General features: G+C 44.8%; 99 protein-coding genes, 1 tRNA gene and 2 pseudogenes. 83 read left to right on the forward strand and 19 right to left on the reverse strand.

The window, feature by feature from the left end:
• Positions 1-33 precede the first annotated feature (33 nt).
• Positions 34-1,257, reverse strand: a complete 1,224-nt coding sequence (trpB, locus tag DBX26_RS23730) for a tryptophan synthase subunit beta (protein WP_065303833.1) — start codon at positions 1,255-1,257, stop codon at positions 34-36.
• A gap of 170 nt (positions 1,258-1,427) precedes the next feature.
• A complete protein-coding gene (locus tag DBX26_RS23735) occupies positions 1,428-1,676 on the reverse strand; it encodes a hypothetical protein (RefSeq protein ID WP_020335268.1) in 249 nt (82 codons plus the stop codon).
• A gap of 206 nt (positions 1,677-1,882) precedes the next feature.
• Between DBX26_RS23735 and pcp the strand changes: the two genes are divergently transcribed.
• The 3 genes from pcp to DBX26_RS23750 all read left to right on the forward strand — a co-directional run bounded on the left by pcp (position 1,883) and on the right by DBX26_RS23750 (position 5,156).
• Positions 1,883-2,521: a pyroglutamyl-peptidase I gene (gene pcp / locus DBX26_RS23740; protein WP_118121091.1), complete on the forward strand. Its 639-nt coding sequence runs from the start codon at positions 1,883-1,885 to the stop codon at positions 2,519-2,521.
• Positions 2,522-2,693: 172 nt separating this feature from the next.
• On the forward strand, positions 2,694-3,680 hold the full coding sequence (locus tag DBX26_RS23745; RefSeq protein WP_118121092.1) for a GTP-binding protein: 987 nt from the start codon (positions 2,694-2,696) through the stop codon (positions 3,678-3,680).
• 186 nt (positions 3,681-3,866) lie between these two features.
• On the forward strand, positions 3,867-5,156 hold the full coding sequence (locus DBX26_RS23750; RefSeq protein ID WP_020335264.1) for a DEAD/DEAH box helicase: 1,290 nt from the start codon (positions 3,867-3,869) through the stop codon (positions 5,154-5,156).
• Positions 5,157-5,234: 78 nt separating this feature from the next.
• On the opposite strand, the gene DBX26_RS23755 is transcribed toward DBX26_RS23750, so the two are convergent.
• Together DBX26_RS23755 and DBX26_RS23760 are read right to left on the reverse strand one after the other, a co-directional pair.
• Positions 5,235-6,077, reverse strand: coding sequence for an arginase family protein (locus tag DBX26_RS23755; RefSeq protein ID WP_118121093.1), 843 nt, complete (start codon positions 6,075-6,077; stop codon positions 5,235-5,237).
• A 6-nt stretch (positions 6,078-6,083) separates the two neighbouring features.
• Positions 6,084-6,818 carry an IclR family transcriptional regulator gene (locus DBX26_RS23760; protein WP_014234603.1) on the reverse strand — a complete coding sequence of 245 codons (735 nt, stop codon included), beginning with the start codon at positions 6,816-6,818 and terminating at the stop codon, positions 6,084-6,086.
• A gap of 362 nt (positions 6,819-7,180) precedes the next feature.
• Between DBX26_RS23760 and DBX26_RS23765 the strand changes: the two genes are divergently transcribed.
• Positions 7,181-8,647 (forward strand): EAL domain-containing protein, encoded by a 1,467-nt coding sequence (locus DBX26_RS23765; protein ID WP_118121094.1) that lies wholly within the window; start codon positions 7,181-7,183, stop codon positions 8,645-8,647.
• Between the two features lie 49 nt (positions 8,648-8,696).
• On the opposite strand, the gene modF is transcribed toward DBX26_RS23765, so the two are convergent.
• Positions 8,697-10,151 (reverse strand): molybdate ABC transporter ATP-binding protein ModF, encoded by a 1,455-nt coding sequence (gene modF / locus DBX26_RS23770; RefSeq protein WP_118121095.1) that lies wholly within the window; start codon positions 10,149-10,151, stop codon positions 8,697-8,699.
• Positions 10,152-10,387: 236 nt separating this feature from the next.
• On the opposite strand from modF, the gene DBX26_RS23775 reads away from it, so the two are divergent.
• The gene (locus tag DBX26_RS23775; RefSeq protein WP_118121096.1) at positions 10,388-11,041 is read left to right on the forward strand and encodes a hypothetical protein; all 654 of its coding nucleotides are present in this window, start codon (positions 10,388-10,390) and stop codon (positions 11,039-11,041) included.
• 243 nt (positions 11,042-11,284) lie between these two features.
• Here DBX26_RS23775 and DBX26_RS23780 read toward each other — a convergent pair whose 3' ends face one another.
• A complete protein-coding gene (locus DBX26_RS23780) occupies positions 11,285-12,439 on the reverse strand; it encodes an MBL fold metallo-hydrolase (protein WP_118121097.1) in 1,155 nt (384 codons plus the stop codon).
• A 446-nt stretch (positions 12,440-12,885) separates the two neighbouring features.
• Here DBX26_RS23780 and glk point away from each other — a divergent pair, with 446 nt between their 5' ends.
• From glk to DBX26_RS23840, 12 genes are all read left to right on the forward strand, one after another.
• Positions 12,886-13,857, forward strand: coding sequence for a glucokinase (gene glk, locus DBX26_RS23785; RefSeq protein WP_118121098.1), 972 nt, complete (start codon positions 12,886-12,888; stop codon positions 13,855-13,857).
• Between the two features lie 301 nt (positions 13,858-14,158).
• Positions 14,159-15,301 carry an iron-containing alcohol dehydrogenase gene (locus DBX26_RS23790; protein ID WP_118121099.1) on the forward strand — a complete coding sequence of 381 codons (1,143 nt, stop codon included), beginning with the start codon at positions 14,159-14,161 and terminating at the stop codon, positions 15,299-15,301.
• A gap of 462 nt (positions 15,302-15,763) precedes the next feature.
• On the forward strand, positions 15,764-16,873 hold the full coding sequence (locus tag DBX26_RS23795; protein WP_118121100.1) for an alpha/beta fold hydrolase: 1,110 nt from the start codon (positions 15,764-15,766) through the stop codon (positions 16,871-16,873).
• A 700-nt stretch (positions 16,874-17,573) separates the two neighbouring features.
• The gene (locus DBX26_RS23800) at positions 17,574-18,707 is read left to right on the forward strand and encodes a GlxA family transcriptional regulator (protein WP_118121101.1); all 1,134 of its coding nucleotides are present in this window, start codon (positions 17,574-17,576) and stop codon (positions 18,705-18,707) included.
• A 175-nt stretch (positions 18,708-18,882) separates the two neighbouring features.
• Entirely contained in the window at positions 18,883-19,860 is a 978-nt protein-coding gene (locus DBX26_RS23805; RefSeq protein ID WP_118121102.1) for a dipeptidase, read from the forward strand.
• A 70-nt stretch (positions 19,861-19,930) separates the two neighbouring features.
• Positions 19,931-20,464, forward strand: a complete 534-nt coding sequence (locus DBX26_RS23810) for a DUF5943 domain-containing protein (RefSeq protein WP_065298350.1) — start codon at positions 19,931-19,933, stop codon at positions 20,462-20,464.
• 82 nt (positions 20,465-20,546) lie between these two features.
• Entirely contained in the window at positions 20,547-22,610 is a 2,064-nt protein-coding gene (dgcA, locus tag DBX26_RS23815; RefSeq protein ID WP_014234592.1) for a dimethylglycine demethylation protein DgcA, read from the forward strand.
• A gap of 9 nt (positions 22,611-22,619) precedes the next feature.
• The gene (locus tag DBX26_RS23820; RefSeq protein ID WP_118121103.1) at positions 22,620-24,575 is read left to right on the forward strand and encodes a (Fe-S)-binding protein; all 1,956 of its coding nucleotides are present in this window, start codon (positions 22,620-22,622) and stop codon (positions 24,573-24,575) included.
• Positions 24,576-24,584: 9 nt separating this feature from the next.
• Complete coding sequence (locus tag DBX26_RS23825; RefSeq protein ID WP_118121104.1) at positions 24,585-25,823, forward strand: electron transfer flavoprotein subunit alpha/FixB family protein; 1,239 nt, start codon at positions 24,585-24,587, stop codon at positions 25,821-25,823.
• On the forward strand, positions 25,813-26,607 hold the full coding sequence (locus tag DBX26_RS23830; protein ID WP_020335252.1) for an electron transfer flavoprotein subunit beta: 795 nt from the start codon (positions 25,813-25,815) through the stop codon (positions 26,605-26,607). The genes DBX26_RS23825 and DBX26_RS23830 overlap by 11 nt, the downstream gene beginning before the upstream one ends.
• A 244-nt stretch (positions 26,608-26,851) precedes the next feature.
• Positions 26,852-28,459 (forward strand): BCCT family transporter, encoded by a 1,608-nt coding sequence (locus DBX26_RS23835; RefSeq protein WP_014234588.1) that lies wholly within the window; start codon positions 26,852-26,854, stop codon positions 28,457-28,459.
• A 124-nt stretch (positions 28,460-28,583) separates the two neighbouring features.
• Complete coding sequence (locus tag DBX26_RS23840) at positions 28,584-28,826, forward strand: hypothetical protein (RefSeq protein ID WP_014234587.1); 243 nt, start codon at positions 28,584-28,586, stop codon at positions 28,824-28,826.
• 407 nt (positions 28,827-29,233) lie between these two features.
• Here the strand turns inward: DBX26_RS23840 and DBX26_RS23845 are convergent, their stop codons facing one another.
• Positions 29,234-30,103, reverse strand: a complete 870-nt coding sequence (locus DBX26_RS23845; protein WP_118121105.1) for an aldo/keto reductase — start codon at positions 30,101-30,103, stop codon at positions 29,234-29,236.
• A 287-nt stretch (positions 30,104-30,390) separates the two neighbouring features.
• Here DBX26_RS23845 and atpD point away from each other — a divergent pair, with 287 nt between their 5' ends.
• From atpD to DBX26_RS23915, 14 genes and pseudogenes are all read left to right on the forward strand, one after another.
• On the forward strand, positions 30,391-31,776 hold the full coding sequence (atpD, locus tag DBX26_RS23850) for a F0F1 ATP synthase subunit beta (RefSeq protein ID WP_118121106.1): 1,386 nt from the start codon (positions 30,391-30,393) through the stop codon (positions 31,774-31,776).
• Positions 31,773-32,177 (forward strand): F0F1 ATP synthase subunit epsilon, encoded by a 405-nt coding sequence (locus DBX26_RS23855; protein WP_118121107.1) that lies wholly within the window; start codon positions 31,773-31,775, stop codon positions 32,175-32,177. Before atpD ends, DBX26_RS23855 begins: the two co-directional genes overlap by 4 nt.
• A gap of 4 nt (positions 32,178-32,181) precedes the next feature.
• Positions 32,182-32,451 carry an AtpZ/AtpI family protein gene (locus tag DBX26_RS23860; RefSeq protein ID WP_020335247.1) on the forward strand — a complete coding sequence of 90 codons (270 nt, stop codon included), beginning with the start codon at positions 32,182-32,184 and terminating at the stop codon, positions 32,449-32,451.
• Positions 32,452-32,503: 52 nt separating this feature from the next.
• Positions 32,504-33,145 (forward strand): F0F1 ATP synthase subunit A, encoded by a 642-nt coding sequence (locus tag DBX26_RS23865; RefSeq protein WP_118121108.1) that lies wholly within the window; start codon positions 32,504-32,506, stop codon positions 33,143-33,145.
• Positions 33,138-33,404 (forward strand): ATP synthase F0 subunit C, encoded by a 267-nt coding sequence (atpE, locus tag DBX26_RS23870; protein WP_014234581.1) that lies wholly within the window; start codon positions 33,138-33,140, stop codon positions 33,402-33,404. Before DBX26_RS23865 ends, atpE begins: the two co-directional genes overlap by 8 nt.
• A 53-nt stretch (positions 33,405-33,457) precedes the next feature.
• The gene (locus tag DBX26_RS23875) at positions 33,458-34,207 is read left to right on the forward strand and encodes a F0F1 ATP synthase subunit delta (protein WP_118121109.1); all 750 of its coding nucleotides are present in this window, start codon (positions 33,458-33,460) and stop codon (positions 34,205-34,207) included.
• Positions 34,194-35,690 (forward strand): F0F1 ATP synthase subunit alpha, encoded by a 1,497-nt coding sequence (locus tag DBX26_RS23880; RefSeq protein ID WP_118121110.1) that lies wholly within the window; start codon positions 34,194-34,196, stop codon positions 35,688-35,690. Before DBX26_RS23875 ends, DBX26_RS23880 begins: the two co-directional genes overlap by 14 nt.
• A complete protein-coding gene (locus tag DBX26_RS23885; RefSeq protein ID WP_118121111.1) occupies positions 35,690-36,541 on the forward strand; it encodes a F0F1 ATP synthase subunit gamma in 852 nt (283 codons plus the stop codon). Before DBX26_RS23880 ends, DBX26_RS23885 begins: the two co-directional genes overlap by 1 nt.
• Before the next feature lie 103 nt (positions 36,542-36,644).
• Positions 36,645-37,136 (forward strand): hypothetical protein, encoded by a 492-nt coding sequence (locus DBX26_RS23890; protein WP_118121112.1) that lies wholly within the window; start codon positions 36,645-36,647, stop codon positions 37,134-37,136.
• Positions 37,137-37,330: 194 nt separating this feature from the next.
• Positions 37,331-38,038: a metallophosphoesterase gene (locus tag DBX26_RS23895; RefSeq protein ID WP_254063579.1), complete on the forward strand. Its 708-nt coding sequence runs from the start codon at positions 37,331-37,333 to the stop codon at positions 38,036-38,038.
• Between the two features lie 106 nt (positions 38,039-38,144).
• Positions 38,145-38,402, forward strand: a pseudogene (locus tag DBX26_RS23900) (lipase); the annotation flags it as partial.
• 584 nt (positions 38,403-38,986) lie between these two features.
• A complete protein-coding gene (locus DBX26_RS23905) occupies positions 38,987-42,382 on the forward strand; it encodes a hypothetical protein (protein WP_118121114.1) in 3,396 nt (1,131 codons plus the stop codon).
• A 397-nt stretch (positions 42,383-42,779) separates the two neighbouring features.
• Positions 42,780-43,136, forward strand: a complete 357-nt coding sequence (locus DBX26_RS23910) for a MerR family transcriptional regulator (RefSeq protein ID WP_038174832.1) — start codon at positions 42,780-42,782, stop codon at positions 43,134-43,136.
• Between the two features lie 59 nt (positions 43,137-43,195).
• Positions 43,196-43,567 (forward strand): carboxymuconolactone decarboxylase family protein, encoded by a 372-nt coding sequence (locus DBX26_RS23915; protein WP_065297576.1) that lies wholly within the window; start codon positions 43,196-43,198, stop codon positions 43,565-43,567.
• A 238-nt stretch (positions 43,568-43,805) separates the two neighbouring features.
• On the opposite strand, the gene DBX26_RS23920 is transcribed toward DBX26_RS23915, so the two are convergent.
• On the reverse strand, positions 43,806-44,150 hold the full coding sequence (locus DBX26_RS23920) for a hypothetical protein (RefSeq protein WP_065301638.1): 345 nt from the start codon (positions 44,148-44,150) through the stop codon (positions 43,806-43,808).
• 85 nt (positions 44,151-44,235) lie between these two features.
• Here DBX26_RS23920 and DBX26_RS23925 point away from each other — a divergent pair, with 85 nt between their 5' ends.
• Positions 44,236-44,505, forward strand: a complete 270-nt coding sequence (locus tag DBX26_RS23925; RefSeq protein ID WP_162889766.1) for a hypothetical protein — start codon at positions 44,236-44,238, stop codon at positions 44,503-44,505.
• A gap of 409 nt (positions 44,506-44,914) precedes the next feature.
• Here the strand turns inward: DBX26_RS23925 and DBX26_RS23935 are convergent, their stop codons facing one another.
• Complete coding sequence (locus DBX26_RS23935; protein ID WP_020335230.1) at positions 44,915-45,847, reverse strand: LysR family transcriptional regulator; 933 nt, start codon at positions 45,845-45,847, stop codon at positions 44,915-44,917.
• A 153-nt stretch (positions 45,848-46,000) separates the two neighbouring features.
• Here DBX26_RS23935 and DBX26_RS23940 point away from each other — a divergent pair, with 153 nt between their 5' ends.
• From DBX26_RS23940 to gabT, 6 genes are all read left to right on the forward strand, one after another.
• Positions 46,001-47,440 (forward strand): NAD-dependent succinate-semialdehyde dehydrogenase, encoded by a 1,440-nt coding sequence (locus tag DBX26_RS23940; protein WP_065303803.1) that lies wholly within the window; start codon positions 46,001-46,003, stop codon positions 47,438-47,440.
• Between the two features lie 323 nt (positions 47,441-47,763).
• Positions 47,764-48,798 carry a TRAP transporter substrate-binding protein gene (locus DBX26_RS23945; RefSeq protein ID WP_118121116.1) on the forward strand — a complete coding sequence of 345 codons (1,035 nt, stop codon included), beginning with the start codon at positions 47,764-47,766 and terminating at the stop codon, positions 48,796-48,798.
• Positions 48,799-48,901: 103 nt separating this feature from the next.
• A complete protein-coding gene (locus tag DBX26_RS23950; RefSeq protein WP_118121117.1) occupies positions 48,902-49,480 on the forward strand; it encodes a TRAP transporter small permease subunit in 579 nt (192 codons plus the stop codon).
• Positions 49,477-50,799: a TRAP transporter large permease subunit gene (locus tag DBX26_RS23955; RefSeq protein ID WP_020335226.1), complete on the forward strand. Its 1,323-nt coding sequence runs from the start codon at positions 49,477-49,479 to the stop codon at positions 50,797-50,799. Before DBX26_RS23950 ends, DBX26_RS23955 begins: the two co-directional genes overlap by 4 nt.
• A 1-nt stretch (position 50,800) precedes the next feature.
• A complete protein-coding gene (locus DBX26_RS23960; RefSeq protein ID WP_014234567.1) occupies positions 50,801-51,238 on the forward strand; it encodes a universal stress protein in 438 nt (145 codons plus the stop codon).
• A gap of 105 nt (positions 51,239-51,343) precedes the next feature.
• Positions 51,344-52,615 (forward strand): 4-aminobutyrate--2-oxoglutarate transaminase, encoded by a 1,272-nt coding sequence (gene gabT / locus DBX26_RS23965; RefSeq protein ID WP_014234566.1) that lies wholly within the window; start codon positions 51,344-51,346, stop codon positions 52,613-52,615.
• A gap of 115 nt (positions 52,616-52,730) precedes the next feature.
• On the opposite strand, the gene DBX26_RS23970 is transcribed toward gabT, so the two are convergent.
• On the reverse strand, positions 52,731-53,990 hold the full coding sequence (locus DBX26_RS23970) for an SRPBCC family protein (RefSeq protein WP_014234565.1): 1,260 nt from the start codon (positions 53,988-53,990) through the stop codon (positions 52,731-52,733).
• Between the two features lie 314 nt (positions 53,991-54,304).
• Between DBX26_RS23970 and DBX26_RS23975 the strand changes: the two genes are divergently transcribed.
• The 8 genes from DBX26_RS23975 (at position 54,305) to DBX26_RS24010 (ending at position 64,739) form a co-directional block, all read left to right on the forward strand.
• The gene (locus tag DBX26_RS23975; protein ID WP_024372881.1) at positions 54,305-55,432 is read left to right on the forward strand and encodes a hybrid-cluster NAD(P)-dependent oxidoreductase; all 1,128 of its coding nucleotides are present in this window, start codon (positions 54,305-54,307) and stop codon (positions 55,430-55,432) included.
• A gap of 432 nt (positions 55,433-55,864) precedes the next feature.
• Positions 55,865-57,127, forward strand: coding sequence for a serine hydroxymethyltransferase (glyA, locus tag DBX26_RS23980; RefSeq protein WP_118121118.1), 1,263 nt, complete (start codon positions 55,865-55,867; stop codon positions 57,125-57,127).
• A 41-nt stretch (positions 57,128-57,168) separates the two neighbouring features.
• Positions 57,169-58,422: a sarcosine oxidase subunit beta family protein gene (locus tag DBX26_RS23985; RefSeq protein WP_118121119.1), complete on the forward strand. Its 1,254-nt coding sequence runs from the start codon at positions 57,169-57,171 to the stop codon at positions 58,420-58,422.
• 13 nt (positions 58,423-58,435) lie between these two features.
• Positions 58,436-58,720 carry a sarcosine oxidase subunit delta gene (locus DBX26_RS23990; protein WP_014234561.1) on the forward strand — a complete coding sequence of 95 codons (285 nt, stop codon included), beginning with the start codon at positions 58,436-58,438 and terminating at the stop codon, positions 58,718-58,720.
• A 12-nt stretch (positions 58,721-58,732) separates the two neighbouring features.
• Entirely contained in the window at positions 58,733-61,750 is a 3,018-nt protein-coding gene (locus DBX26_RS23995) for a sarcosine oxidase subunit alpha (protein ID WP_118121120.1), read from the forward strand.
• Entirely contained in the window at positions 61,743-62,411 is a 669-nt protein-coding gene (locus DBX26_RS24000; protein ID WP_014234559.1) for a sarcosine oxidase subunit gamma, read from the forward strand. Before DBX26_RS23995 ends, DBX26_RS24000 begins: the two co-directional genes overlap by 8 nt.
• A 66-nt stretch (positions 62,412-62,477) precedes the next feature.
• Positions 62,478-63,344, forward strand: a complete 867-nt coding sequence (purU, locus tag DBX26_RS24005) for a formyltetrahydrofolate deformylase (protein WP_118121121.1) — start codon at positions 62,478-62,480, stop codon at positions 63,342-63,344.
• A gap of 15 nt (positions 63,345-63,359) precedes the next feature.
• Entirely contained in the window at positions 63,360-64,739 is a 1,380-nt protein-coding gene (locus DBX26_RS24010) for an L-serine ammonia-lyase (protein ID WP_118121122.1), read from the forward strand.
• 118 nt (positions 64,740-64,857) lie between these two features.
• On the opposite strand, the gene DBX26_RS24015 is transcribed toward DBX26_RS24010, so the two are convergent.
• Positions 64,858-65,904, reverse strand: coding sequence for a GlxA family transcriptional regulator (locus DBX26_RS24015; protein WP_118121123.1), 1,047 nt, complete (start codon positions 65,902-65,904; stop codon positions 64,858-64,860).
• Between the two features lie 404 nt (positions 65,905-66,308).
• Here DBX26_RS24015 and DBX26_RS24020 point away from each other — a divergent pair, with 404 nt between their 5' ends.
• From DBX26_RS24020 to galK, 4 genes are all read left to right on the forward strand, one after another.
• On the forward strand, positions 66,309-67,352 hold the full coding sequence (locus DBX26_RS24020; protein WP_118121124.1) for an NAD(P)-dependent alcohol dehydrogenase: 1,044 nt from the start codon (positions 66,309-66,311) through the stop codon (positions 67,350-67,352).
• 482 nt (positions 67,353-67,834) lie between these two features.
• Positions 67,835-68,845, forward strand: coding sequence for a UDP-glucose 4-epimerase GalE (gene galE / locus DBX26_RS24025; protein ID WP_118121125.1), 1,011 nt, complete (start codon positions 67,835-67,837; stop codon positions 68,843-68,845).
• 55 nt (positions 68,846-68,900) lie between these two features.
• The gene (locus DBX26_RS24030; RefSeq protein WP_118121126.1) at positions 68,901-69,953 is read left to right on the forward strand and encodes a UDP-glucose--hexose-1-phosphate uridylyltransferase; all 1,053 of its coding nucleotides are present in this window, start codon (positions 68,901-68,903) and stop codon (positions 69,951-69,953) included.
• A 210-nt stretch (positions 69,954-70,163) separates the two neighbouring features.
• Complete coding sequence (gene galK, locus DBX26_RS24035) at positions 70,164-71,324, forward strand: galactokinase (protein WP_118121127.1); 1,161 nt, start codon at positions 70,164-70,166, stop codon at positions 71,322-71,324.
• A gap of 145 nt (positions 71,325-71,469) precedes the next feature.
• On the opposite strand, the gene DBX26_RS24040 is transcribed toward galK, so the two are convergent.
• Positions 71,470-72,381 carry an AraC family transcriptional regulator gene (locus DBX26_RS24040; RefSeq protein WP_118121128.1) on the reverse strand — a complete coding sequence of 304 codons (912 nt, stop codon included), beginning with the start codon at positions 72,379-72,381 and terminating at the stop codon, positions 71,470-71,472.
• A gap of 425 nt (positions 72,382-72,806) precedes the next feature.
• Here DBX26_RS24040 and DBX26_RS24045 point away from each other — a divergent pair, with 425 nt between their 5' ends.
• From DBX26_RS24045 to DBX26_RS24075, 7 genes and pseudogenes are all read left to right on the forward strand, one after another.
• Positions 72,807-73,436: a carboxymuconolactone decarboxylase family protein gene (locus tag DBX26_RS24045; RefSeq protein ID WP_118121129.1), complete on the forward strand. Its 630-nt coding sequence runs from the start codon at positions 72,807-72,809 to the stop codon at positions 73,434-73,436.
• Between the two features lie 366 nt (positions 73,437-73,802).
• Entirely contained in the window at positions 73,803-74,696 is an 894-nt protein-coding gene (locus tag DBX26_RS24050) for a DUF3737 family protein (protein WP_118121130.1), read from the forward strand.
• A 104-nt stretch (positions 74,697-74,800) separates the two neighbouring features.
• Positions 74,801-75,861, forward strand: a pseudogene (locus tag DBX26_RS24055) (MalY/PatB family protein).
• 32 nt (positions 75,862-75,893) lie between these two features.
• Positions 75,894-76,373 (forward strand): cyclophilin-like fold protein, encoded by a 480-nt coding sequence (locus DBX26_RS24060; protein WP_254063581.1) that lies wholly within the window; start codon positions 75,894-75,896, stop codon positions 76,371-76,373.
• Between the two features lie 408 nt (positions 76,374-76,781).
• On the forward strand, positions 76,782-77,498 hold the full coding sequence (locus DBX26_RS24065) for a carboxymuconolactone decarboxylase family protein (RefSeq protein ID WP_118121131.1): 717 nt from the start codon (positions 76,782-76,784) through the stop codon (positions 77,496-77,498).
• A 14-nt stretch (positions 77,499-77,512) separates the two neighbouring features.
• Entirely contained in the window at positions 77,513-78,010 is a 498-nt protein-coding gene (locus tag DBX26_RS24070; RefSeq protein ID WP_065303789.1) for a cupin domain-containing protein, read from the forward strand.
• 90 nt (positions 78,011-78,100) lie between these two features.
• Positions 78,101-78,712 (forward strand): NAD(P)H-dependent oxidoreductase, encoded by a 612-nt coding sequence (locus DBX26_RS24075; protein WP_118121132.1) that lies wholly within the window; start codon positions 78,101-78,103, stop codon positions 78,710-78,712.
• A 192-nt stretch (positions 78,713-78,904) separates the two neighbouring features.
• On the opposite strand, the gene DBX26_RS24080 is transcribed toward DBX26_RS24075, so the two are convergent.
• Complete coding sequence (locus DBX26_RS24080) at positions 78,905-79,846, reverse strand: sugar-binding transcriptional regulator (protein WP_118121133.1); 942 nt, start codon at positions 79,844-79,846, stop codon at positions 78,905-78,907.
• 234 nt (positions 79,847-80,080) lie between these two features.
• Between DBX26_RS24080 and dalD the strand changes: the two genes are divergently transcribed.
• From dalD to hxpB, 4 genes are all read left to right on the forward strand, one after another.
• Entirely contained in the window at positions 80,081-81,448 is a 1,368-nt protein-coding gene (gene dalD, locus DBX26_RS24085) for a D-arabinitol 4-dehydrogenase (RefSeq protein ID WP_118121134.1), read from the forward strand.
• A gap of 9 nt (positions 81,449-81,457) precedes the next feature.
• Positions 81,458-82,918: a xylulokinase gene (xylB, locus tag DBX26_RS24090; protein WP_118121135.1), complete on the forward strand. Its 1,461-nt coding sequence runs from the start codon at positions 81,458-81,460 to the stop codon at positions 82,916-82,918.
• Positions 82,919-83,033: 115 nt separating this feature from the next.
• Positions 83,034-84,308, forward strand: coding sequence for an MFS transporter (locus tag DBX26_RS24095; protein ID WP_014234530.1), 1,275 nt, complete (start codon positions 83,034-83,036; stop codon positions 84,306-84,308).
• A gap of 59 nt (positions 84,309-84,367) precedes the next feature.
• Positions 84,368-85,048 carry a hexitol phosphatase HxpB gene (gene hxpB, locus DBX26_RS24100; protein ID WP_118121136.1) on the forward strand — a complete coding sequence of 227 codons (681 nt, stop codon included), beginning with the start codon at positions 84,368-84,370 and terminating at the stop codon, positions 85,046-85,048.
• 107 nt (positions 85,049-85,155) lie between these two features.
• Here hxpB and DBX26_RS24105 read toward each other — a convergent pair whose 3' ends face one another.
• Both DBX26_RS24105 and DBX26_RS24110 read right to left on the reverse strand, forming a co-directional pair.
• Positions 85,156-86,877: a cobalamin biosynthesis protein CobT gene (locus tag DBX26_RS24105; RefSeq protein ID WP_118121137.1), complete on the reverse strand. Its 1,722-nt coding sequence runs from the start codon at positions 86,875-86,877 to the stop codon at positions 85,156-85,158.
• On the reverse strand, positions 86,870-87,862 hold the full coding sequence (locus DBX26_RS24110) for a MoxR family ATPase (RefSeq protein WP_118121138.1): 993 nt from the start codon (positions 87,860-87,862) through the stop codon (positions 86,870-86,872). The genes DBX26_RS24105 and DBX26_RS24110 overlap by 8 nt, the downstream gene beginning before the upstream one ends.
• Before the next feature lie 268 nt (positions 87,863-88,130).
• On the opposite strand from DBX26_RS24110, the gene xsc reads away from it, so the two are divergent.
• The 9 genes from xsc (at position 88,131) to DBX26_RS24155 (ending at position 98,133) form a co-directional block, all read left to right on the forward strand.
• Positions 88,131-89,942: a sulfoacetaldehyde acetyltransferase gene (xsc, locus tag DBX26_RS24115; protein WP_020335198.1), complete on the forward strand. Its 1,812-nt coding sequence runs from the start codon at positions 88,131-88,133 to the stop codon at positions 89,940-89,942.
• A gap of 65 nt (positions 89,943-90,007) precedes the next feature.
• Positions 90,008-91,042, forward strand: coding sequence for a YeiH family protein (locus DBX26_RS24120; RefSeq protein WP_118121139.1), 1,035 nt, complete (start codon positions 90,008-90,010; stop codon positions 91,040-91,042).
• Between the two features lie 36 nt (positions 91,043-91,078).
• Positions 91,079-91,882: an FRG domain-containing protein gene (locus DBX26_RS24125; protein WP_118121140.1), complete on the forward strand. Its 804-nt coding sequence runs from the start codon at positions 91,079-91,081 to the stop codon at positions 91,880-91,882.
• A gap of 266 nt (positions 91,883-92,148) precedes the next feature.
• Positions 92,149-92,574, forward strand: a complete 426-nt coding sequence (locus DBX26_RS24130) for a nuclear transport factor 2 family protein (protein WP_020335195.1) — start codon at positions 92,149-92,151, stop codon at positions 92,572-92,574.
• Positions 92,575-92,623: 49 nt separating this feature from the next.
• Positions 92,624-94,075 (forward strand): FAD-binding oxidoreductase, encoded by a 1,452-nt coding sequence (locus tag DBX26_RS24135; RefSeq protein ID WP_020335194.1) that lies wholly within the window; start codon positions 92,624-92,626, stop codon positions 94,073-94,075.
• 114 nt (positions 94,076-94,189) lie between these two features.
• A complete protein-coding gene (locus DBX26_RS24140; protein WP_118121141.1) occupies positions 94,190-95,191 on the forward strand; it encodes a TRAP transporter substrate-binding protein in 1,002 nt (333 codons plus the stop codon).
• Positions 95,192-95,314: 123 nt separating this feature from the next.
• Positions 95,315-95,863, forward strand: coding sequence for a TRAP transporter small permease (locus DBX26_RS24145; RefSeq protein WP_020335192.1), 549 nt, complete (start codon positions 95,315-95,317; stop codon positions 95,861-95,863).
• 15 nt (positions 95,864-95,878) lie between these two features.
• Positions 95,879-97,219 (forward strand): TRAP transporter large permease, encoded by a 1,341-nt coding sequence (locus DBX26_RS24150; RefSeq protein ID WP_020335191.1) that lies wholly within the window; start codon positions 95,879-95,881, stop codon positions 97,217-97,219.
• Between the two features lie 11 nt (positions 97,220-97,230).
• Positions 97,231-98,133, forward strand: a complete 903-nt coding sequence (locus tag DBX26_RS24155) for a cache domain-containing protein (protein ID WP_118121142.1) — start codon at positions 97,231-97,233, stop codon at positions 98,131-98,133.
• Positions 98,134-98,468: 335 nt separating this feature from the next.
• Here DBX26_RS24155 and DBX26_RS24160 read toward each other — a convergent pair whose 3' ends face one another.
• The gene (locus tag DBX26_RS24160) at positions 98,469-99,257 is read right to left on the reverse strand and encodes an IclR family transcriptional regulator (protein ID WP_020335189.1); all 789 of its coding nucleotides are present in this window, start codon (positions 99,255-99,257) and stop codon (positions 98,469-98,471) included.
• A 156-nt stretch (positions 99,258-99,413) separates the two neighbouring features.
• Between DBX26_RS24160 and pta the strand changes: the two genes are divergently transcribed.
• The 3 genes from pta to DBX26_RS25700 all read left to right on the forward strand — a co-directional run bounded on the left by pta (position 99,414) and on the right by DBX26_RS25700 (position 102,699).
• Positions 99,414-100,463 (forward strand): phosphate acetyltransferase, encoded by a 1,050-nt coding sequence (gene pta / locus DBX26_RS24165; RefSeq protein WP_118121143.1) that lies wholly within the window; start codon positions 99,414-99,416, stop codon positions 100,461-100,463.
• Positions 100,464-100,471: 8 nt separating this feature from the next.
• On the forward strand, positions 100,472-101,230 hold the full coding sequence (locus tag DBX26_RS24170) for a TSUP family transporter (RefSeq protein ID WP_118121144.1): 759 nt from the start codon (positions 100,472-100,474) through the stop codon (positions 101,228-101,230).
• Positions 101,231-102,033: 803 nt separating this feature from the next.
• The gene (locus DBX26_RS25700; RefSeq protein WP_254063584.1) at positions 102,034-102,699 is read left to right on the forward strand and encodes a GGDEF domain-containing protein; all 666 of its coding nucleotides are present in this window, start codon (positions 102,034-102,036) and stop codon (positions 102,697-102,699) included.
• Between the two features lie 358 nt (positions 102,700-103,057).
• Here the strand turns inward: DBX26_RS25700 and DBX26_RS24180 are convergent.
• Positions 103,058-103,148, reverse strand: a tRNA-Ser gene (locus DBX26_RS24180).
• Positions 103,149-103,474: 326 nt separating this feature from the next.
• Here DBX26_RS24180 and DBX26_RS24185 point away from each other — a divergent pair.
• Entirely contained in the window at positions 103,475-104,155 is a 681-nt protein-coding gene (locus DBX26_RS24185; RefSeq protein ID WP_014234500.1) for a MaoC family dehydratase, read from the forward strand.
• Between the two features lie 59 nt (positions 104,156-104,214).
• Here the strand turns inward: DBX26_RS24185 and DBX26_RS24190 are convergent, their stop codons facing one another.
• A complete protein-coding gene (locus DBX26_RS24190) occupies positions 104,215-105,042 on the reverse strand; it encodes a phosphate ABC transporter substrate-binding protein (RefSeq protein WP_118121146.1) in 828 nt (275 codons plus the stop codon).
• A 226-nt stretch (positions 105,043-105,268) separates the two neighbouring features.
• Between DBX26_RS24190 and DBX26_RS24195 the strand changes: the two genes are divergently transcribed.
• Positions 105,269-105,622 (forward strand): DUF3024 domain-containing protein, encoded by a 354-nt coding sequence (locus tag DBX26_RS24195; protein WP_014234498.1) that lies wholly within the window; start codon positions 105,269-105,271, stop codon positions 105,620-105,622.
• A gap of 76 nt (positions 105,623-105,698) precedes the next feature.
• Here the strand turns inward: DBX26_RS24195 and rnb are convergent, their stop codons facing one another.
• Complete coding sequence (gene rnb / locus DBX26_RS24200) at positions 105,699-107,699, reverse strand: exoribonuclease II (protein ID WP_014234497.1); 2,001 nt, start codon at positions 107,697-107,699, stop codon at positions 105,699-105,701.
• Between the two features lie 377 nt (positions 107,700-108,076).
• Here rnb and DBX26_RS24205 point away from each other — a divergent pair, with 377 nt between their 5' ends.
• From DBX26_RS24205 to mnhG, 8 genes are all read left to right on the forward strand, one after another.
• Positions 108,077-109,012 carry a universal stress protein gene (locus DBX26_RS24205; RefSeq protein ID WP_118121147.1) on the forward strand — a complete coding sequence of 312 codons (936 nt, stop codon included), beginning with the start codon at positions 108,077-108,079 and terminating at the stop codon, positions 109,010-109,012.
• Positions 109,013-109,095: 83 nt separating this feature from the next.
• A complete protein-coding gene (locus tag DBX26_RS25705; protein WP_118121148.1) occupies positions 109,096-109,287 on the forward strand; it encodes a hypothetical protein in 192 nt (63 codons plus the stop codon).
• A 285-nt stretch (positions 109,288-109,572) separates the two neighbouring features.
• Positions 109,573-112,179 (forward strand): hydrogen gas-evolving membrane-bound hydrogenase subunit E, encoded by a 2,607-nt coding sequence (gene mbhE, locus DBX26_RS24215; RefSeq protein WP_162889784.1) that lies wholly within the window; start codon positions 109,573-109,575, stop codon positions 112,177-112,179.
• Positions 112,179-112,535 (forward strand): Na+/H+ antiporter subunit C, encoded by a 357-nt coding sequence (locus DBX26_RS24220; RefSeq protein WP_118121150.1) that lies wholly within the window; start codon positions 112,179-112,181, stop codon positions 112,533-112,535. The genes mbhE and DBX26_RS24220 overlap by 1 nt, the downstream gene beginning before the upstream one ends.
• Positions 112,532-114,028, forward strand: coding sequence for a proton-conducting transporter membrane subunit (locus tag DBX26_RS24225; RefSeq protein WP_118121151.1), 1,497 nt, complete (start codon positions 112,532-112,534; stop codon positions 114,026-114,028). The genes DBX26_RS24220 and DBX26_RS24225 overlap by 4 nt, the downstream gene beginning before the upstream one ends.
• A complete protein-coding gene (locus DBX26_RS24230; RefSeq protein ID WP_118121152.1) occupies positions 114,025-114,501 on the forward strand; it encodes a Na+/H+ antiporter subunit E in 477 nt (158 codons plus the stop codon). Before DBX26_RS24225 ends, DBX26_RS24230 begins: the two co-directional genes overlap by 4 nt.
• Complete coding sequence (locus DBX26_RS24235) at positions 114,494-114,772, forward strand: cation:proton antiporter (protein WP_014234491.1); 279 nt, start codon at positions 114,494-114,496, stop codon at positions 114,770-114,772. Before DBX26_RS24230 ends, DBX26_RS24235 begins: the two co-directional genes overlap by 8 nt.
• Positions 114,772-115,068, forward strand: coding sequence for a monovalent cation/H(+) antiporter subunit G (gene mnhG, locus DBX26_RS24240; RefSeq protein WP_020336031.1), 297 nt, complete (start codon positions 114,772-114,774; stop codon positions 115,066-115,068). The genes DBX26_RS24235 and mnhG overlap by 1 nt, the downstream gene beginning before the upstream one ends.
• The last annotated feature ends 275 nt before the right edge of the window (positions 115,069-115,343 follow it).

The following is a 115,343-nucleotide window of genomic DNA, read 5'->3' on the forward strand; positions in this document are numbered from 1 at the left end:
AATTTAGGTGGCTTCACGTTAATACAATAAGGTTTAGATTAGCGATTCGATACCGTATTTTGCGCCGTAGTTTTCGACCACAAAATCAATATCTTTGTCACCTCGGCCAGACAAGTTGATGAGAATCGACCCTTTTTCTCCTTGTTTCGCCAGTTTTATCGCGTAAGCCACTGCGTGAGAGGACTCTATCGCAGGGATAATGCCTTCCTCTCGTGATAGTTCAAAGAAAGCGTCTATTGCTTCGTCATCAGTGATCGAACCGTAATTCACGCGGCCGATATCTTTTAGGTAACTGTGTTGCGGGCCAACAGATGGGTAGTCTAGTCCACTTGCCACAGAATAAACTTCTTGAGGTTCACCTTGTTCGTCTTTCAGCATGTAAGATTTAAAACCATGCATGATGCCAGGTTCGCCCAAGCTAAGCGTTGCCGCGTGTTCCCCCACTTTCTCTAAAGAACGACCCGCTGGCTCAACACCGTGAATCGCGACCTGTTCGTCTTCTAAAAAGGCACTGAATAAGCCCATAGCATTAGAACCACCGCCCACGCATGCCACGAGGTTGTTCGGTAGTTTGCCCGTCATTTCTTTAAACTGAACTCGTGCTTCGTTACCAATAATCGATTGGAAATCACGAACCATTTTAGGGAATGGGTGAGGGCCTACTACAGAGCCAATGGCGTAAAGCTGAGTCTCTGGATCTTTTAAATAAGCTTCAAATGCTGCGTCTACCGCTTCTTTCAGCGTTTTTCGTCCATGCGTTGCAGGAATCACGTTAGCGCCTAGAATTCTCATTCGAACCACGTTTGGGTGCTCTTTAGCGATGTCCACTTCGCCCATGTAAATATCGCACTCTAATCCGACAAGAGCCGCTGCTGTCGCTAACGCAACGCCATGTTGACCTGCGCCTGTCTCTGCGATCAATTTCTTTTTACCCATCTTTTTAGCGAGAATAGCTTCCCCTAAACAGTGGTTAATTTTGTGCGCGCCAGTGTGGTTGAGATCTTCGCGTTTCAGGTAGATATCAGCGCCATATTTTTTGGACAAATTCTCAGCATGGAAAATTGGACTCGGTCGACCCACAAAGTGTTTGTAAAGGCGTGCCAGCTCAGTTTTAAATTCTGGGTCTTTACAGCATTCTTCGTAGGCAGCATTGATGTCTCGCATGATTTGCTCAAGCTCTGGTGGTACAAAGCTGCCGCCATATTCGCCAAAGAATCCTTCATTGTTGGGCATTGTGTAGTCGAAAGAGTTATTCATTTTTCACGTCCTAATTTTTATGATTAGTACGTTATACCCAAAATCTTATGCGTATTGTGTGATCAGTTGCCTAAATCTTGATGTTGTTATCGTGAACTAGTTGATTAGTACGTAGTTAATACAAAAAAGCTTGCTTATCAAAAGCAAGCTAGTGGTTAGCCATATTCACATTAATGGGTACGACGTGGGCCGTTTTGAACGATATCTTTACCGTTCTCGTAAACGTGTGCTGAAACCCAACGACCTAGAATAAGCTGGTGGTTGTCTCCTAGAACCGCGACAAATGGGCGGCCATCGCTATTGGTTTTAGCAAGTGCAATACCTGCCACACCTTCAAGGCCAAGAGCACCGCTTTCAACCATGTGCAAAAAGGCTTCCAGCTCTTCAATAGTTTCGATCACTTGATCATCAATGTTCATTGTATTCAATCTCTTCGAATCGCAGATATTTTGTGGCGCGTACTCTACCTAAGTTAAGACGAGAAACCAAGTTTCTGGTACTTTCGGTAAAACTTTCTACGGTCTTCACATAATGTTTAAGAGTGAATAGGGCAATCAAATTAGTATTTGGACTAGCGAAGCAGGAGTGCAATAATTTTGCTATTCCCAATTAATTGAAAACGCACATGAAAAAAGTATTGATTACTGGCTTTGAACCTTTTGGCGGTGATGCCATCAACCCTGCTTTGGAAGCAGTCAAGAGGTTAGAAGGAGAGGCCATTGATGGAGGTTTTATTGTCACTTGCCACGTGCCTGTCACGCGATATGACTCAATTAATACAGTGATAGAAGCAATAGAACAGCATCAGCCAGATTGTGTGATAACCGTTGGGCAAGCGGCTGGCCGTGCCGCCATTACCCCTGAGCGTGTTGCTATCAACGTGGATGACTTTCGAATTCCTGACAATCAAGGTCATCAGCCGATTGATGAGCCCATCATTGCCGATGGTCCTGACGCCTATTTCACGACTTTACCGATCAAGCGTGTCGTTCAGACTTTGCAACAGCAAGGGATTCCTTGCCAAGTTTCTAACAGTGCGGGAACGTTCGTGTGCAATCACCTTTTTTATGGTTTGCAACATTACTTTAGGGATAAGCCAGTACGACATGGTTTTGTGCATATTCCACTGTTACCCGAACAAAACACACTCGGTAACCAGCCTACAATGTCATTAGATACCATAGTGGAAGCGCTGCGGTTGATGGCGCAAGTGGTTGTTCACCATGACACTGATATTACTGTTACTGGCGGAAAGATTTGCTAACCACAGCTTAACGTTTACCGCTTGAAGATTTTTCGAAGAGATATTTATCTTTAATATTATCAACGTGAGAGATTCGCTGTTGTATCGGCTCTACAGCGACAAAATTATTGAAGCACATCACGTTGTCCGTATACTTTGCCAGAGTATGAATGCACTAACGTCGGAGAAAAGCATGTCAAATCGAGTACCTACCAATATACTGACTGGTTTTTTGGGATCAGGTAAAACGACGACGATCTTAAACCTGCTAAAGAAAAAACCAGCAGACGAAAATTGGGCAGTCTTAGTGAATGAATTCGGTGAGATCGGTATTGATGGCGCTTTGATGACTGACCAAGGTGCGTTGATAAAAGAAGTCCCTGGCGGTTGCATGTGCTGTACCGCAGGCGTTCCTATGTCGGTGGGCATTACTGCGTTGTTGCGTCAAAAGCCCGATCGTTTGCTTATCGAACCGACAGGGCTTGGTCATCCAAAACAAGTGATTGCGACATTAACGTCTGAGCAGTATCAGCCTTATGTTGATCTTAAAGCGACCATCGCATTGGTTGACCCACGTAATCTGAGTGATGAGAAGCACCTTTCCAATCAAAACTTCCTTGATCAACTAGATTGCGCGGATGTGGTTATTGGTAGCAAAGTTGACCTTTGTTCTAGCCATGACATCGATGTATTTAGCGACTGGATCACCGATCAGTCTCCATCAAAAGTGTTTAGCAAGTTGATTCATGACGGCGATCTACCTATTGAAGTTTTAGATATTGAACGAGTTCATGGCAGTGCTTCTTCACATATTGAGTCTCACCATCATGAACACGCGCATCAAGAACCACAATTCCAACTGCCACCGGGCAAAGCTTTCATTCGTAAAGAGAATAAGGGGCAGGGTTATTTCAGTTGTGGTTGGCTATTTGGCGCAGAGCATACGTTCGATTTCGATCAGCTTTTCTCTATGCTATCGGCCTTAACGGCAGAGCGAGTAAAAGCCGTAGTGAATACAGACCGAGGATCTTACGCATTTAATGTCGCGAATGCGGTGGTTACGGTGAATGAAATCAGCCTTGAAGGGTTTGAATCGAGATTAGAAGTGATCGACTCTCAGTTGCTTCCTTGGGATGAGTTAGAAAGTGTTTTACTTAAACTTTCTGGGATAGAGAAGTAACGAGTTACCTGGTTATCTCCCTTAAGCGGTCAAGCAATGTGGCGTTAGTGTTTGCCGCTTAATCTGTTTGCACAGACTTAAAACTGAAAAAAGAGAGAAAAGTGAGATAAATCACTTAAATTCGGGTATAGTGCACGGCTGAATTTTTAACGCTATTTTTAGTGGTTTGTTTAAGGAATACGCTCAATGTCATTTTCATCTCAAGGTTTTGCACCAGAAGTGGTAAAAGCGCTGGCAGAATGCGGTTATGAAAAGTTAACGCCAATTCAACAGAAGGCGATTCCAATGGCTCGTAAAGGCCATGATATTTTCGCTACAGCCCAGACTGGTACTGGTAAAACTGCAGCGTTCTCATTGCCTATGATTCAGCGACTGCTAGACAGTGATCACAGTGCTTCACGTAAGACGGCGCGTGCGCTTATTCTTGCTCCAACGCGTGAACTGGCAGAGCAGATTGCTGACAACATCAAAGCGTACACCAAATATACCGACCTATCGGTGGTGGCAGTTTTTGGTGGCCGTAAAATGTCTTCACAAGTCTCAGCGCTTGAAAACGGCGTCGATATTCTGGTCGCCACACCGGGTCGTCTGGAAGAGCACATTGAGCAAGGTAATGTCTCAGTTGCCAATCTAGAGTTCCTCGTTTTTGATGAAGCTGACCGTATTTTGGATATGGGCTTTATTCACGCGGTGCGTAAAATCATGCTTGATGTGGACACGGATCCGCAGATCATGATGTTCTCTGCAACCACGTCCAGCCAGCTTAACCTATTAGCAAAAGACATTTTACGTAAACCAAAACGCATTGAAGTTGAACGCGCAAATACAACCGCACAAACCGTTGCTCACGTACTTTATCCGGTTGATCAAGAACGTAAAACAGAGCTGCTTTCTGAACTGATTGGTCGCAAAAACTGGCAACAAGTGTTGGTGTTTGTGAACTACAAAGAAACCGCGAACGAAGTGGTTAAAGAATTGAAGCTTGATGGTATCAAAGCGGCAGTTTGTCACGGTGACCGAGCGCAAAGTGCTCGACGTCGTGCGCTTGAAGAATTCAAATCAGGCAAAGTCCGCGTAATGGTAGCAACCGATGTTGCCGCTCGTGGATTGGATATCGCGGATCTGCCACATGTTGTGAACTACGATATGCCGTTCCTTGCTGAAGACTACGTTCACCGTATTGGCCGTACTGGTCGTGCTGGTAAGCAAGGGCACGCGGTTTCTTTCGTAAACCGAGATGAAGAGCTGACCGTTGTACAAGTTGAAAACTTGATTCAACAACGAATTCGCCGTATTGAGCTAGCAGGTTATGAACCAAAGCAGCGTGAGTCGTACATCGAAAAGCTGAACTCCAAACCGGCATTTAAAAACCGTCAAGGACGTCGTAATAACCCTAACCAATCTGCAACAGACCAAGGTTCAGCAGAACGCCGTTTGGCGATGGTGAAGCGTTTGAAAGCACGTCGAGCGAAATAACCAATATTGACGAATTGAGCTGAACAAAAGCGCCCTTCATTTGGAGGGCGCTTTTATTTTATCGGTTCTATCTTGCTATCAGGCAGCGTGATCGAGAAGTGGCGCTATTTGATACAGCTCCTCAATGATCGTTTTCGTTTGTCTCGAATAGACGAGACGGTCACGATCACCAACCAACTGTATGGCTTTTACTTTGCCCGATACTAAACATAGCCTGATGGTTCTAAGTACCATTTGAATATCTAAAGACATATCACCGTCAAGGTCGTTTTTGGCGATAAGTGAACCTAAATCAACCGAAATAATCACTTGGTCGCAATGGTCGAGATAATTGCCTACTTGTTGTTTGACATGATTACGGTGTCGAAAAGTAAACTCTTTATCGGTGACCCAGTCACAGCCTTGGTCCTCAGCGTATTCCCATGTCTCTTGCTTGGTATCATGTTGGTTAACACCCGCAAAAAGCAGCCTAACGTTTGGGTAGCGGGAAAGCGCAAAATGAAATGCTGACCCTACCTTTGGCTCTAATGTCGGCTTTAAATGCATTTTTTGACCAATATGCAAAATACCCACATCATCCTGACAGGCAGCGACCACTGGCAGCATAGACAAGATGGCTTCCGTGCAATTGGTTACCAATACTGGAATAGAGTGACGGGAAAGTGCCAAGCTAAGTGCTTCCTGAAAATCCCCGTTTTCTAATTGAGCATGAGTAAAATGACCACAATGCGCAGCTGTAGTTTGATCATGTTGCTGATAGAGCCATTCGCTCGCACTTTCTAAGCTTTGATTCGCTAATTCAAACGCGCCTTTTGACATCGGAGCAACGTGCTCACAAACCGTCATAAATGAAAATGGGTAGTGCTGAACTGGTGTATGTGTTGTTTGATGAAATTTATATCGTTTGAAAAAGCCCAACATGATGAATTACCTTTCTGGTGGTAGTGCCCTTGCCGCCTGCAACACGTGTAAAACGATACGTTGCTTGTCCTTCTCGACCCTGTGAGCTGGAGCCATAACCGAAACTGCGCCAACGAGTTTACTTCCTTTCATGACTGGTGCGCTGATACCAGAGACACCTGGGTCAATTTCGGAAGTACTGACGGCGTATCCGTGTTTTCTGATCGTGGCAAACTCTTGTTCCCATTCATCAAGACAATGGTCCTGTTTGAAGTAACGTAAGATCTTCTCGCCACGACTCTTAGGCATATAAGCCAGCATCACTTTGGATGAGGCGCCACGAAGCAGGGGTTGACTTTGACCCTGGACGAAGCTGCACCGTAGCGCCTGCATACTTTCTTTTTGTCTGACACACAATGCCCGATAACCAGAAGGAACCATATAGGCCGCCATTTCTCCGGTCTGCTGAACTAAGCGAGCCAAGATGGTTTCAACCATATCAAGACCGTGTTGTGAGCTTTCATAACTGTGCATCAAAAGTAGCGCAGCTGGACCTACTACAAATGTCTTGTCGTGAACGCTTTCTTCAATCAAATTCCATTCTTTTAGCAGTTTCAAATGCCGATAGAGACTGCTCAATGGTACGTTTAATTGCTCACTTAGTGTTTTCGCAGATACTGGGAATTGGCTTACCGCTACTTTCATTAATAATTGCAGCGCCTTTTCGTTTACCTGATTAGCGTTTGCTTTGCTTGTTGTCATGTATAGGTTGTAACTTGTTGGATGATATAGGACAACTATAATTCTTAATCACTGAGAAAATAAAAATAATTTTTGTGGGCAATTCTTATTGGGTGAGAAAAGCTTGGACCGGGGTGAAACTCATGGTTTTGTCTCAAAGGTGAGTCGGCTGAGCATTCGTTGCGCATCAAATGGTAATTACACGCAAATCACCTCAAGATATGAGTTGATTTACGAATAAACAATCAACTCATTGTTCTGTTTGCGGTCCTACCAGGTGAGTTGCATACTCACAGTATCTTATGAAAAACCTGTATTTCGTTAATCTTCCAAGGAAGGTTTTTCTGGCACCAGATAGGGTCGGTTGATAAAGGTTGTCTTACATGCTTAATAAAGCGCTTTTAAACAAACTCATTATTATTTCAATCCCTATTCCTCTGATGATTTTTAGCGCGATTTACTTCGCGCGAGAGAGTGTGCAAAGCGAACTTGAGCATCTTTTAGATCGAAACATCTCTATTGCCGATGAAATTCTGTATCAGGTTGAAACTGAAAATAGAAAGGCATTACTTCACCCGGAAAATTGCGAACAACTCCAGCAGAACTTGATGTTTGAGCGAGATATTGATGAGATGCTTATCGTCAAAGGAAATGAAATTATTTGTTCTTCAAAGCTTGGTAAGGTAAACAAGCCTTTGGCTGATTATCTAACTTTTCCTCAAGGCCAGAGACTGGCTCTTGGCAGAGTAGAGAATTTACCTGAGCCATTCCTGTTTATGGTTACTCTTGGCGCTCATAACGATCAGGTTGTGACAGTTATTGATCGAGATTATTTTGGAGTGACGATAGGTTTTAACAACGACCTACGTTTCAAACGCTCAGCGCTATTTATTCATGGTCAGGTTACCCCTCCTGATGCCACAAGAAACGGCACTAATCCTATAGCGACTAAGTCTTCAACCATGTTCGACTATGAAGCCTTGAGTGAAGCAAGTGACCTGTTTGTAAACCAAAGAACGCTGTCTTATCTGGTGTACACAGGGCCTATCATCTTAATGATTTATCTGTTGTTTTATATGGTTCGCATGCTTTTTGATCCTCGTCGTAGCTTGGTTTCGCAGTTAAAAAAGGCGTTAAGAAGAGAGGATTTGACGCTGTATTACCAACCTCAGATAGATGCAGAGAGTGGGGATGTGTTTGGATATGAAGCGCTGGTACGTTGGGAACACCAACAAAAAGGTTTTATTGCTCCGGACAAATTTGTTCCCGCTGCGGAGCAGAGTGGGTTGGTATCGATCCTGACAGACTTTGTGTTAGAAAAAGCAGCGGAAGATTTCACTAAACTGAGATTTACTCACCCTGTGCACTTAAGCGTAAATGTTCCTCCGGGGTATCTCGTCGAGCCAAACGTCATAAGGAAGATCCAACTTATCCATAGACAACTAAACAATAATAACGTTTCTCTGGGAATAGAAATTACAGAACGTCAGTTGATTGATGATGAGGCGCGCAAATGCATTGCCGCACTGAGGGTATATGGTATCGATGTACTGATTGATGATTTTGGAACGGGGCAGACCTCGTTAGCTTTTCTGCAACACATGCGTATTGATTATCTGAAAATCGATAAATGCTTTGTTGACACAATCGGCATCCAAAGCGTGAGTTCGTCAGTTTTGAATGCCATTGTTTACTTTGCCGATGAGTTAAAGGTTAAGCTCATTGCCGAAGGTGTCGAAACGCCTGAGCAAGCGGAGCACCTGAAGAAATTGGGCGTTCAATATCATCAGGGCTACCTCTATTCCAAGCCGTTACCATACCGTCAACTCGCGCGACAGCCAGTCACCTGAACGGATTCTGTATCCAGGAGCCAAAGTTCAGGAGCCATGGTTGTGCTCGTTATGACTGAAGAATTTGAGTTCGATAGCATTGCACATCATGATCGAAAACAAACTCCAGGTCGTTTTTAATGCTGTCTAAACGGTCTTCCTGATAATGCGAGACATAAAGTAACTGGCTTAAGTTTTCGCGCGCAATGAGCTCTAAGGTATTCTTGACCAGACGTCGGCCTAAAAAGTCTAACCCTTGATATGGCTCATCCAGAATCAGCAAGGTTGGCTGTTTTACAATCGCTCGTGCAATCAGTAACAAGCGTTGCTGTCCGTACTCTAATTGTCGGAACGACGTTTTCTGGTATTGGCTCATATGTAGGATTTCAAGCCACTCTTTCGCGACTTCTACCTCTTTACGGGTTGGTTGATGGTACAAACCAATCGAGTCATAGAACCCAGACAAAATCACTTCTAATGCGCTGCAGTTAACACGGTACTGCAGGTGCAATGCGGAGGAGACCATACCGATGTGTTGCTTGATCTCCCAGATGGTTTCACCCGAGCCGCGCTTTTTACCGAAAATATGGATGTCGTTGCTGTAACATTGCGGGTGATCGCCGAAGATCATCCCTAGTAACGTACTTTTACCACATCCATTTGGTCCTTTTACCTGCCAGTGTTGGCCTTTCTCGATGCGCCAGTTCAAGTCTGTAAAAATCTTTTTATCGGTATATTCGACGTGACCATTTTTCAGCTCAAAGATCGGGTTTTCAAAATGGGTAGCGTGTTGATGCTGGCGTATGAGTGCCATCATTTCTTCACTTTGTTTCTCCGACTGAGATTTTATTTGCTCAATGATTGGGTGTTGATCCCAGCTTTGTTTATCCATGGTACTGTCGAGTTTGCCAGCGTTAAACAGAGCAACGCGGTCAATCCACTCTGGCATATCGGATTCACGAGAAAAGGTGATCAGCATTTGTAACGACTGAGATAATGTGTGCAAATAGTCGGCCAGTGCTGCTCGATGACTGACATCCAATCCGGTAAAAGGGTTGTCCAATAAGACTAAATCAGGCTGTGTGGCCAAAGCGCGTGCCAGCATCACTCTTCTGGTTTCGCCAGTAGACAACACACGGAAACCACTTTGCTGAAGGTGCGAGAGATCGAGCTCTTCGATAAGTTTTAGAGTCAGCGCTTCATCCTGGCAGCGTTCAAATATTAACGCATAGACGGTGCTGCCTTGGTCAATTCGGTCAAGAAAGTCGGTGTCATCTTTTTTGAGTTCAGAATCGAGCAGTCGCTGTTGTTCAGACAAAGAGACTTGGGCTACTTTTAATCCGCCAAGATCTAACGTGCCATCGATTGGCAAAAGCTCCCCACAAAGTAAGTCCCCAAGCAAAGAACCGATATCTCCTTCGGCACTGAAAATGCCCCAGCAATGTCCGCTTTCTATTTTCCAATGCTCAATGGTTAAGTTGGAGGTGTTCCCTTTTGCAATTACGTTGTCTAAACAAATCTTCACTGTGCTTCCTTTCTTGTATGAACTTTATTTCTTTTTCTTTCTGTTGTTATACCAAGCCTGGGTGACTGGCGTAAATAGATGGATCTCAGAGAAGCGGCTTTAAACATGATGCAAATGGCTTTCTCGACAACTTGGTTTAATTGCCCAATAGGAGGCTAAGAACTATTCTTTTCTTTGTTTCTGGGAGCGCTCATCGGTCATTAGCGTGGATAAAGTAACAAATTGTAGGAGGTATTATGAGAGCTGGTCTTATGTTATTCACCCTTGTCGCTGGCTTAGCCACGAGTTCGATCTCGTATGCTGATTCAGCCGAGAGCCGTTGTGATATCGACAAAGCAGGCGATGACAATGCGGAGAAGATGATCGCTTGTACTTTTAGTCAGCGCAGTGGTTACATAACAATAAATCGCAGTGATGGCGTTGTGCATGAACTTTCTCCAAAAGGCGACACCCCCGGGGAGTTTACCGATCAAAATAGCAACATGGTTTATCGCCAGAGTGATTTGGGCGATCAGGGCTTAATTTTTCGTTTCCCTGAAGAAAGTGTTTACGTTTACTGGAATACAGATGCGTTAAATCCGGACGCGAATAATGCGACGTCTCCTTTCTCGACTGATGACTATGATGCAACAACATTATTGCGTTGCCGTGCAGAAGGGCAGGAAGATTTCGGTACGTGTCCTGCGGGTATCTTACGCATGGAAGACAATCAAGCCAGTATCGTGGTGCAAAGCCCGGCAGGAGAGCAGTTCACGATTAACTTTATGACCGATTACGTAAACGCAACCAACCGAGAAGTGAAAGCGGATTTGGAAGGCGACACCTGGACGGTGGTCATTAATGGTAAAGAAGTTTATCAAGTTCCACTGGCGGCTATCGAGGGTGGTTAATTTTTTATCGAGTGTTTTTCTCTGAACACTAAAGTGCCGAAGGCTGACTCCAAGAATGAGCAATGCATTTAGAGTGCATTGCTCATTTTTAACTGCCTTTAGTCCTGATTGATAGCGGGCAATACGAACTCACCCATTTCCTCTAAGACCTCGTTCGCAGGTCGACGTGAAGGTTTGAGGTTCAGGGCAATATGATGAAGAATCCCCCCCCAGTTATCCGAACTTAATTTATTGAGACGTGGATTACTGCTTCCACCATTGAGAGAACGTCTGGTTGTTATCTTCTAAACCGACGATTTCTCCAATCATTGGTGTCATTAAGCGGTAATCTTGTCGCTGACTTGCCTGAGCGATTCGATCTAGTGGCTCATACCAAGCATGTTTAGCCAGCTTGAATTTACTATTGTGCGAAGGTAATAGTGCTTTTGCGTTGAGATCGTTGGCAGCCTGAGCGACTTCTTCTGGCGTCATATGAATGAATGGCCAGTTTTTGTTGTATTGGCCAGTTTCAAGCACCGCGATATCGAAGCCACCGAATTCGTTGGCTATTGATTTGAAATGGTCACCATAGCCACTGTCACCACCAAGATAGACCTTATGTTGATTCGATACGATGGCAAATGATCCCCAGAGTGTACGATTACGTTTTAGCAATCGGCCTGAAAAGTGCTGTGCTGGAAGGATATGAATTCGGCCCGCTTTCGTTGTTAGTGAATCATACCAGTCGCCTTCCGTGATCTGCTCAGGGCTGAATCCCCATTGAGTGAAATAAGAGCCGACACCAATAGGCGTCACAATATGGTCAATTTTCTCTTTCAGCGCGTTAATTGTTGGGTAATCGAGGTGATCCCAGTGATCGTGGGTAATTAACAGATAATCTATTTCTGGGATGTCATCTGCGCTGTAAACATTGCTACCGGGAAATGCCACGTTGGTGTAGGGAACCGGAGAAGCGTTGTCACTGAATACAGGGTCAATTAAGTAGCGAATGCCATCTAACTGGATAAAGTAGCTGGAATGGCCCATCCAGACCATAACATTGTCACGTGGATTCAGACCCAGTAAGTCTGACTTGACTGAAGGCAAATTGGTTACCGGAACGGCGTCGATAACAGGTTCCGTTAAAAAACGGTAGAACCCCACCAAAGCGCCATCGCTTGACGTGGATACCGGAACCTCCTCAATATTGTGAAACTTTCCGTCTACGTATTTTCCCTGGTAACTATCCACTTTCACCTGAGGGGAGGCAAACTGAGGTTGTAGCATATAGGTGTAGACACCAGCAGCAATAATGGCGAGTAGGGCGATCGCGACTTTGAGTATCTTTCTTAGTTTTAGCCCCAGTCTTTTCGTTTTTGTATGACTTAACTCGACTGTTTGAGCTTCTGGTTGAGACATCGGTTCTCCGAATAGTAGTGGTGTTTAATCTGACGTTATATTCAAGTTCATACGCTAATCTTCAACAAAGGATGCCGTTATTTTCTACAGCTTTACTCTGAGTTTGTCCGCATAATTCCTGAACCGAGTATTTTCATCAATTTACTGTGGAGAATAAAGACCCATTCCTGTGTTATTTTTGCTCATTCGTACTATTTTTCGCGCTATATGGAATTTACCGCTGAAATCAGTAAATCGTTAACCTGTAATCCATTTCGCATAGATAGGCTCCAACCCTCTGCTATATTTAAGTGCAAATATTATGTCGTAAAGCTAACGATTTCTGATTATTGAGCATTAACTAGTTTGTTTTGTGTCACTTTTCATGGTGTTGCATTTTGTGTTGTGCGTGCGTTTTATCGCCAATAAATACACGTGATCGTTTTGAGTATTATTAAGGAGAAGCAATGTCGGAACAGTATGCCTTGGTAGGGGATATCGGGGGAACCAACGCGCGTTTAGCTCTTTGTGAGTTATCGACAGGAACGATCAGCGATATCGTGACTTACCCTGCTGCCGAATATGAATCGCTGGAAGTCGTCATGCGTCAATACCTTGATCGTCACGACACTCCGATCTCATCGGCCTGTATTGCGATTGCTTGTCCGGTAACCGGAGATTGGGTTTCCATGACTAACCACCACTGGGAGTTCTCTATTCAGGAACTAAAATCCCAACTCAATCTTGAGGTTTTGGAAGTCATTAACGATTTCACAGCGGTTTCCTTTGCCATTCCAAGTTTAAAACCTGAGGACAGAATTCAAATAGGTGGTGGCGAGCCAATCGCAAATAAACCAATTGCGGTTTACGGAGCGGGGACTGGTCTTGGTGTTGCTCAGTTAATCCATGGTGGAAACCTTTGGCACAGTGTACCGGGAGAAGGTGGACATGTTGACTTGGCTGCTTGTACCCCTGAAGAAGACGATTTGATTGTTTACCTACGTAACAAGTTCGGTCGTGTATCCGCAGAACGCTGTTTGTCTGGCCAGGGTATCCGAAACATTTACGACTTTGTTGTCTCACACCGTGGTGCCACGCCTGAAGATTACACTCCGGCAAAGATTACAGAGAAAGCACTTAAATCTGAATGCAAGGATTGTGAGCGCGCACTCTATCTGTTTTGCATTTTGATGGGGCGTTTTGGTGGTAACCTGGCACTGACTAATGGCTCATTTGGTGGTGTGTATATTGCTGGCGGTATTGTTCCTAAAGTTCGAGATCTATTCATCAAGTCCGGCTTTCGTGTTGCGTTTGAAGATAAAGGTCGCTTTAAAGAATACCTTCAATCCATCCCTGTGTTCTTAATCACTCATTCAGATCCTGGGCTACTGGGCTCGGGCACTTACATCAGGCAGTCATTAAATATCTCTATTGATTAACACTCGTCACACTAACCCGAATCCATAAACTGGGTTCGGGGCACTGCTTAATCTCTCCATTTTTGTCATCAATCCTCCAGTTATAATGTGTACTTTTAAATTGCGGCTAGCCCGTCTTTCAATTTGTGAACTTCGGCTCTCTAACCTTAAAAAAATCCCCTTATTCATGCGCTGACAGGCAAAAAAGCAAAGTTATTCGGAGCAAAAAATCGCTTTAATAACCTTATAAAGAAAGAGGGTAAATAGATAGCAAAAAAGATCGACACCCTCAACAAGATCTTAACTTATAAGGATAAACACGATGAGCGTATTTAAACTGGCGTTTCCTAAAATCAATTACTCTGGTGTAGGCGCGATTGAAGCCTTAGTCGAGCGTTTAGCGAATGAACATGGCTTGGAAAAAGGTTTACTTATCTGTGACCCAATGCTTGTTGAGTTGGGGTTTGCCGAAAAACTACTTTCGAGCTCGTTAGAGCTTACTTTGTTTAAAGATGTAAGACCTAACCCTGATACCGACACGGTGAAAAATGCGTATGACATGTATGTGACTTCTGGTGCGCAATACATTATCGGTTTTGGTGGTGGTAGTTCGATTGATACGGCAAAAGCGGTCAAGATCCTATCCGCAAACCCAGGACCAATCGCCGTTTATAACGGTGTCGAGAAAGTCGAAAGCTTAGGGGCGCCGCTTTATGCGATTAATACCACTGCGGGTACGGCTGCAGAAGTCACCAGTAACGCGGTTATTACGGACACAGCAACGCATGTGAAACACGTCATTATCTCAGATAAAATTATTCCAGAAATTTCAGTCAATGACGCAAGCGTTATGTTGGGTATTCCTAAAGCAACGACAGCCGCAACAGGTATTGATGCATTAACTCATGCTCTTGAATCATACGTCTCTGTTGGCGCGCATAAATTGACCGACTATATCTCTCTGGAAGCGATACAAACCATTGCAGAAAACCTTCCAGCAGCGGTAGATGATGGCACCGATATTAACGCGCGCGAAATGATGGCTTATGGTCAGTTTATTGCTGGTCTTTCTTTCAACAGTGCGGGTTTAGGTATGGTTCACGCAATGGCTCACCCTGCTGGTGCACATAAAGACTTACCTCACGGCGTATGTAACGCAATCTTGTTACCTATCGTGAGTGAATTTAACCGCCCGCACCGTGTAGAAAAATTTGCCAAGGTTGCTGAAGTATTGGGCGTAGATACTTCTGACATGACAGCAGAACAGGCAAGTTTGGCTGCAATTGACGCGCTTCATGCTCTGAACCGTCGAGTTGGCATTCCAGCAGGTTTTGGTGAGCTAGGCGTGACTGAGCAGGACATTTTGAGTTGGGTCGATGACGCATTAGCCGATCCATGCGCTGGTGGTAACCCATGTCCAATGACAAAAGAACAGGTGATTGAGTTGTATAAGAAAGCGTTATAGTACCGATTCGAATCAGTGAGTTAAGAACAAGCCTAGTCACATGTTGACTAGGCTTTGTCGTTTTTGTCGCCTAAGGCAAGTTAAAGTAGAAAATTAGGCATTAAATAGCGTTTACGTAAGCAATAGGTAATGGAATGCTCATTGGTTGAGATTTAGGTTTATTATTGTTTTATATCAAGTGTTTATTGTTTGTTTTTAGGTGTTTTTGCTTGCTGGTCTAGGTGGGTTTTCCTACATCTCAAGGTTTAACTTGGAAGATTGTGCAAGGAATTCGTAGTATCCGGATAACGGTAAATTGGTGACTTGTCGCATTATAAATAGCAGAAACGTCGTTAGGAGAGACACTCTCCTAAACGGTGCACGCTCTTAAGCTAGTCATGTTGTCTCAAGTTGGGGATGACTAATTTGAGCAAATTCCGAAACTGAGATGACAAGCTTATCAGGCTTACTAGGAGAAACTAGATGAACAAACACAACGATACCAACAACACAAACGCTAGCCACGACTTGCCAGACGCTAGTCGCCGAAATGCATTGAAAATGGCAGGAGCAAGCGCGGTTGCTTTAGGTGTTGGTGCGCTTTCAGGAGGCCAGGCCATGGCAAGCACGACATTAGAATTAAGTAATAGCTGGGATAAAACTTTCGCTAAAAGCGACAAGGTTGAGCACAAAAAAGTCACGTTCAAAAACCGTTACGGTATTACGCTTGCCGCTGATCTGTATCAGCCAAAAGAAAGCACTGGCAAGTTAGCTGCTATCGTTCTGAGTGGCCCATTTGGTGCAGTGAAAGAACAGTCATCTGGTTTGTATGCGCAAACAATGGCAGAACGTGGATTTGTTACGCTAGCATTTGATCCATCTTACACTGGTGAAAGTGGTGGTGAGCCACGTAATGTTGCTTCCCCAGATATCAATACTGAAGATTTCAGTGCTGCAGTCGACTTTATCGGTTTGCTAGAAAATGTTGACCGCGAGCGAATCGGCGTTATCGGTATCTGTGGTTGGGGAGGCATGGCATTAAATGCAGTCGCAATTGACAAGCGCGTTAAAGCGGTTGTGGCTAGCACTATGTACGATATGACTCGAGTTATGTCCAAAGGCTACAACGACAGTGTTACTCTTGAACAGCGTACTCAAGGACTAGAGCAATTGGGTCAGCAGCGCTGGAAAGACGCTGAAAACGGTGAGCCAGCTTATGGTCCTGTGTCTCTTGAACTGCAGGGCGGCGAACCACAGTTTGTTGTCGAATACGCGGCTTACTATAAAGATCCGCAACGCGGTTTCCACCCAAGAGCCATTAACTCAAATGCTTCTTGGACAATCACAACGCCACTGTCGTTTATGAACATGCCGATCTTGACGTACATTGCAGAAATCTCACCACGTCCGGCTCTGCTTATCCACGGAGAGAAGGCACACTCGCGCTATTTCAGTGAAACGGCGTATGAAGCAGCTGCTGAGCCAAAAGAACTGATGATCATTCCTAATGCAACCCATACCGATCTTTATGATCAGATGGATGTGATTCCATTCGACAAAATGGAAGGTTTCTTTAAGGAGCATTTAGCTTAAGAAAGAAGCCAGCCCACTAAGTAAGCCAAGGTATAAAGGTCAAAATAGAAATATCTGACCTTAAAGTATTGAGGCTGAAAACCAGTGAAACACCCCCTAAAAGAAGCCAGCATCGTATGACCACAGATGTTGGCTTCTTTGTTTATGTGCCGCATAGATATATCCCGTGATGCAATAAATTTTTTTCGTCATGATGATTATTTATGTGTGCGAATTCACTGAAATCTTGATTTGTTAACTATATCGTAACCATTGGTTAACGTTTAAGGCAATAAGTTTACCGTTCTGTTGTGCCAATAGATAGACGGATTTTTCTAGCTATATCATTGTTTTAAATGGAACCGAATAATTGCTCTAAGCCTCTAAGTTGTAAGGTTTTTATTTGGTCAATTATTTTGAATGTTTGTTTAACTTTGCATCGTTTTGGTGCGTGAGATTGCAGTCGGTTGGTGAGAGACATCTTTAGGATGCTGCGGAGAAAAAATTTGTTTTCGGCTTACCAAAAAATAAGCAAGCTATTCAATCAGATATATTGACCCTTGTAGTTTTAAACTTGATGTTGCAAAAGTATGCACTGTATTTAGATATATAGGCATAGTTGTTGCTTAGACAAAAGTGCTCGATTCGGTGCGCTAAGCAAAAACAAAAAATAGCTAGTGCTACCGGTTAATAATAAATCTCCTTTACATTGGAGTGCGCTATGTCAGTCTCAATAAATCAGTTCGAAGGCTCGTCGAACAAGGAAGTAAACCGTATTGGTTTTTTGTTGTTAGATAATTTTACTATGCTCGCGTTTTCATCAGCGGTGGAACCGATGCGCATGGCAAACCAGCTGACAGGGAAAGAACTGTATGATTGGTATGTGATATCAGAAGATGGTGATTACGTTGAAGCTAGTGACGGTATTACCATCAAGCCAGATTGTTCAATGGCAGATGCCCCCCAATTAGATACATTGATTGTAGTGGGTGGTGTAAATATCACACGCAGTTTTACGCGTAAACAAGTAACGTGGTTACAGTCTTTAGCCCGTAAACATGTTGGCCTTGGTGGGGTATGTACGGGGGCTTACGTGTTAGCGGAAGCGGGGTTGCTGGACGGCTATCAGTGCAGCGTGCACTGGGAATGTCTTGCTACGCTGCAGGAGCGTCATCCTCGCGTTAATTGTCTCAACCACTTATTCGTTATTGACCGAGATCGAATGACATGCAGTGGTGGTTCTGTGCCGTTAGACATGATGATTACCATGATCCAGAAAGATTATGGTCGTGAACTTGGTTCAAGCATTTCAGAAATGTTCATTTGCGACAATATTCGTGGTGAAAGTGATACACAGCGTATTCCGCTTAAGCATACGATTGGTACGGCTCAGCCTAAACTAGTCGAAGCTATTATTTTAATGGAAGCGAATATAGAAGAGACTATCGAACTGGATGAATTGGCAGTGTATGTCGGCTTATCCCGTCGCCAATTAGAGCGTCTGTTCCAGAAATATTTGCAATGCTCACCATCAAAATACTACCTCAAGCTAAGACTGAACCGCGCAAGACAGTTACTAAGACAAACATCGATGTCAATTATCGAGATCGCAACTGCATGTGGCTTTGTTTCTTCACCACACTTTAGTAAGTGTTACCGCGTGCACATTGGTATTTCACCGAAAGCGGAAAGGTTGGGGACACATTCAGCAGCGGTGGCTAATGTAAGTGTCGCTCCTCCGGCTTTAGAGTCGAATACCATCGTAGATTTAATGCAATTTGATGCTCCATTACGCTCATCGAAAGCGCTATTTGAAGCGCAGCATGAGCCTACCTACGGCTCAATCTCCATCTAATCCGTTTGTTCTAAAAAAAGACCGCCATCCAGCAGGATGGCGGTTTTTTTTGGTTTGCATTTTGTCGCTTAGCGTTACGCAAAAGGGATTCAGAATGCCGTTTTTAGAACACTTTTAATCGACCGTAATACCTATTCTGGAGACTAACGAGGAAAGGGAAGAATAGGGTTTAAAAATGAACGCAACGGACTTGCATGATGATTCAATAGTGATTGATGGCCTGGTTATCGCGAAGTGGGACCGAGCACTGTTTGAAGACATGCGCAAAGGCGGCATCACTGCTGCAAACTGTACAGTTTCTGTTTGGGAAGGCTTCCAGAATACGGTAAACAATATCGTAGAAATGAATAACCTTCTTGAAGAAAACAATGATTTGGTTATTAAAGTTCGCACTACCGACGACATCCGCAAAGCAAAGCAGCAGGGTAAAACCGGCGTTATGATGGGCTTTCAAAATGCCCATGCTTTTGAAGACCAGCTTGGCTATGTGCAGGTGTTTAAAGACCTTGGCGTTGGCGTTGTTCAGATGTGTTACAACACACAAAACCTGGTTGGTACCGGTTGTTATGAGCGCGACGGTGGCTTGTCTGGTTTCGGCCACGAGATTGTCGCGGAAATGAATAAAGTGGGCATCATGTGTGACCTATCGCATGTGGGCGCTAAGACTTCCAAAGAAGTCATTCTCGCTTCTGAAAAACCAGTTTGTTACTCACACTGTCTGCCTAGTGGTTTAAAAGATCACCCGCGCAATAAGTCAGATGAAGAACTGAGATTTATTGCAGACAATGGTGGTTTCGTCGGTGTAACGATGTTCGCTCCTTTTCTTAAAAACGGCATTCATTCAACGATTGATGACTACGTTGAAGCGATCGCTTACATCTTTGACCTGGTTGGTGAAGACCAAATCGGTATCGGTACTGATTTCACTCAAGGTCACGGTCAGCCTTTCTTCGAGTGGTTAACGCATGACAAAGGTTACGCGCGCCGACTAACCAACTTTGGCGAAATCATTAACCCTGAAGGCATTCGTACTTTAGGTGAGTTCCCTAATTTAACAGAAGCACTGTTGCGTCACGGTTTCTCTGAAACTCAAGTTCGCAAGATCATGGGCGAAAACTGGCTTCGCGTACTAGGCGAAGTCTGGGGTGAATAACCACAGTGTTTCACCATAAAAATATAAATATATAACGAGTTAGTTAATTGTATAAAAGGAAGAATACGATATGAGTACACACGCACCTGAAATGCCAATCTTGGTCGATGACGAAACAGGGGTTTGGACAACGGATGCCTTACCAATGTTGTATGTACCGCGTCACTTTTTTGTAAATAACCATATGGGTATTGAAGAAGAGATCGGTGCGGAGCGTTACGCAGACATTCTATACAAAGCTGGCTACAAGTCCGCTTACTACTGGTGTGAGAAAGAAGCCGAAGAACACGGCCTTTCTGGCGATGCCGTATTTGAACACTACATGAAGCGACTATCTCAACGTGGCTGGGGTTTCTTTGTCACTGAGCACCTTGATATTGCGAAAGGTGAAGCTCGAGTTCGTTTGGAAAATTCATGTTTCGTATACCAGTACGGAAAAGTTAACCGCAAAGTGGATTACATGTTTACAGGCTGGTTCGCTGGCGCAATCGACCAAATCGCTGAGAGCCTAGGTCTGTCAGTGAAAACCAAAGCAGTTCAAACACAAAGTGGTGCTGAGGAAGGGTGTGATTACGGCGTCTTCGAAGTAACACCAATCGGCTAAACACCAACATCAATCCATTTGTAAGTCAGTCAAGGAAGACAGCCTTGCTTGTTCGCAAGCGAGGCTGGTACAGGGGTAAATCATGTCTCAGTTCGATATTCTATTCCAACCATTAAAAATTAACAAAACGACCATCCGTAACCGCGTTGTTAGTACAGCGCACGCAGAAGTTTATGCCACAGACGGTGGTATGACGACCGACCGCTACGTAAAATACTACGAAGAAAAAGCCAAAGGTGGTTGTGGTCTGTGTATCTGTGGTGGTTCAAGTGTGGTTTCAATTGATAGCCCACAAAGCTGGTGGAGCTCAGTTAACCTTTCAACCGATCGTATCATTCCTCATTTCCAGAATCTAGCCGATGCTGTGCATAAGCATGGCGGCAAAATCATGATCCAGATTACTCACATGGGACGTCGTTCTCGTTGGGATGGTGAGCATTGGCCAAACCTAATGTCTCCGTCTGGCGTACGTGAGCCAGTGCACCGCGCAACATGTAAGACCATTGAAGAAGAAGAAATCTGGCGCATCATCGACGACTTCGCGAAAGCAGCCGTTCGTGCGAAAGAAGGTGGCTTAGATGGCGTTGAACTGTCTGCTGTTCACCAGCACATGATCGACCAATTCTGGTCTCCACGTGTTAACAAACGTACTGACCAGTGGGGCGGAACGTTTGAAAACCGCATGCGCTTTGGTATGGAAGTACTGAAAGCTGTACGTGAAGCGGTTGGTCCTGACTTTGTTGTTGGCATGCGTATTACAGGTGATGAGTTCCATCCAGATGGTTTGAACCATGACGACATGAAAGAAATCGCGGCGTACTACGATGCAACTAAGATGGTTGATTACTTCGGCGTTGTTGGTTCTGGTTGTGATACGCACAACACACTAGCAAACGTTATTCCTAACATGAGCTACCCGCCAGAGCCATTCCTGCACTTGGCGGCTGGTATTAAAGAAGTGGTTTCTGTACCTGTTATCCACGCGCAAAACATCAAAGATCCAAACCAGGCTAAGCGTATCCTTGAAGCGGGTTACGTTGATTTTGTTGGTATGACTCGTGCGCACATTGCGGATCCACACTTGATCACCAAAATCAAACTGGGTCAAACCGACCAAATTCGTCAATGTGTTGGCGCAAACTACTGTATCGACCGTCAGTACATGGGTCTGGATGTATTGTGTATCCAAAACGCGGCGACATCCCGTGAGCACATGGGTATGCCTCATATCATTGAAAAAACAACCGGACCTATCCGTAAAGTTGTTGTAATTGGTGGTGGCCCTGGTGGTATGGAAGCAGCTCGCGTTGCAGCAGAACGTGGTCACAAAGTAACGTTGGTTGAAAAAGCGAGTGAGCTTGGCGGCCAGATCACCATCGCAGCGAAAGCCCCTCAACGTGACCAGATGGCGGGTATCACACGCTGGTTGGCAATGGAATTAGACCGTCTTGGCGTTGAAGTTATTCTAGAGACAGCTGCAAACGCAGACATGATTCGTGAACTTAAACCTGACGTTTGTATCCTTGCAACTGGTGGTACGCCATTTATCGAGCAGAACCCTGACTGGGGCGCAGAAGAAGGGTTGGTTGTGTCTTCTTGGGATATCCTCAACGGCACAGTTGAACCAGGTAAGAATGTTCTGGTTTACGACACTATCTGTGAATTCTCTGGTATGTCGGCGGCAGATTACCTGACTTCTAAAGGCTCACAAGTTGAACTTGTTACCGATGATATCAAACCAGGTGTTGGTATCGGCGGTACGACTTTCCCAACTTACTACCGTAGTCTGTATGAGAAAGAAGTCATCATGACTTCGGATCTAGCACTGCTGAAAGTATACCGTGAAGGTGACAACCTGATCGCTCTCCTAGAGAACGAATACACGGGTGCGAAAGAAGAGCGCGTTGTTGATCAAGTAGTCGTAGAAAACGGTATTCGTCCAAATGAAGCGCTGTACTACGAGTTGAAAGCAGAGTCTGTGAACAAAGGCCAAATTGACGTTGAAACCTTGTTTGCATCACAGGCGCAGCCAGTCCTATCTCAAGACAACGACGGCATGATCCTGTGGCGTTTGGGTGACTGTGTTTCACAACGTAATACTCACGCTGCACTCTACGACGCACTACGTCTGTGTAAAGATCTGTAAGGGGGGCTTATGTTCCTAGAGTCACTACTTCCTATCTTACTTATAACAGCCGGAGCCCTGGCTGTTATAGGGATGCTCCGCCGCATCATGATGTGGCGGAGAGGGCAAGCCGAAAGTGTTGCCTTTTTTGCAGGGTTAGCAGCCATGCCTCGCCGTTACCTCGTGGACTTGCACCACGTAGTAGCGCGCGACAAAGTGATGTCTAACACTCACGTTGCAACGGCAGGTGGTTTTGTCCTGTCCGTTGTGCTCATTTTCGCGGTTCACGTGTTTAACCTGGAGCCGCAAATCTTATCTTGGGTACTGCTTGGCTCACTTGGCTTAATGTTTTGCGGCGCATTGTTTGTCGCAAAACGTCGACTAAACCCTCCATCGCGCCTGTCTAAAGGCCCTTGGATGCGGTTGCCGAAAAGCTTGATCATGTTCTCGGTGAGCTTCTTCATCGTGACACTGCCTGCTACTCAGTTGGTTGGCGATGTGTTTAACGTAGTTGCTGCGGTTGTTCTCCTTGCTGCTATCGTATGGGGCGTCGGTGAGATGTTCCTTGGTATGGGCTGGGGCGGACCGATGAAGCACGCCTTTGCTGGTGCATTGCACTTAGCATTTCACCGTCGCCCTGAGCGTTTTGGTGGCGGCCGTTCGACGGGTTTAAAACCAGTAGATCTTGATGCTAAAAAACTCGGTGTCGAAAACCCAAGCGATTTTAAATGGAATCAGCTGTTAGGCTTTGATGCTTGTGTTCAATGTGGTCGTTGTGAAGCGGTGTGTCCGGCATTTGCTGCGGGTCAGCCTCTTAACCCTAAGAAGCTTATCCAGGACATGGTTGTGGGACTAGCTGGTGGTACGGATGAAAAGTACGCTGGTAGCCCATATCCAGGTAAAGAAACCGGTTGTGCAAAAGGCGACCCACACAAACCAATCGTTGGTGGTGTTCTAAACGCAGAAACACTATGGTCATGTACGACTTGCCGCGCTTGTGTAGAAGAGTGTCCGATGATGATCGAACACGTCGATGCGATTGTTGATATGCGCCGCTTCTTAACACTTGAAAAAGGCGAAACACCAAACAAAGGTGCGGAAGTACTGGAAAATATCATCTTCACTGACAACCCGAATGGTCATAACCCGAACAAACGTTCTAACTGGGCTGCAGACCAAGATCTTAAACTGATGTCAGAAGTGAAACGTGCTGACGTTCTGTTTTGGGTTTCTGATGGTGCATTTGATATGCGTAGCCAGCGTATTCTTAAGTCAATGGTGCAAATCCTCAAAGCAGCCAAGATTGATGTTGCTATCTTGGGCGATGAAGAACTGGACTGCGGTGATGTTGCACGCCGATTAGGTGACGACGTAACTTATCAGCGTTTAGCAAAACGTAACATCCAAACGTTGATGAAGTACGATTTCGACTGCATCGTGACAACCGACCCGCATGCATTCCACTGCTTGAAGAACGAATACCCGGACTTCTACCCAGAGAATGAAAAACCAAACTACCAGGTTTGGCACCATACCACTTTCATCAACCAGTTGGTTGAAAAGGGTTTGATTGCTCTAAAACAATTGTCTGTTGGTAAAGTGACGTACCACGATCCTTGTTACCTGGGGCGTTACAACGGTGAATATGATTCCCCGCGTTCAGTGTTAAAACAGCTAGGTGTTGAAATCGCTGAAATGGAACGCTCAGGTTTCCGCTCACGTTGTTGTGGCGGTGGTGGTGCGGCTCCTATTACCGATATCCCTGGCGAACGCCGTATAGCAGACATGCGTATGGACGATATTCGCGAAACAGGTGCAGATCTAGTGGCGGTAGGTTGTCAGCAATGTACTGCAATGCTTGAGGGTGTTGTTGAGCCAAGACCAGAGGTGAAAGATATCGCTGAGCTTGTGGCTGACATGCTGATTGAGATTAACGATGACCAGGTGGACGTATGGACGCCAGAGTCTGAAACCGTCGGTGTGTAGGAGAAGATCATGGGAGAATTTATTTTACGCCGTGACCCTCGTGTCGAGTGGATTAGACGCAATAGGCTACATCCACAGCATGAAAGCCTGATGGTACAGCCAATTGAAGAGATTGGACCAAACGGCTTAACCAGACGTTACCCACATCGTGTCGGCTTTATTGGGCCAAATGGCATTAAACGTATCGACCGTCTGAACAATAATGCGGCAACCTCGATGATGGGTGCTCGTCAAGGTAGTCAGGCAGCGGTTGAACTGCCACTGCACAAGGTTGAGTCACCAGACTTTTACATTGTGGTTGTGCCAGATATGCCGGGTGGTCGTTTGAGCAGCCATGACAAAGATGTTTTAGGTCAAGCTCATCAACTTGTGAAACAATCTGAAGGCGAAGGCGCGGTAATGGCCGTTGTCTTCGGCACTCACAAAGAAGAGCAGTTTGACCTTGCTGGTGTAGACCGTTTAATAGCTATCCCGGATGAAGTGTTTGATCACTACAGCCCAGAACAGCGAGCTGAGGTTCTGGCGAGTATCGAAGCGCAATATTCGCCTAAACACTGGCTATTCCCGGATAGCATTCAAGGTGGATTTGAACTTGGTGCGCGCTTGTCTGCGGCGATTAATGAACGTCCTGCAACACAAGTGTGGCAAGTCGATAGTGAGCATGCGGTATGTCGAGCTGCAGGGCTTCGTCACGACATCAAACGTGTGACACCTCGAGTGCTTCTGCTGGCTCAAGAATGTGCGCTACCAATTGATGAAACTCGACACGAAGTGCTGCCGGTTGAATTTGAAGGCACATTCAGCATTGAATCTCGCATCGAAGATCTTGGTCCAGTCGCGGTGGATCCTCAGGCGATTCCACTTACCGAGGCTGAATTCATTCTGTCTGCAGGTAACGGCATCCATGATTGGGAGAAATTCCATGAAGCCGCGAACGTTCTGGGTGCAACCGAAGGCGCGAGCCGCGTAGCCGTCGATGATGGCTTTATGCCTCGCGACCGTCAGGTTGGTGCTACCGGTAGCTGGGTAACCGCTCGAGTCTATGTCGCTGTTGGTATCTCAGGGGCAATTCAACACCTGCAAGGTATTGGTGCTTGTGAAAAAGTCATCGCCGTAAACACAGATGCGGGTTGTGACATGGTCAAGCGCGCGGATCTGAGTGTGATTGCTGATAGTAATGAGTTTTTAAGAGAGTTGATTGCTCTTATTCAACAACATCAATCAAAGGAGCTGAAGGATGCCGCATAATCAAACCGATACACTGCGTGTCAGTACGTTAGTCTCCATTGGTGCACACCCTGATACAGGACGTGCGCGCCGTTCAGCGACCGATGCACGTGCTGTTGAACTGGCGATGAACTTAGAAGGTTGTGAGTTAGAGGTGCTTCACGCAGGCAACCCTCAGGATCCAGCACTGTCGTACTACAGCGGGATGGGCCTCTCTCAAATTCGCGTTTTGGCTCAGGACGAACAGGACGATGCGGTTAACACATTGACTTCGTACTTTCGAGATGACATGCCCGACATCGTTCTGACAGGAATGCGCGCGGAAAATGGCGAATCTTCAGGCACGCTACCTTTCTTTCTTGCTCAAGAGTTGGATTGTCCGATTGTTATGGGCGTCGCGGAAATTCTATCCGTCGAAAATGGTACAGCGCGAGTATTACAAGCGCTACCAAGGGGACAACGTCGAGCGCTAAACGTATCTCTGCCATTTATCGCTAGTGTGGACTTTGCTGCGCAAGAACCACGACAAAGTGCATTTGGTCGAGCTCGCCGATGTGACATTGTCACGGAAGAGGTGGAAGGCAAGCAACTGGATAAAGAGCGACTAACTTGGGAAACAAGTATCGCGAAGCCAAAAGCGAAGCGTTTGAAAGTCGTGAAAGCTAAAAGTGCGGCTGACCGTTTTAAAGCGGCGACAGCAAAAGCAGAATCGACAGGCGGTAAAGTCCTTAAAGACCAGCCTGTTAGTGAAATGGCTCAGGTAGTCTATGACTTACTGCTTGAAGAAGGAGTGGTAAATAAATAACTAAAAAATTGACTTGTTAGGAATTCAACTTATTGAACCCAATTAGGTTCATCTAAGGAATATATCCACGTTAACGGTACCGACAATTAGAAGAAAAGTTCGGTACCTACGTGGTTAATACCAACGTTAATAAGTACTTGAACAATTACTTATCCAACTAGGTATGACTTACGACGAAGAACGATTCAGGGAAAGGAATTACTGAATACTGTTCAATATATGTTAATCACTAAAGAGGGATCGCATGAAAAGCATAGTGAGTAGTCGAAGAAGATATAAATCCGTCCATACCGTTAAATACGAAACGGATTATTGTGCTGGGCAAGACAATGTCAAAATCTTTGGCATGGATATCCATAACCCCGTGTTTGGTATCAGCGCTAGCTTAATTTTATTGTTCATCATTTTGACGTTAATTTTTCCTGAAGGAGCAAAAGACGCGCTTATTGCCGCTCGGAGCTGGTCTATAAACAATTTTGACTGGTTTTTCATGGTCGGGTGTAACTTGTTTGTAGTGTTTTGCTTATTTTTGCTTGTTTCTCCGATGGGCAAAATTCGTTTGGGAGGCGCAAACGCCACACCGGAATTCTCTACGGTATCTTGGTTTAGCATGTTATTTGCTGCGGGTATGGGGATAGGGCTGATGTTCTGGAGCGTTGCTGAACCTGTCGCGTATTACACCGACTGGTACGGAACGCCACTTAACGTGGCAGCCAATACCGAAGAAGCAAAACAAATGGCGCTAAGTGCTACGATTTACCACTGGGGTTTACACCCTTGGGCGATCTATGCCGTAGTTGGCCTGGCTTTGGCTTTTTTTGCACATAATAAAGGCTTGCCACTTACTATCCGTTCTGCATTTTTCCCAATTTTAGGTGAGCGTTGCTGGGGTCCAATTGGTAACTTCATCGATATTCTTGCCGTTCTGGCAACCATCTTTGGTCTTGCAACTTCTCTTGGCTTCGGCGCTCAACAAGCCGCTGGTGGTCTTAGCCATCTGTTTGGTGTCTCAAGCGGTATTTCAACTCAAATAGCATTTGTGGTTGTGGTTACCGGCATTGCTGTCATCTCAGTGGCACGAGGACTAGATGGCGGTGTGAAGATATTGAGTAACATCAATATGCTAATCGCGGCAGGTTTAGTTGCGTTACTTGTTGTGATTGGACCGACGCTATCTATTTTGCATACATTTGGTGATATCACGCTGGGCTATGTTGATAACTTTGTGCCGCTTTCTAATTGGATCGGACGTGAAGATTCAGACTGGTTCCATGGTTGGACTGTGTTCTACTGGGCGTGGTGGGTATCTTGGTCACCATTCGTAGGTATGTTTATTGCTCGAGTTTCTAAAGGACGTACAGTTCGCGAGTTCGTGACGGCTGTATTACTTATCCCAACATTAGTCACTATGGTTTGGTTAAGTGTCATGGGCGGAACGGCAATAGAACAGGCTACGACAGGTGTCGGTGAGCTAGCAAATGGTATCAGCGATGTGTCTCTGGCGATGTTCCAAATGTTTGAGAATTTGCCATTTTCTACGTTGTTATCCGTTGTTGGTATCTTGCTTGTACTGGTCTTCTTTGTAACGTCTTCAGATTCGGGTTCACTTGTAATCGATAGTATCACTGCGGGTGGTAAAGAAGATGTGCCAGTAGGTCAGCGTGTGTTCTGGGCTATTGTAGAAGGTTTTATCGCGATAGCACTGCTACTAGGTGGTGGTTCAGAAGCGCTGACAGCATTGCAAGCTGGCGCGATAACGACTGGTCTGCCTTTCACACTTGTTTTGGTACTGATGTGCTGGAGCTTGTACAAAGGGTTAAAAACTGAGATTCACCTTTACCGTAAAGCATAAATGCTACGCAACTAACATTTTTGGCTGTGTGACATAAAAATAGATCACAGCCTATTTTTTAATCGTCTATTGTAGGCTTGTTGGGGGGAAGGAATCCCCTCTTATTTGGTAGGAGTAAGTAGTTATGATGCACGTAGATCTTGTAGATATGGATGACTTTATTACGGATCTTAGCCAGCTTGGCATTGAATGCCCAAGTGCAGATGTGGATAGTGTAAAAAGCAGTATTGATGAGTGGTTACAAACGGTCGACAGCTCTCAGCGTGACCGATTCTCGAAACTGTTATTCTGTATTGAGGAAAAAGGTATTTTGTTACCAGATATCGAAAATGTCGTTCGATGGGGCGCTCAACAACTACCTCGATGAGTCAAATCTTCGCTTCTTGTGCAAATCTTGAAAGCATGAGGACAAGTTCAGTATTCTGAACAAAGCAGTATAGCGCTGAGCGGTTTTGCTCACGTTAATCGCTGAAGGGGAGTCGATATTATCTACTATAAGTCGTAGTGGGTAATACCTACTCCTATACCGACGTAAAGCTAATCTTAAGCATGAGTTGAAACGTCAAAACTTCCATCTGAACCAGTAAATAAAAACCTTGCCGACTATTTCGTATTTAGTGTTGCTGCAAGCGAAAGAACTCACAGCATCATCCTAAAACAAAAAATCCCTCTTATGTTCAGAGGGATTTTTTATTGGGGTACGGCACCGACGAGAATCTTCTGATACACACTAACCAACGGTGTTTCTGTTTTCTTCTCGCCGGAACCGTGTTTTTAGTCGTGGATTTTCACGCCGAGACAGCCACGTACAAAATCAGGGTTGAAGTGCTTAACTGCATCGCCAACGTAACCTAAATCAAGGCTGCTGATTTTCTCCATCTCTTCATCTGAAAGCGTGAAATCCCAAATATCGAAGTTTTCTTCAATACGTACTTGTTTTACAGACTTTGGAATAACGGTGACGCCACGCTGTAAATTCCAGCGCAGAATAACCTGAGCCACTGTTTTTCCATGTGCTTCTGCAATGCCTTTTAGCATCTCGTCTTCAAACGGTTTATGACGACCACCACCTAATGGTGCCCATGCTTCAGGCTGAACGCCGTAATGCTTCATTGTTTCTAGCGCGGCCGGCTGAGCATGATATGGGTGCAGCTCAATCTGGTTTACCATTGGCTTAATTTTCACTGTTTCACAGAAATTCGCCAATACATGTGCGTAGAAGTTAGACACGCCAATCGCTTTGAGCTTGCCTTCTTCGTAAGCATCTTCCATCGCACGCCAAGCGCTAAAGTAGTCACGCATTGCCTGGTGTAGTAGATACAAATCGAAATACTCTAGACCAGATTTTTCCAGTGACGCTTCGATACCTGCTTTAGCGGTATCGTAATTTGCCATGTCCTGAACCCATAACTTTGACGTGATAAATAGATCTTCGCGCGTACAAGTGCCTTCTTCAATGGCTTCACGGACAGCTTCACCAACGGCATCTTCATTACCGTAGACTGCGGCAGTATCAATGAGGCGATATCCAGCACGGATAGCACTGAGTACTGACTGTTTGCATTCTTCTTTATCGGTAACCTGAAAAACACCAAAGCCTGCCATTGGCATCTCTAGGTTGTTACTTAATGTTGTATATTCCATTGTAGAATATCTCCATTGCGCTGATTGGACGTAAGACAATGAACTCTATTGGTGCTTAATCCTTTAAAATCAGTGGAGCTCATGCATTTCCCTTATCACGGGGTGGGGTAATTATGGCACGCAATAGCCAACATCGAATTGTTCAATATTCGCTATTGTTTGCCTAAAACTTCAATTCACGCTCACTCAACGTAACTACTTATAAGCTACACTAAAAAACAGAAGTTGGTGCTCTTCCGTTAATAAAATTGCTAAAAAGCAGATATGCCTTTGCAGGGGTGTAAATAATGGAGCTAGGAAGGAAACAAGTCCCGGTTGGTGTCATTACTGAAATACATGGCCCGGTAACCGTAATTGCCTGCGATTCCTTGCCTCCCTTGCATCAGGCTTTATGTGCTAATGTCGATAATGAAACCTATCTGTTTGAGGTTCATCAACATCTTGATAAGCGGCATATCCGCGCCATTATTCTCCACAAAACCTCCTCCTTGCATCGTGGGCTCACCGTTTATGATACCGGGGCTTCTCTTCATGTTCCGGTCACGCCGGATTGTCTCGGTCGTTTGCTCAATATCTTTGGTGAGCCACTGGATGGCGGGAGCAAACTGAATACGTCAATGTTTCGCAATGTTCACAGTGCGCCAGTCCCGATTCATGAATCTGTCGGTGCCGGAAACGTATTAGAAACGGGTATTAAAGTTATCGATCTTCTCTGTCCTTTCATTGAAGGAGCGAAAACAGGATTACTCGGTGGTGCAGGGGTTGGTAAAACGGTGTTAATTATGGAGTTCATGCACGCGATGGCTTCATTACATCAGGGGGTGTCGGTTTTTTCCGGTATAGGTGAACGCATACGCGAAGGTCATGAACTTTGGCACGCTATCCGAGATGCAGGGGTACTGCCACAGACATTAATGGTGTTCGGGCAAATGGACGAGTCGCCGGGCGTTCGTTTTCGGATAGGACTATCGGCTCTGACCTATGCGGAATACCTGCGCGATACCCTGAAAAAAGATGTTCTGTTCGTCATGGATAATATTTTCCGCTTCGTGCAGGCGGGCAGTGAAGTATCCAGTTTGCTCGGGCGGATGCCAGCTACGGTAGGCTATCAACCGACACTGTCGACCGATATTGCTGAGATTCAGGACCGCATTCTTTCAACCAACAATGGCACCATCACTTCGGTACAGGCTGTCTATGTTCCGGCTGATGATATGACTGATCCAGCGGTCAGTACCATCCTGAGTCACCTGGATAGCACGGTTATGTTATCCCGGGCACAAGCCGGTAAAGGGATTTACCCTGCGGTCGATGTGTTGCAGTCCAGCAATAAGCTTATGGATCGTCATACATTGGGCGAGCGTCACTACAGTATTGCTGAAGGCGTCCGGGAACATTTAGCTCGTTACCATGAGCTGGAAGATATTATCACCATGTTAGGAGTCGGTGAGTTGTCTCAGACTGACCGCACCATCATCATGCGTGCCCGCAAACTTCAGCGTTATTTGACCCAGCCATTTTGTACAACAGCGGCACATACCGGCATGCCGGGAGTGTCCGTGCCGCTGGATACTACGCTAAATGACTGTGAACATTTTCTGCTTGGTCATTACGACGAAATTCCGGAAGAGCGCTGCTATATGCAGGGAAGTATGGAGAGCCAGCTACGATGAAAAATTTTGTGATCAGCCTGTTGGATGCCACGCACTCTGCAGAGATTGAGGGCGTCACTTCCTTTATTGGCGAGGACCAAACGGGTAGTTTCGGATTGTTGGCGAATCACAGTCGTTTTATGACGGTTCTGTCTACGGGAATTGCTAAGTACCGCACGGGGGATAGTGACTGGAAATATCTGGCAGCGGCTGGTGGGGTGCTCTATTTTAAAAATAATCACCTGACATTATGTACTTACCGCTTTTTGCTCGATGATGACTATAGCCGTATTAGCCAGGCACTGGAGCAACAATTAGTGATAGAAGAAGAAAAATCACAGACGTTTAAACAGAGCCTACGCCACATGGAAGAAGAGGTATTTATGCGGCTGTGGAAAATAGGCAAAAGAGAGACACTTTAGTGCCATGCGTAAACTTGATGATTTGAAAAAGAAAACTGAGCGTCAGGTTGACCGTATGAAGAAGGCTGAGCGCGAACGACATACCCTTATCGGCCAAACTATTTATCTTGGAACCCTAGGGCTATTGCTTGCGTTACCCATTGTGGGAGGCGCTTACCTTGGTCATTGGATAGACAGCATGATAGAGGGATATTCGGTTCGCTGGACAATAAGTTTTATCTTGCTTGGCGTGATCGTTGGGATGATCAATGTCTACCTTTTAATTCGGCAATAGTGCTATGGGTTTTAACTGAGATTAAGTAAACCGACTCAGTGGGACGGTCATTATGATAGATAATACGGTAGTCACAACATGGGGAATCATTGGTGCACTCGGGCTATTTGCCTGGATTTTGTCTCAGAAGTTATCTATCAAACCCGGGCTGGTACAGACTGCGGTAGAAGGCATGATTGCCAGTATTGAAAATGTGATTAGAGAAGTCGCTCCCCAGCATGTTAAAAGCCTGATGCCATTTATTGGCAGCCTATGGATATTTCTTGTTATCGCCAACCTGTGCGGGCTTATTCCGGGCGTTCATTCCCCAACTCGAGACTTATCTGCTACCTCTGCGCTGGCAATTATTGTTTTCCTTTCGACACACTGGTTCGGCATTCGCCTGCAAGGAATAAAGCTTTACTTAAGCCATTATTTAAAACCCAGCCCGATTCTATTACCGTTCCACATTATCGGGGAAATAACCCGTACGGTTGCTTTAGCGGTGAGATTATTTGGCAACATGATGAGCCTGGAAATGGCCGCCTTGCTATTTTTGTTAGTTGCGGGATTTCTGGCGCCAGTGCCCATTTTAATGCTCCATGTCATTGAAGCCTTAGTTCAGGCTTATATCTTCGGCATGCTCGCCCTCATTTATATTGCGGGTAGCCTACAATATCAACAACAGCAACAAGAAGGAGCCACTCATGAATGAGTTATCAACCTTTGTTCTGACTTCAACCGCTGTTGCCATTATCGGTATTTCTATTGGTGTCCTCGCTCCAGCGATAGCCATGGGGTGGGCTGTAAGTCGGGCGATGGATGCTCTTGCACGTCAGCCTGAGGCTGAAAAGTCAATTATGCGGACGCTTTTTATCGGGTTGGCAATGATAGAGTCACTGGCCATTTATGTGCTCGTTATTGTGTTGATTGTGCTTTTCCGTAACCCATTGCTTGAATACCTTATCAAATAGCGTCTGCTAGCCACTCTATGATGGTTTATCACCCACGTTGAGGAGCAATTACTGTGGAGTTTAGCTGGACTACTTTTGTACTGGAAATCATCAATTTTTTGGTGTTGATCTGGATTCTCAAACGCTTTCTGTTTAAGCCGGTAAAGGCGGTGGTTAGTCAGCGCCAGGCGGATATTGATAAACAGTTGCTTGAATCCCAGCGACTCAATGATGAATCGGCAGCACTGAAAGATGAATATGAAAATCGCCTGGTTAATTGGGAGCATCAGTGTCAGCAGGCAAGAGAGGCACTGCGCCGGGAAATTGATGCAGAGCGGGCATCCCAGTTAGATTTATTGAAGCAGTCTCTAGAGCAGGAAAAGAAAAAAGCGCAGGTGGTTGAATCTCGCCAGCGTATAGAAGCGATTCGTGATAGTGAACAACAGGCGTTACACCAGAGCGCTCAATTTGCTGCTTCTCTGCTTAGCAGGGCTTCTGGACCTGAGCTGGAGGCTAGGTTGCTGGATATTCTGTTGGAGGATTTATCTTCCCTTTCTGAGGAGCAAGCGGCCAGTTTGTTACATCAATGGGGAGTCATGCCTGAAGTTATTGAGGTAAGCAGCGCTTATCCAATACCTGAACAAAAACGGCAAGAGCTGGAAAGCGCCCTGAAGACCGTCAGCCAATTATCCATCCCTGTGAAATATGATGAAAACCCTGAGTTGATCGCTGGGTTGTTTATCACCATAGGTGCCTGGTGTTTGCGTGCCAATATAAGGGATGATTTAAAAGGGTTTATGGAGTTTGCCTATGTTACCCGATGAAGACAAACTCAATAGCCCGTTGACCGAGCAGGCTATGTGGCTTAAGGACTATAAACCGGGGTTATGCCTTGAAGAGCGGGGCGTCGTGTTGTCCATCGGGGATGGTATTGCAAGGATCTCAGGGCTTCCTTCGGCGGCGATGAACGATATCTTAACCATGGAGGATGGCAGTCAGGCAATGGTGTTTGACCTGACGGAAGAGCTGGTCAGTGCGGTGCTCTTGCATGAAACCAGCTTATTGACAGCCGGAACCTCCGTACATCATTCCAGTCATTCTTTAAGTGTCCCGGTGGGTGACAATTTGCTTGGCCGGGTTATTGATCCGCTGGGTAGTCCACATGATGGGGAAGCGGCCCCAATCCCATCAGCATGGATGCGTCTCGATACATTGTCACCGCCGATAATCAGCCGTGATTTTGTTAATGCACCTTTGTATACGGGCATCAAGATCATAGATACCCTAATCCCGATAGGTAAAGGGCAGAGACAGTTGCTTATTGGTGACGAAGGCCTAGGGCGCAGTGCTCTGGCACTTGATACCGTGATTAACCAACGAGGCAGAAATGTGCGGTGTGTTTATGTGCTCATTGGGCAAAGGCGCTCTACGGTCATTAAGACGATTGAGATATTACGAGAGTTTGGTGCGCTTGAATACACCACTGTCGTTGTCGCGGAAGCGAGTAGCTTGCCGGGATTACAGCATATAGCGCCTTTTGCCGGCTGTGCTATCGCTGAGTATTGGATGCAACAGGGGCACGATATTCTTGTTGTCTATGATGATCTCAGTACGCATGCCAAAATCTACCGAGAACTGTCATTGCTTCTGCGTCGTCCTCCCGGGCGGGAAGCTTATCCTGGTGATATTTTTTCAGTCCATGCTGGGTTATTGGAAAGGACTACCTGCCTGAGTCCGTCTCATGGTGGTGGTAGCATGACGGCTTTACCAATCGTTGAAACCAAACAGGGAGAAATCGCCGATTATATTCCGACTAACTTAATATCCATCACTGACGGGCAAATCTATCTGGAACGCGGATTGTTTTCAGCCGGTTTTCGTCCGGCCATTGATATCGCTCGATCGGTTTCTCGTATCGGCGGACAAGCGCAACATCCCAGAATCAAGGAAGAAGCCGGAAGTATGAAATTACACTATCTTCAGTTTCTGGAACTGGAGAGTTTCACCCGCTTTGGTGCCCGTCTTGAAGCTTCTATGGAGCAAGCGATTCAACGTGGTCTGGTATTAAGGGAGATTCTCAAGCAAGAGCAATTTTCTCCGCTTCACGAGACGTTTCAACTGGCATGGCTTGTCGCTTTTAATGATGGGCATTTCAAGGACTGCGAACGAAAAGAAGTGTCGTCGCGTCTCAAACTTCTAGAGCAGGAGGTAAAATCTTCCAGCCTAACCCTTGATAGCCCTAAAGATGAATGGAGTGTAGCGGTCGCTAAATGGTTATCACCTAACAACATACAGGGCAGTAAGTGATGAGCCGACGCCTCGATCTGGACAATCACCATCATAGTCTGAACGAAATTATAAAAATCTTAGATGCGATGAAAATGTTAGCTTACATGGAAACGCATAAGTTGGGTGCATTCCTTGACACTCAACATCGAGCGCTGGATACCATCAGTTCAGCAGCTAACGACTTTCTCAGTTTTTATCCTGGAACTCAACTCCAAGAGTCAGAAGTCTTCCCTGTTTATCTTCTAATTGGATCTGAACGCGGGTTCTGCGGTGACTTCAATCAGGAGCTGGTGGACTATATTGAGCAGCTCTTAACGATTCCTTCCAATGTAAAGCCCACTTTAATTACGGTTGGCCGCAAGCTCTATAACTTAATGCAAGACGATGGTCATGTATATGCGCAGATTGAAGGGCCAAATGTTGTCGAAGAGGTGCCTAACGTTCTCGAACAAACCGTTCAGGTACTGACAAAGATCCAGAGGGAACAGCCGTTGATGGGCTTATACAGCGTTTACCACAGTGGCGAACAGGGGATTATAACAAAAAAACTATTGCCGCCGTTTCAGCAGAAGGATCAACAACCCGCTAATTTTCAGTACCCTCCGGAGCTAAACTTACCGCCAGCAGACTTTTTGCTCAAAGTAGCCGAGCAGTTTCTTTTTACTGCTCTGCATGAAATTGTTTATACCTCTCTGTTAGAGGAAAATCACAATCGAATCGTGCATCTTGAAGGCGCGGTTAAACATCTTGAAACTAAAGCGGATGAATTGACCCAGCAATGCCATATTTTACGCCGGGAAGAGATTACTGAAGAAATTGAAGTAATTTTACTTAATGCCAGTAGTTTTGATGATTTGCCCACTGGTTAAATTTACATGTGGCATCCATGCTTGAGCCTGATATTTGTGTTTCCATAAATAAAAATGCTGTCGAAACGGATAGTGACTGTCAATTCACTTAAGAGGGACGTAAATGATTTCTACAAAACATAAGGTGACACTACTTACGGTAACACCTGCGGTCATGCTGCTCTTTGTCCACCTGGGAGCCTTCGCACAAACCAAGCAAGAGCAGGTGCATCATATGTCGCATCAGGTAATGCCCTTCGACATGTCCAAAACTCTTCACGTGTTCAAAATGACGGATTCAGGTGGCGTCCAGAAGGTTTTGGCGAGGAACACAGAAGAAACTGAACAAATCTTACTTATTCGGCAACATTTAGAGCACGAAGCGCAAATGTTTAAACACGGAAATTATTCAGACCCAACAAAATTACATGGCGCTGACATGCCTGGAATTGCGAAACTTAGCGCTAATCCCTCAAAAGTTAACGTGTCATATTCAGAACTTCCTGAAGGTGCACAGATCACCTTTGAAACTAAAGAGTTAAGTATGGTAACCGCAATACATAGATGGTTTGGTGCTCAGCTTTCCGAGCATGGAGCTGATGCAAAATCGGAATGATGGATACAGATAAGGCATAATGCGAGTTTGTTTTCGAATGTGTTTAAGTACGCACTAAATTGATTTTAGATACTTGGTCTCTGTTCTCATTGACCCATTCTTGCCTGTGTTTATTATTATCCTAAAGGCTTTTAGCGGGGGGAAGTATATTGAAAATCTGTCACCTTTCGGATCTCCACTTGGAATTCGGTTCAATGGAAGTACCTCAATCTGATGCCGATGTGATAGTACTGAGCGGCGATATTCACATAGGGACTCAGGGTATCGATTGGGCTTCGCAATTTGATGTGCCCGTAATATATGTTCTGGGCAACCACGAAGCCTATGGAGCTTCTCTAGATTCACTGACAGGTCAATGTCGCGTTAAAGCGGACCAATATAAGAATGTCCATTTATTAGAAAACGACAGTATCGTTATCGAAGGCGTTCGTTTTCATGGATGCACGTTATGGACAGATTTTTGTCTCGATGGCAGCACCGATGTTTCAATGAAGATAGCAGAAGGTCGGATGAATGACTTTAAGCAAATTCTTTATCATGGAAATGTTTTTACTCCCCAAGATAGCCAAAGTATCCACCGTGAATCGAGACGATGGCTCTATCATTCTGTAAAGCAGTCGCCAGAGCAAAAAAACGTAATTGTTACCCACCATCTTCCATCAAGAAGTCTGATTCAGGTTGAATACCTCGGAAGCCCACTTGCCCCTGCTTTTGCGTCACACTGTGATGAGTTTGAAACTATTGCGAATAAAATTGCAGTTTGGTGTTACGGGCACAATCATGATTGCAATGAACAAATAGACTTCGGCATAAACTTCCATACAAATCAACGTGGATATGTTGAACATGAGTTAGTTTCTGGTTTTGACCCTCAAAAAATAATTACTATCGATACAAAATGAATCGGGAGCAAGCCTGTGATTATCAAGTGTTGTGATCACACTAAATGATGATTTTCGCTAATGCGTTTTTGTCCAGAAACGTGTTTCAGCGGATGTTCAAGACAGCGTGGATGGTCTAGGTAAGCGAATTGCGATTACTGGTCACTCCTCTGAAGGCGCGATCGGCAGTGTATTCGCCTACTATATTGAGTGAAAGTATCCAAAAAGAATTAAACGCGTAGTGACATTCGGGCAACCAGCCATTGGGGATTGGAGGTTTAAACAGCATTATTGTTTGGGGCACAAAACCTACCGTGTCTGCTGCGATATCGACATTGTCACCTTCATGCCGCCAGTACCGTTTGTTTCTTGGCATGTAGGGAAAACATTTTGGACAATCAACAAACACTAGCCACAAGCTTAATTCTCATTTTTAATACTTCCTCATCAAATACGTGTTGATCTAACACCTCTGCGCTCTTGCCTTAAAAAATGGCACGCAAAACTGTAAACCAAGTGTTCACCTGTACACGTAGTACATCTACAAAATGCAATGCTTTAACTCTATCCCAACCTATTGAAGTTAAATGTATATTTTCAACTCCGACGAATATCGCATAACACCAGGCTAACAAACTGTTCACCCATGGCAATATGAAACACTCCGCTTTAAAAATATTTTATTTACATATCAGACAGATAGGTTTTGGTTTATTTATTGCTTTCATGTGTGCAACTGACAGCGAGTTCCAGTCTTAAACGTTGTACTCACAACTCTGGATGAAGCTGTCTTGGGACGGGGGTAAAAAAGTTTAGTGTGTTCAATGATGCCGGATCCAGTGTTGGCATAAGTGAATACTCACATAGCCCTTTTATCAACTTTCAATGAAAAAGAAGGTAGATGATGGAACATTTAATCAATAGCCGACATAAAAGGTTGCTCAAAGATGAAATTCAAGGAGTAACTTTATGAAATCGTATACTAAGCTTTCGGACGCAGCAGCAAGTCCGAGAACATTGGTGAGTGGAACGCTAGTAGCCGCTGCGTTGACCGCTTTTTCTCTCTCTTTTCCCGCATTCGGTTTTATCGAACCACCTAATACCGTCAATCTAACTCATGAGGCCTGTCGTAACAATGGTGATATTGTCTTGCCTAACGGCGACGATAACTTCATTTGTCCTGATGACGCCTATACCACTGGTAACTTAGGTAAAGGCTGGAATGAACTCGACCTTGTGCCCCACAGAATCACGCTCAGAAATGGTAACAGTAATGGCAATATTACTTATAACCTTCGAGCTGCAGCGAACAATATAGATCAAGGTAAGTTAGGATATGATGCCTTTTCTCCTGCTGATGATATTGTTGTCATCGGGGATTGTACGGTATCTACAGCCTTCAATGATCCACTGCAACCGTGGGGCATCACTAATGAAAACCTTAATGGGGCAGATCAAAGCCTGTTCCAGGAGTTTGAAATCACCCAAGGCCCAAATACCTCTTGTGAAATTAACTTTTATTATCGCCTTGCGGTGGGTGCCAACGAATATCCAGGCTCATCATTGCAATCCTACCTTGCAGATCAGAGCGTATTTCAAGGTGGCCTTCGCACTATTTCACTTCCTGTAAAAGAAATACTGCCGCAAGACATCAGTAAAGATATGGATGCTAGGCAAGATACCGACTTTACTTGGAACCTTACCAAGGAATCAAACAAGGCCAGTATCAACCTCGGCGATACTTGTGATGTCGAAAATCCTGCATCTCAGGATGTGGCCATCAAGCTAAAATGGCAACTTCTTGAGGGGGTCCCTGGCAAGGTAACGGTGAAAACCAACATCACCTTAACCAACCCAGCCAGTCGCCCTATCGATGTTGATGTCACCGACATTATACGCGGTAACCTTGGCGGTGGATTAATCGATCTAGATATCAAAAACTTTAATACCGTCACTGTGCCTGCCAATACCACGCTGCCACTAACAGTGCATATGTATATAGCTGAGTCTGATGTCACAGAGTTAATGGATATTGCCACTGCCACCTATACCGACCAAGCAACAGGTATTCCTGTACCTGGTGAAACAGTCGCGGAGTTTGATCTTACTACCGATGGTTTGGGCATTCAGCCAGGGGCTTCGACCAATACTACGGCCGTCGTCACCGATGAAGAATACATCACAGGTAATTATTTGCAGTACAGTGCTGGCAGTACGGCAAGTGGCAGTGCAACAGGTAATTTCACCGTTGACGGACTCGAGTACACCTTTAATACTCTGCTAAACAAAATGTCACCTAACCTACTGTGGACATCTGGTACTCAGCCAGAGGAGCATGCAACCTGTACTACCGCGGGTGAATGTTTTGTCACTATTAACAAAACGGTTTCTGTTACCCAAAGACCTATCGTGACCAGTGGTACTTTGTCGGATCAAGCACTCTTAGTTGCAAGTGATGGCTTTAGCGTAAGTTCGCCTACTTCAGGTCCACTTAACATTGAAATTACATCTGGTGCTTTAGTGGATTACAGCATTAAAGGCACCTTCCAAGATGATATTTTACAAGGCAACGAGGAGGTCACCTGTCAGGTTGTGGTGAAAAACAGCAGCAATGAGGTGGTGTTAGACACAGATTACACTTTTAAAGAGGGTCAATTAGAGATAGATAAAACCTTTGAAAATATCCTTCCCGACAAATACGCTGTCACTGTCGGTCCCTGTGATCCTAATATCTTCCAAGCAGACTTTGATCCAACTACTCCTGAGCTTGATGCAACGACCACGATAGATCTTACTCTAGGTCCTGACTCAACCTTGGATGATTGTAGTAAAGGCGTAGTCTTCATTGCACGTACGTCTGTACCTCTTGGGGCTGTTGCAGAGGTTAATAAGGTAACGGAGCCTGCTGGTTTGGAAGATGACTGGACGATGACTTTACAAGGTCCAGGCTTACCTGATGAAGGGCTATCTCTCGTAACCAACGATAACGATGCTATTGCGTTTGAACGCTTCCAGATAGATCTAGCAGACTTCTTGTTGCAAGAGGGCACATATACCATCACGGAAACCCTGAAAGAGGGCTGGACACAAGTGAGTGCCGTCGGTGATTGTGAGTTTACTATCAACTATCCTGCCGATTACGGCTTAGTGAAAAAATGTGAATTTACTAACCGAAAACTAGGAACAGTGATCATCAATAAAGAAACCCTACCTGATGGAGATACAGCCACAGCCTTTGCCTTTACTGATGATATCTCTGAACCTAATACCTTCGAACTCATGGATGATGGTACCAAAACCTTCTTGAATATTGCTCCTGGTGAATACACTGTCGCTGAAACCGATCCTAATCCCGATTATGATCTCAGTGCGCTGGTATGTACCGACGATGCAACCCAAGAAGGCTACAACGTGCTTGACTCTGGTGTCGATGTCGCCAACCTCACAGCAACCATTAACTTAGATGCAGGTGAAACGGTTGAATGTACCTTTACCAATACCAAACGCGGTATGGCGATGGTCAACAAATTAACCGACGGTGTTGCCAATACCAGTATAAATTGGGTATTCACGTTAAGCGGCCCTGAGGTCAATGCTAGCGACCAAACGATCCCTCAATCTGGCCCAGCCGATACCTTGCTTGACTTTAATAATGCCAAGTTGATTCCTGGTGAAACTTATCGTCTCTGTGAAGTCGATATCCCTGTTTCTTGGACAACGGTTTGGACTGTGGGTGGTGTAACCATTCCTGAGGTACTAGACAATGCCGATCCTGATCTCCTCTCAGGTGAAAACTACAGCCCTGTGTTTAACCCTAACTATGTTGCAACGGGAGAAGCTGATAACTCCACCTTGTGTGTGAAATTTGTTGTTGAGCCAGGTCAGACTCTATCGTTTGAAGTCAATAACATCTCACCACCAGGAGGTGATCAACGTACTATCGGTTATTGGAAAAACTGGAACACCTGTAGTGGCGGTAGACAGCAGTTCAAGGCTGCAGATAATGGCTTCTTCTTGTTAGAAGATGCACTACCACTCACTATTGGTAACCTAGTGGTGAGTACTTGTGACGTTGGTCGTAGCTTATTGGATAAACGAGATATCCACAGTGGGAAAAAACGTGCGGGTGATCCTGCATATGGTTTAGCTGCACAGCTTCTCGCTGCTAAAGCGAATGTAGCTGTTGGTGCTGGTACTTGTGCTGCCGCTACCAATGCAATAACAGAAGCTGATGGATTACTCACAGACATTGAGTTTGACGGTAAAGGCGATGTGCTTAAGAAAGGTAATCGTCAGCTTAAGATCCAAGCCAATGACTTAGCAAGTAAGCTGGATGATTACAACAATGGATTGCTATGTCCTTAATCTGAGTTAAAGGCTCATATGAGTAATGCCAGTCAGTTATGCTGACTGGCATTTTTCTTATTGAACGGCTGAATAAAACACACCTAACCTAGCTTTGATAAATAAGGAAGATAGAGCTCTTGATTAGTGGTTTTGTCATATCTTTGATAATTAATCAAAAGCTAAATTAACAAAACCACTGACTCATAAATGTCCAAAGGCGTTTCTACACGATTCTGGCTAGAAAATTTTTGCCCCAAAGTTTGCTAGCTATTTCGCTTACAACGTTATAACAACATTTCGCTTGCAACGTTATAACAACTAGTTACTTGGCTTATTATTTCTAATCGGTGTAGTGTTTAAGAAGTCAGTGGTTATTTGCGCTGGTGAAGATAGGTTTAGTAAGAAGGTAAAAACAATGAACATGAAAAAATTTTCGGGCGTAGTTGGGTTATCGTCTTACACTCTTCGATACTATGAAAAAATTGGTTTGCTAAAACATGTCCAAAGAAATAGCAGTGGCCACCGGGTCTACTCAGATAGAGATATTGATTGGGTGAACTTTATTAAACGACTCAAAGACACTGGGATGCCGCTAGAAGAAATTCAAAAATATGCGTCATTAAGAGATTTAGGTGTAAAGACCGTGGTTGATCGCCAAGGCCTGCTAGAAATACACCGAGAAAACTTAAAAGAACACATTAGGCAACAGAATGAGCATCTGAAAGCATTAGAAGACAAAATTAATTTATATAAAAACGGAGAAGTGAGTTGACTTAGAGTTAACTCTAACTTGTAAGGTGTGCTGGTCTTTTATTCAGAGGAGCATGCCACATGGACAATACTCGATTTAATTCTGGGCTAGAACAGTTATCAAAAATCGATGGTGAAGCAGGGCAAAAAGTCATTGAGAGCCTACAAGATATTTGCCCTGATTTAGCTAAATTCACAATAGAATACCCGTTTGCCGATATCTATACACGGCAAGGCTTGGACTTGAAATTAAGAGAGATAGCAACTGTCTCTGCTTTAACAGCCATGGGAACTTGTACGCCGCAGCTAAAAGTACATTTGCACGCAGCCCTTAATGTTGGTTGTACAGAAGAAGAAATCAAAGAAGTAATAATACAAATGTCTGTCTATGCTGGTTTCCCTGCAGCGTTGAATGGAATGTTTGCTTTCAAAGAAGTGCTATCTGAAAGGTAGCACTAGTAGGGCAGCGCAACTCAAAGCTGCCCCATTCCAATTTAGCTCGTTTGATCGTCACTCTTCACAGTTGATAATTTGACCTGTTTTTTCTAATCAGTGTAGTTTTGTATGGTGAAATAGAGCCTGACAATGGCTTTGTTGCGTAATTCGATGGAACTAAATCAGGAAGTTACGATCTGATGGGCTACATCAGTTAATCATCGTAGCCTTATGCCGAAACCTCATTACAAAACAATTAACAGGACTCATTCAAAAGTACCTTGTAGTATTTCGGTAAGAACAACTCACCTTTTTGCCATTCTAATTGAACGTGTTGGCATCGGCCTTGGTAAAGATAGTTACCGTCGGCGTAGATTGACTTGCCTTTATCTATCACCTGATTAAGGAACACAGCTTCTTCGATTTTATCGTTCATTCTGATTTTTGTTTGCAAGTCTCTATCATCATCTATTGCTATCGTCAGAATCCTATTTTTGGCGCTGAACTCTACAGATCTAAGATTATTAATTTTGGCTTCATCGCCACTGGTGTAAAAGTAGAACGCGACTGCAATTAAACCCAGAATAACAAATATTTTCATTTCATCCTCATAAACAATGCATTGCATAATAAGCTATTTTAACACGATGTTTTAGAGAGAAAAATTGATTGAAACGGCAGTCTTTTTGGAGTATTCAATAAAGAAAGATGTTTCAAAGGTCTTAGTAGAGCAAGAGAAGTTTCTTCACGTTAGGGCGTTTGACTCTAACGATCGTAAAGAGGTTGAGGACGGGGCTGCTGAAGAGTACATGAGGGCAAACCAAATGGAGCCAGTAGAAGTTGCGGTATACGATGTGATTTTTCCTCTACCTACAGACAGCACAACGCCACCAACAATGCTACGAATTAGTTCAAGTTATAAGGTACTAAATAACAAGTGGGCTGTATTAAATTAGCACATAACAAAGCATTTATAGTGATTCGCAATGCTTGGCATTTTCACTATGCATTGGTTTTAGTGGTTGAGGTGTTATGCGACAGCATCAGTATTGCGTTGATCATCTCAACAGGGTGTTAATTTCACATATGTCAGCTAATCCGTTATATCCTAATTTAGTAATATAACTGACAAAGTTTTGCCCAATAATGGCTTAGCTTGGGTCGCGAAATCAACGTCCATGATCAACTGTTCTTGTTTGCATTATAAGTGTCCCTATATATTGATCAGCGACTATCCATTGACCCACTCAACTTAATATTTCATTATCTATGAATGACTAATGTTATTTTCTGGGATGAAATGATGAAAAAACCTCGTCATTCGATGAGGCTTTGGTTAGGGGGCAAAGCTAATTATAACTTTTCTTAAGCGTTCTGCTTACGGTAAAAGTCGCGCATGGTTTTTATAAACAATGAGCGCACCTTATTGATTGAATGGGTCTTTTTGGTGATCGCCATTATTTCTACATAATAGTGTCTTGTATCTGGGGCGATCGGCACAAGTTCTCCATTATCGACATAGGGCTTGGCGTAGTTTTCTGGCAAGTAACCAATAAATCTGGACGAGAGTATCAACGCCATTCGAGATTCGTAGTTATACGCCGTGGCTTTTAAGTTCATTTTAGATAAAGGAGAGTGGAGGAGCTCCTGTGGCTTTAATCCTGCGTAAACGACAGGGAAGCCGTTGATGATGTCCTCAGAAAGCTCTTTCTCGGAAAGTTTGGCAAGAGGGTTATCTTTGCTGGCATAAAGGTAACAAATATCGGTATAGATGTGTTCGTATTCCAAGCCATCAAGCTCACGGTGAAAAGGGATAAAACCGATATCGGCTTCTTCTTGCAGCACTTTGCGTTCTATTTCCGTCATGCGAGCCACTTCAGCCGTTAGGTAAACTTCTTTGGCGATGCTGGAGAAGTTACGGATCACTTCAGGCATCTTCGCCCTATTATCCAAACTTATGTTATCGCTAAATAGCACTTCTAAGCTGCCAGACGGTTGAATGTCGAGATGGTTAATGGTGTTACGAAAGTCCTCAAGCTCCCCCAGTAACTTTACTGTTGCCTCGTAGACTACGGCGCCTTCTTCCGTTAAAGCAAACCCGGATCGTCCACGACGACATAAGACAAGATTTAATCGAGATTCGAGATTAGATATATGAATACTGATTGTAGAGCGGCTCACGTTGAGCTCAGTTTCTGCAGCGGAAAAACCACCGCAATCAGCGACGACTTTAAAAATTTTCAGTTGTTTTATTTCGTAGTCACCAATGTGACCAATAGGTACGGCGTTTCTGGTCATTGTTTTATGCTCGTAAAACTTTATGTTTATCGAGGAATATTTATATGCCTCAATAGATTGTTATCATTAGGTTAAGTTCCATCGCTATTTTGCGCGATTTGGCTTTTTATATCTTTGACATTGTTAATGTTTATAACAGTAGGAATAGAACTAATGACAGATTTGATCTTATCCCGTGGTTTTATCAATGGGGAGTGGGTTGAAGCGCACGATGGCAAGCAAGTCGATGTAATAAACCCATCCACAGGTGCGTTAATTACTTCTGTCCCTGATATGGGGAAGGAAGAATCGGAAGCCGCTATCATGGCCGCTCATTCAGCATTTAAAGAATGGCGCACTACCACCGCGAAACACCGTGCTGGATTACTTAAAAAGTGGTTCGATTTAATTATCGAAAACGCAGAGCAACTCGCTAAGATACTTACGACAGAACAAGGTAAGCCATATAAAGAGGCTTATGGTGAAGTGCTTTATGGTGCGTCCTTTATTGAATGGTTTGCCGAAGAAGCGAAGAGAATGTACGGCGATGTGATTCCGTCAGGCAATCCAAACAACCGTTACATGACTATCAAGCAACCTATTGGTGTCGTTACTGCGATTACACCATGGAACTTTCCCGTCGCAATGATCACTCGTAAAGTTGGCCCAGCCCTGGCTGCGGGTTGTACTGTCGTGATTAAGCCGGGTGAAGACACACCGCTATGTGCGTTAGCAATGGTAAAACTTGCCGAGCAAGCGGGTATACCAAAAGGTGTGGTTAACGTTGTGACAACTTCTCGTCCTGCTGAAGTCGGCGATGTACTGTGTTGCCACCCTCTAGTAAGCAAAATCTCTTTCACAGGATCAACGGCTGTTGGAAAGCTCATTCTTCGCCAAGCCGCTGATACGGTCAAAAAAGTTTCTTTAGAACTCGGTGGCAACGCGCCATTTATAGTTTTTGATGATGCAGATATTGATAAAGCGGTTTTGGGGGCAGTGATTTCTAAATACCGTAATGCAGGGCAAACTTGCGTCTGTACCAACCGATTCTACATCCATGATGCTGTGTACGATGAGTTCATGGATAAATTCACTTCAGCAGTGAAAGCACTCAAGATAGGTGATGGTTTAGTCGAAGGTACCGAGATCGGTCCGCTAATCAATCAAAAAGCGTTTGAAAAAGTATCGAGTTTGGTAGAAACAGCAATAGAGCAAGGCGCAACGTTAGCGTTAGGTGGCCAGGGGCTGGAGAACGGTCAGCAGTTTTATCAGCCAACCATCTTAACCGATGTGACTGAAGCGATGGATATTGCCCATCAGGAGCTATTTGGACCAATTTCAACCATCTTCCGATTTAATGATGAGCAGGATGTGATTCGTCGTGCCAACGATACGCCATATGGCTTAGCGGCTTATTTCTATACACGAGATCACAGCCGCGTATGGCGCATGAGTGAAGCGCTTGAGTATGGGATTCTTGGTATCAACGAAGGCATTATTTCGACGGAAGTTGCGCCATTTGGTGGTGTGAAGGAGTCGGGATGTGGGCGTGAAGGTTCTAAATATGGCATTGAAGACTATTTGGAAATCAAATACCTATGTCACGGAATTTAACGAGTCCTCCACTCAGTGTGAGAAACGCTCAGTCTTTATTTTAAATGATTTACCCTAAGCAGTTCTTTTCCATATATTTGATAAAAATATTTTGCAGCACTTCGAGTGCTGCTTTTTTTTGTTTTAAAAACAGGTAATTCGCCGTGAGGTCGTTATCCCATCTCATTGGTTTGATGGCTGTAAAACTTTAGGTGAAAAAATATGAATTTAACGAATGTGATTAAAACGTAACAATGCTTAACGTGACTGTAACAAGGAGTGACGAGTCACTTCTCATTGTTTCTGGCTGAGTCAGAGCAAAAAATAATCCAAGGAGAAAGTTTATGTTTAAAAACTTAGGAAAGCTGAACAAAGGAAGCCTGGCAAAGATTGTTGCTGCTTGTTCTCTTGCAATTTCAAGCACTTTATTCACGGTTCCTCAAGCGTTTGCAGCTGAACATAATTGGCGTTTTGTAAACCTATACCCACGTGGTACGGCATACGGTGAAGTGTACAAAGACTTTGCTGATAACATTGAAGCGATGTCAAACGGTCGTATTTCTGTTCAGGTCATGTACTCAGGTGAAGGTGTAGGGCAAACGGGTGTTCTTGGCTCAGTAAAATCAGGCTTGATAACAATGGGCGCTCCTTTCCAGCCAATGCATGCTGGTGAATTCCCAGCAGGTGTTGTGGAAGTTGGTTTGCCAGGTATGACCGATGATGTTGGTGAACTTAGCGCGCTGTTTCATGAAAAAGGCTGGGGAGAAGTCCTGGAAGAAGCATATGACAAGCAAAACCTAGTTTGGCTTGAACCTTACATCCAGCTACCCGTTTATGTCCTAACGAAAGAACCAATCAATTCTATTAAAGATTTTCAAGGTCTGAAGATTCGTGCTCCTGGTGCATACGGCAAATTCTTACGTAATTTGGGCGCATCGCCTGCGTCACTCTCTTACAGCGAAATTTACACCAGTTTAGCAACGGGCGTTATTGATGGCTCGATCGGCAGTAATATTATTGACCACCGTGACGGTAACCACGTTGAAGTAGCGAAATACATGTACCGCCTACCAATTGCTGGCGCGCAAACTTTACCGATTGTGGTTAACAAGGGAGCATGGAACAAACTATCGGATGATTTGAAAGCGATTGTTCGAGCAGCAAGTGCGGTTCATGCCCGTGAGCAGATGACTAAATCTCGTCTTTGGGAATCACAAGCTATCGCTGAAATGGAAGCGAAAGGTATGAAGTGGAGCCCTGAGCCGAGCGAGCAAGACAAAGCAAAATGGAACGAAAGTGCAGGCTCACTTTGGAAAGAATATGCAGATTCTGACAAGTACAGCCAGCGCCTAATTAAGATCGTTCAAGACACCCAATAACGCACTTTAGATGATTTCGCTGGGGGAACCGCTCCGGTTGAATCAGCATTTAAGGGGGAAATGCCTTCCCCCTATCTCTTTCACATTGTTATAGGTGATGTCTATGTTGATTAGAGTATTAAAAATCTACTGTCGCGGTATTAATCAGATAATTTATTGGATTGGCCTTTCTGCCTCCATCTTAATGCCTGTTCTCGCTGCTACCGTTGCCTTCGAAGTCTTTTCTCGTTATGTGCTCGGCAGTCCAACTATTTGGGCGTATGACGTTTCACTTTTCTTATTCGGGTATATAGCGGCGTTGGGTGGGGCACTGGCTCAACAAAATAAAGCTCATATTAATGTGGATGTGCTGTACCTGTCGGTATCTAAGCGTGTCCGTTCGTTATTTAATCTTGTGTCTTATTCATTGGCCATATTCTTTCTCTGTGTGGTTTTAATGATGGCACTGGGCAAATTTGAAGAAGCTATCGAGTTTAATTATCGTCGCCAGTCTGAGTGGGCGCCTTCTATGGCACATTTCTGGGTGATGATGATCGTCGCGTGTGGGGCGTTTATCGTGCAGTTTACCAGCGACATTATTCAGGACCTTTACTACCTGGTAACAGGTAAAGCGCTTATCGAACAAATTCCTGAAGAACGTGAACAAAAAGAGACACTAGTAGACTCAGCGGAGGGCATATGAGTATTGAAGTTCTTACGCTGTTATTGGTCGGTTGTATTCTATTTACCTTTGCTCTAGGTGCCCCAGTCGGCCTTGCTTTGGGCGGAATTGCGATGGGGATAGGTTACCTTACTTGGGGTGAAGGCATCTTCAACCTGGTTCCAACAACCATTGAGAGCAACTTTTTTAGTTTTATTCTGCTGGCCATTCCTCTGTATATCTATATGGGACAATTGCTGACCCGTTCCGGAATTGGCGACGCGATGTTTAACGCCAGTCAAATGGTTATTGGGCGTATTCGCGGCTCACTTGCGGTCAGTGTGATCGGGGTATGTTCCATGATTGGCGCTATGGTCGGCATTATCGGAGCAGGGATCATGACGTCAGGTAGCATTGCGTTAAAACCTATGCTCGAGCGTGGCTATGATAAAAGGCTGGCTCTTGGTGTCATCATGGCTGGTGGTGGATTGGGAATTTTGATCCCACCAAGCATACCGATGATTATGTACGCAGCGACGACCCAAAACTCGGTCGGTCGTATGTTCTTAGCAGCAATCATTCCAGCTCTTATCTCTATCGTTTTGCTGATGTCTTACGTGATCATTAGCTGCAAGCTTAATCCGAAAAAAGCACCGCTAGGCACGGGCAGTGAAAGCAAAATGACGGGTAAAGAGAAATTCACGACGGCACGTGATGGTCTTTTTTCTCTGTTACTGATCGTGGCGGTATTGGGCAGCATTATTACTGGTATTGCTACGCCAACAGAGTCGGGTGCGATCGGGGTTGTTGGCGCGATCATACTTGCGATTGTTTTTAAACGATTCCGTTTCGAGATGTTCAAATCATCAGGGTTTGAAACTGCGATGCTGGTCAGCGTGTCGATGTGGATCATTTTAGGCGCGTCACTATTTAGTAACTTCCACATGTTAAGTGGCGTGCAAAATATGGTGGCGCAAATCACTGAGGATCTGGGCTTACCTCCTTGGGGCGTGATTATCTTAATGCAGGTGATCATGTTACTGCTTGGCTTCATTATTGATGAATTGATCATCGTTTTGATGTGCGCGCCGTTGTTTACGCCTATCGTCGTGTCTCTGGGTTATGACCCGATCTGGTTCGGTATTTTGATGATCCTAAACATTGAAATCGCAGTGCAAACGCCGCCTTATGGTTTCGCGCTGTTTTATCTGAAAGGAATTTCACCTCCTGGCGTCAGTATGATGGACATCTATCGCTCGATTCTTCCGTTTATCGCTCTAAAGCTGTGCGTATTGATTCTGTGCATGATGTTCCCTGAAGTGGTGATGTGGTTACCAAACACAGTGATGGGAGTAAATTAATATGAGCCTCAAGCGAATTCTAATGCCAGTTGACCTTTCGTATCCTGATGTAGTGAAAAAAGAGGTCGACATGGCGCTTAAGTTGATAGACGAACAAGGTGTCATAGACATGTTGTATGTCGATGAGGCGCGGGTGCATCACAGTATGGTACCGACAGCATCTGGAAGTGCTTTTTCAGCTCAACATCAAAGTGCCTTTGATTGTGTGCAGACGATGTTAGAAACCTACGTGCCAAAACAACATCGTGGCAAAGCGATTGTTCGTAATGGTGTGGTGTTTGATGAAGTGTTGCTGCAAGCCAAATATTCTCAAGTGGATGCCATTGTTATGGCATCTGCAAATCCGAATTTTCGCTCATATTGCTTAGGTTCTAATGCCGCAAAGATAGTTCGCCATTCTCACTGTTCAGTGTTTGTGGTGAAAGGCGATCCTACTTAACGATTCTTCGCGTTTAGCTAACGCATACAACAATAAATAGAAACTAAAGTCGCCAAAGGGAATCATTCCTGGCGGAGGTATATGTACAACTCAAGGAATACAAAAATGACTAACCAACAACTACACGAGAGAAGAAATCAGGTATTTTCTAACGGTATGGGCGCACTTTACCCACTGTATGTTGCCAAAGCTGAAAACGCCCTAATCTGGGATGTGGAAGGCAATAGATATATCGATTTTGCGGCGGGTATTGCGGTAAACAATACGGGTCACGCCAACAAGCGTATTACTGAGGCAGTAAAAGCACAGTTAGATAACTTTTCTCATACCTGCGCTTTGGTGACACCTTATGAATCGTTTGTTGAGTTGGCAGAGAAGTTAACTCAAATCGCACCGGGCGACTCAGAAAAGAAAGCGATTTTCCTGACTACAGGCGCAGAAGCCGTGGAAAACGCGGTAAAAGTGGCTCGTGCACACACTGGTCGTAGCGGCGTGATTGCATTCAAAGGTGCTTTCCATGGTCGTACTAACCTGACGATGGCTCTGACGGGTAAAGTTGCGCCGTACAAAGCGAGTTTTGGTCCGTTCCCTGGCGAAGTTTTCCATGCACCGTACCCGAACGAGTTCCACGGTGTATCTGTAGAACAGAGCTTGCAAGCACTTGAGGACCTATTTGCTTGTGATATCGAAGCAGCACGTGTTGCGGCGATCATCTTCGAACCAGTACAAGGTGAAGGCGGATTCTACCAAGCGCCAGTTGCCTTCGCACAAGGCTTACGTGATATTTGTGATAAATATGGAATCATGTTGATTGCAGATGAAATCCAAGCGGGCTTTGCACGTACTGGTAAAATGTTTGCAACTGAGTACTTGGGTATCGAACCAGACATGGTGACCATGGCAAAAGGCATTGCTGGTGGCTTCCCAATTTCAGCCGTGGTTGGTAAAGCTGACGTTATGGACTCAGCACCAGCAGGGGGCCTTGGTGGTACTTATGCTGGCTCTCCGATGGGCTGTGTTGCTGGTCTAGAAGTGTTAAAGATCATTGAAGAAGAGCAGTTGTGTGCAAAAGCGATCGGTATTGGTGAAGTTGTTAATGCACGTATGACCAAGCTACAAGAGACGGTTCCACAAATCGGTCAGGTACGTACGATTGGCGCGATGATGGCAATCGAGTTCACTGATCCAGAATCTGGCAAGCCACTACAAGATCTTACTAAGGCAATCATTAGCAAGGCGCAAGAGAATGGTGTGATATTGCTTTCTTGTGGCGTAAAAGCGAACGTAATTCGTCTACTTCCAGCACTGACCATCGAATCTGAAATACTAAGCGAAGGCTTGGATAAACTAGAGAAAATCATCAAAGAACTGGTTTAAGTCGCTCGAACTCCTGAGCACTTTTAATTCAGTTCAGGAGAGGTAATAGTATAAAAAAGCCCCATCGTGAGATGGGGCTTGGGTTATGGAGCACGGTATAGACAAGTATTGTAGATTACAACTTTTCCTGGATTCGTTCTGCGTACCAGTTGATGAAATCAATAACACCAAACTCAAAGGTTTCCGAGTAAGGTCCTGGCTCGTAACTTAGCGAGTTGATACCACGTTGGTTCTCTTCGCCAAGTCGACGGTCTTGTTCGTTTGTTGCGTCCCAAACACGACGTAGGTTTTCTGGATCGTAATCCACACCTTCAATCGCATCTTTGTGAACAAACCACTTAGTCGTTACCATCGATTCTTGCGCTGAGATTGGCAGCACGCGGAATACGATAAAGTGATCACTTTGCATGTGGTTCCACGAGTTAGGAAGGTGCAAAATACGCAAAGATCCTAACTTATCATTCTTGATGCGACCCAGCATTTTCTTCGATCCAGCCGACCCATCGATGGTCATTACAGACGTCCCTTCTTTCAAAGGCATACGTACCAGGCGGTTTCTGCGACCATATTTTTTATGCTCGTGCGGGATGGATTCTGCATCCCACTCTGCAGCCATACGCTCGTAGTAGTCTAAGAATTCTTTTGGAGCACGTGGATCGTTCGTGTCATCCCACTCAAGAAGTGTGTTTAGCAGTTCTGGGTGGCTACCGCTGCAGTGATAACATTCACGGTTGTTTTCTAGAACAAGTTTCCAGTTCGCTTTTTCATACATGTTTGATTCAACGGCAAGCTTGGTGTTCTCAACGTCGTACGGTTCCATGTATTCTTCAAGTGTCGCCAGGAACTCATCAAAATCTGATTCTGGTGGTTGTTCACCAAGGCAGATAAAGATAAAGCCACCCGCCGTCTTGCAGTGAACAGGTTTAAGTTTGTGCTTCTGCATATCAAACTCATCGCCCATCTCAGTGCCAGCGAATAGCAAGTTACCTTTCGTATCGTATGTCCACTGGTGATAAGGACAAACTAAGTTGGCCACTTTCCCTCTGTGTTCCAAGCAAATACGAGAGCCGCGGTGACGACACGTATTGTGGAACGCGTTGACTTGTCCATCAGCGTCGCGGACGATAAGGACAGGGCTTTGCGCGATCTCTACCGTAAAGTAGTCACCTTTTGACGGTATTTCACTCGTCATGCCAACGAATAACCATTCCTTCTGAAAGATCTCTTCGACATCAATTTTGAATAGAAGTGGATCGTTATATAACGGACGTGGTAGTGAATAATTAATACGACGCTCTTCGAGCATTTTTTTCATTTCTGCTCGTGCTACTTCTAAGCTCGAGTAACTGATGTTGAGAATATCGTTTTGTGTCATTGTCTATCTTCTTCTAGAAAATGTGGACGATACGCCCTACTAGGGGGCTTCCATGCGTTTTTGGCCAACAGCCTTACTAAAAGTGGGTAAATGTTTGGCTCGCAGATATCCTGCCATTATTGGCATGTTAAGAAGTGGTCTAAATGCGACATTGAGTGAGCCTATTTGAGACACGCAATAAACTATTTTCCCTTACGTGACCGTTTTGGATAACTCCGTGTCGTTAATGGATAACTCGAATAGTCAATAATACCCAAAATAAGCACAACCCATGGAGGGAATCCACCAAATACACCGTTGCGGAGAAGCCGGATATGAATACCCCAATGAACTCTCTAGCCACCAGTGGCTCTTTTATACCTGTTGAAACTCAAATTTGGGATAACGGTCGTCACGCAGTTCGTTGCGTAAAAACCATTCAAGAAACTTGGGACACCAAAACTTTTTGTTTTATGGCTGAACAGCCGACCATGTTTTTCTTTAAGCCTGGCCAATTTGTCACGCTTGAGCTTGAAATCGAAGGTGAGCAAGTTTTCCGCTCTTATACCATTTCGAGTTCGCCTTCAGTCCCTTACAGTTTTTCGATCACGGTAAAACGTGTTCCGGGTGGATTTGTGTCTAACTGGATCCACGACAACCTGGAAGAAGGTTCTGAACTGGCCGTTCATGGACCAGTTGGGGCATTCAATAGCATTGACTTCCCGGCAGAGAAAGTACTTCTGCTATCTGGTGGGGTAGGTGTAACGCCACTCATGTCTATGGCTCGCTGGATTTATGATACCAATAGCGACGTTGATGTGACTTTCGTGCACAGTGCTCGAACGCCACGCGACATCATCTTCCACCGTGAGCTTGAATTTATGTCATCTCGCATCTCCAACTTTCACTTGCATCTGATTTGTGAGCGTTTGGAGTCAGGACAAAACTGGTCGGGATACCGTGGGTATTTAGATGACATCAAACTATTAATGATCACGCCAGATCTGCATGAACGTGAGATTTTCTGTTGTGGTCCAACGCCATACATGCGCGCGGTAAAATCTATCCTTGTCAAACTAGGTTTCAACATGGAGCACTACCATGAAGAAGCATTTGGTGAGGCTCCTGCAGGCGTAGAAGAACAAGCGGTTCAAGATGCTGAAATTGCAGCAGAAGAAGCGGAACTATTGACTGAAAGCGATTTAATCGAAGTCATGTTTACCGAAAGCGACAAGCAAGTTCAGGTTGCGCCGGGTGAAACCGTCCATGCTGCCGCAGCTAAAGCAGGGCTTACTATTCCAAAAGCTTGTGGTATGGGTATTTGCGGTACATGTAAAGTTAAGAAAGTCAGTGGTGATGTTGAAATGAGCCACAACGGTGGTATCACTGATGAAGATGTCGCAGACGGCTACATTCTTTCTTGCTGTAGTGTTCCTAACGGAAACGTTGTTATCGAATGCTAATCAATTAGCAGAAAATTATTACCTTAATTTCAGTGCTTAATTCAAACAATAAGTGGTTATAAATTTATTTTATAAAATTTATTGCGCTCATTTATTTGAATTAAGGACTGAAGCCCTGCGCTCTAAATATCATTGTTAATAAATGCATTAATAATGATATTTTGGAATATGGACAAGGAGGTGTATATACAAATAGTCATTGATTTTTATCGGGATTTTGGCAGAGCGCAAGCTCTGCTTTTTTTATTTAAAAATAAATTAAATGATGTCGCAAATCCGCAGATTTTGTCGTATTTACGCAAGCGCAATATTACGAATTAATTACTATTGAGTTGTCGATTAGGTTTTCATTGTAACGATTTTGAATTCAATGTCGTGCGGCAAACCTGATGCCTAAACAGGGAAGCGAGATTCCAGTATCAAGGAGAAGATATGTTTAACACTACTCAAAACATCGAAGCGTACGACAGTGAACTATGGTCGGCGATTGTAAAAGAAGAACAGAGACAAGAAGACCACATTGAGCTGATTGCTTCTGAAAACTACACCAGCCCACGAGTGATGCAAGCTCAAGGTAGTAAACTAACCAATAAATACGCTGAGGGTTACCCGGCAAAAAGATACTACGGTGGCTGTAAATTCGTTGATGAAGTAGAAGTATTGGCGATTGAACGTGCAAAACAACTGTTCGGTGCGGAATACGCGAACGTACAACCACACTCAGGGTCACAAGCAAACGCTGCCGTGTACATGGCTCTTTGTGAACCAGGTGACACAGTACTAGGCATGAGCCTTGCTCACGGTGGTCACTTGACTCACGGTTCGCACGTTAACTTTTCAGGCAAAATTTACAACGCTGTTCAATACGGTCTAAACGCTGAAACGGGTGAAATCGACTACGAACAAGTTGAACAACTAGCTCTTGAGCACAAGCCTAAAATGATCGTTGCTGGTTTCTCAGCATACTCACGTGTCGTTGACTGGCAACGCTTCCGCGATATCGCGGACAAAGTTGGCGCTTACCTATTCGTTGATATGGCGCACGTAGCGGGATTAGTTGCAGCTGGTGTTTATCCAACCCCAGTACCTTTCGCGGATGTTGTAGCAACCACAACACACAAAACGCTACGCGGTCCACGCGGTGGTTTGATTGTTTCTCGCGACGCTGAACTAGAGAAAAAGATCAACTCTGCTGTTTTCCCTGGTGGTCAGGGTGGCCCTCTAATGCACGTGATTGCGGCAAAAGCAGTAGCGTTTAAAGAGGCGTTAGAGCCAGAATTCGCTGAATACCAGAAACAAGTTGTGGCTAATGCTCAGGTAATGGCGAAAGTATTTATCGAGCGTGGTTTCGACGTTGTATCGGGTGGTACAGACAATCACTTATTCCTGTTGAGCCTAATCCGTCAGAAATTGACAGGTAAAGCGGCAGACGCAGCACTTGGCATGGCGGGTATCACCGTAAACAAAAATGCTGTACCGGACGACCCACAATCTCCATTCGTTACTTCAGGCCTGCGCATTGGTACGCCAGTGATTACAACGCGTGGTTTCGGTGAAGCGGAATGTGAAATGCTAGCAGGTTGGATCTCAGACATTCTTGATGTCCTTGATGACCCGCAAGCGCTGGCAAGCACGATTGAAGTCGTAGGAAGCAAAGTGCAGTCACTATGCCGTGATTTCCCTGCATACCAATAGAAAACGGTATTTGACTTTAGCTGAAATGAAGGAATAGACAAATGCAGCATTATTCAGGTTTTGGTCTACTTAAACACTCTCTTTCCCATCACGAAAATTGGCAAAGTGTCTGGCGCAATCCTACGCCTAAGAAAAAGTATGACGTCATTATTATTGGTGGCGGTGGTCATGGATTAGCGACCGCTTACTACTTGGCAAAAGAACATGGCATTACTAACGTTGCTGTCATTGAAAAAGGTTATTTAGGTGGTGGTAATACCGCGCGTAATACAACCATCGTTCGTTCTAACTACTTGTGGGATGAAGCTGCATTTCTATATGAACACTCGCTGAAATTATGGGATGGCTTATCACAAGACCTGAACTACAACGTGATGTTCTCTCGTCGTGGCTGTCTCAACCTGGGACACACGCTGCAAGACATGCGCGATATCGAACGTCGTGTTGCAGCAAACCGTCTGAACGGTATCCAAGGTGAAGTACTTGATACACAACAGGTTAAAGAACTCGTTCCGCATATGGATTGTTCTGCGAATACTCGTTACCCAATCCTTGGTGCGTCATGGCAAGCAAATGCTGGTGTTGCGCGTCACGATGCCGTTGCATGGGGCTTTGCTCGCGGAGCAGACAGCATGGGTGTTGATCTGATTCAGCAAACTGAAGTGGTCGACATGATCATCGAAGATGGCGCGATTGTTGGTGTGAAAACGAACCGTTACGGCAACATCATGGCTGACAAAGTGGGTTGTGTGGTTGCAGGTAACTCAGGCGTGCTAGCGAAAATGGCTGGCTTCGAAATGCCATTAGAGTCTCACCCTCTGCAAGCATTAGTATCAGAGCCAATTAAACCAATTCTAGACACCGTTGTGATGTCGAACCACGTACACGGTTACGTCAGCCAATCCGATAAGGGTGACTTAGTTATCGGTGCAGGTATCGATGGCTACAACGGTTACGGTCAGCGCGGTTCTTACTCAACCATCGAGCATACCGTACAAGCGATTGTTGAAATGTTCCCAATCTTCTCCCGTGTACGAATGAACCGTCAGTGGGGTGGCATTGTTGATACAACAGCGGACGCTTGTCCAATCATGACCAAAACACCAGTTGAAAACTTATTCTTCAACTGTGGTTGGGGTACGGGTGGATTTAAAGCGACTCCAGGGTCAGGCAACGTATTCGCAGCCAGCTTGGCTAAAGGCGAAATGCATGAACTGGCTAAACCTTTCTCAATGTTCCGCTTCAACAATGGTGCATTGATCGACGAACACGGTGCTGCGGGCGTAGCGCACTAACAGGAGAAGAATTATGTTTCTGATTTATTGCCCTCACTGCTGTGAGTATCGCGAAGAAGAAGAGTTCCACCCAAAAGGTCAGGCTCACATTACACGTCCAGTCGATGCGGACAGCTGCACAGATGAAGAATGGGGCCAATACCTATTCTTCCGTAAGAACCCAAGAGGCCTTCACCACGAAATGTGGGTGCACTCAGCGGGGTGTCGCAAGTTTTTCAATATGACGCGTGATACACAGACTTACGAAATTAAAGAAGTCTACAAGATTGGAGAGCAACCTTCACTGGCTGCAGAGTAAGGAGTGTTAAGGATGACACAAGTAAATCGTATTTCATCACAAAGTCGAGTTGACCAGTCGAAGTCAATCAATTTTGAATTCAATGGTAAGTCGTACCCAGGCTACGCGGGTGACACACTGGCTTCAGCGCTATTGGCAAATGGTGTTGATGTTGTTGGCCGTAGTTTTAAATACAGTCGTCCTCGCGGCATCATCGCAGCAGGTGCTGAAGAGCCAAATGCAATCTTCCAGCTTGGTGCGACAGAAGCGACGCAGGTTCCTAACATTCGTGCGACTCAGCAAGAGCTTTACGATGGTCTTGTTTGTCAGTCAACCAATGGCTGGCCGAATGTTGATAAAGATGTAATGGGCGTTTTAGGTAAAGTCGGCGGCGGCATGATGCCTCCAGGCTTTTACTACAAAACCTTCATGTACCCAAAATCAATGTGGGAAACCTACGAAAAATACATTCGTAGCGCTGCGGGATTAGGTCGCTCACCACTAGAGAACGATCCAGACCGTTACGAAAACATCAACCAACACTGCGACGTTTTAGTTGTTGGCGCAGGCCCTGCAGGTCTAATGGCTGCATTGACAGCAGCACGCAGCGGTGCTCGCGTAATTCTTGCAGACGAACAAAGTGAGATGGGCGGCAACCTACTAAACACTAAAGAACAAGTAGATAACCGACCAGCGACTCAGTGGGTGCAAGAGGTTCTGGCTGAGCTGGAAGCATGTCCGGAAGTGAAGTTACTACCTCGCTCAACTGTGAACGGCTACCATGACCATAACTTCTTAACTATCCACGAGCGTTGTACTGATCACCTGACGGATCTTGCGCCTAAGCATACTGCTCGCCAGCGTTTGCATCGCGTTCGTGCGAAATGGGTAGTGTTGGCATCAGGCTCTCACGAGCGTCCACTTGTATTTGGTAACAACGATTTACCAGGCAGCATGCTTTGTAGCGCAGTATCTACATACATCAACCGCTACTCAGTGGTACCAGGTCAAAGCCTTGTGGTTATGACGACGAACGACAGTGGCTACCAGACAGCATTGGATTGGCATAGCGCAGGTCGTGAAGTTAAAGCGGTTGTTGATACCCGAGCAAATGCGGACAGTGCAATCATCCAGAGCGTGATTAAAGCGGGAATCCGTGTCATTAAAGGTTCTGCGGTTGTTGAAGCGCTGGGAAGCAAGCGTGTGACTGGTGTACGTATTAACAAACTCGATGCGAGCGGTAAGAAAGTTGAAGGCTCAAGCGAGACAATTCAAGTAGATACGGTTGCAACATCTGGCGGCTACAGCCCAGCAGTGCACCTATCTTGTCACACTGGCAGCCGTCCAGTATGGAACGAAGAAGTTATCGGTTTTGTTCCAGGTGAAACAAAACAGAAGCAATTGATTGCAGGTGCGATTAACGGCAATTTCACCACTAAAGGTGCGATGCAAGAGGGTATTGAAGCGGGTAATAAAGCGATTCAAGAACTAGGTCTGAGTGCAGTGGATGTTACGCTTCCAAAGACTAATGAGTTACCAGTCGCGAAACCAATGGCATTGTTCCATATTCCGCACCCTAAAAAGACGTCGAAAGCACCGAAACAGTTTGTGGATTTCCAAAACGATGTAACAGCGGCTGGTATTGAACTTGCGTGTCGTGAAGGTTTTGAGTCAATCGAACACGTTAAACGTTACACAGCGATGGGCTTTGGTACTGACCAAGGTAAGCTAGGTAACATTAACGGTATGGCTATCGCCGCTAACGCGCTGAACAAGTCAATTCCAGAAACAGGTACGACGATTTTCCGTCCAAACTACACCCCGGTTACCTTTGGCGCGATTGCGGGACGTAACTGTAAAGAGTTGTTTGACCCTAAACGTTACACCGCAATGCATCAGTGGCACTTAGACAATGGCGCATTGTTTGAAGATGTTGGTCAATGGAAACGTCCATGGTACTTCCCTAAAGCGGCAGAGACCATGCAACAAGCTCTCGACCGTGAGTGTCTCGCAGTACGTAACTCTGTCGGCATTCTGGACGCATCAACACTTGGTAAGATCGATATTCAAGGTAAAGACGCGCGTGAATTCTTAGGCCGTATTTACAGCAACGCTTGGGCAAAACTGCCAGTTTGTAAATGTCGCTACGGCTTGATGTGTGGCGAAGACGGTATGGTGTTCGACGATGGTGTAACGTCATGTCTTGGCGAAAACCACTTCTTAATGACTACCACAACTGGCGGTGCTGCACGCGTACTTGAGTGGCTTGAGCTTTACCATCAAACAGAATGGCCGGAACTGGAAGTGTACTTTACTTCGGTTACCGATCACTGGGCGACAGCAACAATTTCAGGTCCAAACAGCCGCAAGCTGCTTCAAGAGCTGACAGATTGCGATCTAAGCAAAGATAACTTCGCGTTTATGGACTGGAAACAAGCTACGGTTGCTGGTGTACCAGCGCGTATCTTCCGTATCTCTTTCACTGGCGAACTGTCATTCGAAATCAACGTTCAGGCAAACTACGGACTACACGTTTGGAAGAAGTTGATGGAACACGGTGCGAAATACGACATCACGCCTTACGGTACTGAAACTATGCACATCTTGCGTGCTGAAAAAGGTTTCATTATCGCAGGTCAGGATACAGACGGAAGTGTTCACCCTTACGATTTAGGTATGGGATGGTGTGTCGCGAACAGCAAACCATTCAGCTTTATCGGTAAACGAGGCATGGCACGTGAAGACTGTGTAAGAGAAAACCGTAAACAACTGGTTGGCTTGAAAACCATCGACCCGAATGTCGTTATTCCTGAAGGTTCACAAGGTGTTCTCGATCCAAATGCGCCGATTCCTGTGCCAATGGTTGGACATATTACGTCTAGCTACTGGAGTGCAAACCTGAATCGCAGTATCGCGATGGGCTTTGTAAAAGGTGGTCTGGACCGCATGGGCGAAAAGGTTTACTACCCACAAGTAGACGGTACCGTGATTGAAGCTGAAATCTGCAGCACTGTATTTTTGGATCCAAAGGGAGAGCGCCAAAATGTCTGATACAACATTGATTGAACAAGAAAACAAACAACCATTGGTTGACCTAATGAACCAGGTTCCTGGTGGAGAAATTTTCGGTGAATCTCCTTTGCATCATGCAGAGTTCGATAAATTGGCAAGTATGCCACCAGATCGTCAAGGTGTGGTTCTTAAAGAAGTGAAGTTGATGGGGCATCTAACATTACGATGCAACCCAGAAAATGAAGAAATGCTCAAAACAGTGTCTTCAATTCTTGGCTTCTCACTACCACTTGAACCGTTGACATCAACGTCGAAAGGCGACTTTGCCGCTCGTTGGTTAGCGCCGGATGAATGGTTGATTACGGTTCCAGGACTAGCAGCATTTGACGTGGAATCAGCGTTTCGTGAGCAAATGAAGGGTCATTACTCTCTGGTTAACGGTAGCGGCGGTTCAACGATTCTGGAGCTCTCTGGTACTCATGCTGTTGATGTTCTGAAAAAGTCGACGCCGATTGATGTTCACTTGAAGGAATTCCCAGTTGGCAAAGTTGTGTCAACCGTATTTGCGAAAAGTGGCGCGATCATTCGTCGCCTTGAAGAAGATAAGTTCGAGTTGGTTGTTCGCCGTAGCTTCTCTGACTACCTATGGTTGTGGATTCAAGATGCAAGCCTAGAGTTTGGTCTGTCGATCGCTAAGTAAAGAGCTAGCTAAGTTGTAATCGAGCCGGTACGGGATGTACCGGCTATACCATGAGTAGAGGGAACTATGGGAAATTCAACACAAACTTGGATTCTTACCGCACATTGTCCGAGTGTAAGCGGCACTGTTGATGTCGTTACGCGTTATTTGGCGAGCGTTGGTCATTACATCAATGAAATCCAGTCTTTTGATGACAGAGCAACAGGGCAGTTTTTTATTCGTATTGAGTTTATTCCTGCTGAACCAGATTTTGATCCGCAGCAATTTGACTCAGAGTTTGGTGTAAGAGCGAAAGATTTCTCAATGGAGTGGAATCTGACTGCCTCTGGTCAACGCATGCGTATGGCTATCCTGGTTTCAAAATATGATCACTGTCTAAACGATTTGCTTTATCGCTATCGTACTGGTCAGTTAAATGTTGAAGTGCCGGTTATCATCTCAAACCATCCAGATTTGGAAGACTTGGCGAAGTGGCACGGTATTCCTTACCACCATCTGCCGATTACTCCTGAGACCAAGCCAGAGCAGGAAGCGGAAATTGTTCGCTTGTTAGATGAATACGACATCGAATTGGTCGTACTGGCGCGCTACATGCAAATTCTTTCTCCTTGGCTTTGTGAACGCTTAAGTGGACGCGCAATCAATATCCATCACTCCCTGTTACCAGGCTTTAAAGGCGCACGTCCGTACCATCAGGCATGGGAAAAAGGCGTGAAGATGGTAGGTGCAACGGCTCACTACGTAAACAACGATTTGGACGAAGGTCCGATCATCTCTCAAGGGCTTCAGGAAGTAGGACATGCTCACTATCCAGAAGATTTGATTGCTAAAGGTCAGGATGTTGAACGAATTACGTTGTTTAATGCTGTAAAACATCATGTTGAGAGACGGGTATTTTTATCCGGTACTCGCACAATTATTCTAAGCCATTGATAGGAGTAGCAAGGGATGTCTATCAGTGTTTTCGATTTGTTTAAAATTGGCGTTGGGCCATCAAGTTCTCATACTGTCGGACCTATGGTTGCCGCCAATCGATTTGCCAATGAGTTAGATGAGTTAAATTTCTTAGAATCGACTCAGCGAATCGTGGTTAAGTTAATGGGGTCCTTGAGTGCGACTGGCGTTGGCCATGGCACGGATTCTGCCATCGTCGTTGGCCTAATGGGAGAGCTACCGGACACCGTTGATACGGCAACGATCCCTGTCATCACACAGGAATTAAAGCAAGGTGGTGACTTATGGCTGAAGCGTAAAAAGCTGGTCCCTTTTGACTGGTCAAACGACATGAAGTTCTTGCGCGAAGTGCACCCTTATCACCCGAACGCAATGGAACTCATCGCCATCGACGAATCCGGTCATACGTTATACCGAAACGTTTATTTTTCTGTGGGCGGTGGCTTCATTTTAGATAAGAAAGAAGCGCTGTCTGAGAACTCTGCAGCGGATTCTGTCACGCTTCCTTATGATTTCAATAGCGGTGAAGAACTTCTCCAGCTATGCCAGAAAAACCAAATGAGTATCAGTGAACTGATGCTGGAAAATGAAAAGATTTGGCGTTCAGAACAGGAGATCAGAGACGGCTTGCTTAATATCTGGTACGCGATGAAGTCTTGTATTTCCAACGGCCTCAATGCTGAGGGCGTATTGCCAGGTGGACTAAATGTTAAACGCCGTGCAAAGAAACTATTCGACTCGCTCGTTTATTGTGCCAACCCGAATGTCATTAGCTCCACACTTAGCGGCATGGATTGGGTCAATTTATACGCGTTAGCCGTTAACGAAGAAAATGCAGCTGGTGGTCGAATGGTAACGGCACCGACAAACGGCGCGGCGGGCATCATTCCAGCCGTATTAATGTACTTCAAAGAATTCACGCCGAATTGTTCTGATGAGCAGGTGGTTGATTTTCTTCTAACGGCCGCTGCGATAGGTATTCTTTGTAAGAAGAATGCGTCTATCTCTGGTGCGGAAGTGGGTTGCCAGGGTGAAGTGGGCTCTGCTTGTGCCATGGCTGCTGCGGGTGTTTGTGCCGTTCTAGGGGGAACGCCACTACAAATTGAAAACGCAGCAGAAATCGGCTTAGAGCATAATCTTGGATTGACCTGTGATCCGGTCGGCGGACTTGTTCAGGTGCCTTGCATCGAACGTAATGCGATCGCTGCAATGAAGGCTATCAATGCAGCTCAAATGGCATTGCGTGGAGACGGAGAGCATTTTGTGTCTCTGGATAAAGTTATCAAAACAATGCGCGATACTGGCCTGGATATGCAGGATAAATACAAAGAAACATCAACAGGTGGCTTAGCTGTTAATGTGATTGAGTGTTGATATTTTCTATCTCTCGTCCTTGGTGTTGACACTCACTTACTAAGCCAAAGAAGACACAGCGGGCTCTGTGTCTTCTTTTTTTATTGCTAGCTTCCATTTTTTATTGGAACTTGACTGGTTAGCGTGTCGAATGCGTTGAGTTTTTGTTCTTCATATTTTGACGCAGTTGAGTCGGGGTGTAACCAAAGAAGTCTTTAAAACAGTTACTGAAGTGGCTGCTACTCACAAAGCCACAGCTCAAGCCAATCTGAATAATAGGTTCTTTATTCTTTTCCAACTCTTTATGAGCAGCTAACAAACGTAGCTTCAGATAATACCTCGATGGCGAGATATCGAGATGGGTTTGAAATAGCCGTTCTAGCTGTCTGCGAGACATCGATAAAAATCGCGCGAGTTCGTCGGGCGTCAACGGTTCCTCGATGTTTGATTCCATCAGGCTAATGGCATCTTGCAAGGCCTCGGGGCGGGCCAGGGTATCTACTGACGGCTTGTTCGGCTGGCTGTGTAAAATTGTCTGTCTTCCTTCTGACGCTTGATCACAGCTTAAGATCTCGCGTACTGCCCGCACTAGCTTTTGATCAAACTTCGCCTCAATAATACTCAGCATCATCTCCATGGCACTATTTGGTCCCGCGCAGCTAGCACGATTGGCCGACACCTCATACGTGAGGGAGGATAATTCCAGAGTAGGGAAAGTGGTATGAATAAACTGATGACTGTTAGGATGCACAGCGGAAGCGGTATTTTCTTCAATGGCGTTCGCATGAGCTAATGCAATGGTCCCATTCCAAATGCTGCCTAGATTGATCTTTTGATTGTTGGCAGAGGTCAGGCATTCCGTTAGTGGCTGGGATGCTTGCGTACTGCAACGATAACCGCCACACACAAACAGCCAATCCAGTGAGCCTCTTTTGTGTAGATTTAGCGACTCAACCGTTGCATCTGTTGCGATATCGATGCCTATATCACTCAATACTTTACGCGAATCGATACCAAAGGTTTGAATCTGAAATAAGCTGGTTTCATGGACTAGGTTTGCCGTAATAAGCGCATCCATGGCAGCAGTAAATGCCATAAGAGAAAAATGTGGTTGGAGAATAAAACCGATTCTGATTGGTTCAGGACAAGGATTACGCTCAATAGATTGCGGCTTGTTTTCCTGCATTTACTTCTCACTTTCTCTTAGGTTGGGGCATATGTTTGGATATGGATCTTATTCCTATATTTAGGCATAAATATAGTCTGACGGCTAATCTCTTTGACAGAGAGTGTGAAGGTGTGTGAATGGGAGAGGAACTGGTGGCTTCTTTTCTGATTTACCTCGTGACTTTAGGTTTTATTCCACGGCTAAGTGAATAGATAGCAACCCTATGCTTTTTGTGCGCAGACGACACTATATGAATGATTACCGTTGAGCCTCGCTTAATCTGAAGCCACGTGATTACTATCGAGCAAGGATAAAAGATTATCGGGCAAGAACTGTGATCTCTAAGTGTATAAGGTGATAGTGATGACTTGTGACTGATAGTCATCCTAAATTAGCAATAGAGAATAAAAGGATATTGTGACATGAAAACAATTGGGTACGCGGCACAATCAGAAAATACGGATCTTGTACCATATCATTTCGAACGCAGAGAGTTACTTCCAAATGATGTCGCGATTGAAATAACCTATTGTGGTGTATGCCACTCAGATTTACATACCGTTAATGGTGACTGGGGACCTCAACCATATCCACTGGTTCCTGGCCACGAAATTGTTGGTATCGTTACCTCGGTAGGTGCGGAAGCATCTCGATACAAAGTAGGTGACCGAGTTGCCGTCGGTTGTATGGTGGACAGTTGTCAGGAATGCGACCACTGCCATGACAGCGAAGAACAGTACTGCCGCAATGGCATGACGCCGACTTACGGTGCACCAGATCGTCATACCGGTGAAATCACTCAAGGTGGTTACTCTAAACACATCGTGGTTCGTGAAGAGTTTGTATTAAGCGTTCCAGACTCGTTGGATATGTCTCGTACTGCGCCAATTCTTTGTGCAGGTATTACAACATACTCACCACTACGTACTTGGAACGTAACTGAAGGTTCGCGAGTTGGTGTGGTCGGTCTAGGTGGTTTAGGTCACATGGCGGTTAAGCTTGCTGTGGCAATGGGTGCTGAAGTGACGGTAATCAGCCGTACAACAAGCAAGGAAGAACAAGCAAAAGCATTGGGAGCTAAAGCTATCCTGGCGTCAACAGACGAGCAGGCAATGCAAGCTGCGGCTTCTTCGTTCGATCTCATCATCGATACAGTACCAACCAAGCATGATGTCAATCTATACACGCCATTGTTGGATCTAGACGGATCACTTGTCATTGTTGGTCAGGTTGGTCCATTAGACGAGCTAATGAGCGTGCCTCTAGTATTTGGTCGTCGTCGCGTTGCTGGTTCGTTGATCGGCGGTATCGCTGAAACGCAAGAACTTCTGGATTTTTGTGCTGATCATGACATCTACCCAGAATGTGAAATGATCAAAATGAATGAAATTAACGATGCATTTAAGCAGCTCGCTTCTGGTGATTTAGCGCATCGATTTGTTATCGATATGTCTTCTCTGGCGTAGTCATACGATTAGCAGAAAGTGAATAAAAATGAGGGATCTGAGTTTGACTCAGGTCCCTTTTTAATGGAGAAAATTCAATTCGCTTCTCCATACCCATCTTTTTCCTGTTTCTTAGTACTCATGAGTTATTACTCATTCAGAGCTAACTGTCACTAAGTGGTATCGTTTACAATTTTGGCGTATTTACAATTTACTATGTAAGTTGACGCTTCTTGATTATCTTAGAGCTGTGACCAATTAAGGTTTTAATAATCGTTCTATTTTTCGATTATGCGTGATTTTTTCTTTCTAAGACTAAACAGTGCTTTTATCTGTGGAAACGTTTACACTAATTTGAGTTTGATCACGGATCTAAATCGGTTTTGGTTGATAGAATTTTAATCAGCGAAGAATTGGGCGTATCGACTTGGTGTGAATAACGCTGGCTCAGTGAGCATCAGGTCCGGTAACGAGCAGGAAGCAGCAACAGCGGAGAAGTAAAAGTGAGAGTACTTGTCACAGGTGGTATGGGTTACATCGGCAGTCACACATGCGTTCAGATGATTGAGGCGGGCATGGAGCCCATCATTGTCGATAACTTGTGTAACGCCAAAACAGAAGTATTGAGCCGTATTGAAGCGCTAACTGGCAAACAGCCAACTTTTTATCAAGGCGATATTCGTGATGAAGCGTTTTTGGATTCGGTATTCGCTGAGCATGATATCCAAGCGGTCATTCACTTTGCAGGTCTGAAAGCGGTAGGTGAGTCAGTCGTCAAGCCATTGGAATATTACGATAACAATGTCAATGGCTCATTGGTGTTGGCGCGTAGTATGCGTAAAGCGGGTGTGAAGAGCATCGTATTCAGTTCCTCAGCAACCGTCTACGGCGATCCAGAAATCGTTCCGATCACAGAAGACTCACCAACAGGTGCAACCACTAACCCATACGGTAGTAGTAAACACATGGTGGAAGCGTGTTTGAGTGATTTGTTCAATGCTGAAAGCGATTGGAGCATCACTTTGCTGCGCTACTTCAACCCTGTCGGCGCGCACCCATCGGGCACCATGGGTGAAGATCCACAAGGCATTCCAAACAACTTGATGCCGTTCATTGCACAAGTCGCGGTTGGTCGTCGTGAAAAGCTCTCCGTATTTGGTAACGACTACCTAACGCCGGATGGTACAGGTGTGCGTGATTACGTCCATGTAATGGATCTGGCTGATGGCCACATTGCGGCATTGAAATCTGTGGGTGAGAAAGAGGGTTTGCATATTTACAACCTGGGTACAGGTAAAGGTTCTAGTGTACTTGAAATGGTAGAAGCTTTCGGTGCCGCTTGCGGTAAACCTGTGCCTTATGAGCTATGCCCGCGTCGTTCGGGTGATATCGCCGAATGTTGGGCGAGCACAGACAAGGCAGAGCGCGAGCTTGGTTGGAAAGCAACACGCAGCGTTGCTGAAATGACTGCCGATACTTGGAATTGGCAATCAAATAACCCACAAGGTTACTAATTTTCATCCGGTGCAGTGCATCGGACTAGTAAGAAGAATCAGTTGAGTAAGTAAAATGTCGAACGTTGAATTTAACCCAGTGGATCACCCACACCGCCGTTACAACCCACTAACGGGTCAATGGATTTTAGTGTCACCACACCGTGCAAAACGTCCTTGGAGTGGGGCGGATGAGAAAGCGGCGATTGATGAGTTACCAAGCTACGATGAGAAGTGTTTCCTGTGTCCGACAAATGAGCGTATCTCTGGCGATGCTAACCCAGATTATCAGGGCACGTACGTGTTTAATAACGACTTCGCTGCTCTGATGGTGGATTCACCAGATGCGCCAGAATCAGACAACCCACTATTCAAAACCCAAGGTGTACGCGGTTTGAGCCGAGTGATTTGTTTCTCTCCTGACCACAGCAAAACCTTACCTGAACTACCGGTAGACAAAATCCGTGGCGTGATTGATACGTGGAACGAGCAAATTGAAGAGCTAGGTAAAGATTACGTTTGGGTTCAGGCGTTTGAGAATAAGGGTGAAACCATGGGCTGTTCTCAGCCTCACCCACATGGTCAAATCTGGGCGAACAGTTTTTTACCAAATGAGATTGAACGTAAAGAGCAAAACCTAAAGGCTTACTACCAGGAACACGGTAGCAACCTGCTGGTGGATTACGTACAAGCTGAGCTAAAAGACGGCTCCCGTATCGTCGTTGAAACCGAGCATTGGTTGGCGGTTGTCCCTTACTGGGCGGCGTGGCCATTCGAAACCATGCTGCTACCCAAAACACACATTCGCCGTATGAGCGAGTTAAGTAATGAGCAGCGTGACGACTTGGCGGTAGCTATCAAAAAGCTGACCAGCCGTTATGACAATCTATTCCAATGTTCTTTCCCTTACTCAATGGGTTGGCACTACGCCCCGTTCTTTGAAGAAGGCACAGACATCGACCATTGGCAGCTTCACGCATTGTTCTACCCGCCACTTTTACGCAGCGCGACAGTTCGTAAGTTTATGGTGGGTTACGAAATGCTGGCCGAAAGTCAACGCGACTTAACCGCAGAGCAAGCGGCACAGCGTCTGCGTGATCTAAGTGATTTGCACTACAAAGAACAGTAACCCCGTCATATTTGAAACCGCAGCGTTGTTGCCTGCATAAATCCACCGGATCGCCGGCCGCCCTAATCACATAGGAAATCTATGCTCATAGGACTGAATTTACTTGTCGCCTAGCTGCAATTCCAAATATTTAGGGCTTAACAAAATTTTCTCGGACTATCTGCCAGTTAAAGAGAAATTGAAAAGAATTTATGAGATTAGGAATTCAATATGTCTGATTTAATCCAAAATGTGAAAGCGTCTTTTGAGAACGTGTTGGGCTATGCGCCAAGCCATATTATCCAAGCGCCTGGTCGTGTAAACCTGATTGGTGAACACACCGACTACAACGATGGTTTTGTACTGCCATGTGCAATTAACTATCAAACGGTTGTTGCGGCAGCAAAGCGTGAAGACAACCTAGTACGTGTGGTATCGGTTGATTACGATAACGCGGTTGATGAATTCGATATCACTCAAGAAATCATATTCCAAGAAGACAAAATGTGGGCAAACTACATTCGCGGTGTCGTGAAGTGCCTGTTGGCTCGTGGCTACCAGTTTACCGGTGCTGATATCTCTGTCAGCGGCAATGTTCCTCAAGGTGCGGGGTTGAGCTCATCAGCGGCACTGGAAGTCGTGATTGGTCAGACGTTCAAAGTGCTCTTCAACCTGGAAATAAGCCAGGCGGAAATCGCATTAAATGGTCAGCAAGCCGAGAACGAATTTGTTGGTTGTAACTGCGGCATCATGGATCAAATGATTTCGGCAGAAGGCCGTGAAAACCACGCCATGCTATTGGATTGTCGCAGTCTGGAAACACAAGCGGTTTCTATGCCTGAGGACATGGCAGTCGTGATCATCAACTCGAATAAAAAACGTGGTCTGGTTGACAGCGAATACAACACTCGTCGTGAGCAATGTGAAGAAGCGGCGCGCATCTTTGGTGTTAAAGCTCTACGCGATGTCACCATTGAGCAGTTCAACGAGAAAGTTTCTGAGTTGGATGAATTGGTGGCAAAACGTGCGCGTCACGTGATCACTGAAAACGATCGCACAGTCGAAGCGGCAAAAGCGCTTCGTTCGCAAGATATTAAACGAATGAGTGAACTGATGGCTCAGTCTCATGCATCAATGCGTGATGATTTCGAAATTACCGTCAAAGAAATCGACCTCCTGGTTGAGATGGTGAAAGAAGTGATTGGCGAAGAAGGAGGCGTGCGCATGACCGGTGGTGGCTTCGGTGGCTGTATCGTCTCTCTCGTTCCACCTGCATTGGTGGACAAGGTGAAATCGACGGTAGAAGCTAAATATGAAGCTGCGACAGGTTTAAAAGCATCGATTTATGTGTGCAAAGCTAAAGATGGCGCAGGTCTGGTTGAAGCGTTGTAAGTATGTTTTAAGCAGCTAGAGAAAGTGATTCCGCAAACACCGCGATTAACGAGTGTTTTCTAGCCGTTTGCGTTTTAGAGAGCATCTGGGGTGGGCAATATGCCCACTTTTTCATTATTTTATAACGGGTTGAGTAGAAGCAAATTTAAGAGATGTTGGCTTCTTTGAGCGCTTTAATGTCTTTCGAAGGTGGCAAACCAAACAAGCGACTGTATTCGCGGCTAAATTGGGAAGGGCTTTCATATCCAACTTTAAATGTTGTTGCCATTGCATCTAAGTTTTCTGTCAGCATCAATCGACGTGCTTCACTCAATCGCAACTTCTTCTGGAACTGTAATGGCGTCATCGATGTCATTGAACGGAAATGCGTGTAAAAAGCAGATTTACTCATACCACTGTACGCTGCAAGATCGCCTACGCTTAATGGTTTGACAAAGTTGTTCTTCAGCCAGTCAATGGCTTTGGCGATTTGGTGACTATGGCTACCTGTCGTCACGATTTGGTTTAATCGTGCGCCTTGCTCAGTCATTAATAATCGGTAAAAAATCTCTCGTTTGATTACCGGAGCCAAGATCTTAATGTTATCAGGCTCGTCTAGTAGCGTCATAAGGCGAATAAACGCATCTTGTAGCGAGCCTGACAGTTCTCCTACAGCAATACCTTTCTGTGCTTCCTTGCTGGTCTTAAAAGAAAACTCACTATCTACAATGAGTTGGGAAATCTCTTGTAAATCCAGTTCCATTATCAGTCCAAGGTAGGGTTCATCTTCGCTTGCTTCCATTATGTTGGCAGTGATAGGGAGATCAACTGACGAGATCAGGAAATGATTGGCATCATACGTGAAGCTATCATCACCCAGAAAAACACGCTTTTTTCCTTGAGCAATCAGACAGATGCTTGGGTTGTGAGTGTAGCTGGTTGGTGGTGTAGGCGTTGTCCAGCGACTTAATCTAAGCCCTGGGATTTCAGTATCAAATTGTGTGGCATCACCGGTCCATTTTTGGATTTTTTCAGCAAGGATTGATGCTGCTACGTTTGTGTTTTGTGAATCGTTCATTGCTACTCCACGGGCAACCAAAGGGTTGGACTACTTCTGTCTTCGACTATTTAGTTATAACAGCTATTTTCCTTATGTAAAGATTATTAGGCAATTTGCTATTGATAGTTCAATCACGATTTTTTCGATTGCTCTCTCGGCTTATCATGCACTTATTGTTCGTTGAATTAGTATAAATATTTTATATAACAATACATTACAGTTTATTTTCTTAGGGTTAAGTATTGGCTAAACCTCTTCTCTAGTTCTCTTGTCAATATTAGTGTTTGGATAATTAGGCAAGTATTGGCAATCATTAGGCTAACGGGTTTTTAAATTTAGGCGTAGATTTAGACATGTTGTTACCGTCAACACAACCTGCTGTCTTGTTATCCAAAGGGTATCAGGACATTGATTCGCCTTTTGATTCAAACTTCGGAGGAACCATGCAAGAACACTTTTCTGGTAAAGAGCAAGCCATCATTCCAATAGCAGCATTCACTGCAAGTGGTGAGCTTGAAAAGCTGAAGATGAGTTTGGTCGAAGGGTTGAACGCAGGCCTCACTATCAGCGAAACCAAAGAAATACTGGTACAGATGTACGCATACACTGGCTTTCCCAGAAGTCTTAACGCGCTCGGGACATTTATGTCTGTTGTAGAAGAGCGCAAGCAGCAAGGAATCTTTGATACAGAAGGCGAGCCTTCAAGCCCTCTACCAACAGACGAAAGCAGTTTAAGTTTTGGTACTAAAAACCAAACCCAGTTAGTTGGGCAAGTTGTCTCTGGCCCTTTGTTTGATTTTGCCCCCGAAATTGACCAGTACCTTAAAGCACATCTGTTTGGTGACATTTTCCAACGTGATGTACTGACATGGAAAGAACGAGAGCTTGCGACGATAGCCGCCTTAGCAAATATGCAAGGTGTTAATGGTCAGCTTCAGGCACATTTTGGTATCAGTTTAAATAATGGTATCACGCCAGCCTTGTTGAAAACGTTTATTGGTGAACTAAAACAGCACTGTGGTGAGGATGTTGCATTAAATGCCAATCAAGTTCTGGATAATATTTTAGGCTAAAGGAAATGAGTAATATTTACGACGTTTATATTTGGTAGCAAATATTATAATCCAGCATTGAAACACTCCCATTTTACAAATTGATGGGAGATTATCTTAGGAAAGATTGTCAGTGACGTAGTCATCACTTTTTAAAGTTTCGCGTAAGGTGTACTGATCCACTGCCTTTTTGTATTCCTTACCTTTTTATTCAGTTATTAGAGTGGCTGGGAGTATATATTTATTTTCTTTCGCTCTACATTAAATAATTTGACGAGTTTTATTAATGTGCCCGCTTGGTTTCCAAGCTATTTATTGTTCATTTATAAGTAAGCACTGGCAATGTTTGCCAACGTTAATTCCTTAATTTCTAAGTTCAGGTGTACCATGACACTATCGAAAACAATCCAAGACCAACTCTGTCAGCAAGAAAAATTATGCGACACCTTCTTTGAAGGTGAGAGACCATTATACGCTGAAGAAAACAAATATCTGCATAAAGTGCGATTTTACCCGGGCGAATCAGCGTTAAAACATTCGCAAAATATCATGGTTAAACACTGTGAGTTTATGGGTAAATATCCCTTCTGGCATAGCAATGACATCTTGATTGAGCAGAGCCTGTTTACGGTATACGCACGCGCTGCTATCTGGTACTCCGAGAACCTGACGATGAATAACTGCGTGATCGAAGCGCCTAAAATGTTTCGCCGTGTCTCGAATCTTACTATTGAAAATACGAGATTCCCGAATGCGGGTGAAACCTTGTGGATGTGTGATAACGTCAATTTAAACAATGTCGAAATGCGCGGCGCCGACTATGTTTTTATGAACTGTGAAAATGTAGAAATTGATGGCTTCAAGCTACAAGGAAACTACTCGTTCCAAGACGCTAAAAACGTGACTATTCGCAACGCGTATTTGGACTCTAAAGACGCATTTTGGGGCACAGAAAATGTTACGGTATACGACAGCGTCTTAGATGGTGAATATTTAGGTTGGCACTCAAAAAATCTACGTTTGGTTAATTGCACCATTCGCGGTGAGCAGCCGTTGTGTTACGCGCAAGATCTAATCATGGAAAATTGCGTCATGGAAGAGACGGATCTGTGTTTTGAATACGCAACATTGAACGCTGAAATTGTTTCCGACATCATCAGTATCAAGAATCCTTTATCTGGCTCTATTAAAGCACGCTCAATCGGAGAAATTATCTTTGATAAGAATTGCAAGAACCCAGGAGGATGCACAATTGAAACGGAATTTGAGGTGAGAACATAATGTCATCTTTCAACTTTGATCAAATTGTTGAACGACAAGGGACTGGCAGTGTTAAGTGGGATAGCATGGGGAACAGCTCTATTCTTCCGATGTGGGTCGCGGATATGGATTTCCACACTGCCGAACCTATTGTAAGTGCATTGAAACAACGTGTTGAGCATGGCGTTTTTGGTTACACCAAAGTCCCTGACGCTTATTACGCCGCGGTTATTAACTGGTTCGGTAAAAGACACAACTTTCACATCCAACGTGAGTGGATTCAGTACACGTCAGGCGTAGTTCCTGCGTTATCAGCTATCCTGAAAGCACTGACCAATCCGGGTGATGGCGTTATTGTTCAAACTCCCGCGTATAACTGTTTTTTCAGTTCGATTCGCAATATGGACTGCCACCTTGTTGAAAATCCGCTGGTGAATCGTGATGGTTATTACGAGATGGATTTTGACGATCTTGAACGAAAAGCTTCTCGATCTGATGTGAAGGTTCTGATTCTATGCAACCCCACAATCCGGTTGGCCGTGCGTGGACACAAGAAGAGTTGACCAGATTGGGTGAGATCTGCTTTAGACATGGTGTCAAAGTGATTAGCGACGAAATCCATTGTGACCTTACGTTTCCGGGAGTTCAACATCAGCCTTTTGCTGCCTTGGGGGATGAGTTTCTTGCTAACACAGTGACGACAAACTCGCCAAGTAAGTCGTTCAATATCGCTGGGTTACAAATCGCCAATATCATCACTGCTGATAAGCAACTCCGTGACAAAATCGATCGCGCATTAAATATTCATGAGGTTTGTGATGTGAATCCTTTTGGCGTAGCAGCATTAATGGCGGCATACAACGAAAGTGAAGCTTGGCTTGATGCGCTGAGAGAGTATCTTCATCAGAACTATTTGGTTGTCGTTGCATTTATTAACCAGCACTTACCACGTTTAAGTGTCATCCAGCAGGAAGCCACGTATTTGGCATGGATTGATTGTCGTCAGCTAGATTTGCCTTCCGCAGAAATCGGCGAAAAACTGATAACTGAAGGCGCTCTTATGCTCAATCAGGGCGCGGTTTACGGCACCCAAGGCGAGGGTTACATTCGTCTCAATATGGCTTGCCCGAGAGCGCAGCTACTCGATGGGCTGCAGAGAATGGCACGCGTATTAGGTAACCTCTAATACTGTCACTTAACTAAAAGGGAATCACGACTATGTTGTTAAAGAAGTGGCACAAAACCATTTTATCCACGATTCCAGTGTTGCCCGCATTACTTATTAGCCACATTTGTTTCGCTTCTGGAAACGTGACCGAGAGCGGAGATATTACCGGGGAGAGTACAATGAAGATTCGTTTTGTATTTGATGATCGCACCGTCACTGCGACGTTAAATGACAGTCCGAGCACACAAGATTTTATCGCCCAACTACCATTAACGGTAGAGTTGGAAGATTATGCCAGTACTGAAAAAATAGCCTACCTACCATCGAAGTTAACCAAGGAAGGGGCGCCAGCTGGCGTGAGTTCCAAAGCGGGAGACATATCTTACTACGCGCCTTGGGGGAACTTAGTCGTGTTTTATAAAAACTTTGGCTATGCATCTGGATTGATTAACCTCGGTAAAGTTGACGGCGATTTATCGCGCTTTACTTCTGGTGGCTCAATGAAAGTCACTATCGAGGTTAGTGAATAATATATTGAATTTTGTAAATAAAGGCCTGTTAATCAAACAGATTAACAGGCCTTTATACGTTAATCAGTGAGACGGGATATAAATGAAATTACGCCTGATTATTACTATCTAATTAAATAGACGATTTTTACTTCTACATTTAAATGACTAGCTAGTATAAATAACGATTAATTGTTTATTGATTAGTTTTTATATTTTAATAGTCAAGTCAATGGTCGCGTTATTATTGTTTCAGAATGTAACATGGTGTTTTTATTTATATCTCAATTCTAGTGGAGTTTGCCTAATAGAAGATTAGGCAATAATTAAACTCTTCTAGGCAAAGTAGTATGCAGATTTTGCGATAACTTTATATTTAGAGAGTGCAATTGAAGTACTCATAAATGCAAAGGGAATAGGGAGACACAAATGTTTCATATAGGCAGATATTTCAGTAAATGGTCCATTTTGGTGGCGAGTTTGCTAGCGGTATTGACTATGAATACCGCAACGGCGGCAGAAGGTTTTGATACTAAAGAGAAGGCGATTATTCCGATCGCAGCGTTTGCCGCCAGTGGTGAAATCGAAAAGCTAAAAGTAAGCTTAAACGAAGGCTTGGACGCAGGTTTAACCATTAATGAAACCAAGGAAGTGCTGGGTCAGCTATACGCATATGCTGGTTTTCCTCGTAGCCTGAATGCATTGGCTGCATTTATGCAGGTTCTTGAAGAGAGAAAGAGCAATGGAATCGAAGACGTCGTTGGTCCAGAGTCATCGCCACTACCGACAGATAAAACCAGCCTTGAATTTGGTGCTGAAAACCAAACTAAACTCATCGGCGTTGAAGTAAAAGGGCCGTTATTTGATTTCTCTCCTCAAATTGATGAATACCTGAAATCTCATTTGTTTGGTGACATTTTTGCTCGTGATGTGCTGACTTGGAAACAACGTGAAGTCGCTACGATTGCGACCCTATCCAATATACCGGGTGTAAACAGCCAATTGGCAGCTCATTACAACATTAGTATGAATAACGATGTAACCGTTGATGAGCTAAAAGAATTCATCACCATCATTGAAAAGCAAGTTTGTGAAGACGTGGCTAACAACGCACAACAAGTTCTGGACTCGGTCCTAAATAAATAACAGGGAATTCGATTATGAAAAATAAACTCATATTAACGTTACTGGCAGGGATGGTTTCATCGACGGCAATGGTTTCAACTGCCAATGCTGCTGACGATGCGGCAGGCAGCCAGCAAGCGTATCGCGCACAAGATCTTAAATCCTTTAACGGGCCGGAAAATTTGTTCACAGGAAATGTAAAAGTGGACATGCTATTCCCTGAAAATGACGTCGCGAATTACAGCGCTGCTTATGTGACATTCGAAAAAGGCGCTCGTACCGCGTGGCATATGCATCCTGCAGGCCAGCATATGATTGTCACTTCTGGTGTGGCACTTACTGGTACCCGAGATGGTAAAGTGATTCGCTTTAGCGAAAACGAGAGCGTTTGGTGCCCACCGGGTATTGATCACTGGCACGGCGCGACCCCAGATGCACCAATGACACACCTTGTTGTTACAGCATCGAAAGATGGCAAAAATGTTATCTGGAAAGAGAAAGTGACTGACGAGCAATACGCTGCTGGTCAATAAAATCTTGGCATCAATAAAATTAAGCTCAGCTCGCTGGGCTTAATTTTTTTACAACAACTGTGGAAAGATAGAATTTTAGGAACAGCGCAAATGAAATGGGATAGCGTCATTAAGCGGGCTGGATTTTTTCTCGCCTTGCAAGTTCTGTGGCTTACATGCATCAATGTTGTGTCCGCTGCAGAGCAGGTTCATAAAACGGATATAAAAACGCTGGTTATTGTCTCACATCCCTATCCAGAAAGGTCAGTGATGACCAAGGGGATGCAGCAAGCTGCTGAAAGTGTTGAAGGAGTCACAGTCAGAAACCTCGAGACTATTTATGGTTTTGATACTCGCGCCATCGATGCACAAAAGGAGCGCGAGCTAACGAGAGAACACGATCGCATTGTATTTATGTTTCCAACCCATTGGTTCAATATTACTCCGATGATGAAAGCTTACATGAATGATGTTTGGGGGAGTGTAGGACCTGGATTATGGCAGGGAAAAGAAATGCTGTTGGTGACGACTGCGGCTGGTGGTGCTAGTACCTACGGGGAATCGGGCAGAATAGGCGTTAAACTAGAAGATGTGTTCTTACCAATGAAAGCGAGTGCGCTGCATGCAGGTATGACTTACCTAACGCCATTAGCATTTCAATCCGTCTCTCGTTCGGAATTACCTGAATATCAACAAGCGTTGATAGAAAGGCTAACACACTAATTTGGCTAAACGTTTCTACCATATTAATTAAACACATTAACTTCTCGTATTTCTAATGAGAAAACGTTGTTGTCTTGATGCAGACTTTCAATTGAGCCGCAAATTGATAGCGTTATGCGGACAATTGAAAGTCTGTTTTAACGGGTCGCGGGCGACACCTGAAGAGAGCTACTGTTTAAACTGAAAATTCGCTTATTGCGTTAATAACCATCTCGCTGTTGCTTCGTCGGTAACTAAACCATTCACCCAGTGTCCTCTCAGTGCGGCGAGAATAGCCGGGCGTTTATCTTCCCCACAAGCCGCGCCAATTCGAGGGCAATCATTGTTACGTATATCGTAACTGGTGATGAACGTGTTGATGGTGCAGTCGATCACCTCACCCTCAGCATTGATAAAACGACCAAGTATTTCGCCTACCGCTCCTTGCTGATTGAGCTCATCTGCCTTATCTGCAGAGATGAAACCGTCTTTGATGATTGGGCTGGCTTTACTCAATGAACCGATACCGAGGAAAATCACATTCGCACTGTTGGCAACGCTGGATACCTCTTTGAATACACGCATACTTGCCCAAGTTTTGAATTCGTCGGTAGAGGTCGCGTAACGTGGGGCGGGCAATTGGAAGTAATTTGCCTGAATTTTTCGCGCCAGAATCAGTGGCACATCATCATAGTAATTACACTGGCCATCTATGCCCATAGCACTGATTAGGGCGACACATTTACTGTTTGGTGCTTCAAAATCAATTCGATTAATGGCTTTTTTAAGTGTTAGGCCAGAGCCAATACCAATGATCTGATTCTGCTGGTCTTTCATGTATTTCGACATGAGCTGGAAGCAGCCAAAAGATACGTTATCAAGCGTCTCATCATCGCTGATGGTTGGCACGATATTACACTCTACCAATTGATACTTCTCTTTAAGCAGTTCTGCGTAGTCCAAACAAGTGGAGATCGGATGGTGAAGGCCGACGGAGACAATCCCTTCTTCTTTCGCTGCTGCTATCAGGCGCTGGACAACTGGACGTGATAAGCCAAGTTCAGATGCTATATCGCGCTGATTTCGACCAGATATGTAATACATCCAGGCTGCGCGAACCATCTGATCGGTTTTAAAACTATCGTCTCTCGCCACGTTTTATCCTTATTATTCAGCTTATTGCGTTTCTCTTGATGACAATATTTAGTTCGTCATCGTATCTAGAACATCTATCTTCTCTCTAACTTCGCGTGAGTGCAATAGCAATCAATTACTCACAAATGAACAAAAAACCAATTAACGGTCTTTTGCTCATTTGTGATCTATCGCTCTTTATTTGGTAATTTGATCAATTAGAGTTAAGCCATCAAACAAAAACGAGGAAATATAATGAAAAACCAATATACGTGGCTTCACATCGGTCTGGGTTCATTTCACCGTGCACACCAAGCCTGGTATCTGCACAAATTGCTAGAAACGGGTGACCAAAGCTGGCATATCGCGGCAGGTAACATTCGCAATGATGCAGAATCAACCGTTGAAACTCTCCGTGCGCAGAATGGTGAGTATGTGTTAGAGACGGTCAGTCCAGCAGGGGAGCGTGAATATGAGGTGATCAAATCTATTCAGACGTTGCTCCCGTGGCAGGAAGATTTGGCGCCGCTGATTGAAGAAGGTGCAAAAGCGCAGACAAAAGTGATCGCCTTTACGGTCACAGAAGGCGGGTACTACTTAAAAACAGATCACTCACTGGATGTTGATAACGCAGTCCTAAAAGCTGATCTGAGCGGTGGCCACCAAACAATTTACGGCACGGTGACAAAAATCCTTGAGCGCCGTATGGCGGATAATGCTGGACCAGTGACACTGCTGAACTGTGACAACGTGCGTCACAATGGTGAGCGATTCCGAGATGGTCTAATGGAGTTCCTGACTCTGACTAGTAAGGCTGACGTGTTGCAATGGGTGAAGGCAAATACGACAAGTCCGAACACCATGGTGGATCGTATTACACCTCGTCCTGCTGAAGACCTGCCATATCGGATTAAAGCACAAACAGGTATTGAAGATAACGCGCCAGTGATGGGTGAAACTTTCATTCAGTGGGTAATTGAAGACAGTTTCAAAGACGTTCGACCTGCACTGGAAAATGTAGGCGTGGAAATGGTGGAGTCGGTTATTCCTTACGAAGAGGCGAAAATCCGAATCTTGAATGCTTCGCACAGCTGTATCGCTTGGGCCGGAACATTAGTTGGCCAGTCATTTATTCACGAAAGTACTTTGACGGATTTTATCTACAAGATTGCGCACGATTACGTCAGTCAGGATGTGATTCCTTGCCTTGGTGACAATGGTATCGATCTGCCGACCTATCTTGAGGTGGTGTTAGAGCGCTTTACCAACCCATACATTAAAGACACCAACCAGCGTGTCGCTGCGGATGGGTTTTCTAAAATCCCGGCCATGATTACGCCGACGATGATTGAATGCTATCAGCGAGGTGTTACACCAGATGCGACTGCGATGCTGCCTGCGCTGTTCTTTGTCTTTATGCACCAGTGGCACAAAGGTTTACTGCCTTATGAGTATCAGGATGGGATTCTTGATGAAAATGCCGTGCACAGCATGTTTGATTCTGAAGACCCAATCGCCGCTTACGCGCAAGATGTCGCTTTGTTTGGTGAACTAGCTAGTCGCGCGGATTTTGAAACATTGCTGCGAGAAAAAATTGCAGCAGCTTACTCAATGATTCAATAAGGAATGGGCATGTATCTAGGTATAGATCTCGGCACCTCAGAAGTGAAAGCGTTGGTGATTGATGAACACGGTGAAACGGTCGCTTCACACAGCGCACCACTGACGATTCAACGCCCGCATCTTCATTGGTCGGAACAGGCACCGCAAGAGTGGTGGGAAGCAACGAACTATTTGATCGGGGCGCTGCGTGAGAAATGCACTGAGCATTGGGGAGCAATTAAAGCCATTGGTTTGTCTGGACAGATGCATGGCGCAGTGCTTCTGGATGAGACCAATGATGTGATTCGTCCAGCTATTTTGTGGAACGACACACGTTGTCACGAAGAGTGCAACGAACTTGAAGCGGCCGCTCCGGATCTGCATGAAATTGCGGGCAACCTTGCGATGCCAGGATTTACGGCGCCTAAGTTAATTTGGGTTCGCAAGCATGAACCTGAAAACTTTTCCCGCATTAGCACAGTGCTGCTGCCGAAAGATTATCTTCGCTTCAAAATGACTGGCAAAAAAGTTTCCGACATGTCGGATTCTGCAGGCACGTTATGGTTGGATGTCGCTAAGCGTGACTGGTCAGATTCTCTGCTCGACAAATGCCAGCTAACGCGGGAACAAATGCCCGAACTGGTCGAGGGCTGTGAAGTATCGGCTTCTTTGTCCGCTGACTTAGCCCACAAATGGGGGCTAAGTCCTTCGGTAATCGTCGCTGGTGGAGGTGGTGATAATGCCGTAAGCGCAATCGGTGTTGGTGCGGTAAGTCCGGGTGATGCTTTTATTTCCCTTGGCACTTCTGGCGTACTGTTTGTGGTCAACGAGAAATATCGCCCCGCACCTGAGTCTGCCGTACACGCCTTCTGTCATGTTTTGCCACAACGATGGCATCAGATGAGTGTCATGCTAAGTGCTGCCAGCTGCCTTCAATGGTTCTGCCGCATAGTAGGCACAACGGAAGTGGAGTTGTTGGCTGAAATTGAGCAGCTTAGTGAAGAAGAGAAAGCAAAAGCGCCAATTTTCTTACCGTATCTGTCTGGTGAGCGTACGCCACATAACGATCCGGAAGCGACGGGTATGTTCCACAGTATGACCCATTCCACCAACCGTGCCTTACTTGGCTATGCGGTGATCGAAGGGGTGAGCTTTGGTATTGCTGATGGTCTGCGTGTGTTGCAAGAAAGCGGTACGCACATCGAACAGTGTTCATTGGTGGGTGGTGGTGCACGTAGCTCGTTCTGGGCGCAGTTACTCGCCGATATTCTTCACTTGCCAACGATGACTCACAAAGGTGGTGAAACGGGTGGGGCGTTAGGGGCGGCTCGACTTGCTTGCCTAGCTTCAGGGAAATCGGTGGATGAAGTATGTAAGAAGCCGGAAATTCACCGCGTTTATCAACCGAATGTCGAGCGTGAAGCAGAGCTGTCTGAGCGTTATTCACGTTTTCGCGCCCTTTACCAAAACGATTTGACTCTGCGGGCATAACACTGGCCGTTTAGAGCCTCCTTAGAAAGAACATCACAACTAAAAATGGACTACGCCCCCCAAAAAGAAAAAGGAGGGGGCGTGGGATTCCTTTACCCTACGAAACGAGGAATATATGGAAAACGTAAGCAAACAGTGGCTTGGATTGCCGCTCAATCTGATATGGGGATACGTCGCTATCGCAATCTTTATGACTGGTGATGGCTTTGAACTGGCGTTTCTGTCGCACTACATTACCGAGCTTGGCTTTAGTCCGGCTCAGTCATCTTTTGCATTTACACTGTACGGTCTGGCTGCGGCGTTGGCCGCTTGGGTATCCGGTGTGGTAGCGGAAATCATTACTCCACAGAAAACGATGAAAATTGGTTTTCTACTCTGGTGTGTATTCCATGTACTGTTCTTAACCCTTGGGTTGAGCCAGTCAAACTACGGACTCATTTTACTGTTTTACGGAATTCGTGGCCTTGCTTACCCACTGTTCCTTTACTCATTTATTGTGGTGATTGTACATAACGTTCGCAGTGATGGCGTAAGCTCCGCACTCGGCTGGTTCTGGACGGTATATTCCATCGGTATTGGTGTTGCGGGTAGCTACATTCCTAGCTTTACTATTCCTTGGATTGGCGAGTTTGGTACCTTGTGGTTATCGCTGGCATTTTGTGCCGCGGGTGGTCTAATCGCCATGGTCGCTCTGCGTAATGTTAAAACGCCGACGCACATGCATAACCTGACTAACAAGCAGAAACTGACCGAATTAAGCCGAGCAGTAACGCTTCTTTACACCAACAAAAACATACTTTTCTCAAGCTTTGTACGCATTATTAACACGCTGTCGCTTTTCGGTTTTGCGGTCATCATGCCGATGATGTTTGTCGATGATCTTGGCTTTACTACGTCTGAGTGGCTTCAGGTTTGGGCAGTGTTCTTCTTCACCACCATCTTTTCTAACGTCTTTTGGGGAATCTTGGGCGAAAAACTGGGCTGGATGAAAGTAGTACGTTGGTTCGGTTGTGTGGGAATGGCACTATCTAGCCTTGCGTTCTATTACATTCCTCAGCATTTCGGTAATAACTTTTACATGGCATTGATCCCGGCCATTTCTCTGGGGATCTTTGTAGCAGCCTTTGTACCAATGGCGGCAGTGTTTCCTGCACTGGAACCAAACCACAAAGGCGCGGCGATTTCGGTTTATAACTTATCTGCCGGATTGTCTAACTTTCTTGCGCCAGCCATTGCGGTGGTATTACTACCGTACTTCAGCACAATCGGTGTGGTTATTGCCTACACTACGTTGTACGTGCTGGCCTTTTTCTTTACCTACTTGATTAATGTTGAACAACCAGGGTTTGAAACGACATTTGTTGAGTCAGATAAAGTGTCTGTCGTTTAAAAGACTTAGGGTATGGCAATGGTTTTGGTTGTCATACCTTTTCTAATTTTGAGGTAAGCATGAATATAAAAGCGGTTATTTTTGATATGGATGGTGTACTCATTGATTCTGAGCCTCTGTGGCAAGAGGCGCAGATGGAATCACTCGACAGTTTTGGTGTGTGTATTACACGTGATGACTGCGAAAAAATGACAATGGGGAAGCGTGTTGATGAAATAGCGCAAATTTGGTGTGAGGCATATTCATTGACCGTTCAAACGAAAGAGCTGGAAGCGATGATCCTTTCGAAGTTGTGTCATCGTATTTCTACTTTGGGTGAGGCGATGACCGGCGTTTACGAGGCATTAGACTACTTTGCCAACCAAGGGTTAAAGGTCGCATTGGCAACATCTTCTAACCATGTAGTCATTAACGCAGTCTTCAATCGCCTTCAGTTGTGGGACAAGTTCAGTGTTGTCTGCAGCGCTGAAGATGAAGAATATGGTAAACCCCATCCAGATGTTTATTTAACTGCTGCCCGCAAACTCCAATTCGATGTCGCAGAATGTTTAGTTATTGAAGATAGCTTTACAGGCCTGACGGCGGCCAAAAGAGCGAACATGACGACTTACTTAGTTTCGCCAAATTATGAACAACGTAAGTTTTCTATCGCAGATGGATGTTATGCCGATTTAGAGTCCGTGATACAAAACCATGACAAGTTTGCGCCTAAATCGCACCTTTCAGTCGCTGCCAATTAAAATTGCAGAAACGAAAGAGGCCGTTAAATTCTTAGCGGCCTTTTTGCTAAAGTGCCGACTAGACCGAGCAGTTCAATTGGCTTAAACAGGGGTGAACGGTGCCAGCTCTACTTCCTTAGTACCCCAAACACCTCTCGACACAAACTAAACAGACAGCTTTCCTTTACATCCAAAATGATGTTGTTCCGATAGTAAGGACTTAGGTCAACGCCCATGCCGACACCGTAGATTTCTATTTTATTGCGGTTTGCTTCGCGCTCGATGACCTGCTTTAAATGATTATCGAGATAAAATTGGTCGTTGGCTGTGCTAGTGGCAGTGTCCATGGGACAGCCATCGGAGAATACGATAAGTATCTTTCGCTTCGCACCTTGTGCAGAGAGACGTTGAGCGGCAAACTGTACGGCTTCTCCGTCAATTCCTTCTTTGAAAATGTCGGCTTTTCGTAAGCTGGCGATGCCGAGTCGAGCTCGTCGCCAATGAGTATCGAAGTCTTTGAATATAATATGTCGAAGTTCGTTTAAGCGACCAGGTTTTTTTGGTTGTCCTTGTTGTAGCCATTGTCGATAAACTTTCCCGCCGTTCCAATTCCCGGTTGTGAAGCCAAGGATTTCAAAAGGAACTTCGGTTAGACCTACGGATTTAAGCAGTGTGTCCATCAACAAGCTCATTTTATGACTGTGCTTTTGCATGGAGCCAGAGCAGTCCATCAAAAATGTAATGGCGCATTGATGGGATGCACCGAGTTCTGGTTGTGAGAATATGGTGCGTTCAAGCGGAGAAGTAACCAGTTTGGTTATGGTGTTCGCATTAACGACTCCTTCTTCCAGATGATCTTGGCGTTTGTTTCGCTGCGGGGTTTGGACAATGCTAGACAGTATTGCTGCTAAACGACGAGTGTTAACCTGTCTTGCCATCATGTCGTCGGTAAGCTTTTGTCGTAGCTCAAGCAATAACGCTTGTCTAACCACTGTTTCAGCACCAACCTCTCGGTCAAACTCTCGACTAAAAACTTGATATTTAGACCCAGCGAGTTGGAAAGCTTTACTGCTACCAGTGATATCCGCGTCGTATTCTTGGTCTTCGATGTCCCCGTCTACAATTAGCGCCAGTTGGGCAAGGATTTTAATGTCTTCTTCAACGGCAGGAATGGTTTGATTGTTTGATTCTTCTTGTTCTTGATCGATAAGTTCACTGACGAGAGTCGCAAGTTGATTGGCATAAGTGGCGTACAAACGCTGATCTAATCGATGTCTTTTTAGTTGTACCAGACAAGTGCCTATGATCGGTACTATTCCAGCTCGAGTGGATTCGATAGCCTCAGCGATAGGTTCCGAAACAGGTATCCCTGTTAAACGCGAATGGATGACCTGCATAAGCGTAAAAAGAAGCATACCAAGACGAGACTCAGTGAAGCCATTCTGATGGTACTGTTCACTCCAATAACAAAAGTTGAATCGAGTGCTAACTTGAATACCTGCTAAGTAATGCGGGACTTGGGACTCGATTCGGACTTGCTCGCAAAAATCAAACAATAGACGTTCAACTTCGCCATTGGGGCGTTGCGAGTAATGAAGCTCTGCGTCTGACACCAAAAGGCGCAACGCTGAAGAATCGATCTTACCTTGCATAGCCATTTTGCTCTTAGTTAACTCATGGCGAGAAACAAAAGTGAGGTCATTGGTGTGGGCTGAGAGAAAGTAGCAAGGTTGATCGCCTCTATATAAACGCTCACCCCTATAATTAAGTGTGAGATTTCCACTGATCGCTCTGGCAACGGAGACACTAAGATCGAGGATTTTTTTCTGTTGAGACGACACATTAGCCATGGCTAAGTTGCTCCATACCAGAGCTAACTGATGGATTGGCAATCAAAGGTTCACCAAAGCAGCGGAAGTAGTATTCGCAAACAAGCTGTTTTTCTTCTTCTTCACATCTATTTAGAAATGACAGCCTGAACGCGGTTGCGACGTCGTTAAAGATACGAATGTTCTCTGCCCATGTCAGCACCGTTCTGGGAGACATTACTGTAGATAAATCGCCCGCCATAAAACCGTTTCTAGTCATTCCGGCTGTTGCGATCATTTGCTCAACTAGCTGCAAACCTTGTTCATTATTGAGTTCCGGATTCTTGGATAACACGATATTGGCTTCGTGTTGAGGATCAAGGTAGTTCAGAGTAACGATGATATTCCATCTATCCAACTGACTGTGATTGAGCACTTGTGTACCTGAATACAGACCAGAAAAATTGCCGAGACCGAGCGTGTTACATGTGGCGAACAATCGAAAATATGGGTGCGGGGTAATGACGCGGTTTTGCTCCAATGAGGTGTATTTGCCATCTTGCTCAAGCAATTGCTGAATAACGAACATCACATCTGGTCGCCCTGCATCGTATTCATCCAATACCAGTGCGATAGGTTGTTGGATACTTTGTGGAAGGATGCCTTCTTTAAACTCGGTGATTTGCATGCCGTCTTTTATAACGATGCTGTCTTTCCCGATGAAATCGAGTCTGCTCAAATGTCCATCAAGGTTTATTCTCAGGCAGGGCCAGTTCAGTCGAGCTGCCACTTGTTCTATGTGAGAAGACTTACCGGTTCCGTGTGTGCCTTGAATGAGAGTGCGACGATTTGATGAGAAGCCCGCTAGGATGGCTAGCGTCACTTCAGGGTCAAAACAGTAATTTGGATCGATTTGCGGAACATACTCGCCACCGTGCTCAAATGCCGATACTGTTAAATTACTGTCTATACCAAAACATTCTCTGACGCTTACTTGTCTCGTCGGTATCAATTCCGTTTCTTTCATTGCTCATTCCCTCTATATATCTTGCGAACTACCTGCAAATGTTGGTGATGTTCGTCGATTATGAACAGCTAAATCTAAGTTAACGACACTATTTGTACAAAATATTGTTAACAATGTGATCTAGTTTTGTTAATTGGAATAAATCATTCCAATTAAAGATAAATCGTTGACGCGCAAAAAATCTCCTACTAAGGTGAATGTGAATGCAAAAAAGAGACAATTCATTCCGAAAAATGAAATTTTAGTTCAACTCAAGGAGAAGGGAAGGATGAGCGAGCAAGAAAAACGCACGGTTGTTTCCGGCAATACAACGATGACACCATCAGAAGCGTTTGTTGAAACTATGGTCGCCAATGATGTGACAGACATGTTCGGCATCATGGGATCAGCATTTATGGATGCAATGGACATATTTGCTCCTGCTGGCATTCGATTAATTCCAGTGGTGCACGAGCAGGGGGCTGCTCACATGGCGGATGGTTACTCACGTGTATCAGGTCGTCACGGTGTGGTTATCGGTCAAAATGGTCCTGGTATCAGTAACTGTGTTACTGCGATTGCAGCTGCTTATTGGGCACACAGCCCAGTGGTTATTGTTACGCCAGAAACAGGTACAAAAACAATGGGGTTGGGTGGTTTCCAAGAATGTAACCAACTTCCTATGTTCCAAGAGTTCACTAAATATCAAGGTCACGTGACACACCCAGAGCGTATGGCGGAATACACCGGTCGCTGTTTTGACCGCGCTATGAGTGAAATGGGACCGACTCAGTTGAATATTCCACGTGACTATTTCTACGGTGAAATCAAAACGGAAATTCCAAAACCAGCTCGACTAGACAGAGGTCCAGGTGGCGAAAAGTCACTTAATGAAGCTGCGGATCTGATTGCCGAAGCGAAATTCCCAGTCATCATTTCTGGTGGTGGGGTGGTCATGGCCGATGCTGTTGAAGAATGTGCGGCATTAGCAGAAAGACTGGGTGCACCAGTTGTGAATAGTTATCTGCACAATGATTCATTCCCGGCAAGCCACCCATTGTGGTGTGGTCCACTTGGCTATCAGGGCTCTAAAGCAGCGATGAAGTTGATTGCCCAAGCGGATGTGGTTATTGCATTGGGTACACGTCTTGGTCCATTTGGTACTTTACCTCAACACGGTATGGACTACTGGCCAAAGAACGCAAAAATCATCCAAATTGATGCCGACAATAAGATGCTTGGTCTGGTTAAGAAAATTTCTGTCGGCATTTGTGGTGATGCTAAAGCTGCTGCAGTTGCACTAAAAGAACGACTAGAAGGTCGTGAACTACTTTGTGATGAAAACAAAGCGTCTCGCCAAGACACAGTCGCAACGGAAAAGGCGCTGTGGGAAAAAGAGCTGGATGAATGGACACACGAACGTGACCCATTCAGTTTGGATATGATCGAAGAAAACGCACAAGAAACGCCGTTCTCTGGTGGTGAATATCTGCACCCACGCCAAGTGCTTCGTGAGCTCGAAAAAGCTATGCCAGAAGATGTAATGGTGTCTACTGACATCGGCAACATTAACTCTGTTGCTAATAGCTATCTACGTTTCGAAAAACCACGCAGCTTCTTTGCCGCGATGAGTTTTGGTAACTGTGGTTATGCCTTCCCAACCATCATTGGTGCAAAAGTTGCGGCGCCACATCGTCCTGCTATTTCTTATGCAGGTGACGGTGCGTGGGGCATGAGTCTAATGGAAACGATGACATGTGTTCGTCACAACATTCCTGTGACTGCGGTGGTATTCCACAACCGTCAATGGGGCGCTGAGAAGAAAAACCAAGTGGACTTCTACAACCGTCGCTTCGTGGCCGGTGAGCTAGACAACCAAAGCTTCGCTGAAATCGCGAGAGCAATGGGTGCTGAAGGTATCACGGTTGATAAGCTGGAAGATGTAGGTCCAACACTTCAAAAAGCCATCGACATGCAGATGAACGAGGGCAAAACAACAGTCATCGAAATCATGTGTACACAGGAACTGGGCGACCCGTTCCGTCGCGACGCACTGTCGAAACCTGTTCGCTTCCTAGATAAATACAAAGACTACGTATAGGTCTCGGGGAGTATGTCCGGCCATTATATGGCCGGGCATTTTGAACACACGGAAAGGTGGAAGCGATGATTTCTAAAACCATGAAAATGCCCAGAACGCTATATGGAGAAGCGACGGGCATCGCACCGGGATTATTACTCAGTATTGTAATAGCCGCAGCGGCAACGTTTGTCTCTGATCACTACGGCGGTCCTAAGTTTCTTTATGCACTATTACTGGGTATTTCTCTGCATTTTCTCTCTGACCATGAAAAATGTGGTGCCGGTATTGAGTTTGCGGCTAAGAAGTTGGTTCGAATTGGTGTTGCCTTGTTAGGTGTGCGCATTGCCTTTAGTGATGTCAGTACCATAGGTCTTCATGGCGTGGGTATCCTAGCTGGTGCTGTAGTGCTGACGATTATGTTCAGCCTTTTGTTCGCAAAGCTACTTAAGGTGTCTGGTACATTTGGGTTACTGGCAGGCGGCGCAACAGGGATTTGCGGCATCTCCGCGGCGATGGCGATTTCATCTACGATTCCACAGAGCAAAGAGAACGAGCAATACACATTAATGACGGCGATTGGTGTTGCTGCATTTTCAACGATAGCCATGGTTCTTTATCCATTTGTCGTTACTTCACTACAGTTATCACCGAGTGAAGCGGGTATGTTTTTGGGTGGCTCCATTCATGATGTGGCTCAGGTGGTCGGTGCGGGCTTTATGTTGTCTACCGAGATCGGGGATGCTTCAACATTAGCGAAAATGTTTCGAGTCGCGATGCTGATGCCAGTGATACTGTTAATTGCATTGTCATTTCGTGCGCAGAGAAAGAATGATGGTCAAGAATCGCATATTAACGCCCCAATCATACCGTTCTTCCTGGTGATGTTTATTGCACTGATTGTAATCAATAGCTTTAACCTGGTACCTCCTACAGTGTCAGAAGGAATGTCAGAGATATCTAAGTGGTGTTTAGTTATTTCTATTGCCGCTCTAGGCGTAAAAACATCATTTGAGAAGCTTTTCTCTCTAGGATGGAAACCAATTATATTGCTTTTATTGAATGCAATGTTTATCGCAGTATATATGTTGACGGTTATTTATATTCAGAGAATAGTTTAATTATTATTTTGTTTTTCGATGGTAAGAGTATTCATTATGAACGGTAAATATTATATCAGTACGCTCGAAGAATTATATGAAATAGTAAATGTATTTTCTGAGTCCAAAAGCAATAACACATTAATATATCGAGCGGAAGAATATAAAGTCGGTGCACTAATTCCAAGTTTAGGCAAAGTAAATAGCAATAACCTTAGAAGAGTAGAACAAGAACTTCTTTCCACAATGAAAGTTTACGGAGTACCGATGCTGGGTTCCCGTGCTGTTAATGAATGGCTATTAATGTGTTTGTCCGAACAACAAGGGTTTCCTACACGACTACTAGAGTGGACTGAGAGTCTTTTTAACGCGATATGGTCTGTCTGTAACAGTTCGACCAAGGATTGCATCAATATCATAAAGGTTCAGGGACGTCATAAGGCTAGTTTTATAAGTTCGCCCCATCATATTGAAAGTACTAAGGTATTTAAAGCTGTCGACTGCGATTTTCAGGAGCAACAACAGGATAAATGGTATTCAATTCATCCATTTATAAACGAAATAAATAGCTGTATACATTCTCTTCATGATGAGCAAGAGTATGTGAAAGATCTAATATCTATTAATATTTTACCCTCAGTGAAAAATAACTTATTAAAGGAGCTGATATCTATGAGTGAATTAAATAAGACAACATCGAATGTTGAAGAAAAAATGACGAGTATAGATTTTGAATCTAGTTCGGAAAATGACTTAGACAGTCAAAGTGGCGAAATTAAAGACGACTTTGAAGTCAATTTTCATGATAGGAAACTAGAACAATATGGGCGTAAGTATAATCAAGACTTTGATTTCGACTAACAACAAATTAACGTAGAAAATAAACAAGCGTTTGAATAATCAGTCGATGAAAAACGATTTTAAAACTTACTAGGTCAAAAATTAAATTATAAAAAAATTAAATCTGTGAGCTTAGAGTTTGTACATACCACAACTGAAAGTTAGAGTGGAGGTATGTTATAAACTTGTTAATTGTTCGTAATTATAGTTTAAATGCTCTAATAAAACGGCAATGTAGAACTGCTCTGTATTAAACCAATAACGAAAAAATAAAAGGTCTTTGGAACATGAATATGCAAACAAACACAGCAACATTATTACAGGAAAACCAAGTCGACACGACATTTTTACAGTCCTTTAGCGATGCCTGGAATAACCACGACATTGACGCATTAATGTCATTTATGACCGATGATTGTGTGTTTCAGACCGTCGCAGGAGATGGCTTGCTTGGAAACACCATTGAAGGGTACGAAGCCGTTCGTAATAGCTTCGAACTGGTTTGGCAGAATTTCCCAGATGCGACTTGGAGCGACCCTGTGCACTTTGTTTGTGGCGATCGTGCAGTAACGGAATCAACCTTCTCTGCTACCAACCCTGACGGTACGGTGATCGAAGCTCGTATGGTGGATGTTTTTACTCTGCGTGATGGAAAAATCAGTGTTAAGAATGCCTTTAGAAAAGCTCGACCAGTTATCACTCCAAATAAGTAAACATGGCAACCACTATTCGTTCAGGGGTTATGACTAGGAGAGTCGAATTATGAGTTTAGTAATGGAAGAACCAGCAGTCGATGCTGTAGAAACTAATGCGAAAAGCACCCAAGCGAAAGATAAATACGATCCTAAATATGATCCGCTAAAGGATAAAACGCCGGGTCATGGTAAAGAATACGCCCCAACTTACTGGGTAGATACAGCGGGTGCTCCACCGGAAGACGATGGCCCAATCACATCGGATATGGATGTCGATGTTGCGATTATTGGATCTGGGTTTACGGGCTTAAGTACTGCAATTCACCTTGCGGAAATGTATGGGATTAAAGCAACAGTTATCGAGGCGAATCGCTTGAGTTGGGGATGTAGCACCCGTAATGGCGGTCAGGCTCAATGTGCGTCAGGACGACTAAAGCGTTCTCAGTGGATTGAACGTTGGGGCCTTGAAACGGCTTTGAAAATGCACCGCGAGTGTGTGGATGGCATGAACACATTCAAGGAACTGATCAAGGATATCGACTGTGACCCACAACCCGGTGGTCACCTATATGTGGCCCATCGTCCAAAGATGATGCCGGGATTAGAGAAAGAAGCGAAATTGCTTCGCGAAACCTTCAACTACGATGCGCAAATTTTAGATGCTGACACGGTAAAACGAGACTATGTCGGCGACCAAGAAGCGGCAGGTGCGATGCACGAACCAGAAGGTATTGGTATTCATGCAGGTAAGTTGGCTTTTGGCTACTTGAGAAAAGCGCGCGCGTTGGGTGTAAAGGTCCATCCAGCTAGCCCTGTTATGGGGTGGGAAACTCGCGGTGGCGTACACTACCTCAAAACACCTGGTGGTGTGGTAAAGGCTCGCTCGGTGGGGGTTTGTACTGGCGGTTATACCAGTCAGGGTCTGCACTCGGAGTTAAAAAACCGTTTGCTCCCAGTCTTATCAAACTCAATGGTAACGCGTCCTTTAACTCAAGACGAAATTGCCGCGTGTAACTTCAAAACCAATCAGGTGATTACGGATACTCGCGTACTTCGTCATTACTATCGTTTACTTCCAGACAATCGAGTTCAGATTGGAACTCGTAGTGCGATTACCGGTAAGAATGCGCCAGAGAAGAAATACGAGGACATGTTACGTTCAGACCTTACGCGAAAATTCCCAGCATTAGACCAAATCCAAATTGATTACTCATGGTGGGGGTGGGTGGACGTAAGCCACGACATGATGCCAAGAATCTATCAACCAAATCCATCACAATCCATCTTCTACGCCTTGGGTTATGGCGGTAATGGTGTGATGTATTCAGCACAAGCCGGTAAACGTCTGGCTCAGTGGATTGGAGGAGAGGGACACAAGCTCGACTTACCAATATTCGAATCAAAACTTCCGTTTCCAAACGTGAGGGAAGTGGTGGAATCGGAGATGTTTGCACCATTTCGACGAGTAGGACAGCGATTCCTTTACCAGTGGTACTCACTAAAGGATGAAGTGCTGTAACACTCAAAGCCTATCTCCAAAATAGGGAAATGACGACGACCAGGAAAGTTGTACCAGGTCACCTTGTAAGCAAAGTACAGAGTGGATGTCTGTACGTTATGAAAGGTTAAGACTATGAAACTTATTAAAAACAAAATCATTGCTGGAGTGACAATTGCAGCGACAGCAGTGTTTTCGTACACGGCTTCGGCAGCAAACTTCAAAATGGCTATCGGCGATGCTGCTGGTGGAACGCAATGGGAATTAGCCAAGACTTTTTCCGAGTTGATGGATAAAAAGACAGATGGCAAAGTAAAAATTGACCTATTCCCAAATGGACAATTGGGTAATGAACAAGACACCGTTAATGATGCGGCTATTGGTCTGTTAGATTTTTCCGTTTTAGCAATTAACAACGTAACTCCATTTTCACCAACGGTTGGCTTATTAACGATGCCCTATGTGATTCAAAGCCCTGAAGAAGCCGTGCTTTTGACACAAGGAAAGGTAGGTCAGGAATTGGTAGAAAACACCATTCGAGATGCTGGTGTTCGAATCGTTGGTTGGGCGTATTCAGGCTTTCGAGTATTGACCAACTCGAAGAAGCCAGTTGCCTCGCCAGAAGATCTAAAAGGGCTGGTGATTCGTGTTCCTCGTAACGAAATCATGATTGCTTCTTACCAAGCTTGGGGCGTAAACCCAACACCAATGGCTTGGTCTGAAACCTTTACGGGTCTGCAACAAGGTGTGGTTGACGGTCAAGATAACCCATACATTACAGTGTATGCGATGAAGTTCAATGAGGTACAAAAGTACGTTACTAACATCCGCTACATCTTTTCGCTTGAACCGCTCATCATCAGTGAGTCAGTGTTCCAGCAACAATCTCCAGAGATGCAAAAGACCATTCTTGAGGCCGGTCAAGAGGCAACAGATCACAGTTTTGCTTACTTAGAAGAAACGGAAATCAAGATCCGTAAAGATCTCGAAGGTAAAGGCATGGTATTCACCGACCCTGCGAACGGTGAAAAAGAGTGGATAGAGAAAGTTACTACTTCAGTATGGCCAAAATTCTACTCAAGCATTGGGGGTAAAGAGAAGCTAGATAACGTTCTTGAGCTACTGGGTAGACAATAACGATTAGTTACACCCTATCTGACGGCAGCCCGTTGGATAGGGTTTTTGCATGGCTTTACTCGTTTATCTGCTCAAACACATTGAGCGACTGGTTGTCATGTAAAAATCAACATTGGAGGTTATATGTCAGTCGCTAAAATAATTAGAAAGCACCTAAACAACATCGAGGAGTACACCTGTTGTTTATTACTAGCGAGCTTTGTCTTACTACTTTTCACGCAAATTTTATCTCGTCAGCTGTTTGACTATTCCATTCCTTGGGGTGATGAAGTTGCCACCTATATGTTTGTCTGGTTTGCTTATTTAGGTGCGGTGGTTGCCGCGAAAATGTCAGCCCATAACCGAGTAAGTTTCCACTTTAAGTTCTTTCCTCCCATCGTACAGACCATCAGTGAAACCATAGCGGATTTACTATGGCTGCTGTTTAACGGTTATTTTGTGTACCTCTGCTACGACTTTGTATTCAATAAAATGAATCTTTTCTGGAAATCGCAGACGACCGGTATCCCGATGAAGTACTTCTACATGATTTTACCGATCGCATTTTCTCTGATGATGGTTCGGATCATTTGGAACAACTATGAGCGCTTGTGTAAAGGTGCCAAGAATGAAGACCCAGAAGTAAAAGAACTTCGCAAAATGACCGCTCAAAAGTCACTGCCAGAGTCGTAACAGAGAGATGTAATTATGGAATCCTATTTAACTCTAATCCTATTTGGTGGTTTTTTAACACTGTTAATTCTAGGCGCACCAATTACTGTATCGCTCGCAGGCGCATCCATGGCTGCCTACTTGATATTGGATAAAAACCCCATTGCACTAGTGCAAATAGCTTTTACTTCAGTGGGCAACTTCCCTTTGATGGCACTGCCATCCTTCGTATTGGCTGGCGCATTGATGGAAGCCGCTGGTATTTCCAAACGTTTAGTGGATATTGCTGAAAGCCTGGCGGGACCAGTGACTGGTGGCCTAGGGGCTGCAACGGTTATGGCGTGTCTGTTCTTCGGAGCGATTTCTGGCTCTGGCCCAGCAACCACAGCGGCGGTGGGTATGTTAATGGTACCCGCAATGGTTAAGCGCGATTACGAAAAAAGCTATGCTTCCGCAGTAACCGCTGCATCAGGTGGGCTTGGGATTATTATCCCGCCGTCGATTCCGCTGGTTATCTTCGGTATCTCTGCCATGGGCTTAATGGCACCGCCAGAGGCCATTGCTCAACATGGTCAGTTTGCATCACTATCGATTCCAAAGCTGTTTGTTGCGGGCGTGATTCCTGGACTGATCATGGCATCCACCTTGGTAATTACCAACTATATGATTGCGAAAAAGCAAGGCTATCAAGGTCTGACAGAAAACTGGTCATTTGGAGAAATCAGGCAATCATTACGCCGTGGGCTTTGGTCTGTTTTAGCGCCGTTCTTGATCCTTGGTGGCATATATAGCGGTATGTTTACCCCAACAGAATCGGCAGTGGTGGCTATTTTCTACTCGCTGTTTGTTGGCTTGTTTATACACCGTGAACTCTCGTTTAAGAACATTCTTAAATCGTTGTCGACAACGACATGGATCACTGGGCGAGTTCTATTGATCTTATTTGCGGCAACCGTGTTTGGCCGCTTACTGATTGAACAGAAAATCCCAGTAGTGGTAGCAGAGTCACTACTTGGCTTTACAGACAATATGTATCTCGTATGGGCACTAACCATCATATTGCTGTTGTTTATCGGCATGTTTATGGAAACGTTAGCGGCGATTATGATCATTGTGCCAGTCTTGTTGCCCATCATGTACATGTTAGGCGCTGACCCAACCCATGTTGGTATTGTCGTGGTTTGTACGTTATCGATAGGGTTTGCTACTCCGCCTCTCGGCGAAAATATCTTTGTCGCCTCGGGTATTGGTGGAGCCACAGTTGAACAGATTACCGCTAAGATTCACCCATTTGTTCTTGCGTCGGTACTGGGCGTGTTTGTTATCGCCTTCTTCCCACAAATCACGCTTTGGCTACCGTCATTAGTTGGCTATTAGGAGAGATAACCATGAACATATTGAAACTGATTGTTATAGGTTGTGCGTTGTCCATTGTGTTGGGTAGTGTCGCTTTGCGTGCGGAAGATAGCGCTGCCGTGAATGTATTCGATATCACGGAGCCTCACGTAGAAAGCGAAGCGGAAAAGCGTGCGAAAACCCTCTTGGCCAAGGCAGTTATACATGTGCAAACAGTAGGAGAGGAGAGCGTAAAAGATTTCATGAGTGACCCTGAATACATAGATGGGGAACTGTATGTCTTTGCCTTAGGTATTGACGGTGAATTCCTAGCGAGCGGTGGCTCGTCTATGGTGTTGGTTGGCGATAGTGTGCTTGATACGCAAGACGTTTATGGCAAACCGTTTTTTCGGGAAATGATCACCAAGGCGCTACATCAAGGTTACGGGGAAGTGAAATACAACTGGACCAACCCTACTGACCGTATGGGGGAGCCTAAAACCACCTTCTTTGAGCGTGTTGGCGAAGTGATTGTGGCCGTCGGCTACTACCCAGAGCGCGCTAGTACATCCGAGGCGAAGCGGTTACTCGCTAGAGCGATGAAAGCCATGGTGGAATCTGAGCAGAAAAGTATTGATGAGTTTAACGACCCTGAAGGAAGCTTTGTTGAGGGCGATTTATACGTGTTTGTGATGGACATGAGTTCGGGAAAGTTTCTTGCTCATGGCGCATCTCCGGAGTTGGTGGGACGCTCACATGATGAGATTTTAAGCCCGGATAATAAGCCTATTCTTACCGAATTACTGACGTTAGCTAAGAAAAACGGTCGAGGCGTGTACACCTATCAGTGGCTAAACCCTCAATCGAACAAAGTGGAAACCAAGCACACTTATTACCGAGTGCTCGATAATAAACTTGTCGCTGTTGGCTACTACGTTAAATCAAACCTATCCTAGCTCAGCTTTCCATTCGTTATCGCTATCAATCTTTAATTTGATTGGTAGCGATCCATTCTATTCCATTTCTTCTTTTACATTCATATAAAACACAATAGTGGAACAAGTATGGTAGAACCATAGCCACTCGAAGTGTGTTCTCAGCCGATTCGTGCTCTCGGTTGCGTTTTTAAGTGACCGATCTGTGTCATGTCGACCGAAAGAGACAAACCCCAGTAGATTGGATCTCACTGGGGTTAGGATTTGTGTTTGGCAATAAGGTCAGCGACTGGCGCCACAGGGTTGGTTGTTTTGCCAGGCTAAGTGGCTAACGTATCCATTGAGTATTTTGGGGACTAATGTTCGCCCCAGTTATCGGCTTCTATTTTTGCTAGTGCTTTCGCTGCTTTTTGCAGAGTAGGCAAGAACTTAATAGCTTCATCTGGTTTGACGCGAATAACAGGGGCCTGTATTGCTAAACCAAGATTAGATTGTCCTGTCGGAGAAGGCACAAGCACGGCAATACAGACTAGACCGGGCAGAAACTCTTCATCATCAATGGCAAAACCTTGGATTTTTGCTTCCTCGATGTTTTTTTCCAACTCGGAGTAATCAGTAATCGTGTTTACGGTATATTGAGTGAGAGGAACATTCTCAATAAGCCGCCTACGTTGTGACTTAGACATATGCGCTAAAAATAGTTTGCCCGTTGCAGAGCAGTGAACAGGTACTCGTGACCCCGGATGCAAATGGAAGCGAAGGGGGGCTTCTGTTTCTGCACGATCGAGGTAGATGATCTCGCCGCTGGACAGCGCTGTTAAATTACAACTTTCACCCACCTCTTCTCTGAGGTTCTCGAGAATTGTGCGTCTTGCGCTATGCATGGTGCTATTAAGCAACAAGTTCTCAGCTAACTTTCTCAAACGAATACCCGAGCTATAGTGCTTTTCATCTCCGTCTTTTTGAATGATGCCTGCGGCTTCTAACTGCTGCAACATACGGTGCAGGGTTGGTTTTGGTAGTCCGGTTTCTTCTACTAATCCTTGTAGAGATATGAACTCGTCTTTTTGCGCTATCACCTCTAATAGTGCAAAAAGTCTGAGCGTAGGAGTATCTCCTTGAACTTGCGGTGTTTCTGTAGGCATAGAGTCATTTATCCTTGCGATACGTCGAAGTCTAAGATTGTACATTTCAATTTAGTATATATCCATTTTCTGAATAAAATTTGATCTTTTTTATTAGTGCGATTAACATTTAATTAAAATATGGAACAAAATGTATCATTAAATGGAATTTATAGTATGAAGGCGATGGAAAGGATTATCAACAAAGCTCAGTTAGATCGTAAGCGAGTGGTGTTGAGCGAAGCTGAAGACCCTCGAGTGCTTGCCGCAGCGCGGATGGCCGAGGATAAGCAATTGGCATACATCACTTTGATTGGTGATCAACAAGTGATTGCAGAGACTGCGGAGCGGCATAATGTGAGTCTTGCGGGCATTCAAATTGTTTCGCCTCAGGGTTCGCCTCTTAAAGAAGCATTAGCTGACCGTTTATACCTTTTGCGTAAAGCGAAAGGTATGTCCTATAACGACGCCCTAGAACAGGTTCAAGATCCTCTCATATTTGCCAATTTAATGGTGAAAGAAGGGTTTGCTGACGGCACGGTGAACGGTGCTGTTTATACTACCTCCGATGTGGTTCGTACGGCTTTACAAATTATCGGCCCTGCACCTGGCTGTGAGTTGGTGTCGAGCTTCTTTTTGATGATGTTGTGTGAACCTTTTCACAACCTCAAGGGTGGTTTGATTTTCAGTGACTGCGGACTGGTGATTGATCCTAATGAAACGCAGCTTGCTTCCATTGCTATTGCCGCATCAACCAGTGCTAAATCGCTATTAATGGAAGAACCTAAAGTGGCCATGTTGTCTTTCTCTACTAATGGCAGCGCGAAGCATGAATCTGTCGACAAAGTTCGCAACGCAGCTCAGCTAGTGAAACAGCGTTGTCCTAATATCGCCGTGGACCAAGACGTTCAGTTGGATGCCGCTATCGTAACTGAGATTGCTGCTAAAAAACTGCCGGATTCGCAAGTGAAAGGCCAGTCTAACGTTCTGGTATTTCCTAATTTAGAAGCGGGAAATATAGGCTACAAGCTGGCAGAAAGGTTAGGCGGTGCGGTGGCAATAGGTCCTTTGTTACAAGGGTTAAATCAGCCCGCGAATGATCTATCTCGGGGATGTTGCGCTGAGGACATTTTTAATGTGATTGCGGTTACAGCGGTTCAGGCTCAACAAGATAAGAAAATAGACCAAGTTTCATCCGCCTCAATAAAAGAAGACATAACCAACTAGGGAAATAAATGGAATTACCGACGTTACTCGCCATTCTTGCCGCCATCACGATTGGCACTTACTTTCAGACCGTGACTGGATTTGGTCTCGGTATTATTGTGATCGGTTTAACTGTGAGTCTTAATCTGGTTGCACTGCCCGTTATCGCCGCAGTGGTGAGTATCGTCACTTTGTTTAATTGCTTAGTGGCATTGGTAGGTAAGCCCTTGTCTGGGGAACTTAAAATCATGCTGGCTTTAGTGGCGGGTATAGTTCCTGGCGTGATCGCTGGGGTATTTTTGCTCGATCAACTCAGTGACTCAGCGACCAACATATTACGTGGTCTACTAGGCATCATGATTTTAGCCGCAGGGCTCAATTTCATGTTTAAACCGAAGACGTTAGTAATGCGCTCCGCTTCGACGTCCTTTTTATTTTCAGGATTCGGCTCCGGCCTCACTGGTGGGTTGTTTGGCATGGCAGGACCACCCATTGTTTATCATCTCTACAGACAGCCATTTTCCATTGAATTAGTACGTAGCACGCTATTGATGGTCTTTGCCTGCACTTCTGCTTCGCGCACTGCTTATGTGTATTTTGATGGTAGTTTAGGCGCAAGTATCATTTGGTTGTCCGTCATTGCAGTTCCGTTAGTCGCACTAGTAACTTTGGTAGCCAGGCGATATCCGCCCCCATTGTCTAACGACCAGTTGAGGAAATTGGTATTTGGAGTATTAATGATGGTTGGTGGGTATTTGATAGGGACTTCTGCTACGTCGTTGGGGTAAAGCTGAATTCATTTTACTGAGCCAATAAAGTATAGGGCGTCGCAAAAGATCGACACGAGTGGAAAGTCAATGCGCAATATCTAACAGAGCCAATGACTAATTACTGTGTAGTATGGTGCTAACGGTAAATTCGACATCTCCTAGCTTAGATTAGGTGTTATACTCTAGGCATTCTCATTTCTTTCATCTCGACCCGATTTATCTCATCTAACTTTAATAGATTCTTATCGAGTGATTGGTTAACATGTTTGAGTGTTTTGTGTCACCTTTACATTATCAGCGGTTTATTTGACCCACTTAGCCTAAGCAAAAAAGTAGTGATTAATTCAAGCTCAAGCCTCATCGATTTTGCCAGCGTAATAAACAATATTGTTTGTAGTGCTGTTGGCTGCATATTTTTATCTCAGATTCGTTCAGGGTTGACTCACTATCAACGACGATCAGCACTTTATTTCTTTTACTTTTTCCTACTGTTTGGTTTTGCATTTGCTGCAATGGCTATTCGCTCCTGGCTTCCGCTTATTTATTCTGTTTTATTAAACAATTTTATGTATATGACAGTTGCGTATTTGTTGTTATTTGGCTCTATAAGTTGGTATCAACGCGATATTAAGCCATGGTTATGGAAGCTAGCAATTGTTCATGTTTGCTCATATACAGCGATACAAACCCTTATTTATCACTTCGTACCAAATACACTTGAATTGCGTGTTCAGATTGCGTTCGTTAATTTTGCTCTGGTGTACGCTTCAACTTTTTTACTTTGTCACAAACATAGAACCTCAAATGGTAAGGGCGAGCGTATGCTCGCTTTAGCTGCATTGGTTTGCCTTGTTGCTGCTGGTTTTCCTACTTTTGCATTGGCTGTAACAGGTCAAGTAGAGTATTACCGTGTCGCAGTCGTGGTGACTCAAAACATAGTTTGCTTCTTCTTGTTAGGCGGATTATTGTCGTTATTTCTTTTTAATCAGATTGACTGGCACTATGAAAGATCCATTAGGGATGAGCTGACAGGGTTGTTCAACCGCCGTTACATTAATGAGCGTATTGCACATTTGTTTCAAGGTGATTTGCCTATTCAGGGAACGCTTGCAGTTGTCGACATTGACCATTTCAAAAAAGTAAATGATCGCTTTGGTCACGACGTTGGTGATAACGCGCTCGTTTATGTCTCTAAAATTCTGTCTGGTAGTCTTAAAAAGGGCGATTTGGTTAGCCGCTACGGAGGGGAGGAGTTTGTGATCTTTATTGCGGATAATGATTCCAAACAAGCTCTGGCGACGTTGCATACAATCCATTCATCAGTGGAATCACAGAGCCGTTTATCAGCTATGAGCATTCCCATTACAGTGAGCATTGGTTACTGTAACTTAACTTCTCAAGACACATTACAAAGTGCTTTCACCAGAGCTGATTCAGCTCTGTATATGGCGAAAAACCAAGGTCGTAACTGTATTGTTGGCCAGTAACCTCGCCGTTCCCATAGCTTCTATATAATGAAATTGTCCAAAAGTGTGTTCGCCAAAAGATGTTTCCAAGCCTAACTTTAACTTAGGATCGAGAGACATGGTTAAAGATTTTATCAATCCCAGCTTTGAAAACCAAGGTGACATCGTCACTAATACCGACAGAGCAAGATTGCCCGCTCTTTTGTTACAAGACTGAATTTAAAATCGAACGGAAACCCGAGCACTACCAAGCGTTTGTGAGCGCAAACACGACCATAGTAGACAGAATGATGATTTTTATACAGATACATTGACTCACAGTAGCCAACCTAGGTGCCTTGAAACGAAAAAAGCCGCTGATAAATCAGCGGCTTAAATGTGGCGGAGAGATAGGGATTTGAACCCTAGATACGCTATTAACGTATGCCGGTTTTCAAGACCGGTGCTTTCAACCACTCAGCCATCTCTCCATTGTGTGGCGTATGATAGTGAGAGTAACAAAACTTGTAAAGCCTTGAACTAACGAAAAAGAACTGTTTGGTTGTTTTGTAATCATAGGTCTATGCTGTGATAGGCCGTGATAAAGAAATTTCTATTAAAATGGGGCATTTTATAGAGTTTTTACTTTATCTCACTACTTTTCAATAAAATGGTGTTTTATTGCTATCTTTATGAAAATAAAGAAATAATCACCTTTGAGTATACATGTGTTCGCCCGAAAGTGTTTGCATCAGTTTGTGAACTAATTCAAAATTAACTGGTATAGCCAGTTGAGCTTAAATTTCTAAGGGTGTTTATGAAGGTCACAAATCTATTTAAAGACAAAGTTGATGCGATTTCTGCACATCAATCCGAGTTTATGAATTGGATGTCTCCAACGCTACGCGATTATTGGAGTGACTTTTTGGATAGAGCCCAGCACAGTTTCTTATTCTCGAAAGTGCGCGATCACCAGCAGCCGGCGATTAACGAAGAAGTTGCGCCTCAACCTGAACCAATCGTCATGGCACCGGAAGCTCAAAAGTTATACCAAGAGCTCAGTGAGAAAGTCGGTGAAGTCATTCACGTTGGTGATTGGGTACATGTGTCTCAAGAGCGCATTAATCAGTTCGGTGCAGTCACTGAAGATATGCAGTGGATTCATACTGATCCTGAGCGTGCATCTGCAGAGTCACCGTTTAAGACGACTATTGCCCATGGGTTCCTGACTTTGGCGTTGCTACCAAAGCTGACAGACTCGGTTGATCCAGACAAGCCATTGTTCCCGACGGCGAAGTTAGTTGTCAATCTTGGTCTGAACCAGGTTCGTTTCCCTTATCCAGTAAAAGCGGGCAACAACGTTCGTGCTGTAAGTACACTGACCAAAGTAACGCCAATTAAGAAAGGCCTTGAGATTGAGCGTGAAATCAAAGTGGAAATTGAAGGTATCCGTCGTCCGGGAGCGGTTGTCGTTTCTGTTATTCAACTGCATTTCTAAACAACAGAAAGAACAAAAAAAGAGAGCATATTAATGCTCTCTTTTTATTTAGTGATTATCTATTGATCAAACTTTTTCACAGGCGTGTAGCCGTATTCAGCCACGGCTTGTTGGCCTTCTTCTGATTTCAAAAATGCCATGAAATCTTTACCTGCTTGGTCCAGTGCGTCAACTTTGTATAGAACTAAGAAAGGTCGCGCCAACGTGTATTTGTGGTTCGCGATGTTTTCAGAGGTTGGCTCAATACCTTCAAACTGGATAGCTTTCACTGAGCGGTCGACCGAGCCTACCGAAATAAACCCAATTGCACGCGTGTTATGGTTTACGATCGTTTTCACCATGCTGTTGCTGTTTACTACCAGATTATTAGGGCTGATATCAGACACTAAACGGTCGTTTACGATTTTGGTAAGACCCATTAGGCTTTCGAAACTGTAACGTGAGCCTGAAGATGCTTCACGAGTCACAACTGCGATTGGTTGATCGTCACCACCGACTTCTTTCCAGTTTTTAATTTTACCTTTGTAAATATCAAATACCTGCTGTTGAGACAGGTTTGCTATAGAGTTTGCACGGTTTACCACGATTGCCAAACCATCATAAGCGATTGGAATAACGTTTAGGTCTTCTCCTTTTTCGCTTTCTGTCAGGTATCGAGAGCTCATCCCAATTTTAACCACACCTTTGTTCACCATGGTGATGCCCGCACTCGAGCCAATGCCTTGGACAGCGATGTAGTCATCAGGGTGCGTTTTATTATATTTCTCGGCAAGAACATCCATAACGCGAGCAACGGAAGTCGAGCCAGAGATATTCACCTCTTTCGCCATAGCGGAAGGAAGAGCGATGGCCATGGCTAGCAGAGTCGCCACAGTAAAACGTAACATATTAAACTCCAAAAAATGGTATCAAGCAGCGCACATGATATTTCGTTGAGGTTACACTTTTGTGAATTTACCGGTCCAGAAGTAGGGAAATGCCTTCTTTTCAATGCGCTTTATTTTTGCGAACATCAGATGTTACTCACTCGCGCGTGAAGAAACAAAAGGGCTAGAGTGCCTCTTTTCGTTGGGGTAAGGTGTATACTAAGAACTACCTATCAGGAGATCTTTCATGTCAGTGTCTCAAATGGCAACCAGCCGTTTATACAAGTTAGTTCATTCACTCTGTTCTGCCCGTAATGCGAATTTACCCGTAGAGCAGGGCAAGTGTTTGTATGAACCTGTAGAAAATGGTGTGGAGCTTCATCGCGCACATTTCCTGCTAGATTCACAGCACAGTGAATATACGTCTCCAGTAGCAAAAATTTTGTTTGATGTGCAAACGCAACTTTGGCGTTTTTATGTGCCGAGTTACCAAACCGGTGACTTGAAATGGGTACCTTATGAAACTCTGCCATACAGCCAGTCCCTTGAAGTGTTACTGGGTGAACTAGAAAGCGACCCTCAGGCGTGTTTCTGGGAGTAGTGTTTTAAATATTTTTTCCGCTGAACATTAAAAAAGGCGCTTTGATAGCGCCTTTTTCGTTTCGGTTTATTCAGTGTTATTCAACCGTTTGTTCCGTCTGTGCTTTTGGCGGCTCAGCGAACACTTGCGTCGGTTTAGCAACTAAACTGCGGTTTTCCTGGTTCACATCTGCCAAGACAACTTCTAGCGTATCGCCCAGCTTGTACACCACTTCTTTATCGATGGAGATAGTACCGTTGTCACCGTTGCACTCAATGCGTTCTTTATTGTCAACAATGAGTGAGCCAGGAATAAACGCTGCGGCGCCGTTTTCAAGCAGGCGAACACGCGCACCAGCACGATTGATATCGAAAATTTCACCGATGTAGCGAGTTTGTTTGCTTGGCTCCTCAGCAAGAGTACGAGCGTAAAGCCAGTCAGACACATTGCGCTCCGCAATTTTGTGGTGCTTACGGTGTAATGCCAGCTCTTCACCGACTTGATCATCTGGCTTTTGAACCGGTTCTTTGTCAAGAATCACCGCTTTTAGCATACGGTGGTTGATCATATCGCCGTATTTACGAATTGGAGATGTCCAAGTCGCGTAAATATCTAGGCCCATCGCGTAGTGAGGAAGTGGCTGATTGCCGACTTCACTGTACGCCTGGAACTTGCGGATGCGGTTATCCAAGTATGAAGTTTCCTGAGTAGACAACCAACGACGTAATGCTGCAAAGCCTTCCAGTGTCGCGATAGTGTCCGCTGTGAAGCCATGTGTACCTTCTGGGTCAACTAATTGCACAACTTCTTCAATCTTCTCTGCTTTGAGACCAGAGTGAGTGTTGAACACGCCAGTTTCAAACTTATCGCGAAGCGTGCGGCCAGCACAGATGTTCGCTGTGATCATCGACTCTTCTACAAGACGGTTTGCACTGCGACGCATGTCTGCATGAATGGCAATAACGTCATTGTCTTCGCTTAGTTCGAAACGGTAGTCCGGACGATCCGGGAATACAACCGCATTTTTTTCACGCCAGTCGGCACGAGCAACGGAGAAGTCGTACAGGTCACGTACGATAGTTGCGATATCTTCCGATGGCTGCCATTTATCAGAGCTGCCATTTTCGATCCAGTCTGATACGTGGTCATAAGCAAGACGAGCGTGAGACTTAATGTTCGCAGCAAAGAAGTTGATGTTATCACCAATCACACCATCTTTACTTACGCTTACGGTACAGCAAAGGGCAGGGCGAGTTTCACCTTCGATAAGAGAACATAGGTCATCAGCAAGATCGCGAGGCAGCATTGGGATGTTGCGCCCTGGCAAGTAGATCGTGTAGCCACGCTCACGAGCGACTTTGTCCATTTCATCTTCTGGCGTAATGTATGCGGTAGGATCGGCAATCGCGATGGTCAGTTCAAAATCACCAGACTCTGTTTTCTTTGCATGCAGCGCATCGTCCATATCTTTGGTGGACTCGCCATCGATAGTTACGAATGGAACGTGAGTTAAATCAACGCGGTCTAATTCTGCGTCGTCTTTTAACTCCCAGTTCTCAATACCAGCAGGCTCAGAGTTTGGAAGATCGTTTTGTGCCAAGGTTACCCACCATGGTGCGATCTTATCGTCAGCATCCGTGATTTTTTCAGAGATTTCCACGAAGAAAGAGTTGTCACCTTTAAGAGGGTGGCGAATAAGATGGCCGACAACCCAATCACCTTCATTGAAGTTATCTGGCTTTTGGCCTTTCTTTAGTTTTGCTTTCAACGACAACTTTTTCAGTTGAGGGTGGTCAGGAACAACATTCAGCTTACCTTTGAACATTTTTACACGGCCAATAAAGCGAGTAAGTGACTGTTCTAGCAGCTCTTGTGGCTCTGCAACTTCACGTTCATTCTCTGTACGAATAATGGCGACTACTTTATCGCCATGAATGCACTTTTTCATGTACGCAGGTGGAATGAAGAAACTGGTTTTGCTGTCCACTTCAAGGAAACCAAAGCCTTTATCTGTTGCTTTGATTGACCCTTCTTTTTTAGGAAGGTTTTCTTGGATTTGCTGCTTAAGTTGGGCTAATAGCGGGTTATCTTGAAACATCTTGATTTTCTATCTAATTGTTTTTAATAAATTTATTTTCTTTCCCCAAGCCTCTTTACCATTCTTTGCTAACAAGAGAGCGAATGTAAGAAGGCATTCGGCGGTCGCAATAAATTTACCGAAAGAGTTACTGCGACACATGTTACTTGGCATAGGAATGATTGTATAGTGATCATTGTGTTCATAAAGGTATTGAGCCGCGCTTTTGTGGTTAAGATATCCAAGTATGTTCTTTCTTCTAAAAAACGTAACACATGGAATACAAGCCTGTACTAGGCTCAACGGTGGAATGGATGTTTATATTTACTCGTCGTTACAATCGTTAACTAGAAAAAAAGCACCCATTGGTTAAGATTTAATCAACCAAGGAGGCGTATATGAAAAGGTTTGAGAACATTCTTTTTGCGACCCAAGGACTTCCTGGGCATAGTGACGCGCTAGGGCAAGCCATTAGAATCGCATCCAATGATCACGTTCAAGTGTCTGGTCTTATTGCTTGTCCTGACTTTCCGAGCCACTTGGTTCAATATCAGCAAAGGTATGAGCAGTCTCTGTATGATTCTTTACTGGCAAGGGTAGAAGCCTTACGCATCGAATATGGTGCCTCTAAAGAGCAAGTGCCGTTTCCTCTTTCTGTTAAAAGCAGCGTGCAACCCGCTGTTTGTATTATTCAAGAAGCCATTGCTCATGAGCATGATTTGATCATCAAAGAGGCTGAACCTATTGATGAAGGGTCAGAAGGTTTTAAAGCTCTTGATATGACGCTACTGCGAAAATGTCCGTGTGCGGTTTGGTTACATCGACCAATCAACAAGCCGAGAAACAAACGACGTATTGCGGTGGCGATTGATCCAATGAGGATCAGTGACGAGCAACACGCTATGTCAATACGATTATTAGCGCTGTCCCGTTCGATCGCTGACACGTGTGACAGTCGGCTCCATATTATTTCTTGCTGGGAATACTACTTGGAGAACTATTTAGACGACAATGCTTGGATACAAGTCGATGAGACCGAACTGGAGAATGAAGTTTCCCACGCCAAAGTGAAGCATAAGCAAGCATTGCAAAGTCTCATTGAAGAGTCTGGTATTTCTGGTGAAATGGTGCTTCACCTTCTTCACGGAAAACCGGATGACCAGATTCCTGATTGTGTTGATGAGCTAGAAATTGATGTGCTTGTTATGGGCACGCTTGCTCGTACCGGCATATCTGGGTTCGTCATTGGTAATACCGCAGAAAATATCCTGCAATCCATCAGTTGCTCGTTAGTTGCGATGAAACCGGAAGGATTTGTTTCACCGATTAAGTAACTCAATATTCATTAAAACATCAAGGAGAATTGCTAACGTCTACGTTGTTACCACGAAGCTTTAAGTGCTTAAAGGAGGATGATATGAAAGCTTTTTGTCCCATCTGCCAAACCGAGATGGTTGAACGTGCGCACATTTTTATATGTCCGAGAAATGATATCGGAGATTGTTGTTATGATCCGCTCAACATACCGCAGGACGACTATACCGCAACGTTAAACCACACAAATCCATTCAGCGATACGCGTAGTTACGTTGTTCCCGACACTAAGTAGTTCGAATTAATAGCAATCTAAGTCTATTTTTGAAGTAGACAATCGTAGCTTGATGTTCATGAGTTTTGTTCATCGCTTAGTTCCATCCAGTCCGTTCACCTGAATTGCTCGGACTGCATTCTATCCTCAACCGGTTTGAATTTTTAGAGGTCGATAAAGCTTTGATGTCGTGAGTAGTCAAGCAACTTGATTGTGTCGAACACATTTAAAGTATGGATGGCGACATTGAATAACGTTAACGGTAGAAATCAGGTTCACCCATCAAAAAAGCATAACCCGCTTTTGATGCTATTTCCTTTGATGCCGATCTTAATCTTGCTCGTTGTTATGAGTTGGTATCGCCCCGAAGGCGTGAGTTGGCAGGGCAGTTGGGTACCGGGTCTTGATGTCAATTTAAGTTTTCGTCTTGATGGTTTGTCATTCCTATTTGTGTGTTTGATCTGTGGGATCGGTGCACTGATACAAGTCTATTCGCTTGCATACATGCGCAGCCATCCAGCGCGTGTTTCTTTTCATGTCTATCTGACGTTGTTCATGCTTTCCATGTTAGGCATTGTCACGAACGACAATGTTCTGTTGCTGTTTGTTTTTTGGGAACTGACGACCATCACCTCGTATTTACTGATCGGCTTTAATCATGAGAAAGAGGTGTCACGTGAAAAGGCGTTACAGTCTCTTTTGGTCACTGGGGCTGGAGGATTGGCTCTGTTGGCTGGGCTGATTTTATTAGGACAAATCGCCGGAAGTTATGAGATTAGTACTATTGTTCAACAATCGACACAAATTGCGTCTCACAAATGGTTTTTGCCTTCCCTTATATTGATTCTCCTTGGTGCCTTCACTAAGTCCGCACAGTTTCCATTTCACTTTTGGTTGCCAAATGCGATGGCAGCACCCACGCCAGTGAGCGCTTATCTGCACTCCGCCACTATGGTAAAAGCGGGCGTGTATCTACTGGCGCGGCTGTCTCCTGCCTACTCACACAGTGATATTTGGTTTTACACGTTAAGTATTGCTGGTGGGTTTACGGCCATCTGGTGTGGATTATTGGCTTTAAAACAGACGGATTTGAAGTTAATGCTCGCGTACAGCACCAATGTGGCTTTGGGTAAGCTCGTTATGCTAATTGGCATGGGAACGGAGCTCGCACTGGCCGCCGCACTCTTGTTTATCCTGGCGCATTCTTTTTACAAAGCGGCCCTGTTCATGGTGGTCGGAAATATTGATAAAGCAACTGGCACAAGAGATGTAACCAAGCTGAATGGACTGAAAGCCGTGCTTTCTTTAAGTTTAGCGGCTGCGACGTTGGCGGCGCTGTCTAAAGCGGGGGTACCACCGCTCCTTGGCTTTTTGAGCAAAGAATACATGTACAAATCGGGCCTTGAGGTTAGCAGTGTGATTATCGGTTTATTCGTCGCTGTCAATGTAATCATGGTGGCGGTGACGATCGCATTAATCTACAAACCATTCTTTGCTCATTCTCAATTTGAGCCCACTCCGGCGAAAAAGATCGAGTCACTCAAAGGACTATGGATACCACCGATGCTGCTGTCCGTTGGCGGATTGATCACGCCAGTGTTGGGGCTAAGTTGGATAAATCATAATGTCATTATTCCCGGTGTTTTGACCAGCCTTCCTGCCTCAGAACCAGTGGCCACTATGTTATGGCACGGAGTCAACTTCCCGTTGTTATTGAGCCTTATTACATTGGGGTTGGGGTGGGTGGTTTACGCGCTTTACTCGCAGAGGGTTGCCAAGTGGTATAAAAGCGCGTTTATCGTTCCTACTGCGGAGAAGGTGTTTAATAAAATTGTCAGCGGTGTCATACGGTTTGCTAAGTGGCAGACACAATGGATTCAGCAAAAAAGGCTGAGCAATTATGTGCTTATGTTTAGCCTCGTTCTAGCCGTCGTGCTGATCAGTCGTCCATTAGATATTTCAACCGCGCGTTTTACCGAGCTGTTTGCTATCAATTTCTACGAAATAGTGATTGCTCTGTTACTTGTGGCAGCGGTGTCGGTATGTACGATTTCTAAGTCACGTTTGTTATCGGTGTCAGCCCTTAGCGTGGTGGGCTTTATGACAACACTCGTGTTTATGTTGTACAGCGCGCCCGATGTTGCACAGACTTTGTTGTTAGTAGAAACACTGATGGTGGTCTTTTTAGTCTTGCTGATGCGCCACATGCCTAAATTGACCACTGTGCGTAATCACTCTAAACGGCGTCGTCTGTTACACGCGATTATTGCTGGAATAGTCGGGTTTTCTGTTAGCGTTGCTCTCATCAATATCACTTCTCAACCGTTAGATCCCCAGTTAGCTGATTTCTTTCTCCAGAATAGTCTACCTGAAGGGTACGGGCGCAATGTTGTCAATGTCATTCTGGTAGATTTTCGTGCCATCGATACGTTAGGTGAGGTGATTGTGGTCGTGATGGCGGGCATTGCAGCGACCAGTCTACTTACCACCCCAAATCACAAGCATCCTCCTGTCCATTCAATGATCTTTTCCACCACGGCTCACATTGTCTTTACATTGATGTTGCTGTTTTCTCTGTATTTGCTACTGCGCGGGCACAACGAACCTGGAGGTGGGTTTATTGGTGCACTCATTGCGGTGATAGGGTTTGCGCTCATGATGTATGCAGAGTCGCCCAAGTACGTAAGGGACCGTTTGTACTATTCACCATTAAGTATTGCGATGTTCGGTATCTCGCTCAGCTTTATGGCAGGGCTATTAGGAGTGGTACTGGAGTTACCTTTCCTGACCGGATTGTGGTGGAAGGATATTCTCCCGCTAGGGACTCCGCTGCTCTTCGATGTGGGCATTTATTTCGCCATTATTGGCGGCGTGATGGGCTTGCTGTTACATGTGAATGAGGTGCTCGACTGATGGAAGTACTATGGAGTCTGGTGGTCGGTGTATTTGTTGCAGCGGGTATTTATCTGTTACTTGAACGGCATATATTGAAAATACTGTTTGGTCTGATTTTACTAAGCAGTGCTGTGAATCTGGCTATATTGACGGCCGGACGCTTAACTATTGGCGTCCCCGCTCTTATCGAGTCAGGCGCACAACTGCCACCAAATGGTGCCGCTAACCCGTTACCTCAGGCACTGATTTTGACGGCAATCGTGATTGGTTTTGGTTTGCTGGTTTTTGCACTTTTGTTGTTCTATCGCGCTTATTCAGAAAAAGGCTCGGCAGACGTTGATGATATGCGACGATCAGAAGAGGGGGAGGAATGACGACGATTTGGCTAACGTTACCTATCGTGATTTCACTCTTGACTGCGGTGGCTGTGTTTATCGCTAAACGTAACATCTGTCTTGCTGAGCGCATCAGTGGCGCGAGTGCGCTTTTAACGGTGTGTGTCGCTGCTTTTCTTACCAGTGATGTGATACAGCATGGGCCTGTCGCGGTAGCATTTGGCCAATGGTTCGCTCCTTTCGGCGTTGTGTTTGTAGCAGATCTGTTCACTGTAGCTATGGTTATGGTTACGGCGGTGATTGGTCTCATCTGTGTGCTTTATGCGGTTGGAGATATTCGCAACAAACCATCATACGGGATATATCACGCGTTGATGCATGTTTTGCTTGCGGGCGTTTACGGGGCATTTCTGACTGGCGACATTTTCAATCTCTATGTTTGGTTTGAAGTGATGCTGATTGCCTCCTTCGGTCTGATGGTCTTGGATGCCAACAAAACTCAGATTGATGGTGCTGTGAAATACGTGATTTTGAACCTGATCTCGACGCTGTTTTTTCTGCTCGCGATAGGTTTGTTATATGGCGCTACCGGAACGCTAAATCTCGCGGATCTTCATACTAAAGCGGCTTTGATACCATCCGACACGAAAACCTTGCTCGCAGGTTTTTTCTTATTTGCTTTTTCTATCAAAGCGGCGTTGTTTCCCTTGTTTGCCTGGCTTCCTGCGTCTTATCACACGCTACCGAGCGGCGTGGTTGCACTGTTTGCTGCTTTACTGACTAAAGTCGGTGTTTACTCATTATTACGTGTATTTACACTGGTATTTCCATTGGCAGAAAGTGGCTGGCAATCTACCTTGATGTGGATGGCTTGTTTGACAATGTTGACGGGGGTATTAGGGGCAGCAAGTCATTACGATATAAAGAAAGTCCTTTCATTTCATATTATCAGCCAGATTGGTTACATGATTATGGGGCTCGCCGTCTATACGCCGTTGGCAGTCGCTGGGGCTATTTTCTATATCGTTCATCATATTTTAGTGAAGGCGAACCTGTTCTTAATTGGAGGCTTCGTCGAACGGAAATACGGAACCAGTCAACTGAAGCAATTAGGTGGTGTGTATAAAGCTATGCCTTGGTTGGCCTTGTTGTTTTTCATTACTGCATTTTCTTTGGCTGGCTTTCCGCCACTTTCCGGTTTTTGGGGCAAGTTCTTAGTGATTAAAGCGAGTTTGCAAATAGAGGGCTATTGGCTTGCAGCAACCGCCTTGCTGGTGGGATTGTTGACGGTTTTTTCTATGAGCAAAATTTGGAATGCGGTGTTCTGGAAGAAGCAGCCAAGTGATGCTAACGCACAAATAATGACTAAGTCGACCACGTACTTGTACTGTATTCCTATTGTTACCTTAACGGCGATGAGTTTGATCATCGGTCTGGTTGCCGAGCCATTTTATCAATTTGCCATGCAGGCTGCGTTGCAACTGCTGGAGCCGAAAGAATATATTCAGGCAGTATTGGGAGGTGGACAATGATTTACTTTTTTCTCAACCTCTTTCTCGCACTGGCTTGGATGCTTCTAAACGGCACCTATACCAGTCTCAACTTTATATTTGGCTTTATCGCTGGGTTTCTCGTTTTGAAGCTCAGCCAACCTTTCAGAACGAAAAGTCGTTACTTTCAGGTTTTCATTTCACTTTTGCGGCTAGTGAGCTATTTCTGTTTCGAGTTGCTCATGTCTGCCGCTCGGGTGATGTGGGATGTGCTAACGCCAACACATCTAAGCCAACCCGACATCATTTACGTACCACTTGATGCGAAATCAGATATAGAAATCACGCTGCTTGCGAATATGGTTTCGTTAACGCCAGGTACGCTAAGTTTGGACGTGACACCTGACAAAAAGCATCTGATTGTGCATGCCATGTTTACTCCAGAGCACGACAAAGTGATTCAAGGCATCAAAGGAGGCTTAGAGAGACGAATATTGGAGGTGACGCGTGGATAGTTGGCTGCAGTTCAGTATTTTCTTTGCTTACGGTGGGTTGTTGCTAAGCGTAGTTATGGCGTTGGTACGTTTGGTTCTGGGACCCACGTTGGCAGATAGAGTCGTCTCATTGGATCTTATCTCGTTTGTCACGATTGGATTCATTGCCGTTTATACCCTGGATAGTGGTCAAGAGACGTTGTTAGATATCGCTATCACACTTGGTTTAGTGGCGTTTCTCGGCACCATCGCATTTGCTCGAATGATAGCAAAGCGAAAAGGGGGAGAGTAATGGAAGTGATCGTTGGTCTTTTGTTGTGCATTGGTACCTTATTCTTTCTGATCGCCAGCTTGGGAGTGGTCCGAATGCCGGATCTATACACTCGGATGCACGCGGCAACAAAAGCGGGTACGGTTGGTGTGGCATCATTGCTTTTGGCGGTTGCCATCGCTATTCCTGATGCCACGGTGATCTCCCGCGCTGTGGGTACCATGTTGTTTATTTTCCTTACCGCACCTGTTGCTGCACATTTATTAGGCAAAGCCATGAGGAAAAGTGGTTATCGAATGTGGCGAAACCCAAAATAATCACGGTAAACCATGTCATTACTACTGCTCTGATTATCAGAGGTTATTTGTTTTTCTTTTTTGATTAGAATTAGTTTTAAACAAGTGGTTAGATACATACCGAATGTAATTTAAATATAAGTACAATAAAAAATAATTAATATTCGAGTCATATCACATTATATCTATCATTCAATCTATTCTAAATCGTTATTTCCTGCCAGTGCCCGTTTTTGACTGATATATACCAATTGTGATTATTACTTTAAAATATTGTTTCTTATGCCCGTTTATCT

The sequence above is a fragment of the Vibrio sp. dhg genome (assembly GCF_003443775.1).
GTDB classification, from domain to species: Bacteria; Pseudomonadota; Gammaproteobacteria; order Enterobacterales; family Vibrionaceae; genus Vibrio; species Vibrio natriegens.

Excerpts from the sequence above, each read along its gene's own strand:
- DBX26_RS24130 (WP_020335195.1), top strand. The coding sequence starts at position 92,149 with ATGAATATGCAAACAAACACAGCAACATTATTACAGGAAAACCAAGTC.
- DBX26_RS23835 (WP_014234588.1), top strand. The coding sequence starts at position 26,852 with ATGAAAAGCATAGTGAGTAGTCGAAGAAGATATAAATCCGTCCATACC.
- DBX26_RS24135 (WP_020335194.1), top strand. The coding sequence starts at position 92,624 with ATGAGTTTAGTAATGGAAGAACCAGCAGTCGATGCTGTAGAAACTAAT.
- DBX26_RS24105 (WP_118121137.1), bottom strand. The coding sequence starts at position 86,877 with ATGGCTAATGTGTCGTCTCAACAGAAAAAAATCCTCGATCTTAGTGTC.
- DBX26_RS25705 (WP_118121148.1), top strand. The coding sequence starts at position 109,096 with ATGAAAGCTTTTTGTCCCATCTGCCAAACCGAGATGGTTGAACGTGCG.
- dalD (WP_118121134.1), top strand. The coding sequence starts at position 80,081 with ATGAAAAACCAATATACGTGGCTTCACATCGGTCTGGGTTCATTTCAC.
- purU (WP_118121121.1), top strand. The coding sequence starts at position 62,478 with ATGGGAAATTCAACACAAACTTGGATTCTTACCGCACATTGTCCGAGT.
- DBX26_RS23820 (WP_118121103.1), top strand. The coding sequence starts at position 22,620 with ATGTTCCTAGAGTCACTACTTCCTATCTTACTTATAACAGCCGGAGCC.
- DBX26_RS24225 (WP_118121151.1), top strand. The coding sequence starts at position 112,532 with ATGACGACGATTTGGCTAACGTTACCTATCGTGATTTCACTCTTGACT.
- atpD (WP_118121106.1), top strand. The coding sequence starts at position 30,391 with ATGGAGCTAGGAAGGAAACAAGTCCCGGTTGGTGTCATTACTGAAATA.
- mnhG (WP_020336031.1), top strand. The coding sequence starts at position 114,772 with ATGGAAGTGATCGTTGGTCTTTTGTTGTGCATTGGTACCTTATTCTTT.
- DBX26_RS24050 (WP_118121130.1), top strand. The coding sequence starts at position 73,803 with ATGACACTATCGAAAACAATCCAAGACCAACTCTGTCAGCAAGAAAAA.
- glk (WP_118121098.1), top strand. The coding sequence starts at position 12,886 with ATGTCGGAACAGTATGCCTTGGTAGGGGATATCGGGGGAACCAACGCG.
- DBX26_RS24015 (WP_118121123.1), bottom strand. The coding sequence starts at position 65,904 with ATGCAGGAAAACAAGCCGCAATCTATTGAGCGTAATCCTTGTCCTGAA.
- DBX26_RS24075 (WP_118121132.1), top strand. The coding sequence starts at position 78,101 with ATGAAATGGGATAGCGTCATTAAGCGGGCTGGATTTTTTCTCGCCTTG.
- xsc (WP_020335198.1), top strand. The coding sequence starts at position 88,131 with ATGAGCGAGCAAGAAAAACGCACGGTTGTTTCCGGCAATACAACGATG.
- DBX26_RS23920 (WP_065301638.1), bottom strand. The coding sequence starts at position 44,150 with ATGAAAATATTTGTTATTCTGGGTTTAATTGCAGTCGCGTTCTACTTT.
- DBX26_RS23945 (WP_118121116.1), top strand. The coding sequence starts at position 47,764 with ATGTTTAAAAACTTAGGAAAGCTGAACAAAGGAAGCCTGGCAAAGATT.
- DBX26_RS25700 (WP_254063584.1), top strand. The coding sequence starts at position 102,034 with ATGCTCGCTTTAGCTGCATTGGTTTGCCTTGTTGCTGCTGGTTTTCCT.
- rnb (WP_014234497.1), bottom strand. The coding sequence starts at position 107,699 with ATGTTTCAAGATAACCCGCTATTAGCCCAACTTAAGCAGCAAATCCAA.
- DBX26_RS24185 (WP_014234500.1), top strand. The coding sequence starts at position 103,475 with ATGAAGGTCACAAATCTATTTAAAGACAAAGTTGATGCGATTTCTGCA.
- DBX26_RS23955 (WP_020335226.1), top strand. The coding sequence starts at position 49,477 with ATGAGTATTGAAGTTCTTACGCTGTTATTGGTCGGTTGTATTCTATTT.
- DBX26_RS23830 (WP_020335252.1), top strand. The coding sequence starts at position 25,813 with ATGCCGCATAATCAAACCGATACACTGCGTGTCAGTACGTTAGTCTCC.
- DBX26_RS24195 (WP_014234498.1), top strand. The coding sequence starts at position 105,269 with ATGTCAGTGTCTCAAATGGCAACCAGCCGTTTATACAAGTTAGTTCAT.
- DBX26_RS23765 (WP_118121094.1), top strand. The coding sequence starts at position 7,181 with ATGCTTAATAAAGCGCTTTTAAACAAACTCATTATTATTTCAATCCCT.
- DBX26_RS23985 (WP_118121119.1), top strand. The coding sequence starts at position 57,169 with ATGCAGCATTATTCAGGTTTTGGTCTACTTAAACACTCTCTTTCCCAT.
- DBX26_RS24010 (WP_118121122.1), top strand. The coding sequence starts at position 63,360 with ATGTCTATCAGTGTTTTCGATTTGTTTAAAATTGGCGTTGGGCCATCA.
- DBX26_RS23795 (WP_118121100.1), top strand. The coding sequence starts at position 15,764 with ATGAACAAACACAACGATACCAACAACACAAACGCTAGCCACGACTTG.
- DBX26_RS23760 (WP_014234603.1), bottom strand. The coding sequence starts at position 6,818 with ATGACAACAAGCAAAGCAAACGCTAATCAGGTAAACGAAAAGGCGCTG.
- DBX26_RS24110 (WP_118121138.1), bottom strand. The coding sequence starts at position 87,862 with ATGAAAGAAACGGAATTGATACCGACGAGACAAGTAAGCGTCAGAGAA.
- DBX26_RS24205 (WP_118121147.1), top strand. The coding sequence starts at position 108,077 with ATGAAAAGGTTTGAGAACATTCTTTTTGCGACCCAAGGACTTCCTGGG.
- DBX26_RS23890 (WP_118121112.1), top strand. The coding sequence starts at position 36,645 with ATGATTTCTACAAAACATAAGGTGACACTACTTACGGTAACACCTGCG.
- trpB (WP_065303833.1), bottom strand. The coding sequence starts at position 1,257 with ATGAATAACTCTTTCGACTACACAATGCCCAACAATGAAGGATTCTTT.
- DBX26_RS23780 (WP_118121097.1), bottom strand. The coding sequence starts at position 12,439 with ATGTCTCAACCAGAAGCTCAAACAGTCGAGTTAAGTCATACAAAAACG.
- DBX26_RS23995 (WP_118121120.1), top strand. The coding sequence starts at position 58,733 with ATGACACAAGTAAATCGTATTTCATCACAAAGTCGAGTTGACCAGTCG.
- DBX26_RS23915 (WP_065297576.1), top strand. The coding sequence starts at position 43,196 with ATGGACAATACTCGATTTAATTCTGGGCTAGAACAGTTATCAAAAATC.
- DBX26_RS23805 (WP_118121102.1), top strand. The coding sequence starts at position 18,883 with ATGAACGCAACGGACTTGCATGATGATTCAATAGTGATTGATGGCCTG.
- DBX26_RS24170 (WP_118121144.1), top strand. The coding sequence starts at position 100,472 with ATGGAATTACCGACGTTACTCGCCATTCTTGCCGCCATCACGATTGGC.
- DBX26_RS24030 (WP_118121126.1), top strand. The coding sequence starts at position 68,901 with ATGTCGAACGTTGAATTTAACCCAGTGGATCACCCACACCGCCGTTAC.
- DBX26_RS23950 (WP_118121117.1), top strand. The coding sequence starts at position 48,902 with ATGTTGATTAGAGTATTAAAAATCTACTGTCGCGGTATTAATCAGATA.
- glyA (WP_118121118.1), top strand. The coding sequence starts at position 55,865 with ATGTTTAACACTACTCAAAACATCGAAGCGTACGACAGTGAACTATGG.
- DBX26_RS24190 (WP_118121146.1), bottom strand. The coding sequence starts at position 105,042 with ATGTTACGTTTTACTGTGGCGACTCTGCTAGCCATGGCCATCGCTCTT.
- DBX26_RS23940 (WP_065303803.1), top strand. The coding sequence starts at position 46,001 with ATGACAGATTTGATCTTATCCCGTGGTTTTATCAATGGGGAGTGGGTT.
- DBX26_RS23860 (WP_020335247.1), top strand. The coding sequence starts at position 32,182 with ATGCGTAAACTTGATGATTTGAAAAAGAAAACTGAGCGTCAGGTTGAC.
- DBX26_RS24040 (WP_118121128.1), bottom strand. The coding sequence starts at position 72,381 with ATGAACGATTCACAAAACACAAACGTAGCAGCATCAATCCTTGCTGAA.
- DBX26_RS24095 (WP_014234530.1), top strand. The coding sequence starts at position 83,034 with ATGGAAAACGTAAGCAAACAGTGGCTTGGATTGCCGCTCAATCTGATA.
- gabT (WP_014234566.1), top strand. The coding sequence starts at position 51,344 with ATGACTAACCAACAACTACACGAGAGAAGAAATCAGGTATTTTCTAAC.
- DBX26_RS23880 (WP_118121110.1), top strand. The coding sequence starts at position 34,194 with ATGTTACCCGATGAAGACAAACTCAATAGCCCGTTGACCGAGCAGGCT.
- DBX26_RS24150 (WP_020335191.1), top strand. The coding sequence starts at position 95,879 with ATGGAATCCTATTTAACTCTAATCCTATTTGGTGGTTTTTTAACACTG.
- DBX26_RS23895 (WP_254063579.1), top strand. The coding sequence starts at position 37,331 with ATGGAAGTACCTCAATCTGATGCCGATGTGATAGTACTGAGCGGCGAT.
- DBX26_RS23910 (WP_038174832.1), top strand. The coding sequence starts at position 42,780 with ATGAACATGAAAAAATTTTCGGGCGTAGTTGGGTTATCGTCTTACACT.
- DBX26_RS23970 (WP_014234565.1), bottom strand. The coding sequence starts at position 53,990 with ATGACACAAAACGATATTCTCAACATCAGTTACTCGAGCTTAGAAGTA.
- DBX26_RS23840 (WP_014234587.1), top strand. The coding sequence starts at position 28,584 with ATGATGCACGTAGATCTTGTAGATATGGATGACTTTATTACGGATCTT.
- DBX26_RS24125 (WP_118121140.1), top strand. The coding sequence starts at position 91,079 with ATGAACGGTAAATATTATATCAGTACGCTCGAAGAATTATATGAAATA.
- DBX26_RS23935 (WP_020335230.1), bottom strand. The coding sequence starts at position 45,847 with ATGACCAGAAACGCCGTACCTATTGGTCACATTGGTGACTACGAAATA.
- atpE (WP_014234581.1), top strand. The coding sequence starts at position 33,138 with ATGAATGAGTTATCAACCTTTGTTCTGACTTCAACCGCTGTTGCCATT.
- DBX26_RS23845 (WP_118121105.1), bottom strand. The coding sequence starts at position 30,103 with ATGGAATATACAACATTAAGTAACAACCTAGAGATGCCAATGGCAGGC.
- DBX26_RS24120 (WP_118121139.1), top strand. The coding sequence starts at position 90,008 with ATGATTTCTAAAACCATGAAAATGCCCAGAACGCTATATGGAGAAGCG.
- pta (WP_118121143.1), top strand. The coding sequence starts at position 99,414 with ATGAAGGCGATGGAAAGGATTATCAACAAAGCTCAGTTAGATCGTAAG.
- DBX26_RS24160 (WP_020335189.1), bottom strand. The coding sequence starts at position 99,257 with ATGCCTACAGAAACACCGCAAGTTCAAGGAGATACTCCTACGCTCAGA.
- DBX26_RS24230 (WP_118121152.1), top strand. The coding sequence starts at position 114,025 with ATGATTTACTTTTTTCTCAACCTCTTTCTCGCACTGGCTTGGATGCTT.
- DBX26_RS24155 (WP_118121142.1), top strand. The coding sequence starts at position 97,231 with ATGAACATATTGAAACTGATTGTTATAGGTTGTGCGTTGTCCATTGTG.
- pcp (WP_118121091.1), top strand. The coding sequence starts at position 1,883 with ATGAAAAAAGTATTGATTACTGGCTTTGAACCTTTTGGCGGTGATGCC.
- DBX26_RS23790 (WP_118121099.1), top strand. The coding sequence starts at position 14,159 with ATGAGCGTATTTAAACTGGCGTTTCCTAAAATCAATTACTCTGGTGTA.
- DBX26_RS23755 (WP_118121093.1), bottom strand. The coding sequence starts at position 6,077 with ATGTTGGGCTTTTTCAAACGATATAAATTTCATCAAACAACACATACA.
- DBX26_RS23885 (WP_118121111.1), top strand. The coding sequence starts at position 35,690 with ATGAGCCGACGCCTCGATCTGGACAATCACCATCATAGTCTGAACGAA.
- DBX26_RS23855 (WP_118121107.1), top strand. The coding sequence starts at position 31,773 with ATGAAAAATTTTGTGATCAGCCTGTTGGATGCCACGCACTCTGCAGAG.
- DBX26_RS24000 (WP_014234559.1), top strand. The coding sequence starts at position 61,743 with ATGTCTGATACAACATTGATTGAACAAGAAAACAAACAACCATTGGTT.
- xylB (WP_118121135.1), top strand. The coding sequence starts at position 81,458 with ATGTATCTAGGTATAGATCTCGGCACCTCAGAAGTGAAAGCGTTGGTG.
- DBX26_RS23775 (WP_118121096.1), top strand. The coding sequence starts at position 10,388 with ATGAGAGCTGGTCTTATGTTATTCACCCTTGTCGCTGGCTTAGCCACG.
- DBX26_RS23735 (WP_020335268.1), bottom strand. The coding sequence starts at position 1,676 with ATGAACATTGATGATCAAGTGATCGAAACTATTGAAGAGCTGGAAGCC.
- DBX26_RS23960 (WP_014234567.1), top strand. The coding sequence starts at position 50,801 with ATGAGCCTCAAGCGAATTCTAATGCCAGTTGACCTTTCGTATCCTGAT.
- DBX26_RS24020 (WP_118121124.1), top strand. The coding sequence starts at position 66,309 with ATGAAAACAATTGGGTACGCGGCACAATCAGAAAATACGGATCTTGTA.
- DBX26_RS23800 (WP_118121101.1), top strand. The coding sequence starts at position 17,574 with ATGTCAGTCTCAATAAATCAGTTCGAAGGCTCGTCGAACAAGGAAGTA.
- dgcA (WP_014234592.1), top strand. The coding sequence starts at position 20,547 with ATGTCTCAGTTCGATATTCTATTCCAACCATTAAAAATTAACAAAACG.
- DBX26_RS23825 (WP_118121104.1), top strand. The coding sequence starts at position 24,585 with ATGGGAGAATTTATTTTACGCCGTGACCCTCGTGTCGAGTGGATTAGA.
- DBX26_RS24145 (WP_020335192.1), top strand. The coding sequence starts at position 95,315 with ATGTCAGTCGCTAAAATAATTAGAAAGCACCTAAACAACATCGAGGAG.
- DBX26_RS23865 (WP_118121108.1), top strand. The coding sequence starts at position 32,504 with ATGATAGATAATACGGTAGTCACAACATGGGGAATCATTGGTGCACTC.
- DBX26_RS24060 (WP_254063581.1), top strand. The coding sequence starts at position 75,894 with ATGTTGTTAAAGAAGTGGCACAAAACCATTTTATCCACGATTCCAGTG.
- DBX26_RS23745 (WP_118121092.1), top strand. The coding sequence starts at position 2,694 with ATGTCAAATCGAGTACCTACCAATATACTGACTGGTTTTTTGGGATCA.
- DBX26_RS24140 (WP_118121141.1), top strand. The coding sequence starts at position 94,190 with ATGAAACTTATTAAAAACAAAATCATTGCTGGAGTGACAATTGCAGCG.
- DBX26_RS23975 (WP_024372881.1), top strand. The coding sequence starts at position 54,305 with ATGAATACCCCAATGAACTCTCTAGCCACCAGTGGCTCTTTTATACCT.
- hxpB (WP_118121136.1), top strand. The coding sequence starts at position 84,368 with ATGAATATAAAAGCGGTTATTTTTGATATGGATGGTGTACTCATTGAT.
- mbhE (WP_162889784.1), top strand. The coding sequence starts at position 109,573 with ATGCTATTTCCTTTGATGCCGATCTTAATCTTGCTCGTTGTTATGAGT.
- DBX26_RS24065 (WP_118121131.1), top strand. The coding sequence starts at position 76,782 with ATGTTTCATATAGGCAGATATTTCAGTAAATGGTCCATTTTGGTGGCG.
- DBX26_RS24220 (WP_118121150.1), top strand. The coding sequence starts at position 112,179 with ATGGAAGTACTATGGAGTCTGGTGGTCGGTGTATTTGTTGCAGCGGGT.
- galK (WP_118121127.1), top strand. The coding sequence starts at position 70,164 with ATGTCTGATTTAATCCAAAATGTGAAAGCGTCTTTTGAGAACGTGTTG.
- DBX26_RS24045 (WP_118121129.1), top strand. The coding sequence starts at position 72,807 with ATGCAAGAACACTTTTCTGGTAAAGAGCAAGCCATCATTCCAATAGCA.
- DBX26_RS23750 (WP_020335264.1), top strand. The coding sequence starts at position 3,867 with ATGTCATTTTCATCTCAAGGTTTTGCACCAGAAGTGGTAAAAGCGCTG.
- DBX26_RS24070 (WP_065303789.1), top strand. The coding sequence starts at position 77,513 with ATGAAAAATAAACTCATATTAACGTTACTGGCAGGGATGGTTTCATCG.
- DBX26_RS23810 (WP_065298350.1), top strand. The coding sequence starts at position 19,931 with ATGAGTACACACGCACCTGAAATGCCAATCTTGGTCGATGACGAAACA.
- DBX26_RS23990 (WP_014234561.1), top strand. The coding sequence starts at position 58,436 with ATGTTTCTGATTTATTGCCCTCACTGCTGTGAGTATCGCGAAGAAGAA.
- DBX26_RS23905 (WP_118121114.1), top strand. The coding sequence starts at position 38,987 with ATGAAATCGTATACTAAGCTTTCGGACGCAGCAGCAAGTCCGAGAACA.